General features: G+C 62.4%; 100 protein-coding genes, 4 tRNA genes and 2 pseudogenes (2 of these 106 running past the window's edge). 39 read left to right on the forward strand and 67 right to left on the reverse strand.

Going from position 1 to position 115,343, the window contains the following annotated elements; genetic code table 11:
- Positions 1–343: pseudogene (locus tag PSEST_RS12550) on the forward strand (pyridoxamine 5'-phosphate oxidase family protein); its annotated part reaches 632 nt to the left of the window's first position; the annotation flags it as partial.
- A gap of 409 nt (positions 344–752) precedes the next feature.
- On the opposite strand, the gene PSEST_RS12555 reads toward PSEST_RS12550, so the two are convergent.
- Together PSEST_RS12555 and PSEST_RS12560 are read right to left on the reverse strand one after the other, a co-directional pair.
- A tRNA-Asp gene (locus PSEST_RS12555) sits at positions 753–829 on the reverse strand.
- A gap of 37 nt (positions 830–866) precedes the next feature.
- Positions 867–942: transfer RNA gene (locus PSEST_RS12560), tRNA-Val, on the reverse strand.
- Positions 943–1,199: 257 nt separating this feature from the next.
- On the opposite strand from PSEST_RS12560, the gene PSEST_RS12565 reads away from it, so the two are divergent.
- A complete protein-coding gene (locus tag PSEST_RS12565; RefSeq protein ID WP_015277350.1) occupies positions 1,200–1,844 on the forward strand; it encodes a type II secretion system protein N in 645 nt (214 codons plus the stop codon).
- 3 nt (positions 1,845–1,847) lie between these two features.
- Positions 1,848–3,782: a type II secretion system secretin GspD gene (gene gspD / locus PSEST_RS12570; protein WP_015277351.1), complete on the forward strand. Its 1,935-nt coding sequence runs from the start codon at positions 1,848–1,850 to the stop codon at positions 3,780–3,782.
- A 61-nt stretch (positions 3,783–3,843) separates the two neighbouring features.
- Here the strand turns inward: gspD and PSEST_RS12575 are convergent, their stop codons facing one another.
- The 14 genes from PSEST_RS12575 to leuC form a co-directional block, all read right to left on the reverse strand.
- Positions 3,844–5,055, reverse strand: coding sequence for an O-succinylhomoserine sulfhydrylase (locus PSEST_RS12575; protein WP_015277352.1), 1,212 nt, complete (start codon positions 5,053–5,055; stop codon positions 3,844–3,846).
- Between the two features lie 47 nt (positions 5,056–5,102).
- Complete coding sequence (gene purF / locus PSEST_RS12580; protein WP_015277353.1) at positions 5,103–6,608, reverse strand: amidophosphoribosyltransferase; 1,506 nt, start codon at positions 6,606–6,608, stop codon at positions 5,103–5,105.
- Positions 6,609–6,677: 69 nt separating this feature from the next.
- Positions 6,678–7,223 (reverse strand): CvpA family protein, encoded by a 546-nt coding sequence (locus PSEST_RS12585; RefSeq protein WP_015277354.1) that lies wholly within the window; start codon positions 7,221–7,223, stop codon positions 6,678–6,680.
- A 98-nt stretch (positions 7,224–7,321) separates the two neighbouring features.
- Positions 7,322–7,954, reverse strand: a complete 633-nt coding sequence (locus tag PSEST_RS12590; RefSeq protein WP_015277355.1) for an SPOR domain-containing protein — start codon at positions 7,952–7,954, stop codon at positions 7,322–7,324.
- Positions 7,938–9,242: a bifunctional tetrahydrofolate synthase/dihydrofolate synthase gene (folC, locus tag PSEST_RS12595; RefSeq protein ID WP_015277356.1), complete on the reverse strand. Its 1,305-nt coding sequence runs from the start codon at positions 9,240–9,242 to the stop codon at positions 7,938–7,940. The genes PSEST_RS12590 and folC overlap by 17 nt, the downstream gene beginning before the upstream one ends.
- The gene (gene accD, locus PSEST_RS12600) at positions 9,239–10,132 is read right to left on the reverse strand and encodes an acetyl-CoA carboxylase, carboxyltransferase subunit beta (protein WP_015277357.1); all 894 of its coding nucleotides are present in this window, start codon (positions 10,130–10,132) and stop codon (positions 9,239–9,241) included. The genes folC and accD overlap by 4 nt, the downstream gene beginning before the upstream one ends.
- Before the next feature lie 210 nt (positions 10,133–10,342).
- Positions 10,343–10,966 (reverse strand): phosphoribosylanthranilate isomerase, encoded by a 624-nt coding sequence (locus PSEST_RS12605; RefSeq protein WP_015277358.1) that lies wholly within the window; start codon positions 10,964–10,966, stop codon positions 10,343–10,345.
- A 91-nt stretch (positions 10,967–11,057) separates the two neighbouring features.
- Positions 11,058–11,918 carry a tRNA pseudouridine(38-40) synthase TruA gene (gene truA, locus PSEST_RS12610; RefSeq protein ID WP_015277359.1) on the reverse strand — a complete coding sequence of 287 codons (861 nt, stop codon included), beginning with the start codon at positions 11,916–11,918 and terminating at the stop codon, positions 11,058–11,060.
- A gap of 2 nt (positions 11,919–11,920) precedes the next feature.
- Positions 11,921–14,653 (reverse strand): FimV/HubP family polar landmark protein, encoded by a 2,733-nt coding sequence (locus PSEST_RS12615; protein WP_015277360.1) that lies wholly within the window; start codon positions 14,651–14,653, stop codon positions 11,921–11,923.
- Between the two features lie 146 nt (positions 14,654–14,799).
- Positions 14,800–15,810, reverse strand: a complete 1,011-nt coding sequence (locus PSEST_RS12620) for an aspartate-semialdehyde dehydrogenase (RefSeq protein WP_015277361.1) — start codon at positions 15,808–15,810, stop codon at positions 14,800–14,802.
- Between the two features lie 136 nt (positions 15,811–15,946).
- Positions 15,947–17,059 (reverse strand): aspartate-semialdehyde dehydrogenase, encoded by a 1,113-nt coding sequence (gene asd / locus PSEST_RS12625; protein ID WP_015277362.1) that lies wholly within the window; start codon positions 17,057–17,059, stop codon positions 15,947–15,949.
- Positions 17,060–17,113: 54 nt separating this feature from the next.
- Positions 17,114–18,196, reverse strand: coding sequence for a 3-isopropylmalate dehydrogenase (leuB, locus tag PSEST_RS12630; RefSeq protein WP_015277363.1), 1,083 nt, complete (start codon positions 18,194–18,196; stop codon positions 17,114–17,116).
- 95 nt (positions 18,197–18,291) lie between these two features.
- The gene (leuD, locus tag PSEST_RS12635) at positions 18,292–18,939 is read right to left on the reverse strand and encodes a 3-isopropylmalate dehydratase small subunit (protein ID WP_015277364.1); all 648 of its coding nucleotides are present in this window, start codon (positions 18,937–18,939) and stop codon (positions 18,292–18,294) included.
- Between the two features lie 11 nt (positions 18,940–18,950).
- Positions 18,951–20,378, reverse strand: coding sequence for a 3-isopropylmalate dehydratase large subunit (leuC, locus tag PSEST_RS12640; protein WP_015277365.1), 1,428 nt, complete (start codon positions 20,376–20,378; stop codon positions 18,951–18,953).
- A 136-nt stretch (positions 20,379–20,514) separates the two neighbouring features.
- Here leuC and PSEST_RS12645 point away from each other — a divergent pair, with 136 nt between their 5' ends.
- On the forward strand, positions 20,515–21,390 hold the full coding sequence (locus PSEST_RS12645) for a LysR family transcriptional regulator (RefSeq protein WP_015277366.1): 876 nt from the start codon (positions 20,515–20,517) through the stop codon (positions 21,388–21,390).
- 56 nt (positions 21,391–21,446) lie between these two features.
- Here the strand turns inward: PSEST_RS12645 and PSEST_RS12650 are convergent, their stop codons facing one another.
- Positions 21,447–21,893: an Hsp20 family protein gene (locus PSEST_RS12650; protein ID WP_015277367.1), complete on the reverse strand. Its 447-nt coding sequence runs from the start codon at positions 21,891–21,893 to the stop codon at positions 21,447–21,449.
- A gap of 130 nt (positions 21,894–22,023) precedes the next feature.
- Here PSEST_RS12650 and PSEST_RS12655 point away from each other — a divergent pair, with 130 nt between their 5' ends.
- The gene (locus PSEST_RS12655; protein ID WP_015277368.1) at positions 22,024–22,770 is read left to right on the forward strand and encodes an SDR family oxidoreductase; all 747 of its coding nucleotides are present in this window, start codon (positions 22,024–22,026) and stop codon (positions 22,768–22,770) included.
- A 5-nt stretch (positions 22,771–22,775) separates the two neighbouring features.
- On the opposite strand, the gene PSEST_RS12660 is transcribed toward PSEST_RS12655, so the two are convergent.
- Entirely contained in the window at positions 22,776–23,747 is a 972-nt protein-coding gene (locus PSEST_RS12660; RefSeq protein ID WP_015277369.1) for a tRNA dihydrouridine synthase, read from the reverse strand.
- A 417-nt stretch (positions 23,748–24,164) separates the two neighbouring features.
- A complete protein-coding gene (locus PSEST_RS12665; protein WP_041757016.1) occupies positions 24,165–24,479 on the reverse strand; it encodes a hypothetical protein in 315 nt (104 codons plus the stop codon).
- A 395-nt stretch (positions 24,480–24,874) separates the two neighbouring features.
- Between PSEST_RS12665 and PSEST_RS12670 the strand changes: the two genes are divergently transcribed.
- The 19 genes from PSEST_RS12670 to PSEST_RS12760 all read left to right on the forward strand — a co-directional run bounded on the left by PSEST_RS12670 (position 24,875) and on the right by PSEST_RS12760 (position 44,500).
- Positions 24,875–24,951: transfer RNA gene (locus tag PSEST_RS12670), tRNA-Met, on the forward strand.
- Between the two features lie 169 nt (positions 24,952–25,120).
- Positions 25,121–25,197, forward strand: a tRNA-Met gene (locus tag PSEST_RS12675).
- Between the two features lie 857 nt (positions 25,198–26,054).
- Positions 26,055–26,828, forward strand: coding sequence for a hypothetical protein (locus PSEST_RS12680; RefSeq protein WP_015277371.1), 774 nt, complete (start codon positions 26,055–26,057; stop codon positions 26,826–26,828).
- A gap of 73 nt (positions 26,829–26,901) precedes the next feature.
- Complete coding sequence (locus PSEST_RS12685) at positions 26,902–28,080, forward strand: DegT/DnrJ/EryC1/StrS family aminotransferase (RefSeq protein WP_015277372.1); 1,179 nt, start codon at positions 26,902–26,904, stop codon at positions 28,078–28,080.
- Between the two features lie 27 nt (positions 28,081–28,107).
- Positions 28,108–29,670 carry a lipopolysaccharide biosynthesis protein gene (locus PSEST_RS12690; RefSeq protein WP_015277373.1) on the forward strand — a complete coding sequence of 521 codons (1,563 nt, stop codon included), beginning with the start codon at positions 28,108–28,110 and terminating at the stop codon, positions 29,668–29,670.
- Positions 29,639–30,571, forward strand: coding sequence for a glycosyltransferase family 2 protein (locus PSEST_RS12695; RefSeq protein WP_015277374.1), 933 nt, complete (start codon positions 29,639–29,641; stop codon positions 30,569–30,571). The genes PSEST_RS12690 and PSEST_RS12695 overlap by 32 nt, the downstream gene beginning before the upstream one ends.
- A gap of 51 nt (positions 30,572–30,622) precedes the next feature.
- Positions 30,623–32,836 (forward strand): polysaccharide biosynthesis tyrosine autokinase, encoded by a 2,214-nt coding sequence (locus PSEST_RS12700; protein ID WP_015277375.1) that lies wholly within the window; start codon positions 30,623–30,625, stop codon positions 32,834–32,836.
- A 25-nt stretch (positions 32,837–32,861) separates the two neighbouring features.
- Positions 32,862–33,605, forward strand: a complete 744-nt coding sequence (locus PSEST_RS12705; protein ID WP_015277376.1) for a WbqC family protein — start codon at positions 32,862–32,864, stop codon at positions 33,603–33,605.
- A gap of 57 nt (positions 33,606–33,662) precedes the next feature.
- Positions 33,663–34,172 carry a transcription/translation regulatory transformer protein RfaH gene (gene rfaH, locus PSEST_RS12710; protein WP_015277377.1) on the forward strand — a complete coding sequence of 170 codons (510 nt, stop codon included), beginning with the start codon at positions 33,663–33,665 and terminating at the stop codon, positions 34,170–34,172.
- Between the two features lie 62 nt (positions 34,173–34,234).
- Positions 34,235–35,545, forward strand: a complete 1,311-nt coding sequence (locus PSEST_RS12715) for a glycosyltransferase family 4 protein (protein ID WP_015277378.1) — start codon at positions 34,235–34,237, stop codon at positions 35,543–35,545.
- The gene (locus PSEST_RS12720; RefSeq protein WP_015277379.1) at positions 35,439–36,737 is read left to right on the forward strand and encodes a hypothetical protein; all 1,299 of its coding nucleotides are present in this window, start codon (positions 35,439–35,441) and stop codon (positions 36,735–36,737) included. Before PSEST_RS12715 ends, PSEST_RS12720 begins: the two co-directional genes overlap by 107 nt.
- Before the next feature lie 28 nt (positions 36,738–36,765).
- Complete coding sequence (locus PSEST_RS12725; protein WP_015277380.1) at positions 36,766–38,079, forward strand: hypothetical protein; 1,314 nt, start codon at positions 36,766–36,768, stop codon at positions 38,077–38,079.
- 178 nt (positions 38,080–38,257) lie between these two features.
- Entirely contained in the window at positions 38,258–39,361 is a 1,104-nt protein-coding gene (locus PSEST_RS12730; RefSeq protein WP_015277381.1) for a glycosyltransferase family 4 protein, read from the forward strand.
- A 53-nt stretch (positions 39,362–39,414) separates the two neighbouring features.
- A complete protein-coding gene (locus PSEST_RS12735; RefSeq protein ID WP_015277382.1) occupies positions 39,415–40,452 on the forward strand; it encodes a hypothetical protein in 1,038 nt (345 codons plus the stop codon).
- 61 nt (positions 40,453–40,513) lie between these two features.
- Complete coding sequence (locus PSEST_RS12740) at positions 40,514–41,719, forward strand: glycosyltransferase family 4 protein (protein ID WP_015277383.1); 1,206 nt, start codon at positions 40,514–40,516, stop codon at positions 41,717–41,719.
- Between the two features lie 28 nt (positions 41,720–41,747).
- On the forward strand, positions 41,748–42,089 hold the full coding sequence (locus PSEST_RS12745; RefSeq protein ID WP_015277384.1) for a hypothetical protein: 342 nt from the start codon (positions 41,748–41,750) through the stop codon (positions 42,087–42,089).
- A gap of 40 nt (positions 42,090–42,129) precedes the next feature.
- Positions 42,130–42,336 (forward strand): hypothetical protein, encoded by a 207-nt coding sequence (locus tag PSEST_RS12750; RefSeq protein WP_015277385.1) that lies wholly within the window; start codon positions 42,130–42,132, stop codon positions 42,334–42,336.
- Positions 42,337–42,348: 12 nt separating this feature from the next.
- Positions 42,349–43,407, forward strand: a complete 1,059-nt coding sequence (locus tag PSEST_RS12755) for a glycosyltransferase (RefSeq protein WP_015277386.1) — start codon at positions 42,349–42,351, stop codon at positions 43,405–43,407.
- Positions 43,408–43,429: 22 nt separating this feature from the next.
- A complete protein-coding gene (locus tag PSEST_RS12760) occupies positions 43,430–44,500 on the forward strand; it encodes an acyltransferase family protein (protein ID WP_015277387.1) in 1,071 nt (356 codons plus the stop codon).
- A gap of 6 nt (positions 44,501–44,506) precedes the next feature.
- Here the strand turns inward: PSEST_RS12760 and PSEST_RS12765 are convergent, their stop codons facing one another.
- From PSEST_RS12765 to PSEST_RS12830, 14 genes are read right to left on the reverse strand one after another with little or no spacing between them, the layout of a single operon-like run.
- Complete coding sequence (locus PSEST_RS12765; protein WP_015277388.1) at positions 44,507–45,550, reverse strand: tetratricopeptide repeat protein; 1,044 nt, start codon at positions 45,548–45,550, stop codon at positions 44,507–44,509.
- A gap of 1 nt (position 45,551) precedes the next feature.
- Positions 45,552–46,520, reverse strand: coding sequence for a type II secretion system F family protein (locus PSEST_RS12770; protein WP_015277389.1), 969 nt, complete (start codon positions 46,518–46,520; stop codon positions 45,552–45,554).
- A 10-nt stretch (positions 46,521–46,530) separates the two neighbouring features.
- Positions 46,531–47,517, reverse strand: coding sequence for a type II secretion system F family protein (locus PSEST_RS12775; RefSeq protein WP_015277390.1), 987 nt, complete (start codon positions 47,515–47,517; stop codon positions 46,531–46,533).
- Positions 47,514–48,938, reverse strand: coding sequence for a CpaF family protein (locus tag PSEST_RS12780; protein ID WP_015277391.1), 1,425 nt, complete (start codon positions 48,936–48,938; stop codon positions 47,514–47,516). The genes PSEST_RS12775 and PSEST_RS12780 overlap by 4 nt, the downstream gene beginning before the upstream one ends.
- Positions 48,928–50,157 (reverse strand): AAA family ATPase, encoded by a 1,230-nt coding sequence (locus PSEST_RS12785; RefSeq protein ID WP_015277392.1) that lies wholly within the window; start codon positions 50,155–50,157, stop codon positions 48,928–48,930. The genes PSEST_RS12780 and PSEST_RS12785 overlap by 11 nt, the downstream gene beginning before the upstream one ends.
- A complete protein-coding gene (locus PSEST_RS12790; RefSeq protein ID WP_015277393.1) occupies positions 50,151–50,654 on the reverse strand; it encodes a TadE/TadG family type IV pilus assembly protein in 504 nt (167 codons plus the stop codon). The genes PSEST_RS12785 and PSEST_RS12790 overlap by 7 nt, the downstream gene beginning before the upstream one ends.
- A complete protein-coding gene (locus PSEST_RS12795) occupies positions 50,654–51,124 on the reverse strand; it encodes a TadE/TadG family type IV pilus assembly protein (RefSeq protein ID WP_015277394.1) in 471 nt (156 codons plus the stop codon). The genes PSEST_RS12790 and PSEST_RS12795 overlap by 1 nt, the downstream gene beginning before the upstream one ends.
- Positions 51,125–51,135: 11 nt before the next feature.
- On the reverse strand, positions 51,136–52,470 hold the full coding sequence (locus PSEST_RS12800) for a TadE/TadG family type IV pilus assembly protein (RefSeq protein ID WP_015277395.1): 1,335 nt from the start codon (positions 52,468–52,470) through the stop codon (positions 51,136–51,138).
- A gap of 10 nt (positions 52,471–52,480) precedes the next feature.
- Positions 52,481–52,750 (reverse strand): hypothetical protein, encoded by a 270-nt coding sequence (locus PSEST_RS12805; RefSeq protein ID WP_015277396.1) that lies wholly within the window; start codon positions 52,748–52,750, stop codon positions 52,481–52,483.
- 15 nt (positions 52,751–52,765) lie between these two features.
- Positions 52,766–54,280: a type II and III secretion system protein family protein gene (locus PSEST_RS12810; protein WP_015277397.1), complete on the reverse strand. Its 1,515-nt coding sequence runs from the start codon at positions 54,278–54,280 to the stop codon at positions 52,766–52,768.
- Positions 54,281–54,334: 54 nt separating this feature from the next.
- Positions 54,335–55,144 (reverse strand): Flp pilus assembly protein CpaB, encoded by an 810-nt coding sequence (gene cpaB, locus PSEST_RS12815; RefSeq protein WP_015277398.1) that lies wholly within the window; start codon positions 55,142–55,144, stop codon positions 54,335–54,337.
- 12 nt (positions 55,145–55,156) lie between these two features.
- The gene (locus PSEST_RS12820; protein ID WP_015277399.1) at positions 55,157–56,476 is read right to left on the reverse strand and encodes a hypothetical protein; all 1,320 of its coding nucleotides are present in this window, start codon (positions 56,474–56,476) and stop codon (positions 55,157–55,159) included.
- A gap of 12 nt (positions 56,477–56,488) precedes the next feature.
- Complete coding sequence (locus PSEST_RS12825; protein ID WP_015277400.1) at positions 56,489–56,995, reverse strand: A24 family peptidase; 507 nt, start codon at positions 56,993–56,995, stop codon at positions 56,489–56,491.
- Positions 56,995–57,195 carry a Flp family type IVb pilin gene (locus PSEST_RS12830; RefSeq protein ID WP_015277401.1) on the reverse strand — a complete coding sequence of 67 codons (201 nt, stop codon included), beginning with the start codon at positions 57,193–57,195 and terminating at the stop codon, positions 56,995–56,997. The genes PSEST_RS12825 and PSEST_RS12830 overlap by 1 nt, the downstream gene beginning before the upstream one ends.
- A 348-nt stretch (positions 57,196–57,543) precedes the next feature.
- Here PSEST_RS12830 and PSEST_RS12835 point away from each other — a divergent pair, with 348 nt between their 5' ends.
- Complete coding sequence (locus PSEST_RS12835; RefSeq protein ID WP_015277403.1) at positions 57,544–58,416, forward strand: helix-turn-helix transcriptional regulator; 873 nt, start codon at positions 57,544–57,546, stop codon at positions 58,414–58,416.
- Between the two features lie 144 nt (positions 58,417–58,560).
- Positions 58,561–59,883 (forward strand): 30S ribosomal protein S12 methylthiotransferase RimO, encoded by a 1,323-nt coding sequence (gene rimO, locus PSEST_RS12840; protein ID WP_015277404.1) that lies wholly within the window; start codon positions 58,561–58,563, stop codon positions 59,881–59,883.
- A 115-nt stretch (positions 59,884–59,998) separates the two neighbouring features.
- Here the strand turns inward: rimO and betA are convergent, their stop codons facing one another.
- From betA to PSEST_RS12855, 3 genes are all read right to left on the reverse strand, one after another.
- Positions 59,999–61,672, reverse strand: a complete 1,674-nt coding sequence (betA, locus tag PSEST_RS12845) for a choline dehydrogenase (RefSeq protein ID WP_015277405.1) — start codon at positions 61,670–61,672, stop codon at positions 59,999–60,001.
- Between the two features lie 14 nt (positions 61,673–61,686).
- Positions 61,687–63,159: a betaine-aldehyde dehydrogenase gene (gene betB / locus PSEST_RS12850; protein WP_015277406.1), complete on the reverse strand. Its 1,473-nt coding sequence runs from the start codon at positions 63,157–63,159 to the stop codon at positions 61,687–61,689.
- 93 nt (positions 63,160–63,252) lie between these two features.
- Positions 63,253–65,319 (reverse strand): choline transporter, encoded by a 2,067-nt coding sequence (locus PSEST_RS12855; RefSeq protein WP_015277407.1) that lies wholly within the window; start codon positions 65,317–65,319, stop codon positions 63,253–63,255.
- A gap of 421 nt (positions 65,320–65,740) precedes the next feature.
- Between PSEST_RS12855 and trpB the strand changes: the two genes are divergently transcribed.
- Both trpB and tsaA read left to right on the forward strand, forming a co-directional pair.
- Positions 65,741–66,949, forward strand: coding sequence for a tryptophan synthase subunit beta (gene trpB, locus PSEST_RS12860; protein ID WP_015277408.1), 1,209 nt, complete (start codon positions 65,741–65,743; stop codon positions 66,947–66,949).
- 112 nt (positions 66,950–67,061) lie between these two features.
- Entirely contained in the window at positions 67,062–67,769 is a 708-nt protein-coding gene (tsaA, locus tag PSEST_RS12865) for a tRNA (N6-threonylcarbamoyladenosine(37)-N6)-methyltransferase TrmO (RefSeq protein WP_015277409.1), read from the forward strand.
- 18 nt (positions 67,770–67,787) lie between these two features.
- Here the strand turns inward: tsaA and PSEST_RS12870 are convergent, their stop codons facing one another.
- The 8 genes from PSEST_RS12870 to PSEST_RS12905 form a co-directional block, all read right to left on the reverse strand.
- A complete protein-coding gene (locus tag PSEST_RS12870; protein WP_015277410.1) occupies positions 67,788–70,325 on the reverse strand; it encodes a penicillin acylase family protein in 2,538 nt (845 codons plus the stop codon).
- Between the two features lie 80 nt (positions 70,326–70,405).
- The gene (locus PSEST_RS12875) at positions 70,406–70,867 is read right to left on the reverse strand and encodes a DUF2489 domain-containing protein (RefSeq protein ID WP_015277411.1); all 462 of its coding nucleotides are present in this window, start codon (positions 70,865–70,867) and stop codon (positions 70,406–70,408) included.
- 7 nt (positions 70,868–70,874) lie between these two features.
- Entirely contained in the window at positions 70,875–71,063 is a 189-nt protein-coding gene (locus PSEST_RS21815) for an SEC-C metal-binding domain-containing protein (protein ID WP_015277412.1), read from the reverse strand.
- Positions 71,064–71,070: 7 nt separating this feature from the next.
- On the reverse strand, positions 71,071–71,568 hold the full coding sequence (locus PSEST_RS12885) for an LEA type 2 family protein (RefSeq protein ID WP_015277413.1): 498 nt from the start codon (positions 71,566–71,568) through the stop codon (positions 71,071–71,073).
- Positions 71,569–71,714: 146 nt separating this feature from the next.
- On the reverse strand, positions 71,715–72,452 hold the full coding sequence (locus PSEST_RS12890; protein WP_015277414.1) for an S-methyl-5'-thioinosine phosphorylase: 738 nt from the start codon (positions 72,450–72,452) through the stop codon (positions 71,715–71,717).
- Positions 72,453–72,476: 24 nt separating this feature from the next.
- Positions 72,477–73,475, reverse strand: a complete 999-nt coding sequence (gene nagZ / locus PSEST_RS12895) for a beta-N-acetylhexosaminidase (protein ID WP_015277415.1) — start codon at positions 73,473–73,475, stop codon at positions 72,477–72,479.
- Between the two features lie 15 nt (positions 73,476–73,490).
- The gene (locus PSEST_RS12900; protein WP_015277416.1) at positions 73,491–74,015 is read right to left on the reverse strand and encodes a L,D-transpeptidase; all 525 of its coding nucleotides are present in this window, start codon (positions 74,013–74,015) and stop codon (positions 73,491–73,493) included.
- Positions 74,016–74,053: 38 nt separating this feature from the next.
- Positions 74,054–74,761 (reverse strand): TetR/AcrR family transcriptional regulator, encoded by a 708-nt coding sequence (locus PSEST_RS12905; RefSeq protein ID WP_015277417.1) that lies wholly within the window; start codon positions 74,759–74,761, stop codon positions 74,054–74,056.
- Positions 74,762–74,969: 208 nt separating this feature from the next.
- Between PSEST_RS12905 and lexA the strand changes: the two genes are divergently transcribed.
- A complete protein-coding gene (gene lexA, locus PSEST_RS12910; RefSeq protein WP_015277418.1) occupies positions 74,970–75,578 on the forward strand; it encodes a transcriptional repressor LexA in 609 nt (202 codons plus the stop codon).
- An 11-nt stretch (positions 75,579–75,589) separates the two neighbouring features.
- A complete protein-coding gene (sulA, locus tag PSEST_RS12915; protein WP_015277419.1) occupies positions 75,590–76,066 on the forward strand; it encodes an SOS-induced cell division inhibitor SulA in 477 nt (158 codons plus the stop codon).
- A 74-nt stretch (positions 76,067–76,140) separates the two neighbouring features.
- Here the strand turns inward: sulA and PSEST_RS12920 are convergent, their stop codons facing one another.
- The gene (locus tag PSEST_RS12920; protein WP_003302508.1) at positions 76,141–76,377 is read right to left on the reverse strand and encodes a hypothetical protein; all 237 of its coding nucleotides are present in this window, start codon (positions 76,375–76,377) and stop codon (positions 76,141–76,143) included.
- A gap of 200 nt (positions 76,378–76,577) precedes the next feature.
- On the opposite strand from PSEST_RS12920, the gene PSEST_RS12925 reads away from it, so the two are divergent.
- Positions 76,578–77,417, forward strand: a complete 840-nt coding sequence (locus tag PSEST_RS12925; RefSeq protein WP_015277420.1) for a DMT family transporter — start codon at positions 76,578–76,580, stop codon at positions 77,415–77,417.
- A gap of 16 nt (positions 77,418–77,433) precedes the next feature.
- Here the strand turns inward: PSEST_RS12925 and PSEST_RS12930 are convergent, their stop codons facing one another.
- The 5 genes from PSEST_RS12930 to fadB form a co-directional block, all read right to left on the reverse strand.
- Complete coding sequence (locus PSEST_RS12930; protein ID WP_015277421.1) at positions 77,434–77,952, reverse strand: DUF6586 family protein; 519 nt, start codon at positions 77,950–77,952, stop codon at positions 77,434–77,436.
- 144 nt (positions 77,953–78,096) lie between these two features.
- Positions 78,097–80,700, reverse strand: coding sequence for a type I DNA topoisomerase (gene topA / locus PSEST_RS12935; protein ID WP_015277422.1), 2,604 nt, complete (start codon positions 80,698–80,700; stop codon positions 78,097–78,099).
- Positions 80,701–80,988: 288 nt separating this feature from the next.
- Complete coding sequence (locus PSEST_RS12940) at positions 80,989–81,222, reverse strand: DUF1653 domain-containing protein (protein ID WP_015277423.1); 234 nt, start codon at positions 81,220–81,222, stop codon at positions 80,989–80,991.
- A 131-nt stretch (positions 81,223–81,353) separates the two neighbouring features.
- Positions 81,354–82,529, reverse strand: coding sequence for an acetyl-CoA C-acyltransferase FadA (fadA, locus tag PSEST_RS12945; protein WP_015277424.1), 1,176 nt, complete (start codon positions 82,527–82,529; stop codon positions 81,354–81,356).
- A gap of 18 nt (positions 82,530–82,547) precedes the next feature.
- A complete protein-coding gene (gene fadB / locus PSEST_RS12950; RefSeq protein WP_015277425.1) occupies positions 82,548–84,695 on the reverse strand; it encodes a fatty acid oxidation complex subunit alpha FadB in 2,148 nt (715 codons plus the stop codon).
- A gap of 441 nt (positions 84,696–85,136) precedes the next feature.
- Between fadB and PSEST_RS12955 the strand changes: the two genes are divergently transcribed.
- On the forward strand, positions 85,137–87,167 hold the full coding sequence (locus tag PSEST_RS12955) for a S9 family peptidase (protein WP_015277426.1): 2,031 nt from the start codon (positions 85,137–85,139) through the stop codon (positions 87,165–87,167).
- 86 nt (positions 87,168–87,253) lie between these two features.
- Positions 87,254–87,613, forward strand: a complete 360-nt coding sequence (locus PSEST_RS12960; protein WP_015277427.1) for a YgaP-like transmembrane domain — start codon at positions 87,254–87,256, stop codon at positions 87,611–87,613.
- A gap of 183 nt (positions 87,614–87,796) precedes the next feature.
- Here PSEST_RS12960 and acs read toward each other — a convergent pair whose 3' ends face one another.
- From acs to PSEST_RS12975, 3 genes and pseudogenes are all read right to left on the reverse strand, one after another.
- Positions 87,797–89,752: an acetate--CoA ligase gene (gene acs, locus PSEST_RS12965; RefSeq protein WP_015277428.1), complete on the reverse strand. Its 1,956-nt coding sequence runs from the start codon at positions 89,750–89,752 to the stop codon at positions 87,797–87,799.
- 568 nt (positions 89,753–90,320) lie between these two features.
- Positions 90,321–91,319 (reverse strand): annotated as a pseudogene (locus PSEST_RS12970) (TRAP transporter substrate-binding protein).
- Positions 91,320–91,464: 145 nt separating this feature from the next.
- Positions 91,465–92,364, reverse strand: coding sequence for a LysR family transcriptional regulator (locus PSEST_RS12975; RefSeq protein ID WP_015277429.1), 900 nt, complete (start codon positions 92,362–92,364; stop codon positions 91,465–91,467).
- Positions 92,365–92,540: 176 nt separating this feature from the next.
- Here PSEST_RS12975 and PSEST_RS12980 point away from each other — a divergent pair, with 176 nt between their 5' ends.
- Positions 92,541–93,743, forward strand: coding sequence for a CaiB/BaiF CoA transferase family protein (locus tag PSEST_RS12980; RefSeq protein ID WP_015277430.1), 1,203 nt, complete (start codon positions 92,541–92,543; stop codon positions 93,741–93,743).
- Positions 93,744–93,943: 200 nt separating this feature from the next.
- Entirely contained in the window at positions 93,944–94,879 is a 936-nt protein-coding gene (locus tag PSEST_RS12985) for a hydroxymethylglutaryl-CoA lyase (RefSeq protein ID WP_015277431.1), read from the forward strand.
- Positions 94,880–95,106: 227 nt separating this feature from the next.
- Here the strand turns inward: PSEST_RS12985 and PSEST_RS22140 are convergent, their stop codons facing one another.
- From PSEST_RS22140 to PSEST_RS13025, 9 genes are all read right to left on the reverse strand, one after another.
- The gene (locus PSEST_RS22140; RefSeq protein ID WP_015277432.1) at positions 95,107–95,985 is read right to left on the reverse strand and encodes a hypothetical protein; all 879 of its coding nucleotides are present in this window, start codon (positions 95,983–95,985) and stop codon (positions 95,107–95,109) included.
- A gap of 366 nt (positions 95,986–96,351) precedes the next feature.
- Positions 96,352–97,242 (reverse strand): alpha/beta fold hydrolase, encoded by an 891-nt coding sequence (locus PSEST_RS12990; RefSeq protein ID WP_015277433.1) that lies wholly within the window; start codon positions 97,240–97,242, stop codon positions 96,352–96,354.
- A 153-nt stretch (positions 97,243–97,395) separates the two neighbouring features.
- Complete coding sequence (locus PSEST_RS12995; RefSeq protein WP_015277434.1) at positions 97,396–98,385, reverse strand: TRAP transporter substrate-binding protein; 990 nt, start codon at positions 98,383–98,385, stop codon at positions 97,396–97,398.
- A 54-nt stretch (positions 98,386–98,439) separates the two neighbouring features.
- Positions 98,440–99,267: an HpcH/HpaI aldolase/citrate lyase family protein gene (locus tag PSEST_RS13000; protein WP_015277435.1), complete on the reverse strand. Its 828-nt coding sequence runs from the start codon at positions 99,265–99,267 to the stop codon at positions 98,440–98,442.
- Between the two features lie 20 nt (positions 99,268–99,287).
- The gene (locus PSEST_RS13005; RefSeq protein ID WP_015277436.1) at positions 99,288–100,493 is read right to left on the reverse strand and encodes a CaiB/BaiF CoA transferase family protein; all 1,206 of its coding nucleotides are present in this window, start codon (positions 100,491–100,493) and stop codon (positions 99,288–99,290) included.
- A 122-nt stretch (positions 100,494–100,615) separates the two neighbouring features.
- A complete protein-coding gene (locus PSEST_RS13010; protein ID WP_015277437.1) occupies positions 100,616–101,968 on the reverse strand; it encodes an MmgE/PrpD family protein in 1,353 nt (450 codons plus the stop codon).
- Positions 101,965–102,369: a VOC family protein gene (locus tag PSEST_RS13015; RefSeq protein WP_014596401.1), complete on the reverse strand. Its 405-nt coding sequence runs from the start codon at positions 102,367–102,369 to the stop codon at positions 101,965–101,967. Before PSEST_RS13015 ends, PSEST_RS13010 begins: the two co-directional genes overlap by 4 nt.
- Before the next feature lie 115 nt (positions 102,370–102,484).
- Positions 102,485–103,648, reverse strand: a complete 1,164-nt coding sequence (locus PSEST_RS13020; RefSeq protein WP_015277439.1) for an acyl-CoA dehydrogenase family protein — start codon at positions 103,646–103,648, stop codon at positions 102,485–102,487.
- 76 nt (positions 103,649–103,724) lie between these two features.
- Positions 103,725–104,546 (reverse strand): FAS1-like dehydratase domain-containing protein, encoded by an 822-nt coding sequence (locus tag PSEST_RS13025; RefSeq protein WP_015277440.1) that lies wholly within the window; start codon positions 104,544–104,546, stop codon positions 103,725–103,727.
- Positions 104,547–104,671: 125 nt separating this feature from the next.
- On the opposite strand from PSEST_RS13025, the gene PSEST_RS13030 reads away from it, so the two are divergent.
- The 3 genes from PSEST_RS13030 to PSEST_RS13040 all read left to right on the forward strand — a co-directional run bounded on the left by PSEST_RS13030 (position 104,672) and on the right by PSEST_RS13040 (position 108,424).
- On the forward strand, positions 104,672–105,565 hold the full coding sequence (locus tag PSEST_RS13030) for a LysR family transcriptional regulator (protein ID WP_015277441.1): 894 nt from the start codon (positions 104,672–104,674) through the stop codon (positions 105,563–105,565).
- 72 nt (positions 105,566–105,637) lie between these two features.
- Complete coding sequence (locus tag PSEST_RS13035; protein WP_015277442.1) at positions 105,638–106,963, forward strand: DUF2254 domain-containing protein; 1,326 nt, start codon at positions 105,638–105,640, stop codon at positions 106,961–106,963.
- Between the two features lie 153 nt (positions 106,964–107,116).
- Positions 107,117–108,424 (forward strand): MFS transporter, encoded by a 1,308-nt coding sequence (locus PSEST_RS13040; protein WP_015277443.1) that lies wholly within the window; start codon positions 107,117–107,119, stop codon positions 108,422–108,424.
- Positions 108,425–108,429: 5 nt separating this feature from the next.
- Here the strand turns inward: PSEST_RS13040 and arfB are convergent, their stop codons facing one another.
- Positions 108,430–108,843 (reverse strand): alternative ribosome rescue aminoacyl-tRNA hydrolase ArfB, encoded by a 414-nt coding sequence (gene arfB / locus PSEST_RS13045; protein ID WP_015277444.1) that lies wholly within the window; start codon positions 108,841–108,843, stop codon positions 108,430–108,432.
- A gap of 136 nt (positions 108,844–108,979) precedes the next feature.
- Here arfB and PSEST_RS13050 point away from each other — a divergent pair, with 136 nt between their 5' ends.
- Positions 108,980–110,023, forward strand: a complete 1,044-nt coding sequence (locus tag PSEST_RS13050; protein WP_015277445.1) for a metal-dependent hydrolase — start codon at positions 108,980–108,982, stop codon at positions 110,021–110,023.
- Between the two features lie 49 nt (positions 110,024–110,072).
- Here PSEST_RS13050 and PSEST_RS13055 read toward each other — a convergent pair whose 3' ends face one another.
- The 4 genes from PSEST_RS13055 to PSEST_RS13070 all read right to left on the reverse strand — a co-directional run.
- Positions 110,073–112,025 (reverse strand): methyl-accepting chemotaxis protein, encoded by a 1,953-nt coding sequence (locus tag PSEST_RS13055; protein ID WP_015277446.1) that lies wholly within the window; start codon positions 112,023–112,025, stop codon positions 110,073–110,075.
- A gap of 240 nt (positions 112,026–112,265) precedes the next feature.
- Positions 112,266–114,044 (reverse strand): ABC transporter ATP-binding protein, encoded by a 1,779-nt coding sequence (locus PSEST_RS13060; protein ID WP_015277447.1) that lies wholly within the window; start codon positions 114,042–114,044, stop codon positions 112,266–112,268.
- Positions 114,037–114,666: a DsbA family protein gene (locus tag PSEST_RS13065; RefSeq protein ID WP_015277448.1), complete on the reverse strand. Its 630-nt coding sequence runs from the start codon at positions 114,664–114,666 to the stop codon at positions 114,037–114,039. The genes PSEST_RS13060 and PSEST_RS13065 overlap by 8 nt, the downstream gene beginning before the upstream one ends.
- 46 nt (positions 114,667–114,712) lie before the next feature.
- A protein-coding gene (locus PSEST_RS13070) for a rhodanese-related sulfurtransferase (RefSeq protein WP_015277449.1) crosses the window boundary here: on the reverse strand, positions 114,713–115,343 show its 3' portion. It continues 305 nt past the right edge of the window; the window shows 631 of its 936 coding nt (coding positions 306–936); its start codon lies off the right edge, out of view — the gene reads right to left on this strand; it ends in the stop codon at positions 114,713–114,715.

Genomic DNA, 115,343 nt, shown 5'->3' on the forward strand with positions numbered 1-115,343 from the left:
TGCCGGTTTCATCAAGGTCGAAGGCAGCCGCCTGACCATTCCGGATTATGCGGGCAACCTTTTCTTCAACACCCTGGGGAATCTGCAGGCTAATCCGGTTGCCGGGTTGCTCTTCGTCGATTTCGCCACGGGCGACATGCTACAACTCACCGGCCGCACGGAACTGCTACTGGACAGCCCGCTGATCAAAGCCTTCGAGGGCGCCGAGCGGCTCTGGGCCTTCGAAGTCGAGCACGTGGTGCTGCGAGCAGGCGCGGTAGCGATCCGATGGCAGTTTCACGATTACGCCCCCACCAGCCTGGCAACCGGTACCTGGTTGGAAGCTGATGAACGCCTGCACCAGTAGGTACAACGCGGGGTTGGCAGAAATAGCGGTGGCGCGTGTGCAACGAGGGAGCAGTCATCCATCGAACTGAGCGCGCTGTACCTCAAGCGCTCGACCCGTTCATTGGAGATCGACGATTGCCTGACATCTGCGCCGAAACACTCAGGCCGTTTGTGGATTAGCAGCTGGCCGAAGGCGTAACGAATCGAACAGTGAATATCGCATCAGAACGCGTGATCAGCCTTCTCAACCTGCGCCATCGCACATGGCGAGATGAGACCAAGCGCCCTGGTTGGCGTCGGCCTCGAAGATTGGCGTCAGAGTAATTTCCCGCAAAACTCCGGCAAGGGCCAATCAGCGGGCACAAAAAAAGCTGCCCTTGGCAGCTTTCCCTGTTCCACCCTTTAGTTCAAAAGGAGGATGTGTATGGCGCAGCGGACGGGACTCGAACCCGCGACCCCCGGCGTGACAGGCCGGTATTCTAACCGACTGAACTACCGCTGCGCGTCGGCCGGACTTTCGTCCGAAATCTCACAAAGGTTGGTGGCTGATGACGGGATCGAACCGCCGACCCCCTGCGTGTGATGCAGGTGCTCTCCCAGCTGAGCTAATCAGCCGATCGCCTTGCGAGGCGCGCAATTTACTCACCCCCCTACGCTAAGTCAACAACAGCATTGAATTTTTTTTAGGGAACTGTGGTCAACTGATGCTGCCACCACGCTTTGTAACCTGGCCGGTGCATCATCGGATTGGGAAGGCTGGGTACAAATTCGCTGCGGCTTACTCGAAAGTGTTCTAAAAGAGCTTTATCGCCTGACAGAGGCAAGCCCGCGTCCAGGGAACCGAATAACAAAAGCGCCACGGAGTATTTCGCTTGCCACTGCTGGGAAAACTGCGCAATTACCGCCGCTACGCCCCCCTGACCATCAGCACCGTGCTTCTCTGCCTGTTCGCGGTATACCTCGCGATGCAGATCGAGCAATGGATGCTCTTATCCCGCGCCCCGGCTCCGACTGATATCTACGAGCAGGGCACCGCGAACCCCGGCGGGCCCGATATGCAGCGGCTGGAAATACTCTTCGGCTCAGCTGCCCCGACCGATGCAATGGCGCCGTCCGTAGCTGCCAGCGGATTCACTCTGCGCGGCAGCTTCGTCCATGTCGAACCGCAACGCTCCAGCGCCATCGTCCAGGTCGACGGTCAGCCACCTCGACTGTACTGGCAGGGCGAGGAGCTATCCGGTGGTGTCAGCCTGCACAAGGTCTACCCTGATCGAGTCGAGCTGCTGCGCAACGGTACTGTTGAAGTCCTGCATTTTCCGCAGATCCGCTCACCAAGCTACGTTCCCGACGCACTGAGCGACACGCCCTATCAGGACGAAGCCCCATATGCCGAGCCATCGGATGAGGAAACGCAGCTGATGCAGCAGCAGATGGACACCTTGCGCCAGCAGCTGGAAGACGCCGTCAACCAGTCCGATGCCGCGCCCGCCAATGACCAGCCCATGGAAGACGATTGACCGATGCCGACGCCTTTTTCGCGCCCGTTACTTGCCCTGCTTGCTACCAGCCTGCTGGCCGCCCCCCTGCCCCTGCTTGCCGCCGAGCAGGGCATCGAACCGAGCACCACCCGACAGGACGGCTGGACCATCAACCTGAAGGATGCGGACATCCGTGCCTTCATCGACCAGATCAGCCAGCTCAGCGGCCAGACCTTCATCGTCGACCCGCGAGTGAAGGGACAGGTCAGCGTCGTCTCCAACGCCACCCTGTCGCTGAGCGAGGTATACCAGCTGTTTCTCTCGGTGATGGCCACGCATGGGTTCAGTGTGCTGACCCAGGGCGACGTCGCCCGGGTGGTGCCTAATGCCGAAGCCAAGGCCGAGGCAGGTGGCGGTCCTTCCGGCGGTGATCAGCTGGAAACCCGAGTGATCCAGGTGCAGCACACATCTGCCGCTGAACTGATACCGCTGATTCGCCCGCTGGTACCGCAGTTCGGCCATCTGGCTGCAGTCTCCTCGGCCAACGCACTGATCATCAGCGATCGCAGCGCCAATATCGCGCGCATTCAGAATCTGGTTCGCCAGCTCGATCGTGCCGAGAGCAACGATTACGGTGTGCTCAACCTGCAACACGGCTGGGCGGTGGATATCGCTGAAGTGCTGCGCAACTCACTGATGCGGGGTGAAGCCAAGACGACCGCCGGGGTGCAGATCATCGCGGACTCACGCACCAACCGCCTGATATTCATCGGTCCCAGCGAGGCCCGCGGCAAGCTGGCATCTCTGGCACAGACCCTCGACACGCCGACCACGCGCTCAGCCAATACCCGTGTTATCCGGCTACGTCACAACGACGCCAAATCACTGGCCGAAACCTTGGGCGATATTTCCGAGGGCCTGAAGAATCCAGAGAGCGGCGAGGCCACTACAACCCGGCCACAAAACATCCTCATCCGCGCCGACGAGAGCCTGAACGCGCTGGTGCTGCTCGCGGACCCAGAGCTGATCGGCACCATGGAAAGCATCGTTCGCCAACTCGATGTACCTCGCGCACAGGTGATGGTCGAAGCGGCCATCGTCGAGGTGTCGGGAGATATCACCGACGCCCTCGGCGTGCAGTGGGCGGTGGATGCGCGCGGTAGTAGGGGCGGAGCCGGCGGGGTCAACTTCGGCAACACCGGCATTTCAGTCGGTAGCGTGCTGAACGCGATTAACGAGAACGAGATTCCCGACAACCTGCCAGATGGCGCGATCATCGGCATTGGCACCCGCAGTTTTGGTGCACTGATCACCGCGCTGTCGTCAAACAGCAAAAGCAACCTGCTGTCCACGCCAAGTCTGCTGACACTGGACAACCAGGAAGCAGAGATTCTCGTCGGTCAGAACGTGCCGTTCCAGACGGGCTCGTACACCACCGATGCAGCCGGAGCGAACAACCCGTTCACCACGATCGAGCGCCAGGATATCGGCGTTACGCTCAAGGTCACTCCACATATCAACGAGGGCGCCACGCTACGCCTGCAGATCGAGCAGGAGATTTCCTCGATCGCTCCAAGTGCCAGCCTGACCGCGCAGGCAGTGGACCTGGTGACCAACAAGCGCGCCATCAAGAGCACTATTCTTGCCGAAGATGGCCAGGTCATCGTGCTCGGCGGCCTGATTCAGGACGACGTCACCCGCACCAATGCCAAGGTACCGCTGCTGGGCGATATTCCGTTGCTGGGCGCACTGTTTCGGTCGACGCAGGAAACTCACATCAAACGCAACCTGATGGTCTTCCTGCGGCCAACAGTCATTCGCGACCGTGCCGGCCTGGCAGCGCTTTCCGGGAAGAAATACAGCGACATACGGGTCATCGAAACGGATTCGGCCAGCCCCACCATCCTGCCAGCGAATCCGACGCAGCTGTTCGATGGCCGCGGCCAACCCGCTCCAGCAATCGATCTACGTCAGTAGGGAAGACTTCCGCATCGAGCTCAGGCCGTTCTCGCAGACCTGAGCTCGATGCGAAGCAGGCTCAGAGTGCCGCCAGTCCTCGGGCCAGGTCGGCCTTCAGGTCAGCGACATCCTCAAGGCCGACCGCGACGCGAATGAGGCTGTCGCGAATACCGGCCGTTGCCCGATCCTCGGCTGAAAGCCGACCGTGGGTGGTGGAGCCGGGATGGGTAATGGTGGTCTTGCTGTCGCCGAGATTGGCTGTGATCGAGATCAACCGGGTCGCATCAATGAAGCGCCATGCGGCTTCCTTGCCACCGGCGACCTCGAAACTCACCACCGCACCAAAGCCTTTCTGCTGACGCTTGGCCAGCTCGTGCTGTGGATGACTGGGCAAGCCCGCATAGTAGACGCGCTCGATACCCGGCTGCTGCTCCAGCCACTCGGCAAGCTCCTGAGCGCTGGCACAATGCGCCTGCATACGCAGCCGTAGCGTCTCCAGCCCCTTGAGGAAGACCCAGGCATTGAACGGGCTGAGCGTCGGTCCGGCGGTGCGCAGGAACCCGACAAGCTCTTTCATCTGTTCGCTGCGGCCGGCAACGACGCCGCCCAGGCAGCGCCCTTGACCGTCAATGTACTTGGTCGCGGAATGGATCACGATGTCGGCACCCAGCGCCAACGGCTGCTGCAACACCGGCGTGCAGAAGCAGTTATCCACCGCCAACATCGCTCCCTTGGCATGGCAGAGCTTCGCCAGGGCAGCGATATCCACCAGTTCGGCCAGCGGGTTGGACGGCGATTCGACGAAAACCAGCTTGGTATTTTCCTGGAATGCCGACTCCCAGGCGGAGAAATCGGTCAGCGGAACGTAGTCGACCTGCACCCCGAAGCGCTTGAGGTACTTCTCGAACAAGGAAACGGTGGCGCCGAATACGCTACGCGACACCAGTACGTGGTCACCGGCCGCGCACAGGCTCATGACGGTGGCGAGAATAGCCGCCATGCCGGACGCTGTTGCAACCGCCTGCTCGGCGCCTTCCAGCGCCGCTATACGTTCTTCAAAGGCACGTACGGTGGGGTTGGTGTAACGCGAATAGACGTTCCCGGGAACGTCACCGGCGAACCGCGCCGCTGCATCTGCCGCACTGCGGAAGACATAACTGGAGGTGAAGAACAGCGGCTCGCCGTGCTCGCCCTCCGGTGTGCGGCGCTGGCCTGCGCGTACTGCCAGAGTATCGAGCCCGACGCCCTGCAGGTCGCTGTCCAGCCGTCCGGCTTCCCATTCACTCGTCATAGCTATTACCTCGGCCGGGGCAGCCGAGGCCGCCACACCGGCATGAATCAGTTGTTGTAGAGATCGATGATGGCACTGACTGCATTGGTCTTGACCTTGCTCAGGTCATTGCGCGCCTGCTCGATCTTGTGCAGATAAGCTTCATCGATGTCGCCAGTGATGTATTTCCCATCGAATACGGCGCAATCGAAATTATCGATCTTGACCTTGCCACCGCCCACGGCGTCGATGAGATCTTCCAGGTCCTGGTAAACCAGCCAGTCAGCACCAATCAGCTCAGCCACCTCTTCGGTGCTGCGATTGTGCGCGATCAGCTCATGCGCGCTGGGCATGTCGATGCCGTAAACGTTCGGATAGCGTACCGCCGGTGCGGCCGAGCAGAAGTAGACGTTCTTCGCCCCGGCCTCGCGCGCCATCTGAATGATCTGCTTGCAGGTGGTGCCACGGACGATGGAGTCATCCACCAGCATCACGTTCTTGCCGCGAAACTCGAGATCGATGGCATTGAGCTTCTGGCGCACCGATTTCTTCCGCGCAGCCTGCCCCGGCATGATGAAGGTGCGGCCGATATAGCGATTCTTGACGAAGCCCTCGCGGAACTTCACGCCGAGCCGGTTTGCCAGCTCCAGCGCGGCGGTGCGACTGGTGTCGGGGATCGGGATGACCACATCGATATCGTGCTCGGGACGCTCGCGCAGAATCTTGTCGGCCAGCTTCTCGCCCATGCGCAGGCGTGCCTTGTACACCGAAACGCCGTCCATCAGGGAGTCGGAACGCGCCAGGTAGACGTATTCGAAGATGCACGGCGCGAGCTTTGGCGCGTCAGCGCACTGGCGGGTGAACAGCTTGCCGTCGGTGGTGATGTACACCGCCTCGCCCGGCGCCAGATCACGAATCAGGGTGAAGCCGAGGACATCGAGCGAGACGCTTTCGGAGGCGATCATGTATTCGACGCCTTCGTCGGTATGGCGCTGGCCGAAAACGATCGGGCGGATCGCATTGGGGTCGCGGAAGCCGACGATGCCATAGCCGGTCACCATGGCCACCACAGCGTAGCCACCGCGGCAGCGCTCGTGAACCTTGCTCACCGCGGCGAAGACGTCTTCTTCGGTCGGCTGCAACTTGCCGCGTACCGCCAACTCATGGGCGAACACGTTGAGCAGCACTTCCGAATCGGAACTGGTGTTCACGTGACGCAGATCCGACTCGTAGATCTCCTTGGTCAGCTGGTCGACATTGGTCAGGTTGCCGTTGTGTGCCAGCGTGATGCCATAAGGCGAGTTCACGTAGAACGGCTGGGCTTCGGCTGAACTGGAGCTGCCGGCCGTGGGGTAACGGATATGACCGATGCCCATGTTGCCGACCAGGCGCTGCATGTGGCGCTGTTGGAAAACGTCACGAACCAGCCCGTTGTCCTTGCGCAGAAACAGCCGGCCGTCGTGGCTGGTCACGATACCGGCTGCATCCTGGCCGCGGTGTTGCAGTACGGTAAGCGCGTCATACAGCGCCTGATTGACGTTCGACTTACCGACAATGCCGACAATGCCACACATGCAAGGAACCTCTCAGTTATTACAGGCAGACCGGATACGACGACAGACCGGGCATCCGTGGAAAAAGACTCAACCGGGCGGGTTGAGCGAAGCGGCGAACCATTGGCCGCTGAACCCCAGGATGAGATTCTTCGACCAATCAGCGATCAACAGAAAATGTGGCAACAACACAGACTCGCGCCACCATAGGTCCTGCTCGACGGGTGCAAGGCTCAGCAAGCCCGCCAGCACTACCACCAGAAGACCACCACGTGCCGCACCGAACACCATTCCGAGAAACCGGTCAGTGCCGGACAACCCCGTCACCCTGATCAGCTCACCGATCAGGAAATTGACCAACGCCCCCACCAGCAAGGTGGCCACGAACAATAGCGCACAGGCTGCGATGACTTGCGCCGATGGCGTGCTGATGTATTCCGCAAGATGGTGGGACAACGCACCACCGAACATCCATGCGACCACGCCCGCAATGATCCAGGTGACCAGCGAAAGCGCTTCCTTGACGAAACCGCGCTTCAAACTGATCAGGCTCGACACTGCAATAACGGCGATGATGGCCCAATCGACCCAGGTGAATGCCACGATGTTTTCTGCAATGGGGAAAAGGCGGCGCATTTTAGCAGAGCGCGAGCGCCAGGAATACGCGCCGGCTCGCCGGTAGCCATGCGCCGATCGAGGCCTTTGTTCAGGCGTTCGGCCGGCGCCTCAGCAGATCAACTGCCTTCTGGCTTGAAGCGCACGACGAAGCCATCGAGCTTCTGCTGTCGCTGCAACACATCGCGAAGCCGATTCGCCTCGCTACGCTCCACCAGCGGACCGACGAAAACGCGGTTCATACCATCAGCGGTGCGGATGTAAGCGTTATAGCCCTGGGAGCGCAATGTCTGCTGCAGGTTCTCGGCACTGGCGCGATTAGACAGGCTGGCCAGCTGAATCGCCCAGCTGACCGGCAAGTTGTTGTTATCCAGGCGAGGTTCAGCTGCCGGCGATTGCGCTTGCGCAGCAGGCGCTGCCGGGGCAGCGGCTGGCGCCACCGGAACTACCGGCTCGATCGGCGCCGGCGCCTGCTCGGCAATCGCAGGGCCGGTAGCCGGCTCAGCATCCTCTTCGATGATTTCGAAACCTTCCGGCACCGACCCCGGCTCTTGCTCCGGTTCCGGGACGTCGACTGGCTGCATCTCGATTTCAGCAACCACCGGTGCAGCGGGAATGGTGGGCGCGTCGACGGTGACGTGCCGCAGATCGTCTTCGCGATTGAAAAGCATCGGGACAAAAATCACAGCCAGCGCGATTAGCACCAGCGCACCAACCATGCGTTGCAACAGCCCCTTATCGAGCATCGCCATCCCCACCCACCTCCGCCTGCCGTTCCAGCCATCCAAGCGCTGCAGCTACGCAATAGAACGATCCGAACACCAACACTTCGTCATCGGGTTCAGCCTTGGCGCACTGAGCGTCGAGCGCCTGCTCGATGCTCGCATACTCGCCGACCAGAGCGCCTCGCTCAAGCAGCGCAGCCGACAACTGTGTAGCTGATTGCGTACGTGACGTCGGTAGCGGAGCCACGGCCCAGTCAGTGATGCTCGCTTGCACTGCATCGAGCACGCCGTCGAGATCCTTATCTGCCAGTAGCCCAAAAACGGCCAGCCGGCGACCAGCAATCGGTCGCTGCTCGATGCGTTGAGCGAGATAACTGGCGGCGTGCGGGTTGTGGCCGACGTCAAGTAACAGCGAGACCTTGCGGCCACGCCAAGTGATCTGCCGACGATCAAGACGCCCTGTCACGCGAGTCTGCTCCAGCGCCGCGGACAGAACCTTCACATCCCACGGCAAACCCAACGAAGCGTACGCCTGCAGGGCTATTGCAGCGTTCTCCATCGGCAACGAAAGCAGTGGCAGTCCGTGCAGCTCCAACGGTTCTCCCGCCGGGCCGACACCCCGCCAATGCCAGGCGCGGGGAGCGAACGCCAGATCGAAATCGCGACCGCGCAGCAAGAGCGGCGCCTTCAGCGACTCAGCCTGTTGCAGTAGCGGTGCAGGAACATCCAGATCACCACAAAGTACCGGCTTGCCTGCCCGCATGATTCCGGCTTTTTCGTACGCAACGCTTTCGCGGGTATCGCCCAGCCAATCGGCATGATCGAGCCCGATATTGGTGATTACCGCCAGATCGGCATCGACGATGTTGACGGCATCGAGACGCCCACCAAGTCCGACTTCAAGCACGGCAGCGTCGAGTTCGGCACGCTCGAACAGCCAGAAGGCAGCGAGTGTTCCCATCTCGAAATAGGTCAGAGACACTTCACCACGGGCAGCCTCGACTGCGGCAAACGCCTCGCACAACTCCTGATCGCTTGCCTCGCAACCATCCAGCTGGACCCGCTCGTTGTAGCGCAGCAGATGTGGCGAGCTGTAGGTGCCAACCCGCATCCCCTGGCTGTTCAGCAGTGAGGCTATAAACGCGCAAGTAGACCCCTTGCCGTTAGTCCCGGTAACGGTAACGGCCAGAGGAGCCGACCGCGTCAGGCCAAGCCTGGCTGACACCAACCGGACCCGATCCAGCCCCATGTCGATGGCCGTGGGATGCAGCTGCTCAAGGTAGGCGAGCCAGTCAGCCAGACTCCGCTCGGTCATGCAGTAGCCGTTACCTGAGCGGGTTCGACCGGACTCGGCAGTTTCTGCATCTGAGCCAGCAGACGCGACAGGCGTGCGCGCAACTCCGAACGAGGAATGATCAGGTCGATCGCACCATGATCCAACAGGAACTCGCTACGCTGGAAACCTTCCGGCAGTTTTTCCCGTACTGTCTGTTCGATCACTCGCGGTCCGGCGAAGCCGATCAGCGCCTTGGGTTCTGCGACGATTACATCACCGAGCATCGCCAAACTGGCGGAAACGCCGCCGTAAACGGGGTCGGTGAGAACGGAGATGAACGGCAGGCCTTCTTCGCGCATACGTGCCAGCACCGCCGAAGTCTTGGCCATCTGCATCAGGGAGATCAGGGCTTCCTGCATCCGCGCACCGCCTGAAGCGGAGAAACAGATCAATGGGCAGCGCTTTTCCAGCGCGACGTTCGCAGCACGAACGAAGCGCTCACCAACGATCGCCCCCATGGAGCCACCCATGAAGGAAAACTCAAAGGCGCAGGCCACTACCGGGACGTTGACAACCTTGCCACTCATCGCGACCAAGGCATCCTTTTCGCCGGTCTGCTTCTGAGCTGCCGACAGGCGATCCTTGTATTTCTTGCTGTCACGGAATTTGAGGCGGTCTACCGGCTCCAGCTCCGCGGCAATCTCCTCGCGCCCTTCGGCATCGAGGAAGATATCGAGCCGAGTGCGGGCATCGATGCGCATGTGATGCTGGCACTTAGGACAGACATCGAGGGTCTTTTCCAGCTCGGGGCGGTACAGAACCGCCTCACAGGAGGGGCACTTGTGCCAGAGGCCTTCGGGGACCGAACTCTTCTGCGTCTCCGAGCGCATGATCGAAGGGATCAGTTTGTCTACCAGCCAGTTGCTCATGCTCTTGTTCTCCAAAGCTTCAGTCCCGAGCGCACTCGCACTACGGGTAGATTCATCGTTGCGATCATGCATACAAGCACTGGATCGCGTGAGCGATGCGCTTACGAGGCGCAGCCGCGGAACTCCGATTTCCACCACGTGGCGGAAATCCACAAATACGGTGCTGGTCTCCCAGCGACTCGTTACTGGACGGCCACGGCTGCCCATGCGTCACATGGCCGAACGAACGCGCTCCACAAAGGCCTGCACCTTGGCCGCATCCTTGATGCCTTTGCTCGCTTCCACACCACCGCTGACATCCACCGCGTATGGCCGGACCTCGGCAATGGCTTGCTGGACATTCTCTGCCGTCAGGCCTCCCGCAAGAATCAAGGGCTTGGTCAGCCCAGGCGGAATCAGCGACCAATCGAAGCGCTCGCCCGTTCCACCCGGCACGCCGGCAACAAAGGTATCCAGCAGAATACCGCTGGCATTCACATAGCGAGCTACCTGGCCGGCGACATCCTCATCGCCGCCGACTCGCAGCGCCTTGAACCACGGACGATGGAAGCCCTCGCACTGCGCAGGCGTTTCGTCGCCATGAAATTGCAGAGCGTCCAGCGCAACAGCGTCGAGAATTTCGTTGATCTCGCAACGGCTGGCATTGACGAACAGACCGACCGTAGTAACGAAAGGAGGAAGGGCCGCAATGATCTCACGGGCCTGCTGAACACTCACAGCGCGGGGACTCTTGGAGTAGAACACTAGGCCAATGGCATCTGCGCCTGCGTGAGCGGCGGCCAGTGCATCTTCGACACGAGTTATCCCGCATATCTTGCTGCGAACGACTGGCACCGACTATCTACCTATCGAGAGGGAAACGGGATGGTAACAAAAGACCGGTCACCTGCAAGCGAATAGGCGACTGGATATTGGGTCGCACGCATCAGCAACGCACATCCGGCAAACCCGACAGGAAGTGCGGACCGAGGTAGCGTTTCGGCAACTCGAACTCTTCCGGATAGTCGACTTCGACCAGATAGAGGCCATAGGGGTGTGCCGTAACCCCGCCGGTTCGGCGTATACGCGACTGCAACACTTCCCCAGCCCATTCGACTGGCCGCTCACCAGCACCGATGGTCATCAACACACCCGCGAAATTCCGCACCATATGGTGCAGGAAAGCGTTCGCTCGCACATCAATGACGATCAGCCGACCATGTTCGAGCAACTCGAGGTGATGGATGGTTTTGATTGGCGATTTAGCCTGGCATTGCCGGGCTCGGAAGGCGCTGAAATCATGGGTACCGACAAATGCCGCGGCGGCAGCACGCATCCGCTCGATGTCGAGAGGGCGGTGATTCCAGGTCACTTCTTCAGCCATATGCGCTGGGCGAATCTGATCGTTGTAGATCACATAACGGTATCGGCGCGCCATGGCACTGAAACGAGCATCAAAGCGCTGCGGCATCTCCTTCGCCCAGGTGACGCTGATATCAGGCGGCAAGTTCATGTTCGCCCCCATGATCCACGCATGCATGCTACGCGCGACGGTCGTATCGAAATGCACCACCTGACCACTGGCGTGCACCAGCGCATCGGTGCGTCCGGCACAGCTCAAAGTTACGGGCTGACCACCGGCGACTTTGCTCAGCGCGGTTTCGAGTGATTCTTGAATCGACGGCACGCCTGCGCGCTGGCGCTGGAATCCACGGTAGCGGGATCCCTTGTATTCGACGCCCAGAGCGATCCTGGAAACGCCGACGGCAGCCATTTCGGCTGCCGTATCGGGTACTGCTTGGGTCATGATCAGGCTAGTTTGGCGAGCATATCTCGCGCCTCTTGCTGTTGGGCATCGCTGCCTTCGGAAATCACCTCATCAAGGATATCGCGAGCGCCTTCGGCATCACCCATATCGATATAGGCCCGGGCGAGATCCAGTTTCGTGGTGGTTTCGTCGGTATCCGAGAAGAAATCGAAGTCGTCATCCGACGCCCCATCAGCGCTGCTGCCGGCGGTAGCGGAGGCCGGTTCCTGCAGATCCCGGGACAAATTGTCCAGATCCGCTTCCACTTCGCTCAGCTGCTCGGCAAAGCCATTCGGCTGCGCCTCGAACTCAGGCTCGTCGAGCGAGATGTCGAACCCATCTGGAAGCTCATCGTTCGATGTGCCAGTAGGCTCAGCCAGTTCGAAGTCAAGTTCATCATTTTCCATAGCCGCAGGAGCTACGGGCGATTCCTCATCAAGACTCAGCGAAAACTCAGTGTCGGTCGCTGCGGTATTCTTTTCGCTATCCAGATCAAAGGAGAAATCCGAAAAATCGTCCCGTTTAGCATCTGGAACGCTTGCCTCTTCTTCCAGATCGAAGGAGAAATCGCTCGCCGCAGGCTGTACATCGCGCCCAGCCTCGGGCTCATCCAGGGACAAATCATCGAAGTTGAATGGTTGGTCGACCGGTGCAGCGCTTTGAGCTTTATCGCTCAGATCAATATCGAGATCGTCGAGGCTGAGATCGAACGCATCGTCCAGATCCTGCCCTGCGGCCAGAGGAGCCGGATCGTCCAGCTGAAGGTCGTCGAGGTCGAAGCTATCCACATCCAACTGAGTTGCTGCAACCGCAGCTGCCGACGCGCCTGCAACTGTGACCATCGCTGGATACTTATGCTTCAGCTGCTCCACCTCCATCGCTGCACCACCGATCTCGCGCAGTTCAGCTTCCTGACGGGCGAAGCCCTCGCGATTGCCCAGCTCGGCGTAGACCTCCATGAGTTTCAAACGTAGATCACTGCGCTGCGGCTCGTCATTGAGGGCGTTCTGCAGCAACTCTGCGGCCTGGTTGAAACGGCCGTACGCAATATAGATATCTGCCTCGGCCAAGGCATCGCCAGTGGTTCCGGCCAGCTCCTCCGGCGCAGCCGCGCTGGATGTCTGAAACGGTGCTGGCTCAGGCTGCTCCTGACCAATATCGACGAAAGCGGGCGTCCCGACTCGCAGGTCATCGACCGTGTCGACTGCCATCAGACTTTCCTGCAACTCGGCCTCTTTCATCGCATTGCGGCGCGATAGTGCCATCAAACCTACCAAAAGCAGCAGCAATGCACCGCCACCAACCGCGCCAAGCAGCAGGGTATTCGACAGCAAATCATCGATCAGCCCTTTGGGCTCCGGCTCAACAGGTGCTACAGGCTTCGCAGGCGCAGGTTTAGGCGCCGGCTTGGCAGCAGCAGGACGCTCGACAGGCGCAGGAGCAGCGACCGGCGCCGGCTCTTGCTGGTTGGTCGGCGTGGAGTCGACCTCAGAGTCAGCACCAGTCCCGCTAGCTCTATCTTGCGCTGAGCGGGCATCATCCGCCGCAACAGACGGCTGCTGCTGGCCTGCAGTGTCAATCGCAGCGGGGGCCTGACCTTCAGCACCCAGCTGCACCTGGAGCTTGGCAAGCTGGTCATCCTTGAGCTGCATCAGACGCTGCAGTTTTTCCAGCTGCCCTTGCAGGTCATTCAGACGATCTTTCAGCTCATCGTTTTCGCGGCGACTGGAATCGAGGCTTTCCTGCGTTACAGCAAGCTTGTCCCGCAGAGCCTTGCCGCTATCGCCAGAGCCTGTATCGGAGCCTGCAGTAGATTTACCAGCATCGGCCGCCACAAGGCGGAGATTATCGCCGGTATCGCTACGTGACGGCGCATCGCCTGCCTCGGTACGACGCGTCGCGTCCAGCTGGCGAGAGCCAGCAACCGCAGCATTCCGACCTTGGCGCCACGCCGCATTCTGCTCAGCCACCTGAGCGATCGCCTCACCCTGCGAACGCTTGGATATCTGCTGAGCATCCGGCAGACGAAGCACCTGCCCACTCTTCATGCGATTTATGTTGCCGTCAATGAAGGCATCCGGATTGAGATCCTGAATCGCCAGCATTGTCTGATGCACGGTACCGCTACGGCGATTACGCTCAGCTATGTCCCAAAGCGTATCGCGGGCGGAGGTCTTGTATTGACTGCCATCCTGCGTCGGGGCAGCAGTGGCAACGCTGGCAGGGGAAGCGGCAGCCGAACGAACAGGTGCAGGACGTGCTGGCTCAACGGCTCGCGGTGCCGGCGCGGAAATAGGCAGCTGGGGCGCGGCGGCAGCGGCTGTTTCAGGCGAGTAAAGTGGTGGATCGAGCAGCAAGGTATATTCGCGTAGCAGGCGCCCGTTCGGCCAGAGTACCTCTACGAGAAAATTGAGATACGGCTCGCGTACCGGCTTGCTGGAGGAGACTTGAATTACGCTTTTGCCATTCGGCCGCAATACGGGAGTGAATTTCAGGTCTGTCAGAAAGTACTGCCGATCAATACCGGCACGATTGAACTCTTCAAGCGAAGCCAGGACGGGAATGACCTCTCCCGGAGCCAGGCTTTTGGCATCCAGCAGTTCGATTTCCGCGATCAGCGGTTGATTCAATGACGACTGAAGCGTGACCTCTCCCAACCCAAGCGCGTGGGCCATTTCTGTAGTCAGCGCGGTAGCAGCCGCGATTGCCAGCACCAGATTGCGAACCCGAACCATTATTTAATCCCTTGTTTATCTTTTTTTCTCGAACTACGAGAGGGTCTTATTTCACTGCCCGTGCCACCTGCAGGTGGCTCCCCATCAGCAATAAGCCGTTCAGCGCATCGGCTAGAAATATTCTTTGAATTACCAGTAAGTATCTTTTACAGATAGTCTTTTATCAACAACTCACCGGACTGCACAGCATTCAGTGCCGCGCCTTTTCGCACGTTATCAGACACAATCCACAAATTGACTTGGCGTGGATCGCCGATGCCACAGCGCACCCTGCCGACGTAGATGACATCCTGCCCGACCGCATCACCGACCGCCGTCGGGTAGTCATCGCCGCCCACGACTTCAACACCCGGAGCCGCTTCGAGAGCCGCAGATAGCGCCTGCGGATCGACCTCAAGACTGCAGCGCAACGACACTACAAGACTTTCACCAAAAAAAACCGGCGCCTGGATGAACGTGACAGCCACCGCCAGTTCAGGGTTTTGCAGGAGCTGACGAAGCTCGTCGACCAGGCGCCGTTCCTGCGCGCCGTATCCATGCGAATCGACCTCTTCCGTCTGCGCGAGCAAGTTGAACGCCATCTGCCGACCAAACACGCGTGGCTCCAACGGGCGAGCGTTCAGTAGTTCGGTCGTCTGTCTCGCCAGCTCTTTCACCCCTGCGACACCACGACTGGAGACTGGCAGGCACGCCGTAACCGTGACGCCTAGCAACCCCAGCTGATGCCGAACAGGTGCCAACGCAAGCGCCAGTGCAACAGACGCCGGCAGTGGACTGGCAACAGCACGGCGATCCGATGAAGAATCGAGCACCGCACCGTTGACCTCCGGAACCAGACACGGCTGTTCGTCCACGGAGATCGAGCCTGAAAGATCAACGATCCGGCAGCCGGCGGCACTCGCCGCGACATGGCACGCGCTCACCAGAGCGGAGGCACCGACGAGGAACACCAGCTGCACACGCGCGAAATCGAAACGATCCGCCGCGCTTACGCGCAAATTTCGCCCGTTGTACGGAACCGTGTGGCCAACACCCTCGCCGGCGTCCAGCAGGTGCAACTCGCTTAGCGGAAACGCACGCTCCTCGAGCACCTCGACCAGCGCTTCGCCTACCAGGCTGACCGATCCGACAACCGCAACACCGACACCTGTAGGCATCGCCACCTCCACGCATTAAGGACCGGCACTGTAGCGAAATGACAGATCGCTGCAAGCAGCGCCGCCGAGCGGCACACCGCATAAATGAAAACGCCGCGAACAAAGTCGCGGCGTCGGGCACCTCACAGAAGACGCATCAACGTTCCAGCAGGATACGCAGCATACGACGCAGAGGCTCGGCAGCACCCCACAGCAGTTGGTCACCCACAGTGAACGCGCCTAGATAATGGGAGCCCATGTTCAGCTTGCGCAGACGCCCCACCGGCACGCTCAGGGTTCCAGTGACTGCCGCCGGACTCAACTCCTGCATGCTGGCATCGCGGTGGTTCGGCACCAGCTTGACCCAGGGATTGTGCTGACTGATCAGCCCTTCGATATCGGAGATCGGCACATCTTTGTTCAGCTTGATGGTCAGGGCCTGGCTGTGACAGCGCATAGCGCCGACGCGGACGCAAATGCCGTCAACGGGGATCGGGTTCTTGAAGCGACCGAGGATCTTGTTGGTCTCAGCCTGCGCCTTCCACTCCTCACGGCTCTGCCCGTTCGGCAGCTCCTTGTCGATGTAGGGGATCAAACTGCCGGCCAGCGGCACGCCGAAATTGTCGACCGGGAATGCTTCGCTACGCTGGGTTTCAGCCACCTTACGGTCGATATCCAGGATCGCGCTGGCGGGATTGGCCAGATCATCGGCCACGGCCGCATTGATTGCACCCATCTGCTTGATCAGTTCGCGCATGTTCTGCGCGCCGGCGCCGGAGGCTGCCTGATAGGTCATCGCGCTCATCCACTCGACCAGACCGGCTTCGAACAGACCGCCAAGCCCCATCAGCGCCAGGCTGACGGTGCAGTTGCCGCCGATGTAGTTCTTGGTGCCGGCATCCAGTTGCTGGTCGATCACACGACGGTTCACCGGATCGAGCACGATCACCGCATCGTCCTGCATGCGCAGCGACGACGCCGCGTCGATCCAATAGCCCTGCCAGCCGGCTTCACGCAGCTTCGGGAAGACTTCATTGGTGTAGTCGCCGCCCTGACAGGTCAGGATCACATCGAGACCTTTCAGCTCGTCGATGCTGTAGGCGTCCTTCAGCGCAGCGGTTTCCTTGCCAATATCGGGGCCCTGGCCGCCGACATTGGAAGTGGTGAAGAACACGGGCTCGATCAGGTCGAAATCCCGCTCTTCCAGCATCCGCTGCATGAGCACGGAACCGACCATACCGCGCCAACCGATCAGACCTACACGTTTCATCGCAACTACACCTATAGAAAAAGTGGCCCGCGCAGATTAAGGCGGGCCAGAAGATTACAACTTCGCGAGGGCCGCGACTACTGCATCGCCCATCGCCTGAGTACCGACCTTGGTACAGCCTTCCGACCAGATATCACCGGTACGCAGGCCCTGATCGAGCACATCGCTCACCGCCTGCTCGATGGCATCGGCCGCTGCGACCTGATTGAAGCTGTAACGCAGCATCATCGAAACGGAGAGGATGGTCGCCAGCGGATTGGCGATGCCTTGGCCAGCGATATCCGGTGCCGAACCGTGGCATGGCTCGTACATGCCCTTGTTGCCCGCATCAAGCGAGGCAGATGGCAGCATGCCGATCGAGCCGGTCAGCATCGACGCCTCGTCGGAAAGGATGTCGCCGAACATGTTGTCGGTGACGATGACGTCGAACTGCTTCGGTGCGCGCACCAGCTGCATGGCCGCGTTATCGACATACATGTGGCTGAGCTCGACGTCCGGGTAGTACTTGGCCACCTCCTCGACCACGGCACGCCAAAGCTGGCTGGACGCCAGTACGTTGGCCTTGTCCACCGAGCAGAGCTTCTTGTTGCGCACCATGGCCATGTCGAAGCCGACCTTGGCGATGCGGCGGATCTCGCTCTCGCTGTACGGCAGCGTGTCGTAGGCCATGCGCTCGCCGCTCTCCAGCACCTTGCTCTCGCGCGGCTGGCCGAAATAGATGCCACCGGTCAGCTCGCGAACGATGAGGATATCCAGACCGGCGACGATTTCCGGCTTGAGCGACGAAGCCTCTGCCAGCTGCGGATAAAGCAGTGCCGGACGCAGGTTACCGAACAGGCCCAGCTGGGAGCGAATCTTCAGCAGACCGCGCTCGGGACGAATGGCCGGATCGATGGTGTCCCACTTCGGGCCGCCAACGGCGCCAAGCAGAATCGCATCGGCAGCACGCGCACGCTCCAGGGTTTCGTCCGCCAGCGGCACGCCATATTTGTCGACTGCTGCGCCACCCAACTCGTCATAGCTCAGCTCGAAGTCCAGCTGGAACTTGTCATTGGCCAGCTGCAGAACCTTGACCGCCTCGGCCATGATCTCCGGGCCGATACCATCACCGGGCAGAACCAGAATCTGTTTGCTCATCACATTCCTCGATTTTCACTGGGTGGATGCCGTTGTGTTCATCCACCAAAACTCTGCAAGTGGACGGATGATGCGTCATCCACCCTACCCTCATATCACTTGATGGCGCCGAATAACCATGGCTGGTTCTGCTGGTGGCGGGCCTCAAAGGTCTTGATCGCTTCGGCGTCCTGCAGCGTCAGGCCGATATCGTCCAGACCGTTGAGCAAGCAGTGCTTACGGAAAGCGTCGACCTCGAAGCTGTACTGTTTGCCGTCCGGGCGTGTCACGACCTGCGCGGCGAGGTCGACGGTCAGCTGGTAGCCCTCGCTGGCTTCGGCCTGTGCGAACAGCTCATCGACTTCCTCTTCCTTCAACACAATCGGCAGCAGGCCGTTCTTGAAGCTGTTGTTGTAGAAGATATCGGCAAAGCTCGGCGCGATGATCGTACGGAAGCCGTACTCCTCCAGGGCCCACGGCGCGTGCTCGCGGGAGGAGCCGCAGCCGAAGTTCTCCCGAGCCAGCAGGACGCTTGCACCCCGATAGCGGGGGAAGTTCAGCACGAAGTCCTTGTTCACCGGACGCTGCGAGCAATCCTGGTTCGGCTGACCGACGTCCAGATAGCGCCACTCGTCAAACAGATTAGGGCCAAAGCCGGTGCGCTTGATGGACTTGAGAAACTGCTTCGGAATGATCTGATCGGTATCGACGTTGGCACGATCGAGCGGGCAGACCAGGCCGGTGTGTTGGGTAAAGGCTTTCATCCGTTCTCTCCTCAGGCCTGGACCAGTTCGCGTACATCGATGAAGTGGCCGGTTACCGCCGCAGCGGCCGCCATGGCCGGGCTGACCAGATGGGTGCGTCCACCGGCGCCCTGACGCCCCTCGAAGTTGCGGTTGGAGGTCGAGGCGCAATGCTCGCCACTGCCGAGCTTGTCCGGGTTCATCGCCAGGCACATTGAGCAGCCCGGTTCGCGCCACTCGAAGCCGGCCTCGACGAAGATCTTGTCCAGCCCTTCGGCCTCGGCCTGCTGCTTGACCAACCCCGAACCCGGCACCACCAGCGCCTGCTTGACGTTCGCCGCCACCTTTCGCCCTTTGGCGACTTCAGCCGCCGCGCGCAGGTCCTCGATCCGCGAGTTGGTACAAGAACCTATGAACACGCGGTCCAGCTTGATCTCGGTGATCGGCTGGTTGGCGTTCAGCCCCATGTACTTCAGCGCGCGCATGATGGAGTCACGTTTGACCGGATCGGCCTCGACGGCCGGGTCCGGCACCTTCTGGTCGACGGCCAGCACCATTTCCGGCGAGGTGCCCCAGCTGACCTGCGGCTTGATGTCCTCAGCCTTGAGCTCGACGACGGTGTCGAACACCGCGTCGTCATCGGAAACCAAGCCCTGCCACAACTCGACGGCCTTGTCCCAGTCGTCGCCCTTCGGCGCAAATGGGCGGCCTTCGACGTAGGCGATGGTCTTTTCATCCACTGCCACCATACCCACTCGGGCACCGGCTTCGATGGACATGTTGCAGATGGTCATGCGCCCTTCCATGGACAGATCGCGAATTGCGCTGCCAGCAAACTCCAGGGCATGGCCATTGCCGCCGGCGGTGCCGATCTTGCCGATCACCGCCAGCACGATGTCCTTGGCGGTGACGCCGAACGGCAGCTTGCCTTCGACGCGCACCTGCATGTTCTTCATCTTCTTTGCCACCAGGCACTGGGTGGCGAGCACATGCTCGACCTCCGAGGTGCCGATGCCGTGGGCCAGGGCACCGAAGGCGCCGTGGGTGGAGGTGTGCGAGTCACCGCAGACCACGGTCATGCCAGGCAATGTCGCGCCCTGCTCTGGGCCGATGACATGGACGATGCCCTGACGCACGTCGTTCATCTTGAATTCGAGAATGCCGAAGTCGTCGCAGTTCTCGTCCAGCGTCTGCACCTGGATGCGCGACACTTCGTCGGCGATGGCTTCCAGGCCGCCCTGGCGCTCGCCCTTGGTGGTCGGCACGTTGTGGTCCGGGGTGGCGATGTTGGCATCGATGCGCCACGGCTTGCGGTTGGCCAGTCGCAGGCCTTCGAACGCTTGTGGCGAGGTCACTTCGTGAAGGATATGACGGTCGATGTAGATCAGCGACGAACCATCGTCGCGACGTTTCACCTCGTGCATTTCCCAGAGTTTGTCGTAAAGCGTCTTACCGGCCATCGGACTTTTCCTCATCTGCTTTCTATGCGGGGCAAATAGCCCTTGCGCTTATGGGGTCGATGCTAGGGGCTTGCATTCAATTACTCAAATTCATATTTTTCATCCAATACATTCCCACCTGGAATCGGAGCGACACGTGGACCTGGCTAACCTCAACGCTTTCATTGCTGTCGCCGAAACAGGTGGCTTTTCGCTGGCCGCGGAGCGCCTGCACCTGACTCAACCAGCCGTCAGCAAGCGCATCGCGGCACTGGAGTCGCAACTCGATGTACGCCTTTTCGACCGGCTCGGCCGTGAGATCGGGCTAACCGAGGCCGGCCGCGCGCTGTTGCCGCGCGCTTATCAGATTCTCAACGTGCTCGACGACACCCGCCGCGCCCTGACCAACCTCAACGGCGACATCGGCGGCCGGCTGAGCCTGGCGACCAGTCATCACATCGGCCTGCATCGTCTGCCGCCGCTGTTGCGCGCCTTTACCCGCGCCCATCCGCAGGTCAGCCTGGATATCCGTTTTCTCGACTCGGAAGTGGCCTATGACGAGGTACTGCACGGCCGCGCCGAACTCGCGGTGATCACCCTTGCGCCGCAGACAGCCGAACCGGTCAGAGCGGTGAAGGTGTGGGACGACCCGCTGGATTTCGTCGTAGCCCCCGAGCACCCACTGGCGAGCAAGACTGACATCCAGCTCGCCGATATCGCTGGGCATCCGGCCGTCTTTCCCGGCGGCAATACCTTCACCCACCACATTGCCCAGCGATTGTTCGAACGCGAGGGGCTGACGCCCAATATCACCATGAGCACCAACTACATGGAGACCATAAAGATGATGGTTTCCATCGGCATCGCCTGGAGCGTACTGCCGCGCAGCATGCTCGACGAACAGGTAGTCAGCCTGCCCTTGCCAGGCATTCAGCTGACCCGGCAACTTGGCTACATCCTGCATAGGGAACGCACCCTGTCCAATGCGGCGAGGGCCTTCATGGCACTGCTGGATGCTGAACGCGGTGACTGACCAGACGAGACAACTACAAGAAAGGGCGCCTATAGCGCCCTTCTCTTCTTTGCAGATCAACCCTCCAGCGCGGGCCGCTGATCGGCGTTGATCGGGATGCGCTTGGGCTTGGCCTCTTCCGGCACCACGCGCACCAGATCGATCTTGAGCAAGCCACTGTTCAGCGCAGCGCCTTTCACCTCGATGTGGTCGGCCAGCCGGAACGACAGCTTGAACGCCCGCTGGGCAATACCCTGATGCAGATAGGTGACGTTCTCGGCCTCGCTCTCGCGCCGCCCGCCACTGATGGTCAGCACACTACGCTCTACCTGCAGATCGAGATCGGACTCCTGGAATCCGGCGGCAGCGACCACGATTCGATACTGGTCGTCACCGTGTTTCTCGATGTTATAGGGTGGATACGAGCTGCCGGTGTCGTTGCGCAGGGCGGACTCGAACAGGTCGTTGAAACGATCGAAGCCCACGGATTGCCGGAACAGAGGGGCCATGGGAAACGAACTCATGATAAACCTCCTGAAATCAGCGAGTTGAAACAGGCGGGACCCGGCTTCGGCATCCCGCTGAGCCTTAGATAGGAACCGTTCTGCAGATTTCAAGGCGCATGAAACAAGCCTGCCGACAAGAGGTAACACCATGTCCAGAGTCATGCTGATCACAGGTGCCAGCCGTGGTATCGGCGCCGCCACTGCGCGGCTTGCAGCTCGCCAGGGCTACGCGCTCTGCCTCAATTTCCACCAGCGCGAAGACGCAGCAAATCAGGTGCTTGAGCAGGTCCGCGCTGCGGGCGTGCCGGCAATCACGGTCAAGGCCGATGTCGCCGACGAGAGCCAGGTGCTGCAGATGTTCGAGGTGATTGATCGCGAGTTCGGCCGCCTCGATGTGCTGGTCAATAACGCAGGCATGCTCGAACAACAGATGCGTCTGGAGCAGATGGATGCCGCTCGCTGGATGCGCGTGCTCGGCGCCAACGTCATCGGCAGCTTTCTATGCGCCCGCGAGGCGATCAAACGAATGTCCACGAAGCACGGCGGCCAGGGCGGGTCGATCATCAACCTGTCTTCCATCGCCGCTCGGTTGGGTGCGCCCGGCGAGTACATCGACTACGCGGCGGCCAAGGGCGCCATCGACAGCATGACTGTCGGGCTGGCCAGGGAAGTGGCCGGCGAAGGCATTCGGGTGAATGCGGTACGACCCGGTGTCATCCATACCGAGATTCACGCCAGCGGTGGCGAGCCGGATCGCATCGAGCGGGTCAAGGCAAGCGTGCCCATGGGACGCGGCGGTCAGGCCGAGGAAATCGCCGAGGCCATCCTCTGGCTGGCCAGCGAGCAGGCCAGCTATACCACCGGCGCGTTGCTGGATGTCAGTGGCGGGCGCTGACCGGACTAACCCAGCGCCGCGACCTGAATGCCGGTATCGACGCCAAGCATCGCATCGATGCGTGCGCAATCGTTTTCCCGCCGCATGGCCGCAAACAGCGCCACGGCTTCGGGGTAGTTGCGCGTCAGCAAGGCCAGCCACTGTTTGAGTCTGCCGGGCGCGTAGCGTGGCGCAATCTTGCCTCGGGCCTGCTGCCAGAAGTCCACCAGTGTCGGCTGGAACTCTGCCCAGCTCATCTCCGGGAGACTCAGGCCCTGTTTCGCCGCAGCGATCTGTCGCGCCAGATCCGGCCGGGAAACCAGGCCGCGACCCAGCATGATGTTCTCCGCGCCGCTGACTTCACGGCAGCGCTGCCAGTCGGCCAGCGACCAGATATCGCCATTGGCGTAGACGGGTACCGATACCGCTTCCTGCACCCGCGCAATCCACTCCCAGTGCGCCGGTGGCTTGTAGCCTTCGACCTTGGTCCGCGCATGCACTACCAGCTGCCCTGCCCCGCCGTCGACCAGCGCCCGAGCGCAGTCGATGGCACTATCGGGGCTGTCGAACCCAAGGCGCATCTTGGCGGTAACCGGGACATGCGCCGGCACGGCTCGCCGCACTTCGCAGAGGATGGCGTGCAGCAACTCCGGCTCTTTCAACAGCACGGCGCCGCCGCGCGACTTGTTCACCGTCTTGGCTGGGCAGCCGAAATTGAGGTCAATAGCCGGCGCGCCCAATGCGCAGGCAAATGCGGCGTTATCCGCAAGACAAACCGGATCAGAACCAAGCAACTGGACGCGCACCGGTGTGCCGGCACGGGTCACAGCGCCGGACGTTAGCTCGGGTGCAAGCTTGCGAAAGCTGCTCTTCGGCAACAGACGGTCGGAAACGCGAATGAACTCGGTCACGCACCAGTCCACGCCGCCCATGCGGGTAAGTACGTCGCGAAGAATTTCGTCGACCAACCCTTCCATGGGTGCCAAGGCAATCTGCATATCACGCCACTAGATGATGAAAGGCGGGCATTGTACGGATGCCCGATCTCTGAATCACGCCTGGCCTGACATCCGTCGTCGGCTATTCCTCAATCGTGCCGCCTATCGTATCGGTACCCGTGGTAGCGCCCATTCCTCCAGTGGTCCCCGTGTTACCGGTGCCCATCGTGCCCAAGTCGCTGTTCTGGTGCTCGTCGGCAGATCGCTGCTGGCGCTCTGCCGACTCCTTATCAGCATCACTTGAACTCGGCGCATTAGATTCGAGCGTCGATCCACTCAAGGAACCACTGGAGTGGTTGTTTTCACGCGCCTGCTCCGATGAGCCAGCCCAGGCTCCGCCCGAGCAAGCCAGAAGCAGTACCGCAACAGATGTAAGTACTCGTTTCACAACTACCTCCTCGGTAATCAAGGGCAGCGCTAGTCGCTGCGCTTTTCCAGCTTCGGGCGGCGCCGGTGCTCCATGTCGGTCTCGTTACCACCATGACCAGGCTCCGTGGAACTGTTCTGCTTCGACGAAGTTTTTTCGGATGACGAATCCACCGATGTGGCGCGCTGCTTCTCATCCAGGTAGTCGACCCCGCCGCCGATGCCCATCGACCCGTTGCCGGCGGCACCGCGATCTGCCGCGCCCGTGTTCTGAGCAAGCGGAACTCCCGCAAAGGGCAATTCCAGACTCTGTGCGCCTGCCGTTGAAGCAAGTACTGCGATGACTAAACCGAGCTGAATACGCATGTCGGACACCTCCGCATCGTTCACCTGATAGTTAGGCAGCACTCGCGTTCCGGAGTGCGTTGGCTAGCGACCGATGGCATGCCGGAACCGCCTTCCGCCGCAGGGGTCACATCCACAAGGACGAATATGGATCACAGAGGGAAGCACCGGATGGAACCTGCGCTGATACTGGCAATGATCTTTCTAGGCTGGCTGTCAGTCGCGCTCGCCATGCTTTGGGGAATGATGAGGATCGCGCGGCGCCATCATCCGCAGGCACGACTGTCGAAGCAGCCATGCCCATCGCCGACGTCAGTCGACCCAACCGCCCTAGCCTCTTGGCATGCCTGACGGCTATTTCCATCTTTTTTGAAATAAATCCGTGACAGCAGCATTTGAAGCTGTAGAATGCGCATCGCGGGATGGAGCAGTCTGGTAGCTCGTCGGGCTCATAACCCGAAGGTCGTCGGTTCAAATCCGGCTCCCGCAACCAAATTTCAAAGGCCACTCAATGAGTGGCCTTTTTTTTCGCACTGCGATTCTCTGGGCTCAGCAACACCTACGCTGATCGCAGGCGCGAAGCTAAGCATTTGAATAAATTACCCTTTTTTCGCCCTTCCAATTGACAACGGGCCTCCACTCTGTAGAATGCGCCCCACAGACGCGGGATGGAGCAGTCTGGTAGCTCGTCGGGCTCATAACCCGAAGGTCGTCGGTTCAAATCCGGCTCCCGCAACCAAATCACGAAAAAGGCCACTCAGACGAGTGGCCTTTTTCGTTTGCGTGTCTCTTTCACCGGACAGACCTTCAGCTATTAAGCCGCACTTTAGGAATGGAAGTCCCGAAGAATTAACTCCTTAGAGAGTATTGCTCAGCCTATGCGGAATAATACTCCCTTCGTTTATTCATATGGCACCTATGGCCAACAAAGGAATAGCGGGTTTATCCAGCTTAGAGCTAATTACTGCGGCAGATACAACCACTTCATGATAGCCCTAGGCCAGCCCACACAAAAAGCAAAATTCTTTTAACTTCAATAGATTAGTTAGCCTGATCACTCCCCAGCCGCCAACCCCAACATTTTTTTGGCTCTCCAGCTTGACTTGGTTCACGTTATGACGGATATCTATTCGCAACAGGGAGCAATACGTTGCAGAGCAGTTTAAGACCAACTGGACAGGTCAAGTTTTGCAACGCGAGAGTTAAATCCCCCTGCCTGATTAGTCTCGCTTTTTAAAGAAGCGATGCAGGCGCGTTCGCCATAAGCATTGAAGAGTCGGGCTCTGTAGAGTTTCCGGAGTGCGGTAGCCATGCCGGAATCTCTCAAACTCTGGCGCGAGCGTCAGCCGATCGTAGCTGACGGGGAATAATGTACAAGCCATTCGAATCGACAAACAAATAAGTCGATGGCGGTAGCTTTGTCTAAACGAAAAGTCGTTTAGACAATTATTAACTATGCCAGCTGGCTACAACCTACTGCCCAGCATCACGTCGTAATCACTTAATTTCCACTCAGAATGCCGATCAGCAGCGGCGCTGCAGTAGCTGCCACTCGACCAAACCGTTTCGCCTGGCCTTTGTGCAGGGAGAACTATCGTGTCAACAATCTTTTTTGGAACAGAAGATCAGGACAAGGCATTGATTGCGCGAGACATGTATCAGAATGGCTATGCCTGCATACCCGACTATTTAAAAAACCTGCAACTAACCCAACTGCGCGAACAAGTTTACGAGCAGGCTCGACAGCATCATGGGGAATACTTCGCTCATCACGACGGTGAACAGGTAGCGGGCTCGCTGCTTGCCACATTGAGCAGCGCACCGGAGTTCCAGTCGCTTCTGGACGACGTGTACCAGCTCGGCGCCGGCAAGGCGGCGCCGAGCAAGCGCATCTATCTGGTATTGCGATGCGTGCAGGGTCAGACAGGTCGCAAGGAGTCGAACTGCTTTCACTACGACGCTTCCCTGGTAACGGCGCTGCTACCGGTGGAAATTCCGCAGGATGGCGACCAGCGCGGGGATCTGCTGCTGTTTCCCAACCTGCGCAAGCTTCGCAAGTATGTGCTGGTCAACGTGCTGGAGAAGGCACTGCTGCAGAACAAGCTGAGCCGCAGACTGATTACCCGCGCGATAGGCATCGGGCTGCTCCGGCCACAGCGCCTGCAACTGGTACCAGGCAATCTCTACCTGTTCTGGGGTTATCGATCCCTGCATGCCAACGAACCTTGTGATCCGGCGCAGATGCGCGCTACCGCCATCTTCCATTACGGCGATCCCCACGCCGGCAGTCTGATGACCCGAATGATCCTCAGGCACAACCAACGCAGAGCACGGCGGGCAAGTGCAATCGGTACGCAGCAACCGGTCTGAGCGCCCAGCTGTGGCACCCAGCGTAACCCCCGGATGCCATCCGGGGTGGCTGAGCTTCGATAAGGAAATCACCATGATCAACGTGACCAAGTCGTACCTGGGCAACAAGAACAAGTTCAAGGCGTATGTGGACCGGATCTACAACACCGGCTGGCTTACCAACCATGGGCCACTGGTGACTGCCCTCGAGCAGCGTCTCAAGGACTACCTCGGGGTGCGCAACATCATTCTCACCAACAACGGCACCATTGCACTGCAGATTGCCTATCGAGCGCTGGGAGTTACCGGCAGCGCAATAACCACGCCGTTCAGCTTCGTCGCGACGACCAGTTCGCTGCAGTGGGAAGGGATCAAGCCAATCTTCGCCGACATCGACCCGGCGACTTGGAACCTCGATCCGAACCAGATCGCGCGGCATATCGAACCTGACACAACGGCCATCGTGGCCACCCATGTGTTCGGCAACCCCTGTGATGTCGAACGCATTGAACAGGTTGCGCGCAGGCACAACCTGAAGGTCATCTACGACGGCGCCCATGCCTTTGGTACTCGTTACAAGGCGCGCTCGGTCTACAGCTGGGGCGATATCAGCACGCTGAGCTTTCACGCGACCAAGCTGTTTCACACCATCGAGGGCGGCGCCATCGTCACCGATGATGACGACCTGGCCGAGCGGATTCGTCTGCTCTGCAACTTCGGCATCGTGGATACCGACCAGATCGAAGGAATCGGTATCAACGCCAAGCTCAACGAGTTCTCTGCAGCCATGGGCATGTGCGTACTTGACGATATCGAACTTATCCTCGAGTGCCGTGCGGAGATCGGTCAGCGGTACGCACGCCGGCTCGGCGACCATTTCGAGCTGCAGAAACCACAGCCCGAATCGCAAGGCAACTTCAGCTACTTCCCTGTCGCACTTGCCGATGAACAGCAGTTGTTGCGCTGCCGAACGCAACTCAACGAGAGCGGCATCAATCCGCGTCGCTATTTCTATCCTTCGCTGGACACCCTGGAACACCTCCAGCCGCAGGTGCCGCAACCGCACTCACGGGCGCTGAGTCGCAAGGTGCTATGCCTGCCGATCTACCCCGGCCTGCCGCGCAAGGTCCAGGAGAAGGTCATGCAGACGCTTATCCAGGAATCGATCCACAGCACGCAATCAGACCGGATTCTGTTCCGGCCCTTCGTCGAAGCCTTCGGGCTGCTCAGCGGGGAGCAACTGCCCGCTGCGGAGTGCAAGCGCATTTCCTGACTCATCGAGGGGGGGCAGCTACAGCTCATGTCAGATCCCAAGCGGTTTTCGGTGATCCGCAACACCAGCCTCAACTACCTCGGCCAGGCCTATGCCCTGCTGGTCGGCATTCTGATCTTGCCGTTCTACCTGGGGCACCTTGGGGCTGAGGCCTACGGCTTGATCGGTTTCTTCGCCGTGCTTCAGGCGTGGTTGCAACTGCTCGATGCTGGAATGTCACCGGCACTGGTGCGACAGGTGGCGCACTATCGCGGCCAGGGCGACCTGGCCGCGGGTCGCGGACCGGCCGGACGCTTGCTGCGCTCGTTCGAACTGCTCCTGCTGCCGATCGCCCTGGTCACCTGCGTCACCATCTACCTTGGAAGCGGCTGGATCGCTCAGACCTGGCTGCAGGCGCGCGAGCTGAGCACCGGCACCATCATGCAGTGCATCAGTCTGATGGGGCTGATGGTGGGCTTGCGGCTCTACGCAACGCTGTACAAGAGCGGGCTGCAGGGGGTTGAGCTGCACGGTTGGCTGAACGCGGCGAACATGCTGATCGCCACTCTGCGCTATTTCGGCGGGTTATTCCTCGTCGCTTACATATCCCAGAACCCGCTGGATTTCTTCCTGTTTCAGGCAGCCGTCGCCCTGGTGGAAACGCTGGCATTTGCCAGCAAGGCGTACGTCCAGCTGTCGAGTCCACGGCTGTTCACTGGCATCGATTGGCGGGTGGTCCGGCCTGTGCTGCCTTTTGCCGGCGGCATGTGTTTCACCTCGCTGCTATGGATAGTGCTGACCCAGCTGGACAAGGTGCTGCTGTCCAAGGTGCTGCTGCTCAAGGAGTACGGCTACTTCTCGCTGGTGGCACTGGTTACCACGGGGATCATGACGCTGACCAACCCGCTGGTTCAGACCTTGCTGCCACGCATGACCATGCTTGTGGCCGAGCAGCGAATCGCCGACATGGAGCGGCTGTACCTCAACGCCAGCCGCTTCGTCTGCAGCGTGCTGTTTCCCATGGCTGCAGTGATCGCCTGGCACGGACAGGCACTGATCTACGCCTGGACCGGCGACTCGGCTGCCGCCGAATGGAGCGAGCGCATGCTGTTCTGGTACGTGCCAGGCAGCGCACTGATGGCCGTCAGCGCGTTCCAGTTCTACCTGCAGTACGCCTACGGGCAGTTGCGTCTGCATATCTGGTACAGCGTGATTTCCACGGCCGTCAGCGTGCCGATCGTGATCTACGCCGCGCTTGTGCACGGCGCCCATGGAGCCGCGTTGGCCTGGTTCTTTCTGCGCCTGGCGACTTTCATAATCTGGCCTCCGGTGGTGCACCGGCGCTTCGCCCCAGGCATGCAGGGCATCTGGGCGCGGGACATGCTGCGGATAACCGCTATGACGGCACTTGGCATTGCACTGGGCGAGCCGTTGTTCAGGCTGATCGCCAGCGACAACCGTTTCGACATTCTGCTGGCGCTGGCGGTAAGCGGAGCGATCTGCCTGCTGCCCGTCGCCGCCAGTTCGAAGCCACTGGTACTCAAGCTTTATTTCCTAATCAACAAGCGAGCATCAAAAAATGGAATTGAAGAGCGAGCAAGCCTTGATTGAACGCTGGGGCGGCAAGACTGAACCGCTGCTGAGCGTCGTCTGCCTGGCATACAACCATGCCTCTTTCATCAGGAAGACGCTGGAGAGCTTTCTCCAGCAGGAAACGGATTTCCCCTTCGAGGTGATCGTTCACGACGACGCCTCGACCGATACCACCGCTGCGATCATCGCTGACTACGCGGCGCGCTATCCGAGCATCATCAAGCCGATCTACCAGACGCAGAACCAGTTCAGTCTCGGCGTGCCGTTCAGCACGCGGCTGTTCGCCCGTGCAGCCGGTAAATACATCGCCTATTGCGAAGGCGACGACTACTGGACCGACCCCAGCAAGCTGCAACAGCAGGTGGACTTTCTCGAGCAGCACCGCGACTACGTGATCACCTACCACGACGCCTTCATGTTCAACAGCCAGGGCATCATCCAGAGCCCGCAACTGACCGGAAAACTGCGCAAGGACGCCACCGCACAGGAGCTGATGCAGGGTCGCCCGCTGTCGACACTCACCGTCTGCTTTCGCAACCTGATCCAGGAATTACCGCCGGAGCTGCTCGGTGTGGAAGTGCTGGATATCTGCTGGTGGTCACTGCTCGGCGCCTACGGCAAAGGCAAGTTCATGGAAGGGATCAGCCCCGCCGCCTACCGCGTGCACGAGGGCGGCATCTTTTCCATGCGACCCAGCAGGCAACGCATCCAGATGGCGATGCACGCCCACTATTCCCTGGCGCGCTACTACAACCGCATCGGCAATAACGCCCTCTACGAGTATTTCCTGATCCAGGTCTTCGGCGCGTGTCTTGCGCTGATCTCGCCCTTCAGCAAGCTCCAGGCGCTATCGACCATCGCGCAGAACATCAGCCTCAATCTGCTACGCAGATTGAGCCCTCGGCTGGCCAGGAGCTGACCAGCCCGCACCCGCTTCTTTGCAATAACGCACCATGAGGAAGGATTCCCAATGACTGCCTTGACCCGCTCTTCGCTGGAATATGACGCGGACAACCGCATCGACCTCGCCGCAATCATGCGCACGGCCTACGACCACAAGGCGCTGATCATCGCCATCACCGGGTTGTTCGCCGCCCTGGGCGTGTTCTATGCATTGATCGCCACGCCGATCTATCAGGCGACCGCGATGATCCAGATCGAACCCAAGAAGGCCGCCATCACCGGCGTGCCGGAAATTTCGGTACGACCCGATTCGGTGTCCCAGGCGGTCACCGAGATTTCCCTGCTGAAATCCCGTGCCGTGCTGGGCAGGGCCGTCGAGGAACTCAAGCTCTACATCGTCGCCAAGCCTCGTCAATTCCCAGTGATTGGCGGGTTCATGGCGCGCAGGCACGACCCCGCAACCGACGGAGCGCTGGCCGCACCGCTATTCGGCTTTACCAGCTATGCCTGGGGCGGTGAGAAGCTCGAGGTTTTCCAGCTTGATGTCCCCGAGGCCTATCTGGGCATGGAGCTCACCCTGACCGCCGGCAATGCAGGCGACTTCAGCCTGCGCGACGACGAGCAGCAACTGATTCTGCGTGGCCAGGTCAACCAGGCGGTGGAGAGCCAGGGTTTCAAGGTCCAGATCGCCGAACTGGAGGCACGTCCAGGCACCGAGTTCCTGCTGGTGCGCAATCGCCCGCAGACCACGGCGCTCGAGTATCAGGATCGCCTGAAGGTTGGCGAGGCAGGCAAGGACTCCGGGATCATCTACATGTCCCTGGAAGATCCGGACCCGCAGCTGGCCAGCCGCGTACTTGACGAGATCAGTCGGCTGTACGTGAGCCAGAACATCCAGCGCAGCTCGGCCGAAGCGGCGCAGCGTCTGGAGTTCCTGCGTTCGCAACTGCCACAGGTGCGCAAGGAGCTGGAGAAGGCCGAAGCGGCGCTGAACAGCTATCAGACCAGTTCCAAATCCGTGGACATCAGCATCGAGACCAAGGGCGTGCTCGACCAGATCGTCGCGCTGGAGACACAGATCTCCGAGCTCACGCTCAAGCGGGTGGACTACGACCGGCTCTACACCCGCGAGCATCCGACCTACCGCACGCTGATGACCCAGATGAACGAGCTGCAGGCGCAGAAAGCCCAGCTACTGAAGAAGGTCGATGCCTTGCCCATGACGCAGCAGGAGTTGCTGCGCCTGAAGCGTGACATGGAGGTCACCACCCAGACCTACACGCTGTTGATGAACCAGGCGCAGGAGCAGGACATCCTGCGCGCCGGCACCATCGGCAACGTGCGCATCATCGACAACGCGTACTCGATGATCGAGAAGCCGTCCAAGCCGGTTAAACCACTGGTCGTGGCCATCGCGATCTTCGTCGGCCTGCTGGCTTCGGCGGCAGTGATTCTGCTGCGCCAGGCGTTCTACCGCGGCGTTGAAAGCCCGGATGCGATCGAGAAGCTTGGCGTGCCGGTGTATGCCGGGCTGCCCTACAGCGCCTCGCAGGATCAGTTGAACCGCAGCCGCAAAGCGCGTGACGGCAAGACCCGCCTGCTCAGCCTCACCGAGCCGACCGACCTCGCTGTCGAATCGCTGCGCAGCCTGCGCACCAGCCTCAAGTTCGCCATGCTCGAAGCGCGCAACAAAGTGCTGATGATCACCAGCCCCACACCGTCGGTGGGCAAGTCGTTTGTGTCCAGCAACCTCGCCGCCGTTATCGCCCAGACCGGACAGCGTGTGTTGCTGATCGACGGCGACATGCGCCGCGGCTACCTGCACAACCTGTTCGGCATGGCGCCGCGCAATGGTCTGTCGGACGCCCTGGCCAGCGGCCTGAGCCTGGCTGAGATCACCAACCGCACCGAACTGAAGAACCTGCATTTCATCTCCGCTGGGTTCTCCGCGCCGAACCCCTCCGAACTGCTGATGCACGACAACTTCTCCCGCCTGCTGCGCGAAGCGGAGAAGCTCTACGACTTCATCATCATCGATACGCCACCCGTCCTGGCGGTCACCGATGCCGTGCTGGTCGCGCAGCAAGCCGGCACCAACCTGCTGGTGGCCCGCTTTGGCCTCAGCACCAGCTCACAGATCGATGCCTCCAAACGCCGCCTCGGACAGAACGGCGTGCTGCTCAAGGGCGTGATCCTCAATGCCGTGAAGCGCAAGGCCTCCACCTCGCCGTACGACAGCGGAGCCTACGGCTACTACACCTACAACACCCAGCAAGCCTGAACGCCAGACAAGGAGGAGGTGCACCGTGCTCAGAACCGTCTCGATGATGCAGCCTTATCTATTTCCGTACTTGGGCTACTTTCAACTGATCGCGCTCAGCGATGTGTTCGTCCTGGGCGATGACCTGCAATACGTCAAAGGCTCCTGGATGAACCGCAACCGCATCCTGGTCAACGGCCAGCCCAAGCTGATCACCTTTCCATTGAAGAAGGGCCACCAGACCGAGCGGATCAACCAGCGCTGGCTCTGCGACGACTTCGACAAGGAGGCCGCCGCGCTGATGACAACGCTCGAGCGCAGTTACGCCAAGGCACCGCAGCGCGATGCGGTGCTGCCGCTGATCCGCGGCATCCTGCAATGCCCCGAGCGCAACCTGGCGTTGTTCACCGAAAACTCGCTGCGCTGCCTCTGTGCCTACCTGGGTATTCGCACGCCGATCTACCGCGGCTCCACCCTCGACTTGCCGGCGAAGATGGACATGCAGGACCGGGTTATCCAGTTAACCCACCGCATGGACGGCGAGCTGTATCTGAACCCCATCGGGGGCATGGACCTGTACTGCCCTGCCCGCTTCCGCGCTGATGGATTGCTGCTGCGCTTCCTGCGCATGGACGCGATTACCTACACGCAGCTCAAGCATCCGTTCGTGCCCTCGCTGTCGATCATCGACGTGCTGATGTTCAACAGCCGCGAGGCGCTCAAGGAATTGCTGCTGCGCTTCAGCGTGGTCGAGGGCCACGAGAAAAGGGCAACGCTGACACTGGCTTGAAGACATTCAGCCTGCCATGGAATTCGAGCAGGCCAATCATCCGGGAAGGACATCCTCATGACACCTAGCAACACCGCGCGCTGGTACCTGATCCAGACCAAGCCACGCCAGGAAGCCCGCGCCGAAGAACACCTGCTGCGTCAGCACTTCGAGTGCTACCGACCGGTCAAGGCGTCGTCCCCTTCACGCGGATCGCCAATCGCCAGGACCGGCGAGGCACTCTTTCCGGGCTATCTGTTCATTCGCCTGGATTGCATTCACGACAACTGGTATCCGATTCGCTCCACTCGCGGCGTCAGTCGCGTGGTGAGCTTCGGTGGCCAACCGACGCCGGTTCGCGATGAGCTGATCGCGCAGCTGCGCCAGCGTCTCGCGCAGAGCGAAAGCGGGCGAACGGCGACGTTCAACCCCGGTGATCGCGTGCACGTCAGTGGCGGCAGCTTCAGCGAGATCGAAGCGATCTTCGTCAGCAGCGACGGCGAGGAACGCTCGGTGATCCTGCTCAACCTGCTGCAGCGTGAACAAAAGGTTCGAGTGCCCACCCGCTATCTGCAGTGCCACTGCTGAACAGGCAGGGCGCCGTGGATGCTGCCCCTGCCCCCTGACAGGTTCAATCAGCGAGCCGACCAATGAAGATCCTATTCCTCAATGCGTTCTACGCCCCGCATATCGGCGGCGGCGCGGAAGTCATCCTCCGGCATCTGGCCGAGGGGTTGCAGCGTCGCGGTTGTGAAGTGGCGGTTCTGGCGACCGGCCCGGATGCCGGCCTCGATATGCAGATTCAGGACGGTGTGCGGGTCTATCGCGCCAGCCTGGCAAACAGCTACTGGCATTACACCCAGCAGCGCCCGAGCAGTCTTGCCCGGCTCGGCTGGCACTATCGCGACCGCTACAACAGCGAGATGCGCCGCCATGTACGCGAAGTTATCGACCGCGAGCAGCCGGACATCGTGGTGAGCAACAACCTCACTGGCTGGTCGATCTCCGCTTGGGACGAAATCAGCGCCGCCGGCCTACCCATCGTTCAGGTACTGCACGACCTGTACCTGCTCTGCCCCAAGGACACCATGTTCAAACGCGGCAAGAGCTGCCAGCGCCAGTGCGGTCTGTGCTCGGTATTGCGCCTCGGTCATGCCGGCGCCTCCAGCCAGGTCGCCACTGTGATTGGCGTCAGCCGTTCCGTGCTGGAACGCATCACCGCGCAAGGTTACTTCAGCCGCGCCCGCCAGCATGTGGTGCATAACAGCACGCCAGCCAACCCCGGCCAGGGCAGCAAGCCGAAGAGGCGCAGCAGCCATCCGCTGCGCTTTGGCTACATCGGCACGCTGTCGGAAAACAAAGGCGTCGGCTGGCTGATCGAGCAGTTCCAGCGGCTGGACATCGATGCTCGGCTGGATATCGCCGGGCGCGGCAAGCTGGATTACGAGGCCAGGCTCAAGGCCATGGCCGATCCGAAGAAGGTCAGCTTTCTCGGTTACTGCGACAGCGACGAGTTCATGCAAAGCATCGATGTGCTGGTGGTGCCGTCGCTGTGGGCCGAGCCGTTCGGCCTGGTCGCCGTCGAGGGTTGCGCCAACCACCTACCGGTGATCGCCAGCAACATGGGCGGGCTGCCAGAGATCATTCGCGACGAGTGTAACGGCCTGCTCTGCTCGCCCGATGATCCGGACTCGCTCGGCATCGCCATGCTCTGGCTCTACATCGACGGCGCACTGCGGCAGAAGCTGGCCAGCCAGGCGCGAGCCAGCGTGCTGCCGCTGCTGGATATGGAACGCATGCTGGATCAGTACCAGTCGATCCTGCACGAAACACTTCAGGGAACGAGAATCCACCATGAACCAGAGCCTGCTGATCACCCCGCGCCAACGCGACTCGAATCCGTTGGCATTCGACAAGCCGACATTGTTGACGCTGGTCGTCGCCTCGCTGCTGCTGACTGAAACCTTCTCCGGCGCCCTGCGTTACTACTTCGACATGGCCGGGATTTCCTGGCTGCTGTACCTGCCGAAGGTGGCCTGCCTGCTGGCCCTGAGCCTTGAACTGCTGCGCTATCGGGGCTGGCCCGCGTTCTGGCTGGTACTGCTCGGGCTGGTCACTTCCAGCCAGTTGGCACTGCTGCATGGCGCGGAACTGGGCAATATCGGTTTCAGCCTGTTCATCTATATCCCGCTGCTGTTCGGCTTGATCTGCGGTCGGCATCTGGAACTGCGGCTGGGCCTGCTGCGGAGGATCATCGGCTTCTGCCTGATTGCCAGCTTCGTCGGCATCGCCCTCGACCTGCTCACCAGCGTGCCGTGGAAGGGTTACAGCTACATGGTCGGAGAGGTGGAACTGAGCGCCAACCGCTCCTGGGCGTTCGACGACATCGACCGCATCGGCGGCTTCGCCCGCATGTCCACGGCGCTGTCGGTGATGATTGCGGTGTACAGCCTGTTCATCGCCGCCTTCACCCGCTCTCGGCTGCTGCGACTAATGCTCTATGCCGCGGCGCTGGTCGGCATCGTGCTGACCACCAACAAATCCACCGCGGCAGCGTATGTGCTGACACTGCTGATGCTGGTCGTCACCGCCTACCGCTTCGCCAGCGCAACGGCCTTCCTTATCGCTGTACTCGTCGGCCTGGCACTGCCAATGGCCAGCCTGGTACTGAGCCTGGACCCCAACGCCGCCAATAACGGCACGCTGCTGGCGTCGTTCGCCGATCGGCTGATCAACAGCTGGCCGAACTTTATCGGCGTGATCACCCGCGAGGGCTGGGGCTGGTGGGGCGCCGGCTTCGGTGCGGTGGGCAGCGCCGGTCAGGTCTATCCGATGCCCGGGCTGGAACTGCTGAGCATCGCCGACAACACCGCCCTGTATCTGTGGGGAATGCTCGGTGTGTTCGGTGTACTGCTCTACCTGTTGACCTTCCCGCTCATGCTGCGTCTGCACGAACGCGGGCCGCGGCTGCGCAGCGCGTTGCTGCCGATCGTGTTCTGCATCTGCCTGGTCGCGTGGGCCACAGATGTGCTGGAGGTGTCGATCGCCACGCTGTTCCTCGGTCTGGCCATCTCCCACGTGCTGACGCCGGCTCGCCGCCCGATCAGCAGTCTGACGGGGCAACGGCTGCCTGAACTGCAACACCTGACCTGAGCATCAATCACTTTCATGGACGATTTACATGACGAAGCGCTCTACCCCGCTCAACGCCCTGCTGCTGGGCGGCTTGCTTGGCCTTGCTCCGTTTGCGCCGGCCCAGACCACTGAAGAGCCTTTCGTGGTCGGTGTCTGTGCCCATGAACTGCACAAGGGCGACCCCAGTGGCCGCGCCTACGCGATGATGCGGGATGCCGGCATCACCTCCGTGCGTACCGATGCCCACTGGGCCTACGTCGAGCGCCAGCCGGGCCAGCTGAAGATCGAGCCTTCCTGGCGTCGCTACCTGAAGGAAACCGCCCGCCACGGCCTGAACACCCAGTTCATTCTCGGCTACGGCAACTCCCACTATGGTGGCGGCGAAAAGCCTCGCAGCGAGCCGGTCAGAGCCGCGTTCAACCGCTATGTCGAATTCATAACCGAGGAACTGAAAGGCCAGGTGGCGTACTACGAGATCTGGAACGAGTGGGACGTCGAAGACCCGCGCGACCCGAAATTCACCCAGGACTATGCACGGCTCATCGCCGATGCCTCGGGCATCATCCGCCAGCGTGCGCCCAATGCGAAGGTGCTCGCGGGTGCCGTGACCACACAGGGCATCGAATCCGGCTTCGCGCTGCGCCTGCTGGAAAACGGTCTGATGCAATCGGTCGATGGCCTGTCGCTGCATCCCTACGTGCACTGCCGGGGCTGGCGGCGCAACACGCCCGAGGCCTGGATCGACTGGATGACCGAGGTCGACAAACAGCTGACCCGCGCCGCCGGACGCCCGGTCCCGCTCTATCTGACCGAAATGTCCTGGCCTTCGCATCAGGGCGCCTGCGGCATCGACGAGAACCTGCAGGCGGCCTATCTGGCACGCGCCTACTTTCTCGCCAAGACGCTGCCCAGCATCAAGGGCATGTGGTGGTACGACTTCCGCAATGACGGCACCGACAAGACCGAGCGCGAGCACAACTTCGGCCTGGTTCGCCAGGATTTCAGCATCAAGCCGGCCTACCCGGTGCTGGCGGCGATCAGCGAGATCGTCCGGGAGTACAGCTTTGTCGGCCGCGACGAGAGTGCCAAGGGTGACGTGGTGATGCTGCGCTTCGCCCGCGACAAGGAAGAGCTGATGGTCGCCTGGAGCGCCGGCAAGCCACGCTCGGTGGAGCTGCGAAGTGCAGAAGGCAACGCCGGCCGCGTCGCCATGATCGACACCGCCCAGCCGCAGCACGGTCGGGTAACCACCACCAGCGAATGGACGTGTACAGCCCAGGGCAGCGGCTGCAGCACCGAGGTAAAGCTCGATGGCTTCCCGAAGATCATCAGCATGCAAGCGGTTCGCGACGAAGACTGACAACGACTGCGCTGGGCCCGACCCGGCATACCCCGCCGCGCCATCACCCGTTCGCGGCGACTGCTTAAAGCGAACCACTCTCTGCATCACCGAGGAGTCAGCCGCTTGCTCGTCGCCGTCTCTGACGGCCGCTCACGCTTTTGCCGAAATAAACGCAGTTTCCCAAGGAGAGCCACTCATGATTGCCATCAACGCTCGTTTCCTCACTCAGGAAACCCGCGGCGTGCAACGTTTTGCCGAGCAGGTCTGCCTGGAGCTTGGCGCCATGCGCAAGGATCTGACGTTCCTCGCGCCTCAGGACATTCGCATGCACACCAGTGCCGAGCGCCTGCAGGTACGCCGCGTCGGCCGTAACCGCGGGCATCTATGGGAGCAGATCGATCTGCCTCTGTGGCTGGCCAAACATGGGCATCCGCCGTTGGTGTCGCTGTGCAACACCGCGCCGCTGATCTATCGCAACCAGATCGCCACCCATCACGACATCACCTACGTTCGCCATCCGGAGAGCTACTCGCGCGCTTTTCGCAGTCTCTACAAGGGGCTCACGCCGCTGCTGCTCAAGCGCATCAAGGCGCTGATCACGGTCAGCGACTTTTCGCGCAAGGAAATCGCCCGCTACTACGGCTACCCGAGCGAAAAGATCTGCGTGGTGCCGAACGCCGTAGCCGCAAAATTTCGCCCGCCTGCCGATGGGCAAAGCCGCGACGCCAGCCGGCCGTATCTACTGGCGGTATCGTCACCGAATGCGCACAAGAACTTCGCCCGAATGGTGGCGGCCTTCCTCAGTCTCGAGGGGTTCGACGATGTGGAGCTGCATATCGTCGGCGACTCGCATTCGGTGTTTTCCGGCACCGATTACAGCGTTGCGGGCAATACGCGCGTGCGTATGCTCGGTCGGCTCGATGATGAGCAGCTGGTACGGCAGTACCAGGGCGCGACGGCATTCGTATTTCCTTCGCTCTATGAAGGCTTCGGCATTCCGCCACTGGAAGCGCAGGCATGCGGCTGCCCGGTGATCGCCGCCCGCGCTGCATCGATCCCCGAAGTGCTCGGCGAAAGCGTGCTGTATTTCGAGCCAATGAACATCGAGGACATCGCCCGCTGTATGCGCCACGTACTGCAGGACGCGGGGCTGCGTGACGACCTGCGCACCCTCGGCCTGGCGAATGTCGAGCGCTACTCCTGGAAACGCTCGGCGCAGACCGTCTCGCAGCTGATCGACCAAGCCCTGATGGGCAAGCCCAGCCCGCCAAACTTTGCCTGGTCATCCGGCCGACACTGAGCCGATCCGAAAGCTGTTCCGACAATTCATTCATCACCTGAACGAGGCAGACCATGGAACGGTTGGCGCATATCGACGCGCTTCGCGGCAGCGCAGCAATACTGCTGATTTTCCAAATCCTGCTGGTGCCGCTGCTGGACAGTAGCTGGCTGCTGGAGCACGCCTTGGACCCCGGCATCCTGGCTTGTCTCTGGCTCCTGCTCGGCTGTGGTTTCGTCGTGCCGGTCAGCTTGCACAGCGGTGCACCTGGCGCGCGCGGCTTCGTCATTCGACGCCTGTTGCGCCTGGCGCCGGTCTACTTGCTGGCGGCGCTGCTGACGGCCATCCTGCTGCCCGCAGCACCGGCCTGGCTGCCGGGCGTGCCAACGCCAAACAGCGGCGTGGCGTTCGAGGTCATCGGCGGTTACGGCGCCCTGCCGCCATTGCTGCTGTTCTACGCGCTTTGTCTGGCGCTTCAGGCCCTCGGGCTGCTGCGCAGTGTTGGCCAGCGAGCGGGCTGTTCGCTCCTGCTGCTGACCGTCGCGCTGGCACTGGCATTGACGCAGCAGCTGGTCGAGACGGCATTGCCGGTGACGCTGCCGTTGGTGCTGTCGCTGATGTTCTTCGCATCGATCTGGTACGACGCCCTGCACGAAAGCAGCAGCTATGCCCGCAGGCGGGCTCGCGAATATGCGCGCTACATCTTGCGCGTCTACCTGCTGGTTGTACCGGTGGTATTTGTCGCCGGCTGGTCTGCTGCCGCAACGGCCTGGCCGCGGGATCTGCTCAGTTATGCACTGGCGATCGCCACCTTTGTGCTGCTGACCAGTCGGCTGGCGCTGCGGCCGCCGCTGCTCGTCTGGCTCGGCAGCCTCAGTTACTCGCTCTATCTATTGCTGCCGGCAATGCAGCGTCTGAGTCAGCTGCTGACCCAGACACTGAATCCATCCGGCCTGAACGCGGACCTCATCGCTGCCGTACTCGGCCTGTTGCTGACACTCGGCAGCGCCCTGCTCTGCCGCCAACTGCTCGATCTGCCACTGAGCCGCGCCGGCAAGCGGCTGACCGGTCAACACGACCTGATGCCACTGGTACGCCTGCATAGCCGCTGACCACGTCTTTAGTGCCCGTCTCGCGGCTTGCCGCTTCTTTTTCGATCAAGGATGTCATGCCATGAAAGTTGCCATCGTTCACGATTGGCTGGTGACGTACGCCGGCGCCGAGCGTGTGCTCGCCAGCCTGTGCGCCGTCTGGCCGGACGCTGATCTGTTCACCGTCATCGATTTTCTTTCCGATGAAGACCGCGTCCACCTCGGCGGCAAACGCGCCACCACCACCTTCATCCAGCAACTGCCGAAGGCGCGCACCCACTACCAGAAGTACCTGCCACTGATGCCGCTGGCCATCGAGCAGCTGGACATGTCTTCCTATGATCTGATCATTTCCAGCAGTCATGCGGTCGCCAAGGGCGTGCTGACCGGCCCCAACCAGCTGCATATCAGCTACGTGCATTCGCCCATCCGCTACGCCTGGGATCTGCAGCACCAGTACCTGCACGAAGCCAGTCTGGAGCGCGGCATCAAGGCCAAGCTCGCGCGCATGCTGCTGCATTACATGCGCATGTGGGACCAGCGCACCGCCAGCGGGGTCGATGAATTCATCGCCAACTCGCACTTCATCGGCCGGCGCATCAACAAAAGTTACCGGCGTCAGTCCACCGTGATCTATCCGCCGGTCGACACCCGCCAGTTCACCCTGCACGAGGCCAAGGAAGACTTCTATCTGACCGCCTCGCGCATGGTGCCGTACAAGAAGATCCCGCTGATCATCGAGGCCTTCGCGGCGATGCCGGACAAGCGCCTGATCGTCATCGGCACCGGCCCGGAGATGGACAAGGCACGCGAGGTCGCCGGCCCCAACGTCACCCTGCTCGGCTACCAGAGCTTCGAGGTGCTGCGACAGCACATGCAGCGCGCCAAGGCGTTCGTCTTCGCTGCCGAGGAGGATTTCGGCATTGCGCCGATCGAGGCTCAGGCCTGTGGCACACCGGTAATCGCCTTCGGCCGCGGCGGTGTGCTGGAAACCGTACGCGGTCTCGACCATCCCGAACCCACCGGTGTGTTCTATCCCGAGCAGAACACGGCCTCGATCATTGCCGCCATCGCCACCTTCGAAGCCCAGCGCTCGCGCATCAGCGCCGCAAACTGCCGCAGCAACTCGGAGCGTTTTTCCATTGAACGCTTCCAGCAGGAGATACGGGCGTTCGTCGAGGCGCGGCTGCGCGAAGCGAGGGCCTACGACGGCCAGGATTTCTTCCCTTCACCGGCACCCAATACGCCGCTCTATCCGGCTGCCGTGGCGCCAATCAAGCACGCCTAACTTCCCATTCACTTACGAGGTTTCAAGGATGAACACAGTAAAGCAGTGGATGAGAGCCACCCGCGCTCTCGGTTTCGCCCTTGTCCTGGCGGTAGATCCCGCCTGCGCGGCGGTGATCGTCGACTCACTGAGCGCAGACCCGACATCGGCCAATCTGCACGGCAGCCACACACCGTCCTGCGATGCCGCCAGCGCCACCAGCGTGATCGCCTACAGCCATTCAGGCAGCGATTCTGCACAGCACTGCGCCTCCGCGGCCGGAGGTCAGGGTGTAGAGCGCGCCGCGACCAATCGAGGCCGACACATGGCCGAACCCGCCGCCGGTTCGCTGTGGTTCCCGCCAACGGACGGCCGACGTTATTCATTCTGATCGGCGCCTCACGGCGTCCAGTAACCCAGGGAGCTTCAGCATGAGCACAGACGGAACATCCAGCGCGTCGCTGATTCTGGCCGACGGCTACTCCTACACCGAACTCATTCCCGCGCCCGGCCCACCCGGCGATCCGGCAGCCACCGGGTTCATCCGCATCTTTCACGCCTTCTTCAGCCCCGCCGAAGAAGAGTTGCCAGCGCAATCAGCCGGTTGCCTGCCCCTGGTCGTTCCAGAACAGTCCTGAGGAGATACCGCCGTGCCTGACACCTGCAGCCTGGACCCACAGGCCATCGCTATTGAAGCCGGCGAAACACCGGCGCGAAGGCAGACCACCATCGTCACGGTGACCTATGGCGACCGCCTGCACTACCTGCGCCGCCTGATTGAGCAGGCATTCGCCTTCGAGCAGATCACCCGGGTAATCGTGGTCAGCAACGCCTCCAGCGCGCCGCTTGAGCAGCTGACCAGCCGCTGGCCCGGTCAGGTCCGACTTATCCCGCTTGCGCAAAACACCGGCTCGGCCAACGGCTATGCCGTGGGGCTGGAAGCTGCGCTCGCAGAAGGCGCCCAGTACATATGGATGATGGATGACGACAACGCACCCACCGCCTCTGCCGTGCGCCTGTTGCACGAGGAGCTGGCGCGGCTGGACGACGAGGTGGGTTTGCCTAACGCGGCGGTGCTGGGCTTTCGCCGCAGCCAGCAGGAGGACATCGCCCGCGGCGTGCCGCAGCGTTTCATCGTTCAGCCACGCTCCAGCTACTTTGGCTTCCACGTGGCGCAACTGCCCTACAAGATCTGGCGTCGCCTGCCCTGGGGCCGGCCAAAGGGTACGCCGCCACGGGCCATCGACCTGCCCTTCGCCCCCTACGGCGGCATGCTCGCGCACCGCAGCCTGTACCAGGCGATCGGCCTGCCGCTGCGCGAGCTGGTGCTCTACGCCGATGACACCGAGTACACCCGCCGCATTACCGCGATGGGTGGCCGCCTGCGGCTGGTCACCGAGGCATTGATCGACGAGCTGGAGCTGTCCTGGAACATCAAGGCCCACACCCGCAACATCTACGAAGCCTTCCTCTTGGGCGACTCGGATTTCCGCGCCTACTACACCGCCCGCAACCAGGCCTGGTTCGACACCTATGTCTGGGCTGCCTCGCCCTGGTTATACCGGCTGAACCGCCGCATCTTCCTCAGCCTGTTGCGCTATGTCGCCAGACGCCAGCGTGCCCCCGAGCGCCTGCAACTTATCGAGCAGGCGATCCGTGACGGTGAAAGCCACACGCTGGGCATGAGCCAGGCTTTTCCGCTGCGTTGATTACTCAGACCAGGAGGTTCCGATGCACACGCCCACTCTGGCGGATAGAGACAACAACTTCGATTTCCTGCGCTTTTTCGCCGCCGCAATGGTGGTATTCGGTCACGCCTACGGACTCTCGGGCCAGGCGCATCAGGAACCGCTGCGCCTGTTCAGCGGCAGCTATGACTCGGCGGACATCGCCGTGCACGTGTTCTTCGTCATGAGCGGCTTTCTCATCGCCGGTTCCTGGCTGAACAGCCACAGCGTGCTGGATTTCGCCGCCAAACGGGCATTGCGCATCCTTCCGGCGCTGATCGTCTCGGTGCTGTTTGTCGTGCTGGTTGTGGGGCCGCTGGCCACCCGATTGCCACTGAGCGAATACTTCGCCGCACCCGAAACATTTGCCTACCTGGGTAACGCGGTGTTCATCACGGAGTTCCGTCTGCCCGGCGTGTTCGCCAGCAACCCCTTCCCGGATACGGTCAACGGCTCGCTGTGGACGCTGCCCTACGAGGTCCTGATGTATGCCACTGTGCTGACGCTCGGCTTGCTCAAGGTGTTCGGCCGCAGCATGGCGCTGATCGGGCTGGTTCTGATGGTCGGCGTGCATTTCTACCTGATCCCGGTATACGAGGTGCAGAGCGACCTGCTGCGCAAGGCCACGCGGCTGGGGATGTTCTTCTATGCCGGTGTGGTGCTCTATCTGTATCGCCAGAAACTGATCTGGAACTGGAAGCTCGCCGCGCTAATGGTTACCGCAAACCTGCTCAGTGCACGCAGCGACTACTGGGAGCTGGTGCACGTGCTCACGCTGCCCTATCTCACGCTCTACCTCGCCCAGCTGCGCATCCCGCTGCTGGCCGGGTTCGGTAAGGCAGGCGACTTCTCCTACGGGCTGTACATCTTCGCCTTCCCGCTGCAGCAACTGCTCATGCACTGGAGCGACGGCAGCCTACCGCTGCTACCGTTCATGCTGCTGAGCTTCGCCGCCAGCCTCGCCGCCGCAGTATTCTCCTGGCACCTGATCGAGTCGCCGGCGCTCAAACTCAAACGCTACCTGCCGCGCCGCCAACGCACCACTGCGCCTGCAGTCGCGGTGGGCAACCGCTGAGCCGGATCAGGGCACGGGGAACACCTTGACCTCTGCGTCCACCACCGCGACCACATCCGACTGCGCGCGCTCCAGCCCCAGCTGCCGAATCTTGCGCAACTGCCGTACACGCTCGAGGTTCTCCCAGGCCGTGAGGTAGTGCGACGGCGACTGTTCCAGGGCGCTGCGGAAGAACTGTTCGGCCTCATCCAGCTTGCCTTCCACCAGACAGACATAGCCCACGTCATTGCTGGCCTGCGCGCGCGAACCGATCTGCTCGAAAGCCGAAAGCGCCTCCTCGTAACGCGCAGTACGCGCCAGCAGCAGCCCATAGTTGCGCCACAGTGGCGTGTAGCTGCCGTTCTGATCCAGCGCGCGGCGGAAGGTGCGCTCGGCGTCCTGCCAGCGTCCGGCCAGGTAATAGGAATAGCCCAGGCTGTTCTGCGCCAGCAGCGAGCGTGGCTCGATCTTCAGCGCCAGCTGGTAGTAGCCCTCGGACAAGGCAAAGCGGTTGTTCAGATCGGCCAGCACGCCGAGTGCGTTGTACAGCCTGAGCGGCGACTGCTGGTCGACATTGAGCGCCTGCGGCTCGGGCAGCGTTTCACCAATGGCCACGCCCTGACGCCGCTGATCCAGGGAAACGGCCTTGTGCAGCAAGCCCCGCGCACGATCCTGATCGCGCTGCGAGAGGCTCAGCATGCCCATTTCAGTCAGCGCATCGAGGTTGTCCGGCTGCTTGGCCAGCACTTCGGTGAAGGCCAGTTCGGCGAGCTGATCGTTGCCCCTTTCCCGGTGGATACGCCCGACCCAGACCAGCGCGTCCTGGCGCTTTGGCTCAAGCTCCATGGCGCGCAGATACTGAAACAGGGACTGGTCGAGATCTCCCGCCCGATAGGCCAGCGCCGCCAGCTGCATTGCCTGGTCCGCGCTGCCTGCCTGCTTGCGCACCTGATAGAGCAGCGCGTTGTCGCCGGAGTACACCGAGCGTCCGCTGTTGCCGGTATCCGGCCCCATGCTCTGACAACCGCCCAGCACGGCGGATACGAGCAGCAGCAATCCGAATCTTTTCATGTCAGGAACTCCCGAAGGCGTTGACCAACGCCATGATGGCCGGACCGATGGCAACCACGAAGAAGCTGGGCCACAGGCAGAGAATGAGCGGAAAGACCAGCTTGGTCCCGATTTTGGCAGCCTGTTCCTCGGCCGCCTGGGTACGCCGGTCACGAAACTCCTCGGCGTAGATGCGCAGCGTATCCGCCACACTGGTGCCGAAGCGGATGCTCTGACTGAGCAGGCTGACCAGCCCCTGCAAGTCTTCCAGTCCGGTACGCAGCGCGAGGTTCTGCAGCGCATCGGAGCTGCTCACACCCGCGCGGATTTCGGCATTCACCAGGGCCAGTTCGCCGGCCAGTTCGGCATGGCTGACGGACGTCTCCTCGGCTACCCGCTCGATCGCCTGCGGCAAGGCCAGGCCCGACTCGACGCATACCACCAGCAGATCCAGCGCATCAGGGAAGGCGGCACGCAGTCGATTCATGCGGGCCTCCTTGCGCTTTTCGACATAGATCGCCGGAATCATCCAGCCGACGATGACCGCTGCGGCCGTCAGCATCAGCCCGGTCAAAAACTCAACTTCGCTGAACAACGGCAGCAGCACCACTGCAGCAGCGAGCAACAGCAGCGGCAACAACAGGCGCAGCGACCAGTACAGCTGCGCGGCACTGGCCGAGCGATAACCGGCGTGCAGCAACAGCGCGCGCGTACCGCTGGCATGCTCGCTGTCGGTGGCGACCAGGCGATCCCCCAGCTGCGCCAGCAGCAGCTGCAGGTTGCCCCGTGGCGGCTCGCCAACGCCCTGATCGACCATGCCGCGCTTGAGCGTGACCAGTCGTCGATGCACCGGGTCCTGCAAGCCGACCACAAGCAAGGTCAGGGTGAGCGCTGCGATCACCGCGCTGATGCCGATCGCCGCCAGAAACAGCAGGCGTACCCAGCGCTCATCGCCCATCAGGCCGTTGAACACGCTCCACAAGTAATCCATGACGAGCCCCCTAGACCTGGATGCGAATGATGCGGCGAATCCACAGGATGCCCGCGAGCATCCCGACGAAGGCCGCCACGGCGAGCTTCTGCCCGGCAGGCTCGTTGAGCAGCATCGGCAGGTAATCCGGAGTGGTCAGCATGATCACCGCCGCCAGCACGAAGGGCACGGCAACCAGCACCCAGGCGGACATCCGCCCTTCGGCCGAAAGCGTGCGTACCTTGCGCTGGAAGCGAAAACGCCCGCGCACCAGCGCACTCATGCGTTCCAGCACCTCGGTCAGGTTGCCGCCGGTTTCCCGATGGATCAGCACCGAGGTCACCAGCATCATCACCGTCATGCTGGGAACGCGCTCCAGCAGGCCGAGCATGGCGCGACGCACGTCGTTGCCGTAGTTGATATCGGCGAACACCAGGCCGAATTCCTGGGCCACCGGCCCCTTGTGCTCATCGGCCACCAGACGTAGCGACTCGCCGAACGGATGCCCCGCGCGCAGCGCCCGACAGACCGAGTCCAGCGCATCCGGCAGGCCTTCCTCGAAAGCCGTGAAGCGTGCGGCGCGGTCGCGACTGATCTTTCCAATTGGCAGCCAGAATGCCGCCAGCCCGGCGCCAGCCGACAACCACCATTGCAGGGTAACGACCCAGATCGCGGCACTGGCCAGCGCCGCGAGCGCCACCCCGGCCAACACCACCCGGTGCGCCAGATAATGATGGCCGCTCTGCTCGATCATCTGCGCCAGTCGCTCCATCATCGGCAGCTGCTCCAGCCGCGCCTGCAATGGCGAAAGTCGCGTCAGGTACTTCTCGCGCAGCAGCATCTGCATGCTGGGCCCGTTGTTGCTGTGTTCGAGCAGGTGCAGGCGTGCACGAATGCGCTTGCGCATCTTGCCGGCCTCGCCGAACACCGGAATCGTCAGGCCCTGGCTGAGCAAGACCACCGCGACAAAGATCATGCCGAGAAAAACCAGGATGTACTCGGTGGGTATCTGCCTCATGGCTGCATGACCTCCATCCAGTCCGGTCTGAACAGCGGCAGCGGCAGTTCGATGCCGCGCTTGGCCAGGCGATCACGGAACATCGGCACCATGCCGCTGGGCCGATACTCACCCAGCACCTCGCCTTTCTCACCGATGCCGCGCCGTTCGAAGGTGAAGATCTCGGACATGGTGATGATGTCGCCTTCCATGCCATTGATCTCCTGCACACTGACAAGCCTTCGTTTGCCATCCTCGTGGCGCTCGAGCTGCAGCACCACGTCGATGGCCGAGGCGATCTGCTGGCGCAACGCCTTGATCGGAAATGTCGCACCGGACATCGACACCATGTTCTCGATACGGCCCAGCGCATCACGGGGGCTGTTGGCGTGGATGGTGGTGATCGAACCGTCGTGACCGGTGTTCATCGCCGCCAGCATGTCCAGCGCCTCCGGCCCACGTACCTCACCTATGACGATGCGATCCGGGCGCATGCGCAGGCTGTTGCGCACCAGCTCGCGCTGATTGATTTCGCCGCGCCCCTCGATGTTGGCCGGACGCGTCTCCAGGCGCACCACGTGCGGCTGCTGCAGCTGCAGTTCCGCCGAATCCTCGATGGTGACAATGCGCTCGTTGTGCGGAATGAAGCTCGACAGCACGTTGAGCATGGTCGTCTTGCCGGTGCCGGTACCGCCGGATACCAGCACGTTGAGCCGGCCGCGCACGATGGCCTTGAGCACCAGCGCGATCGCCGGCGTCAGGGTGCCCATCTCGACCAGACTCTCGGCGCTCAGCAGATCCACGGCGAAACGGCGGATCGACAGGCTCGGCCCGTCGATTGCCAGCGGCGGAATGATGGCGTTGACCCGCGAGCCGTCCTTCAGACGCGCGTCCACCAGCGGCGAGGATTCGTCGATGCGCCTGCCGAGGCTGGAGACGATGCGGTCGATGATGTTCAGCAGGTGCTGATCATCACGAAAACGCACATCGGTGCGCTGCAGCTTGCCGTGGCGCTCCACGTACACCGAGGCATGGCCGTTGACCAGAATGTCGGACACCGTGCCATCGGCGAGCAGCGGCTCCAGCGGACCAAGCCCGAGCACTTCGTCGCTGATCTGCTTGATGATCAACTGCCGGCTGCTGCTGCTCACCGGCGCTGCATGGTCGTCCAGCAGGCGCTGACAAATGTCGCGGATCTGCCGTGTCGCTTCGGCGTTTTCCATCGAGTCCAGCAAGGACAGGTCCATCACCTTCAGCAGTTGCTGATAGATGCGCTCACGCCACTCGGCCTCGATGGAGTTGAGCTGAGTTCGGGTTTCGTACAGATTCTCCGGCGCGTCGGCTTCCCAGCTGGCGGGCTGCTCGGCGGTAGCGGCAGGATTGGCCGGCACGCTGTCCTTGCCGGTCTGACGATGCAGTCTGTTCCTGAATTCACTGAGCATGGCTTCCCCCGAACAGTCGTCCGAATGTGCGTTTGAGCAGGCTCGGCGCCTCGACCTGAGCACCGATCAGCGCCTGGCTGAGCTGGCGGATGCCTTGAGTGATCGGCGCGCGCGGCGCGTGCAAGCCGAGCGGAACGCCGGCGTTCTGGCTCTCGTTGACCACCGCATAGTCGTTCGCCAGCCGAATCGGCTCCCCGCAATGCAGTGCCTCGGTGATGTCCTGCAGGCTCACCGCTGCCGCCTTGTCGTAGCGATTGACCACCACCTGAATCCGCTGGGCCTGGATACCCATGTCTTCGCGCATGATGGCCAGCAGGCGGCTCGCATCCTTGAGGTGGCTGAGGCTCTGCTGCAGCACCACATAGATGCGATCCGCCTGCTCCAGAGTGATACCGGTGAGGTGGTCGATCTGTCGCGGCAGATCAACCACCACCCAGTCGTAATGCCGCCGCGCCAGATCGAGCAGGCTTTCCAGCTGCTCCAGGCGCACGTCCTGGGTCAGGCACAACTCTCCGGGACGCCCACCCAGCACATGCAGCGTCGGACTGAAGTGGCTGCAAAAGCCGTTCAGGGCAATGCCATCCATCTCATCGATGCGCTGCAGCACTTCGAGGTGACTGTGCGCCGGCCGCACGTCCAGGCAGTGCGCTACGCAGCCGAACTGCAGATCCAGATCCAGCAGCAGCGTCCGGGCACCATGCCCGCTGAGCTGGTGCGCCAGGTTGCAGGCCAGCATCGTCGCACCCGAGCCGCCCTTGGCGTTCATCACCGCCACCAGCCGTCCGCCGGCATCGACGCCTGCCTGGCTCTCGAAGGCAACGCGCTGGATGGCGGCCAGCAACTCGGCCGCGACGACCGGCTCAGCGAGGAAATCCCGTGCCCCGGCCTGCATCGCCAGGCGCAGCCCCTCGCGCTCGTCCAGCGGCCCGCAGACCAGCAACGGCGGGCGCTGGCTGGCCGGACGCAGCAGCAGAGCGGCCAGCTCGTCGCGCCACAGATTGCTCACATGCAGCAGCAGCAGGTCTGGCAGGTGATCCAGTCCGAACAATGGATCGGTATGGCCATTGTTGACCAACCGGGTCGTGACCTGCCATGCGGGATGCGACCCGATGGCTGTGCTCAATCGCTCCAGTGCCGCAGCGTCGCGGCTGCTGATCAGCAACTGCAGCGGGCGTGCGCTGGAAACGGCTGGGGCGCTGGGAGGCGTCGGCTTCAGCATGGGGTGATCTCCGGAACAACGTTGGCCTCGGGGTGACGCCCGAGGCTTTCGCGGGGAAGGGTCGACTGGAACGTCGGCAGCGTGATCACACGTTGCAGCGTTGGAATCAGCAGTTGGAAGGGAAAGCCTTCGATGCGCAGCTGTACATAGCGGATCGCCCGGTAGCCGGTTACACCAGTGGTGTCGGCCGGGCTGGCCACCGGGGCACCATCCTGGTTGAGGTAGACCAGGCGCAGATGGCTGGTTTCGAGATTGCCGATCAGCTGGCTGGTACCGCTCTGCTCCGCCTCGTTGAAGATCGCCCGCCGCAGGATGCGCGGGTCCTGAATGTTGCACACCGCTGCGAGCCTTGCGCCGCGACGCGCGCTCTCGTTCAGCGCGTTGACGGTGAACAGCAGCCGGCCCATTTCCAGCACACCGAACATCAGCACGAAGAACAGCAGGCCGACAATCGCGAATTCGACCGTGTAGGCGCCGTGCTGGCGCATGCGGCTCATCACAGGACCCTCATCACGGTCGTGGCGACCAGCGGGAAGCCCAGACGCAAGCCATTGCCGAAGAGCGCGGGTATCCCTTGGCCAACCACCGGAACGAACAGGTAGCTGATGCTCACCTGCACATGGTCGCTGCCGACCGCAGAAACCTGCACGGCGCCGCTGGTCAAGCCGCTCACCAGCGGCGCCGTGCTGCCCGACGCCACCGGCACGCCATACACCGCCAGCGCTCGCGTGCGGGTCAGCAGCTCGGTGGAAAGCTCGAGCTGACCGAGGGTGCGATTGCGCGCCTCGCCGGCCAGGTAGCGACTGGCATCACGGCTGGCCTGCAGCAAGGTGTTGTACTGGAACATCATGCGACCGATCTCGCCGATGGCGAGCAGCAGGAGCAGCAGCAACGGCAACACGATGGCAAATTCCACCATGGCCAGCCCGCGCTGCCCCACCCCATAGGCCGCTCCGTTGCGCTTCATGGCCGCCTCCTTCAGGAATCGCTGCTAGGCGTCCGGCTGTTGTCGATATAGGTCTTGTACAGCTGGATGATCTGCGGCCCCGTCTCGCCGACCGAGTTCGGCCCGGGTACGTTGTCGCCCTCGCATTCACGAATGAACTGGCCGAACACCACGGCCTGGTTGCCCTGCCCACCGGGCAGTGACTGCACGAGGAAGAAGCAGCCGAAGCCCAGCACCGGCACCGACGTGCTGCCGCCCGACGCGCCGTTGCAGTTGCCCACCACAATCTTCAATACACGCCGCTCGAAAACGCCGTTCGCCTGGCAACCGTTCGGGCAGTTGCCGACGCTGCGCTGCCAGTCGTTGAAGTCCAGCAGTTGGTGGCCGGTGGTATAGAGATCGCCATTGCTCGCTTGCACCGGCTGGCCCTGATACTCGGCGCGCGGCGGGGTCACGGTGCTGTTGAGCGTCATGCGCGGCGTGCTGAAGCTGATGACCTGGTCGGGCGGATAGCTCGCCGATTTGCTGCTGATCGGCCCGTCATAGACACCGAAGCGGGTGTTCAGCCCTTGCGCCACCGGACCGACGTTGTTGCCCGGCTCGGTGGGCACCGCGTCGCCCACCACATTGCAACGTTCGATACCGCCAGCCAGCGCATCCCGCATGTCCGAAGCGCCACTGGCACCGCCCAGGCGGATCAGCTGGAAGTTGCCGGGGCCGATCACCGGATCGCTGTTGGATGCACCCTTGAGCACCTGCAGGTCGCCAAAGCGATAGCCCCAGAACAGTTCGTTCGACGCGTTGTACTGATTAGGATTGCCGCAGACCATCATCGGTGCGATATCGCACGGATTGGTCGGACTGGGCCCGGCTGTCGCCACGGCGGCAACGCTTTTCTCCGGCGCCGTACCAAGCATATCCATGATCCGCCAGAAGAAGCCGACCAGACCGTAGTTAGGCACTGACACCCTTACATAGCGCGCATTGAGCGGCCCCGGGTATGAGAAAGGTCCGTAGACGCTGGCGGCCAGTTCAACCCGGGCGAAGCTGGTGCCCCCGCTGCCGAGTGCGGTGTTCAGCTCTGCGTTGCCGGGTGCCTGGGCGTTGAGCCGCAGCGTTGCGAGTGCGGCGTCGCGGGTCAGGCTTGAAGAACTGCCGGAGCCGAGTACCTGCTGCAACGTCTTGGCCCCGCTGAGCGCCGCCGCATCCACCGCGTTCTGCAGGCGGGTCTTGTTCAGCAGCATATGGCTGCCATCCAGTGCCAGCGCCGCCATCAACAGGATGGACAGCAGCGCCAGCACGGCAAGTACCATGACCGCACCGCGCTGGCGTGCCGGTAACGGCCTGTTGCTTCTGCGGACTGTCATGGCGGGCGCCTCAGTTGTTGACGTTGATCTGGATCGGCTGGGCGACCTGCGTCGCATCGCCGGTGGTGCCGCGATAGCCCTCCATCACCTTCTCCGTCAGCGGCCCATCGACGCCCTCTGCCGCCAAACCTGTTCCGGGGTTGGCAGCCTTCTGCTTGTCGACGATCTGCAGGTATTCGCTCAGGTACACGGTCGAGCCCAGCGGGCCGACGCGGCCCTCGTCATAACTCACGCAGCCACCCAAAGCGGCCAGCAAGCCCAGCGCAATGATTCGTTTCATGATGCTGCTCTCCGCTTACTTGAGGTCGTGGCCGAAACGGCCTTCGCTGACACCGAGACTGACCGGCACGGCACGCCCGGGCTGGCTGCCCTTGGTCTTGCCGAGCAGGTAGAACTCCAGGTCGCTGGGCTCGACGAAGTTTTCCGTCGGCAGCCGCACGGCCTTGGCATCCAGCGGAGTGACCAGATGAGGGGTGACGAGGATGACCAGTTCGGTCTCGCCATTGATGTACTGCTGGCTGCGGAACAGCTGTCCGAGCACCGGAATGTCGCCGAGGCCGGGGAAGCGGCTGACGTAATCGCGGCTGTTCTCGCTGATCAGGCCGGCGATGGCGATGGTCTGGCCATTGCCCAGTTCCACGGTGGACTGCGCACTGCGCTTGGTCAGCGACGGCACCAGCTGGCCGACGCTGTTGGTGCCGCCCAGGCCGGTCGTGAGCATCAGCGCATTGGCGTTGCTCAGCTCGCTGACCGCGACATTGAGGTTGAGGTTGATGCGGCCCGAGTCCAGCACCACCGGCAGGAACTTCACGCCGACGCCGAATTCCTTGTATTCGATGGTGATGCCATCGTCGTCCGACACCGGCACCGGAAACTCGCCACCGGAAATGAATTCCGCCTGCTGTCCGGTCAGCGTGGTAAGCGTCGGCTCGGCGAGCACCTTGGCCGTACCATTGTCCTTGGCCGCGTCCAGCACGACGTTGAACAGGAAGTTCTCCGAGAGGAACTGCCCGAAGATCGCCTTGCCACTGCCGATCAGCTTGCTCGGGTCCACCTGACCATCTGGATTCAGGCCCAGTACACCGCCATCGGCGTTCAGACCGTTATTGAAGCCGCCCCCCGACCAACGTGACGACGAGCCGAAATCCAGCGCGTTGAAGCGCACATCCAGATTCTTGAACAGGCTGCGCTGCATCTCGGCGACCTTCACTTCCAGCATGACCTGCTGGCTGCCACCGATACCGAGCAGGTTGATCACCTCCAGCGGCTTGTTCTGCATCGCTGCACCGCCGCTTTCAGCCGCCGAAGCCTGCGCCGCATAGCTCTGCGCCAGCTTCACCGCGCTGTCCATGGCTGCTGCACTGCTGACCTGGCCACGCAGCGCCAGCGCGCCCTGTGCACTGAACACTTCGATGCGCTCGTTGGGCAGCACCTGATGCAGCTTGGCCTTGAGCCCGCCGAGATCGTGCACCACCTCCACATCCAGGCTGTCGATCAGCTGATTGCGGTTATCCCACAGCAGCACGTTGGTACTGCCCAGCGAGCGCCCGAGCAGGTACAGCTGCGTCGGCGAGGTGATGAGAATGTCGGCAATCGCCGGGTTGCCCACCGAGATGCGGTTGACCGACGCCCGCGTGCTGAGCACCCGCGACTTGTAGATGGGCACCTGCACATCGCTGTTGTTCACCGCCGGCATGGCTCTCACCGCCGTAGCCGAAACCGGCTGCTGGGCGAAGGTCGCCGGCGCCCCCAGCACCGCCCAGCCGCCCAGCAGGACGGCCAGTAGCTGTACTTTGCTCATGCTGTTCATGTGAATCTCCTTGCAGACCGGCTGGTGACAGCGCCGGTGTTGGCAGTGATCGCGCTAGAGCCGAACCTTGGTGACGTTGACCTCGGTGCCGCGAATGATGGTGACGCCCGGGTCGGCCGGAGCCCGCTGACGCTGTACCGGCTTGGGCGGCACCACCACCGGTGCTGGCGCAGCCACCTGCAGCGACTGCGGCTCGGCGGCCACGCGCTTGTCGTTATCCAGTGGGTTGCGCAAGGCCAGTTGCAGGCGGCCCTCGGACATCGCCTTGACCAGCGCTTCTGCCTCATCCGGTGCCATTTCCAGCGTCACGGCACGCACTACTACCGGCTGGGTCTTGTCAGTGCTGGCGGTCTGGTCGACGGCCAGCACGCGCAGGTCCTGGAGAATGGTCTTGGCTTCGGTTTCCTCACCGCTGCCGATGCGACGAGTCGCCAGCACATCGACCCGGTTGCCGGGCAGCAGGAAGCCGCCCACGCCGACCACGTCGTCGACCCGTACCGATACCGCGCGCTTGTCCTTGGCGATCAACGAAGCCAGGGTGCTGCCGCCCAGATGCTCGGCTACCCGGGCGCCACGCACGATGTCGCCGCGCAGCATGCTGAATGTGGCGATCTTGCCGGCCACCTGGTCGACCGCATCGAAGGCATCATCAGGAACCGTGCCCCGCGGCATGCGCACGACCATCACCTGCTGCGCCTCGATGGCCTGGCCGAAGGGAATTTCCATGGTGGCCACCACGACGTTGCGCTGCTGGTCGTCAGGTGCCGCGCTGAGCCTGGCGTTGAGCCAGTTGTTGGCCATCCAGCTCGCACCCAGTCCCAGCAGCAGCGAGAACAGCACCAGATAAAACGTACGGGAGCCCATGTCCAATCTCCTTCATTCGAGAAATTCGAGCTGGACGAAGTAGTTTCGCCAGGCCCAGTCCAGGTCGTCGGCCGTCAACGGACCGCTGCGGTCCAGATAGCGCTGGCGATCGAGTGCCATATCGATAAGGTCGCGCGGCTGGCATGGCAGCAGCGGAACGCCTTCGGCTCCGTGCAACTCGCTCAGGACGTGGTCGAGCAGCGCCGCATCGAAGGTCTGGCCGCGCTTATCCAGCTCCTGCCGCCAGATGCGTTCGTACTGATCGCGTTTGAGGTAGCCGAACGGCAGCTTGTAGCCGATGCGCCGCAGGAAGGCGTCGTCGGCCAGGTCCAGCGGGTTGATGTTGGTCGAGAACACCAGGATCAGGTCGAACGGCAGCACGCAGTGACGCCCGCCGCCCAGGTTGAGGAAGTCGCGGCGCTCCTCCATAGGCACGATCCAGCGGTTGAGCAGCTCGGCCGGCGGCATGCGCTGGCGGCCCAGGTCATCGACAATGAACAGGCCGTTGCTGGCCTTGAGCTGCAGCGGCGCGTGGTACTGCCGACTGATGGGGTCATGGCGGATTTCGAGCTGGTCCATGGTCAGCTCACCGCCGGTGGTCAGCAGTGGCCGCGAACAGCACAGCAGCCGGCGATCGATGCCCTGGTCAAGTAGCAGGCTGGCCGGTTCTTCGGTCTCCAGCCGGCAATGGATCTGCGGGTCGTAGATCTGCAGCACGGCATCGCCGATCACCACGGCGTGGGGCACCCAGATCGCTTCGTTGAGCAAGCGGATCAGCCGGCTGCTGATGTAGGTCTTGCCGGTCCCGGAGGGACCATAAATCATCATGGCGCGGCCGGAGTTCATCGCCACGCCGAGCCGCTCCAGCAGGTCGTCGGTCATTACCACGCCACTGTAGGCGGCGCGCATAGCCCGCTCGGTCACCCGCCCATGATGGATGGTCTGCAACTTGAGCAAGGCGCAGTAGAGACTCACCGGAATCGGAGCGGCCCCGAGATAGCCGCTGCGCGCGAAGGCATCTCGCGCCGCCATGCGGCCACGCTCGGTCAGCCCGTAACGCAAACCGCTGCCACCGTTCTGCCCGAGCACCTCGACGCTGCCGTCCTTGCGCAGCTGGCCCAGCACCTCATCGACCACCGCGCCTGGCAACGCCAGGCGGTCAGCCAGCCGGCCGATATCAAGCACGCCAGATTCGTGCAGATGCTTGCAGACAAGATCGCCCAACAGCGCCTCATCCAGACCGGTATCGGCGATGCTGCGAGGCTGTGGCGCGAGTTGCTGGACCACTGCGAACTCGCGGTCCCGGGTTGGATGATCGATGACTACATGCATGACACATCCCCTTCAGCGGGCGAATTCAAACCACAACATGCTGCCCAGGGTGCCGAGCAGGATGGCGATGGCGTAGGGAAAGCGCTTGCCGGCAACTTCGTTCTTGTCCGGCGCCAGGTAGCGGTGAGCGCCCAGCATCACCGTGTACCGAGTCAGCGTTTGCCGGAGCTGCCCGTGCACGGCGATCAGCAACAACCCACCAATACCCCCGGCCATCAGCGCCAGCAGCGAGGCCAGCAGGGCCTGCTGCGGTGCCATGAACGTGCCTACCATCGCCATCAGCTTGACGTCGCCGGCGGCCATGCCGCCGAGGGCGTAGAGCGGAATGAAGATGGCAAAGCCGATCGCCGCACTGATCGCGCTAGTTCCAAGCCCGGACCATCCTGCGCCGAAAACCTGACCAACAACCCCCGCCGCTATGCCGAACACCACGAGCGAATTCGGAATTCGGTGTTGCCGAAGATCAATCAGCGCCGCATATCCCGCCAGGCTTAATAGAACTATCCACTCGATTGCCATTACTGCGTTGGGGCCGTGGTTCCACCCAATGCGGTGATGATCGCGTTGATCTTGACTAGTACGGCCTGCCCTAAGTTTGTGAACGCCGTAAGTAACACGGCCGCCACCAGCCCGCCGGCAATCGCATACTCCACCGTGGTCAAGCCTTCCTCATCCCTCGCGAACTTCACCACCGCGCTCTTGATCGACTGAAGTTTCATCTCGCTCACCTCTCGATGTGATTACCCGGAGCCAGCAGGATTAATCCCTGCTCTGCTTTCACCCTAGGCGCGGAGTGGAGATGGCAGTTAGGAGTCCTTTGCTGATCGCTAGGATTTTTTTACTGGCGTTGTGCCTGCACACACGTAGCCGCAGATAGAAGGGATGCGACAAGGCGCCGCGGCAATGAAGAACGCTTGGAAGTCATTCATTCAGCTGATGCAGAGCCCGCGCTGTCACATAACCTATCCGCAACAAAATGTGACGCAGTTAGCAGAATTGGTTCTTAGCAATAATGGCTTATTGCCAATACTGTTTGAGGCGCACAACAACAATCGGCAGAGCTAGTAATGATGTCTAACTCCGCGACAGGCCCCAGCCTTCTCTGGCTCGACATGACCTGCGAGCGCTCTACACAAGCGCTAATGGCTCAGTTCAGTGACTTCTGCGATTGTCGGCTGATCGCACCGGACTCCCTTGTCGCAGATTCGGGCCTACATCTGCGCCAGGCAGACATGATCTGCATGCATTTCGATCGACCCGACGCGCTCGGATTGAGCCAGTTGCAGCAACTCAAGCGCTCGGTGCCATCCCTTCCGATCACCATGTTTACCGTCCAGCACACCGAGGAGCTCGCCGTATGGGCGATGCGCTCGCGGGTATGGGAATACATCACGCTGCCCATTTCGTCGGCAGAAATGGCGCGCTATCGGCGTGCACTGCTTGAACTGCATGCGTTGAGGCGCATCGGTGCTGGTTATCCCCGGCAACCCATGAGCGAGGTGTTCCCCGAGCTGCCAGCCTGCGTCAGGCTGACCGCGGATCATCGCAAGCATCAATCGCTGGCGCGCGCGTTGCAGCACATTGACCAGCATTTTCGCGAAAACATCGACCAGAAGGAGCTGGCACAGCTCTGCGGCATGACGCCGTCGCGCTTCAGCCGGCTGTTCAAGGACGTGTATGGCATCTGCTATCTGGAGCACATCCTTGCCAGGCGCATGGAGTTCGCCAAGGACCGCCTCGACAACAGCCAGATGCCTATCACCACCATCGGCTATGAGGCGGGCTTCCGCGATCCGTCCTACTTCGCCCGAGTGTTCAAGCAGTTCGCCGGCTGCACGCCGAGCGAATACCGCAATCGCCTGGTTGGCGCGACCAGCGTGAGCGACCTCAGCGAGTCTTTCGCGCCGCTCGCCGAAATCGAATACGACATCGGAGCCTGATCTGCAGCGGCACTCGCAGCTGGAGCGGTCGCGCCACGCCAGGGCATATCGACCCACGTGCGCCGCTCCCGGCCTGGCTAAAAAATGCTCAGCTCTGTATACTCGCGCGCCTTTTTCATGCGCGGTTTTCGAGGTTCAAAGTCGATGAGCAAAACGCCAACAGTCGGGTTCGTGAGCTTGGGTTGCCCCAAGGCAACGGTCGACTCTGAACGCATCCTCACCCAGCTGCGCATGGAGGGTTACCAGATCGTGCCGTCCTACGAGGACGCCGATGTGGTGGTTGTCAACACCTGCGGTTTCATCGATAGCGCCAAGGCCGAATCGCTGGACGCCATCGGCGAGGCGATTGCCGAGAACGGCAAGGTGATCGTCACCGGCTGCATGGGTGTGGACGAGAACAACATCCGCGGTGTGCACCCCAGCGTGCTGGCCGTTACCGGCCCGCAGCAGTACGAGCAGGTGGTGAATGCGGTGCATGAGGTGGTGCCGCCGAACATCGAGCACGACCCCTTCGTCGATCTGGTACCGCCACAGGGCATCAAGCTCACCCCGCGCCACTACGCCTATCTGAAGATTTCCGAAGGCTGCAACCATACGTGCAGCTTCTGCATCATCCCGTCGATGCGCGGCAAGCTGGTCAGCCGGCCGGTGGGCGATGTGCTCAGCGAAGCCGAGCGCCTGGTCAAGGCCGGTGTGAAGGAAGTCCTGGTGATCAGCCAGGACACCAGCGCTTATGGCGTGGACCTCAAGTACAAGCTGGATTTCTGGAACGGCCAGCCGGTCAAAACGCGCATGCTCGAGCTGTGCGAGGAGCTGGGCAAGATGGGCGTCTGGGTGCGCCTGCACTACGTCTATCCCTACCCGAACGTCGACGACGTGATTCCGCTGATGGCCGCCGGCAAGATCCTGCCGTACCTGGATATCCCCTTCCAGCACGCCAGCCCGAAGGTGCTCAAGGCCATGAAGCGCCCGGCCTTCGAAGACAAGACCCTGGCGCGCATCAAGAAATGGCGCGAGATCTGCCCCGAGCTGACCATCCGCTCGACCTTCATCGTCGGCTTCCCCGGCGAAACCGAGGAAGACTTCCAGTATCTGCTCGACTGGCTGACCGAAGCCCAGCTCGACCGCGTCGGCTGCTTCCAATACTCGCCGGTAGATGGCGCCCCGGCCGAGGTGATGGGCCTGGAAGCGGTACCGGACGAAATCAAGCAGGAGCGCTGGGACCGTTTCATGGCGCACCAGCAAGCCATTAGTGCCGCGCGCCTGCAGCTGAAGGTCGGCCAGGAGATGGACGTGCTGATCGACGAAGTGGACGAGGACGGCGCCATTGGCCGTTCGTGGGCCGATGCTCCGGAGATCGACGGCATGGTCTACGTCGACAGCGCACAGCCGCTGCAGCCGGGCGACAAGGTCCGCGTACGCGTCACCAACGCCGACGAGTACGACCTCTGGGCCGAAGTGATCTGAGCTGCTCGGTTAAACAAAAGCGCCCCGCACTAGCGGGGCGTTTTTGTTTCTGCGCGACAAGTTCTCGTAGGGTGGAAAACGGCGAAGCCTTTTCCACCACCTGACGGCGAACGCGTCAACGCCGCGGCGGTTGCCGCACCGGCACATTGCCGGCCACGTAGTACTTCGCCGTGCTGCGCCGCAGCGGCTCACGGCCGCGAATCCGGTCGGCGATCTTCTCGGCGATCATAATGGTGGTGGCGTTGAGGTTGCCGGTGATGATCTGCGGCATGATCGAGGCATCCACCACGCGCAGCCCTTCCATCCCATGCACCCGGCCCTGGCCATCGACCACGGCCATGTCGTCCGTACCCATCTTGCAGGAGCAGGACGGGTGATAGGCCGTCTCGGCGTGCTCGCGGACGAAAGCGTCCAGCTCCGCATCGCTCTGCGCCTCGATGCCCGGGCTCAGCTCGCGACCGCGGTAGGGATCGAGCGCCGGCTGGTTCATGATCTCGCGCGTCAGGCGGATGCCGTCGCGAAACTCGCGCCAGTCCTGCTCGTGGGCCATGTAGTTGAACAGGATGCTCGGATCCTCGGCCGGATCGGTCGAGCGGATTTCGATACGCCCGCGGCTGGGCGAGCGCATCGAGCCGACGTGGGCCTGGAAGCTGTGGCCGTCATGGGCGTTGCTGCCGTTGTAGCTGACCGCCACCGGCAGGAAGTGAAACTGGATGTTCGGCCACTCGAACTCGTCGCTGCTGCGGATGAAGCCGCCGGCCTCGAACTGGTTGCTGGCGCCGATACCGCTGCCGAGGAACAACCATTCGGCGCCGATTGCCGGCTGGTTCCACCACTTGAGTGCGGGATAGAGCGAAACGGGCTGCTTGCATTCGTACTGCAGGTACATCTCCAGGTGGTCCTGCAGGTTCTGGCCGACGCCCGGCAGCTCATGCACGGGCTTGACCCCGACCCGGCGCAGCAGCGCGCCCGGCCCGACGCCGGAGCGCTGCAGGATCTGCGGCGAAGCGATCGCCCCGCCGCACAGCAGCACCTCGCGGCGCGCCCGCGCGATGTACGGGTCCTTGCGGTCGCGCAGGTAGCGCACGCCCACCGCGCGCTTGCCTTCGAAAAGGACGCGATCGGTCACCGCATGCGTTTCGATGGTCAGGTTCGGCCGCTCCCTGGCCTGGTCCAGGTAACCCCGCGCGGTACTGGCGCGCCGGCCCTGGGGCGTCACGGTGCGGTCCATTGGACCGAAGCCTTCCTGCTGGTAACCGTTGAGGTCATCGGTGCGCGGGTAGCCGGCCTGCACGCCCGCCTCGACCATGGCCTGGAACAAAACGTTGTTGTCCGCCCTCGGCGTGGTCACGCTGACCGGGCCGACGCCGCCGTGGTAGTCGTTGGGGCCGATGTCGCGCGACTCGGCCTTGCGGAAGTACGGCAGACAGTCGAGGTAGGTCCAGTCTTCCAGGCCAGGCGCCTTGGCCCAGTTGTCGTAGTCCAGGGCGTTGCCGCGGATGTAGCACATACCGTTAATCAGCGATGAACCGCCCAGGCCCTTGCCGCGGCCGCAGTCCATGCGACGGTTGTTCATGTGCGGCTCGGGGTCGGTCTTGTATGCCCAGTTGTAGCGCGTGCCCTGCAGCGGATACGCCAGTGCAGCGGGCATCTGGGTGCGGAAGTCCAGCCGATAGTCCGGACCGCCGGCTTCGAGCAGCAGCACGCTGACGTCGGCGTCCTCGGTTAGCCGCGCGGCGAGCACGTTACCCGCCGAGCCGGCGCCGATGATGATGTAGTCGTATTCCATGGCTTCAACCTCCCTCAAAACACCGAGGCGAACTCGCCCAGCTCTACCTGTACCGATTTGACCCGGGTGTAGTGCGCCAGCGAGGCGATGCCGTTCTCACGGCCGATGCCGGACTGCTTGTAGCCACCGACCGGCATCTGCGCTGGCGATTCGCCCCAGGTATTGATCCAGCAGATGCCGGCCTCGAGGCGATGGATGATCCGGTGCGCCCGCGCCAGATCGGCGGTGACCACGCCGGCGGCGAGGCCATACTCGGTGTCATTGGCGCGGCGGATGACTTCGTCCTCATCCTGATACTCGAGCAGGCTCAGCACCGGACCGAAGATTTCTTCACACACGATGGCCATGTCGTCGCTGCAGTCGCTGAAGATCGTCGGTGCGACAAAGGCGCCTTTTGCGTATTCGCCCTCAGTCACCCGCTCGCCACCACAGAGCAGCCGCGCGCCGGCGGCTTTTCCCTTGGCGATGTAGTCGAGCACGTTGTTCATGTGCGCGAAGCTGACCAGCGGGCCGAAGTTGGTCTCCTCCTGCTGCGGATCGCCGAGACGAATGCGTTGCACGCGCTCCAGCAGCTTGGCTTCGAACGCAGCTTTCAGACCGGCCGGAACGAACACCCGCGTGCCGTTGGTGCACACCTGGCCGGAGCTGAAGAAATTGGCCATCACCGCGATGTCGGCCGCGCGGTCCAGATCGGCGTCTTCACAAATGATCAGCGGCGACTTGCCGCCCAACTCCATGGTCACGTCCTTGAGCGACGACGACGCCGCGCTGGCCATTACCTTCTTGCCGGTCGCCACGCCGCCGGTGAAGGACACCTTGGCGATGCGCGGGTGCTCGGTGATCAGCGCCCCGACACCGGCGCCACTGCCGGTCAACACGTTGAACACGCCATCGGGCAGCCCAGCTTCGCTGAAGATCTCCGCCAGTTTCAGCGCGCTCAGCGAGGTGACTTCGCTGGGCTTGAAGATCATCGCGTTACCGGCGGCCAGCGCCGGTGCGGCTTTCCACAGGGCTATCTGGATCGGATAGTTCCAGGCGCCGATACCGGCCACCACGCCCAGCGGCTCGCGCCGGGTATAGACGAAGCTGCTGTCACGCAGCGGAATCTGCTCGCCCTCGATGGCCGGAGCCAGGCCCGCGTAGTACTCCAGCACGTCGGCGCCGGTGACGATGTCGACGCTGCGGGTTTCGCTCAGCGGCTTGCCGGTGTCCAGGGTTTCCAGCAGCGCCAGCTCATCATTGCGCTCGCGCAGCAGATCGACCGCGCGGCGCATGATTCGCGCCCGCTCGATGCCGGTGAGTGCCGCCCAGATGCGCTGGCCCTGCTCGGCACTTTCAACCGCGCGTTCCAGATCGGCCGCACCGGCCTCCGCGACTTGGGCCAGGACTTCGCCGTTGGCCGGGTTGATGCTCTCGAAGGTTTCATTGCTGCTGGCGTCGACGTAGCCGCCATGGATATAGAGTTGCTGCCGTGGGAAACGGGCCATGTTCTACCTCGCTCGTACTGTTCGTGGCGGCAGCGGATCGACGCTGCCGCGACATGAATGGAACGCATCGGGGATCGCCCGAGGCGTGCAGGGTCAGGGTGTCGGCGCCGCGCCCGGATTGGGCATGCCGCTCTCACCACCGCCGTTCTCGCGCTGAAGATGCAGGAAGTGCATGTGGTGCTCGTAGTGGTCGAGGATGTCCTCGATCAGCTGGCGCCGGGAGTAGCCCATCAGGTCGTAACCCAGGCTGCCCTGGCGCAGGTGCACCTCGAGCCGGTAGTAGTCGGCGTTGCCGCTCTGCGTGCGCAGGGCAAAGGACGGCATGGTGCCGCGCACCGGCCAGATCTGGTAGGTGAAGTCCTGCTCGCTGCCCAGGTTGACGTGCAGCGCCAGATGCTCGTTGCCCGGCTCGCCTTCGACGATATCCACAGGCACGCCCTTCTCGCCGAGCGCCTTCTGGATCTCTTCCATCGCCGGCTTGCAGACATCCTTCAGGTAACGACGGATCTGTGAACGGCTGGGGAAGCTCATCGCCCGCGACAGGCGCTGGCTCCAGTTCATCTGCGTGTGCTCCAGCGTGGCACGCCCGGACAGGTAGCCGGACAGGCTCTTCTGATAGCTGTCAGCCATGACGCCTTCGACGTGCAATGCCTTGAACAGCCCGTACATCATGAACAACAGGACGATGGAGAACGGCAGGCCCATGATTACTACCGTGCCCTGCAGCGCGGTCAGGCCACCGGCGATCAGCAGCGCCAGGGTGAGCACACCAATGATTGCCGCCCAGAGAATGCGCATCCACACCGGCGCGTCGCTGTTGACGTCCTTGAGGATCGAGGTGAAGTTCGACAGCACCAGCGAGCCAGAGTCGCCGGAGGTGACGAAGAACACGATGGCGAGGATGGTCACCACGATGGTGGTGAGTCCAGCCCATGGCAGGCTCTGCAGGAATAGATAGATCGACGAGCCAGGGTTGCTCACCGCCTGCTGACCGAATTCGAGGGCGCCCCCCATGACCATCTCGATCGCGCTGTTACCCATGATCGACATCCAGGCCATCATGAACGCCAGCGGCAGCAGCAGCGTGCCAATGACGAACTCGCGGATGGTGCGACCGCGGGAAATTCGCGCCAGGAACAGGCCCACGAACGGCCCCCAGGCGATCCACCAGGCCCAGAAGAATACCGTCCAGGCGTTCAGCCAGTCGGTCGGCCGACGGTAGGCATAGGTGTCCAGCGACAGACTGATGAAGTTGGAGAAGTAGTCGCCGACGTTCATCACCAGCGCGTTGAGCAGGAACACCGTATCGCCGACCACCAGCACGAACAGCAGCAGCAATACCGCCAGCAGCATGTTGAACTCGGAAAGCCGGCGGATCCCCCGCTCCACCCCGGTCGCCGCGGAGATCGCCGAGAACACCACGATCAGCACCACCAGCACCGCCTGGGTAAGCGTGCCTTCCGGTATGCCGAAGATGTAGTTGAGGCCGAAGTTCAGCTGGATGATGCCGATGCCCAGACTGGTGGCGATACCGAAGATCGTCCCGAGTACCGCGGCGGTATCGACGGTGTGGCCGATAGGGCCATAGATGCGCTTGCCGAAGATCGGGTACAGCGAGGAGCGGATCGACAGCGGCAAGCCCTGGCGGAAGCTGAAGTAGGCCAGCGACATGCCCACCAACGTGTAGACACCCCAACCGGACAGACCCCAGTGCAGAAAGGTCAGCTCCATGGCGTGGCGCGCCGCCTGGGTGCTGCCGCCCTCACCTACCGGCGGTTCGAGAAACTGGGTGATGGGTTCGGCGATACAGAAGAACAGCAGGTCGATGCCGATGCCAGCGGAAAACAGCATCGCCGCCCAGGTGACCACGTTGAATTCGGGCTTGGAGTGATCAGGCCCGAGGCGGATCTTGCCGTAGCGACTGGTCGCCACGACGACCACGAACAACAGGTAGAGCAGCACGGCGAGGAAGTAGAACCAGCCGAATGTGTTGGATATCCAGCCAAGTACCGTGTTGATGACCGCCAGCGAGCGATCGGTGAAGAACATCGTCCATACGGCAAACAGCACGATGGCGATGGCGGAACCGTAGAAGACTACGGGATTGATTCGATCAGCGGGCGCTTCGGAATCGTTGGGCGAGAGCTCAGCCTCGTTCATCAGTTCTATCTCCTGAACTTGTTCTGGCTTTACGACATCGCTATGCGACGTACTGCGGCAGGCGACACGCAATTCATTGGTGAATGCGTCGACCCGATGGTGGGATGGGCAAGCAAAGCAGCCGTACTGATGACAGCCATGCCCGTCGGCAAAGCAATGCCGACAAAAAACAAAGGTTGAATTCTGCTCCCATAATGTTGAAGTCGGCGCGCATCCTACACGATAAGCGTCAACTTCGCGAATCAGCTCAGGATCGCCACTGTTCCAGCGACCGCGACTTGGCCCGGCAGCCGCCGTTCTGGGCGGCTCGCAAGAGGGTCTGCGCCGGTGCCAGCCGCGGCATTTTCAGCAACCCTGTCCTGACTTATGATCACCGCCGCGCAGCAGGCGCCCCTACCATTTCACCCGCAGAGATGAACTCATGTCGTCCGATCCCCGCTTCACTGCCATGCCCGATGCCAACGGATACTTCGGTCCCTATGGCGGCCAGCTGGTGCCGCCACACCTGAAGCAGGCCATGGACGACATCAACCTGGCCTACGAAGAGATCCGCCAGCGCGAAGATTTCCAGCAGGAACTGGCTGCGCTGTTCGCCGACTACGTGGGGCGCCCGAGCCCGATCTTCCATGCGCGGCGCCTGTCCGAGCAGCTCGGCGGCGCGCAGATCTATCTGAAGCGCGAAGACCTGAATCACACCGGCGCGCACAAGATCAATCACTGCCTGGGCGAGGCCCTGCTGGCCAAATTCATGGGCAAGAAGAAGGTGATCGCCGAAACCGGCGCCGGGCAGCACGGTGTCGCGCTGGCCACCGCGTGCGCACTGGTGGGTATTCCCTGCGAGATTCACATGGGCCAGGTGGACATCGAGAAGGAACATCCCAACGTCACCAAGATGAAGATCCTCGGCTGCAAGCTGATCGCCGTCACCCGCGGCGCCGCCACGCTCAAGGAAGCGGTAGATAGCGCCTTCGAGGAATACCTGAAAGATCCGCACAACTACATCTACGCCATCGGCTCGGTAGTCGGCCCGCATCCGTTCCCGAAGATGGTTCGCGACTTCCAGTCGATCATCGGCACCGAGGCCCGTGAGCAGTTCCTCGCCAAACATGGCCGCCTGCCCGACCACGTGGTTGCCTGCGTCGGTGGCGGCTCCAATGCCATGGGCATGTTCACCGCCTTCCTCGAAGACGCTGCGGTCGAGCTGGTTGGTATCGAGCCGGCCGGCGAAAGCCTGGACAAGCCCGGTCGCCATTCGGCCACGCTGTCCAAGGGCAAGCCCAGCGAACTGCACGGCATGGCCTGCTACGTGCTGGAGGATGCAGACGGCAACCCATCGGCAGTGCACTCCATCGCCTCCGGCCTGGACTACCCGGGGGTCGGCCCACAGCACAGCTACCTGAAGGACATCGGCCGGGTGAACTACCAGACCGCGACCGACCAGGAATGCCTCGAGGCCTTTATGACCCTGTCGCGCGTGGAAGGCATCATCCCCGCCCTGGAAAGCGCCCACGCCGTGGCATGGGCGATTCGCACCGCACCGACGCTGAGCGAGGACAGCCATATCCTCGTCAATCTATCTGGCCGCGGCGACAAGGATGCCGATTACGTCGCCAATCTGCTCGGCCTGTAACACGTCAACGGCGGGCCGGCGATGCATGTGCGTGTCGGCCTGCTGGAAGCGCAACGGGCGGCCATAGCGGGTAAGATGCGCAGCCGCCCGACTGCTTCCCAGGCCAGCCTTCATGGATCACAGCGTCTCGCCGATCGGCTACGTCCGCTCCTGCTTCAAGGAGAAGTTCGCCATCCCACGCCAACCGAGCTTGGCGCCAGCCGCACGTGGCGTGCTGGAGTTGCTGCCGCCGTTCGACAGCGGTGATGCAGTAGCCGGGCTCGAACAGGTCAGCCATGTGTGGCTGCTGTTTCTCTTCCATCAGGCGCTGGAAAGCAAACCCCGCCTCAAGGTTCGCCCGCCACGTCTGGGCGGCAATCGCATGGTCGGCGTGTTCGCCACCCGTGCCACGCACCGCCCCAACGGTATCGGTCAATCGGTGGTCAGACTGGATCGCGTCGAAGCGGATCGGCTGTTCATCTCCGGCATCGATCTGCTGGACGGCACGCCGGTGCTGGACATCAAACCCTACGTGCCCTACGCCGATGCGCTGCCTGACGCACGCAACGACATGGCCGCCGACGCGCCAGAGTTGATCGAGGTGCAATGGTCGGAATCGGGGTTGCTGCAAGCCCGCCGCGAAGCACTGCGCCTGGGCGAGCCCTTGGTCGAACTCATCGAACAGTGCCTGGCGCAGGACCCGCGCCCGGCCTATCAGAAGCCCGAACCGGAGCGGCGTTACGGCGCGCAGTTCTGGGATGTGGACGTGCGCTGGCACTACCCGACTCCGGACATGATCCACGTTCTCGAAGTAGCGCCAGCAGCGCCGCAACCGGCCTAGTGCCGGCGCGGCGCCCCGTTACTTGCCAGCAGGCGTCAGCAGCAGGCGCTGCGTGCCGTAGACCTTGTCGAGATTCTCCGTCTTGAACGGGAAGCTCATGTACTGCGCCTTCATCCACGCATCGATACCGTCGGCATAGTGCGGGCTGGCCGGGTTGCCGGACTGACCGGAACTATTGAGGCCGATCATCGGCTCGTCGCGACCGAAGTCGACAATGATGCGCATCGCCGGGATCAGCCAGGTATCGAAGTTCGCCCCCATGCTGTAGGCCGAGGCATTCAGCGTACTGTGATCGCCGCTCATGGCATAGGGGCCGCGGTCGAGGTAGCTACCGATGGCGTTGATCTTGCTCCGCTGGCTGGCCGGCATATGCGGCGCCAGTTGCGTTGCGCCAGAGGTCCAACTGGCGGTGTGCAGTTTGCCCCACTGCCACGCACTGCGCTCGTTGCCCAGGCGGCTTTCCAGCAGGCTCACCGCACCAGCAAGACTGCGCGCCAGAATCGCCGGCTTGTCCTCGGTTTGCGCCGTACGCTGGTCGTTCCAGAACGGACTGTCTTCGCGGCCGAGCAGATGATCCGCCTGGGCCGAATAGGAGGTGTTGGCCGCCTGCACCAGCGCGCGCCAGGCCGGCGTGTCCTCCGGGCCTAGCTCGTCAAGGAAGATCTGCCGCGCGCTTTCCTGCAGGAATGCACCATACAGCGCGGCGTTGGCCGAATCCGCAGCGAGCTTGCCATCGAAGGCCAGCAACCGATCCAATGCTTCACGCGCCTTGCTTCGCTCACTGGCCGGCAGCGCATCGATCGCCTGGCGCAACGGTGCGGCCATACCCGGCGCCTCGAACATTGCCCTGAGCTTGGCAGCGAACGGCGTCACCTGGTCGTACTGCATCGCAATGGTGCTGCGCGTGTCGTGCTTGCCGCGTCCCGCCAGCTCTGCGAGCCGCTCGTAGCGCTCAGGGCCATACCAGGAGCTGGACAGCTGCATCCCGTAGCCACGCGGCACGCTGCGATGATTGGCGGTGCCGAGCCATCCCTGGAACGGATCCTGGTCATAGGGGTGCAGCATCGGATCGGCGTAGCCGTCCCATTCGTAGCGGCCATCCCAACCCGGCGACGGCACCAGCCCCAGACCCTCGCGGCGATTGGGGAACCGTCCGGTGACCTGCCAGCCGATTCCCTGCTGATCGGCGAAGACCAGATTCAGTGCGGCTGCGCGAATCTCGCGGGACGCCTCGAAAGCCTGATCCACCGATTGCGCGCGGGACAGATCGAAGAACGCATCCAGGGTGCGATCAGCCTCCAGCTGCGTGGTTTTCAGCGCCAGGCCGTAACCGCTGCGGACTTGCAGCGGCTGCAAGGGATGCTTGCGCTCGCCCAGCGCCGTATTCAGTAGCGGCCCATTACGGGTTTCGTAGATGGTCTCGCGAATCGGCCGCTCGCCTTTGACGAAGTAGGTCTCGTGGCGTTCGCGGGCCGGCAGCCATTTACCGTCGGCCAGATACATCAGGCGCGAGCCTTCGCGGCGTACCTGCTCGAGATACAGGTCCTGGTTGTCGCCCATGACCATGGTCATGCCCCAGCCGAGCTTGCCATTGAAACCGGCCACGACCGCAGGCACACCGGCGATGGTGACGCCGGCCGCCTGGAACTTCGGTGCGCGTATCTGCATGAAATTCCAATATGACGGCATCGACAGCGGCAAGTGTGTGTCATTGGCCAGGATTGGCTTGCCACTTCGGGCGTTACTGCCGGCAATGGCCCAGTTGTTCGACGCCGCCATGCCCGTCGGAGTCAGCGCCGCCAAGTGTTGCGCTGCCTGCTCGATCGCCGCCAGCCCTGGCACTGATCCGCTCAGCGCGAGCCCCTTGAGCTTGTCGGCTTCGGTAAACGGCAGCGCCTCGTCCGGATAGATCGGCAGCAGCCAGGCGAGCTTGTCGCTACCCACTTTCTGCGCCAGTAGCAAGGCTGCCACCTCTTCCTGCAGGTTCTGCGACAAACCGAAGTTCAGCAGACAGAACACCAGCACAGAATCTTCTGGCTTCCAGTATTCCGGCTTGTAGCCGGACTCGGCGAGGTCCATCGGCAGCTTGTCACGATGGCGGTACAGGTAGGCGTTCACGCCGCGGGCATACACCTCGAAGAACTTCTTCATCCTCGGCGAGGATTCGCGATAGAGCAGCTCAGCGTTCTGCCGCAGATTCACTGCACGCATGAACCGGTCGGTTTCCAGCACACCGGGGCCGACCATTTCCGCCAGTCGACCCTGCGCCATCAACCGCAGGCTGACCATCTGGCTCAGGCGGTCGGTCGCGTGCACGTAACCCATGGCGAACAGCGCATCGTGAAAGGACGAGGTTTCAATCAGCGGCATGCCCAGCGAATTGCGCCGGATGCTCGCACTGCCTGCCAGCCCGGTCAGCGGTTGAATGCCCTGTGCCGGCGGCAGACTGGCGCTGTAGCGGTTATCGAGATAGGCCTGACAACCGCCGAGGCCGGCCAGACCTAGCGCGGCCCCCAGCGTCAGGCGAACCAGGGCGAACGGCAGACGCAGAGACATCGAAGACTCCTGTGCGGGCTTGCAAAGAGGAAAGAGGTGCTAACAGCTTAGAGGGCGGGCAGCGAAGAAGATCGGGGCGATCAGGCCGCGTTGCGCGATTTTGGCAGAGCTTCGTCGAGCAGCCAACGTGCCGACCGCCGTGCTTCAGCCTTATGTTGCAATTCCAAGGCGCTGAACTGTGCTTCGTGACGCCGCCGCTCGTGCTTGTCCAACGCCTTCCAGGCAGCGTGGGTAGGCACCTGTTCGGTCGCCTCGAAGAGCTGCTGGAAGACCTGGCAACGAGGATGCTGACCCAACGCCACGTCATAATTATCTAGCAGCACCTTGATGCGGATGGCACCCTCGATGAGCGGCAACTGACCATCCAGCAGGCAGCTGGCGAGAATCCGCAGATCCTCCGCCAGCGCGGTCTGTTGCTTGGCTCGCGCCTCGACCTGCAGCCGTTCGTTGCGCCAGACGCGACGCCAGAGATAGAGCGCATAGCCGCCCAGCGCCACGATCAGCAACGCGGCTACGACGAACAGACCGAGGGCCAAAGTCATGGGGTGCTCAGGCGCCGTGACATTTCTTGTACTTTTTCTGACTGCCGCAGGGACAGGGGTCGTTGCGACCGACATCCTTCAGCGGATTGCGCACGGGCTCGTGGCTGTGATTGCAATGCGGCCCGTGGACATGGTGATGGTCATGGTCGTGATCGTGGTTGCAGTCGGGACCATGCACATGCGGCTCTTGACTCATCTGGGTACTACTCCGGAATAAATTTGCCCGGGATTATCTCGCCATCCGTGGAAATGTGCACGCGCCGCCCTGCCATCAGGCCGGTCTTCAGCTCACCTTTCAGCCGATAGCTGATCGGACGGTCCGGCTTCTCCAGCAGTCGCACGATGTACTTCATGTGCCGCCACAGGTTGGTGTGAACGGGCACCTCGTAATACTCGAAACTGTTGGCAGGGACGGTCAGCCAGCCACTGGACTCGCCGCTCGCCAACTCAACATCGTTTAGATGAACGGTATAGATCAGCCCGCGCACCGGCAGGCTGTGATCGTTGGGGTTGTCGATGCGAAAGCGCAGCATGAACTGCTGTTCCAGCAGCCTAGCCTTGACGATATCGACTTTGGTGAGGTTGACCGTAGGGTCCTTGAAATTGCCCGAGAACCAGGTCGAGCATCCGGCCATGCCGCCAAGCAAGCTCAGCATCACGACTATTTTAAGAATTCTTATTGTGTGTGCCTGGCAAAACATTCCGGTACTCCAAAGGACGCCCAAGTGTAGCAAGCAGCATGCTTGCCGCAATGGGGTGCCGCCGCAAAAATACCAGTCTCAGGCCGCAATATGACAAGCACGCTTCAGGAATGTGTACCGCCTCGATAACACAGCGAAGCGACTCATCACTCCGCTAGCACTCGGGCGAGCACCTGGCGCGCTTTGCCTATCCCGGCGGAAAGCGCCGTCTCGATTTCCGCCATGGTGATCACGCCGCTCGCCTTGCCGGCTGCCGGGTTGACCACCAGAGACAGACAGGCGTATGCCAGGTCCAGTTCGCGGGCCAAGGCCGCCTCGGGCATACCGGTCATACCGACGATGTCGCAGCCATCCCGCTCCATGCGCGCGATCTCGGCGGCCGTCTCCAGCCGCGGACCCTGCGTGCAGCCGTACACCCCATGGCTGCTGAACGCGTAACCCTCCGCGGCCAGTGCGCCGATCAGGAGTGCACGCAAGGCCTCGTCGTATGGATAGCTGAAGTCGATATGGGTCACATGGTCGATCTCGCCTTCGAAGAACGTGTGCTCACGACCATAGGTGTAATCGATGATCTGATGGGGCACGCAGAAATGCCCAGAGCCCATCGCCGAATGGATACCGCCGACCGCATTCACCGCAAGAATCGCTTCGGCGCCCGCTTGCTTCAAAGCCCACAGGTTGGCGCGATAATTCACCTGATGCGGTGGAATCCGGTGCGGATGACCATGCCTGGCAAGAAAGAGCACCTCGCGGTCGCCATATTCGCCCCGCAAGACCTCACCGGAAGGACGCCCGTAAGGCGTATCGATGAGCTGAGCACGGTGCAACTTGAAGCCGGTCAGCTGAGTCAGGCCGGTGCCGCCGATGATCGCGTAGACAGTCATGGGTATTCCTTGAAAGAAGAGAGGTCAGCCGATCAGGTCGGCGGCCTTCAGCGCGCCAATGGCGTCCAGCCAGCGGGGGTTCTGCTTGTACTCCGCCGCACATCCTGTGCGCCTGCGCATGCGCGCAAGCACAGGCGACGGCGTAACCCGCATGCGCTGCAACGCCGCCAAGGCCAGCTCTGCAGCAGCACGATCATTACATACCAGCCCCATGTCACAGCCCGCCATCATCGCGGCCTGGATCCGGTCAGCCGCATCGCCGACCACATGCGCACCAGCCATCGAAAGGTCGTCGCTGAAGATCACGCCCTTGAAGCCGAACTCACCGCGCAGGATGTCTTGCAGCCAGTGGCGCGAAAAGCCTGCAGGCTGGTCGTCGACCTGAGGATAGATCACATGAGCCGGCATGATCGCATCGAGCGTTCCGCTCAGCGCCTGGAAGGGAATCAGATCACAGCCGCGCAATTCATCGAGGCTTCGCTCATCGACGGGAATGGCAACATGAGAGTCCGCTTCGGCCCAGCCATGGCCGGGGAAGTGCTTGCCGGTCGCCGCCATGCCAGCTGCATGCATGCCGCGAACGAAGGCATCGATCAGCACAACGGCAGCCTGCGGATCCCCCGCGAACGCACGAGTGCCAACCACTGCACTGCGCTGATGATCAAGATCCAGCACCGGCGCGAAGCTGAAGTCCAGACCAACCGCGAGCACCTCGGTTGCCATGACCCAACCGCAGGCCTCGGCCAGCCGTGGCGCATCGGCGCAGCGCGATAGCTCTCGCATCGCCGGCAGCTTGACGAATCCCTGGCGCAGCCGCTGAACACGGCCACCCTCCTGATCCACTGCCAACAGCAGATCCGGGCGCACGGCACGAATCGAGCGGCACAGCTCGTCGACCTGACGCGGGTGCTCGATGTTGCGGGCAAACAGAATGAGCCCGCCGACCTCCGGTTGACGCAACAGGTGCCGGTCCTCGGCCGTCAGCCAGGCACCGGCGATGTCCAGCATCAGTGAACCGTGCATATGTAGAAGAAATCCTTATTCGAGTTCAGCGGCGGCCCAGTTCGGACAGGGCGCCTCGTCGATGCGCACCGGACAATGAGGCGGCACCAATGGAAAAAGTCGGAGTAGATCGGCGTTGCGCATGCGAATGCAGCCATGAGAAAGCGGTACACCCATCGGCTCGGAATCAGGAGTGCCGTGAATGTAGATGTAGCGGCGAAACGTATCGACCTGCCCCATCCGATTGACGCCCCGCTCGCAACCACTAAGCCAGAGGATGCGGGTCAGAATCCAGTCACGCCCAGGGAACTCCTCGTGAAGCTCCGCCGACCATACCTCGCCAGTCCAGCGTCGCCCTCGTAAAACCGCTCCCGCCGGCAGGTCGTCGCCAATGCGTGCGCGCACCTGGTGCAACCCTCGCGGCGTACAGCCAGAACCGTTCAGCTCGCCAGCACCGTTAAGCGCCGTGGAAACCGGGAAACGCAGACATAGCCGTCCGCCAGCGAAACCGTAAAGCAGCTGATCGGCGATGGAAATATGCAGAAAATCGAGAAATGTCATGGCGGCTAGCTTAGCCGATCGCCCAGCAGGCTTGCAGCTCAAGCCTTCGCCGGGATCGCCACTGCGTTACGCCGCGCGATCGGCTGCGCTGCTGCAAGCGTGCTGTCGTCGATGCCACTGTCGGCACGCATGCCAGCTGCCAGGAAAGGCACCATCATGCGCATCACCTGTTCGATCGAAGTCCTGACACCGAAATCATTCTCGGAAATTGCGCGCAGGGCCTTGATGCCCGACATGCTGAACGCCGCTGCACCGAGCATGAAGTGCACGCGCCAGAACAGCTCGATGGGCGGTATGGCCGGCGCCGCGTCGTGCACCTTGAGCATGTAACGACGAAATACCTTGCCGTACATGTCCTCAAGATAACGCCGCAGGTGACCCTGACTCTGACTGAAGGACAAGCCCAACAAGCGCATGAAGATGGACAGATCGTCGCCACTGCGCGGCTTGACTGCCAAGGCCTGCTCGACAAGGATCTCCAGCAGCTCTTCCAGCGAATCCTTCTTGTAGGTCAGCGCCTCGCGGCGATCCAGCTCACGCTCGAGACTTGCGCAGAATGGTCCGAGGAACCGCGAGAAAACCGCCTGGATCAGCGCCTTCTTCGAGCCGAAGTGGTAGTTCACCGCTGCCAGATTGACCCCAGCCTTGCTGGTGATCAGACGAAGCGAGGTTTCGGCGAAGCCTTTTTCCGCGAACAGCTGTTCCGCTGCATCAAGAATGCGCTCAACTGTTTCCGACTGCGCCATGCCCCCTCCGAAAGACAAACAACTGTTTGAAACTTACGTTTCACCGACCGGCAAGTCAACCACGAAACGCCTTGCGGCACTAGCGTCATTGTCGCAGACGCCGCCCGTGGCTGGCGAAACTGAGCAGCAGCCATTCCAGAATCATTCGTTGCCAAGGCCGGATCACTGTATATAATCCCAGTCACTGTATAAAAGAACAGAGACCGACATGATCAAGCTGACGCCTCGCCAGACGGAAATCCTTGCGTTCATCAAGCGTTGCCTGGAAGACAACGGTTATCCGCCTACCCGTGCGGAGATCGCTCATGAGCTCGGCTTCAAGTCGCCCAACGCTGCCGAAGAACATCTCAAGGCACTTGCCCGCAAAGGTGCTATCGAGATGACGCCCGGCGCGTCCCGCGGGATACGTATTCCGGACTTCGAACCCGCCGCGTCCGAAAATGGCTTGCCGATCATCGGCCGCGTCGCTGCCGGCGCGCCGATTCTGGCGCAGCAACATGTCGAGGAATCCTGCCAGATCAGCCCGGCTTTTTTCCATCCACGCGCCGATTATCTGCTCCGTGTCCACGGCATGAGCATGAAGGACGTCGGCATTTTCGATGGCGACCTGCTGGCCGTGCACACCACCCGCGAGGCGCGCAATGGACAGATCGTAGTCGCCCGCGTCGGTGACGAAGTCACGGTGAAGCGTTTCAAGCGTGACGGCAAGAAGGTTTGGCTGTTGGCTGAAAACCCCGAGTTCGCGCCCATCGAGGTCGACCTCGAACAGCAGGAACTGGTGATAGAAGGCTTGAGTGTCGGCGTCATCCGCCGCTAAGGAGAAGGTTTATGCAGTACCAGACCAGCACTTCCCGGCCCCAACTTTCGTTGTTCGACAGCGTCATTGCGCAGAGCCTGGCACCGTTTGGCAGCCTGAAAGTGCGCAACAAACCCGAGCAGGACAAGGAGTATCTGAGCGAGTTGAGCCTGAGCGGCAGCAGTGAACACTGCCACCTGCTGCTCGCCCCAATCCTGCGCGAACTCGGTGATGCCGCTGACAGCCGCTGGCTGACACTGATCGCCCCCCCTGCTTTCCTCTCGCAGAACTGGCTGCGCAAATGCGGCCTGAATCGAGAACGCATCATCCTGCTGCAACCCCGCGACGCCGAAGGTGCGCTGGAGCTCGCCTGCAAAGCGCTGGCCTCAGGTTGTAGCCATACCGTGATCAGCTGGTTTGGCCAGCTCGAGGGCGCAACGCGCGACAAACTCCGTGCCGCGGCAAGCCTTGGCGAAGCTCAGAGCCTGAATATTCGTCTGGGATATTGAGCAAGCGGGCACAGGGAAGTGCTGCTAGGTCACGGATGTAATCCGGAAATTACTGCGTTCACGCAACAGCGCGGTCAGTGCAGAACACGTGGCTCATCATCGTCACGCTCGAAATCCCCTTCCGACATGCGCCCGGCCATCTGAACGCCGACGTTGAACATCGCCTTGGCGATCTCGACGTGCTGGCCCTGCAGGAACAGCTTGGCGTCGTCGGAAAAATCCAGCGTGACCAACACCTCTTCGTCCTCGGCACGACGGAGCACGATGCGCCCGTCAGGTAGCTCGACGATTTCCAGAAAAGATGTAGGCATTGATCAGCTCCGCGTGAAAGGCGGGCATTGTACCAGCCGACCGTCCTCAGGACAGCCTTTGCCTGCCCCGGCAGGATCTGCAGCGTGGCTGCCAGAGGGTTACGAGCGCTGGCTAAGCAAGAAAACGATGCGCCCGTGGGAATCGCCACGTAGCATGCGCTGAAAAAACGCGGACACCCCTACCGCGATAAGGATTGCGCATGCGCCCCCGCACCTTGCTGCTAACCGCTCTGGCCATGCTGGCGTTCGCCGGCAATTCGATCCTGTGCCGTATCGCCTTGCGCGATACCACTATCGACCCGGCCAGTTTCACAGGGCTGCGTATCCTCGCCGGTGCGCTCACGCTGTGGCTGCTGTTGCGCCTAAGTCGGGATCGACGCTCAACCGGCGGTGACTGGCTAAGCGCGCTGGCGCTGTTCGTCTACGCCGCCAGCTTTTCCTACGCTTATATCAACCTGGATGCCGGAGCCGGCGCCCTGCTGCTGTTTGGCGCAGTGCAGTTGAGCATGCTTGCCTGGGGCGTGCTGCGCGGCGAACGCTTCAGCGCCGGACAGATTGCCGGTTTGCTGCTGGCGATGAGTGGACTGCTGATCCTGCTGCTGCCGGGAAGCCGTGCACCGGCATTGGATGGCGCACTGCTCATGCTGCTGTCCGGTGTCGCCTGGGGCATCTATTCGTTGCGCGGACGGGGCGCGAGCAATCCTCTGGCAGCAACCGCAGGCAATTTCATCAAGGCCGTGCCATTCGCCGCAGTGCTTTCTCTGGTGATGCTTGGCCAGCAGCAATGGGACGCACCCGGGGTCGTCTATGCGTTGCTTTCCGGGGCGCTGGCCTCGGGAATCGGCTACGCCATCTGGTACGCAGCTCTTCCCGGCCTGGCGGCTATACAGGCGGCGAGCGTGCAGCTCAGCGTTCCGCTGCTCACCGCCGTCGCCGGGGCTGTACTGCTGGGTGAAGCGCTGACGGCAACGCTGATCATCTCAGGCGCGGCGATTCTCGGCGGCATCGCCATGGTTCTGAGCATCAGGCACCGCAGCTGATACTGCGGCACTGCTGTCACCACTCGGTGAGCGACTCACGAAAACGTAACGCCAGGCCTTTGAGGTTCTGTCGCCAGGCTTCCAGCTCGACGCGCGACAGTGGCGGCACTTCATCCTCGACACTGACTGCCTCGATCAGCGGCTGCCGCGGATCGGTCTTGGCCTTGGCAGGAGCGCGTGGCGGCTGGAAGAGCTGCTTGTAGGCAGTAAGCAACTGTCCGAGCCAGGTGCTTGGCTGCTCCGACAATTCCAGCAATTCGGCAAGTTCCGGGCTCGGCGCAGCCTCGAGCACGCTGCGCGTCAGAAATGCCTCGACTACCGGCGCATCCGCACCAGGCGACCGATAGTAACCGGCGATCTCATGGCACAGACCAAGCAAGGCGCCGTAAAGGTGGAACAGGCAAGCCTCGCGCTCAGCCTGAATCAAGCCTTGAGAATTCATCGAGGCCGATTCTTCGGCCTTGCGCCAGCTTTCCAGTGACAAACCGGCGAAGAAGATCTTCTGGTTGGTGCGCGTGTAGAGCTCGTGAGCCATGGCATGCTCTCCGAAAGAAGATGAACAGAGAATGGACCTTCACAGGTTGCCGCACCAGATCGGCTGACGAAGCGTCAGCCGATCCGAGGAAAGCGCTCGGTCCGGCCGACACGCTGACCGGTCGACCGGTCGACCGCAACGAAATCAGCGCTTGTCTTCGACCTTCCACTTGCCGCCGTCGTAGAACGCCTTCCAGCCGGTCGGCTTGCCGTCCACTTCGGTCTGCACGTACTGCTCCTTGGTCTTGCGGCTGAAGCGGATGACCGCGAAGCGGCCTTCCGGATCCTTCTGCGGCGCATCGAGCAGGAAGTGGTACTTGGGATCGATCTCGTCCTTGTGCGGAATCAGCTCACGCACCAGCGGCGCGCGGGTTTCGCGATTCTTCGGGAACTGGCTGGCAGCCAGGAACAGGCCGGAGGCGCCATCGCGCAGTACGTAGGTGTCGTCGACCTTCTCGCACTTGAGCTCCGGCATCTTCACCGCATCCATCTTCGGTGGCGCGGCTTCGCCATTCTTCAGCAGCTTGCGGGTGTTCTTGCACTCGGCGTTGGTGCAACCGAAGAACTTGCCGAAGCGACCAGTCTTGAGCTGCATTTCGCTGCCGCACTTGTCGCATTCCAGGCTCGGGCCTTCATAGCCCTTGATGCGGTACTGGCCCTTCTCGATCTCGTAACCGGAGCAATCGGGGTTGTTGCCGCAAATATGCAGCTTCTGCGTCTCGTCGAGCAGGTAGGCATCCATCGCGGTGCTACAGATCGGGCAGCGGTGCTTGCCCAACAGCACGCGGGATTCGGACTCACCCTCGTCATCGGCTGCGATCTCGTCACCCGGAACCAGGTTTACGGTGGACTTGCAGCGCTCCTTCGGCGGCAGGCTGTAGCCGGAGCAACCAAGGAACACGCCGGTCGAGGCAGTACGGATCATCATTGGCCGGCCGCAAACCTTGCACGGGATATCGGTCAGGGTCGGCTGGTTGGCGCGCATGCCATTCTCGCTGGCTTCGGCGACCTCGAGCTTCTTGCGGAAGTCACCGTAGAACTCGTCCAGCACGTGTTTCCAGTCGCGCTCGCCCTGGGCGACGTCGTCCAGATGCTCTTCCATGCCTGCGGTGAAGCCGTAGTCCATGAGGTTGTTGAAGCTCTCGGACAGGCGCTCGGTGACGATGTCGCCCATCTTCTCCGAGTAGAAACGGCGGTTGTGCAGCGAGACGTAACCACGATCCTGAATGGTCGAAATGATCGCCGCATAGGTCGATGGCCGGCCAATGCCACGCTTCTCCATCTCCTTGACCAGACTGGCTTCGGAATAGCGCGCCGGCGGCTTGGTGAAGTGCTGGCTCGGGTCGAGCTTGAGCAGCTTCATGTCGTCGCCCTTGTTCATTTCCGGCAGCACGTCATCCTCACCGGCCTTGCTCTGCTGCGGCATGACCTTGGTGTAACCGTCGAACTTGAGGATGCGGCCCTTGGCGCGCAGCTCGAAATCACCGGCAGCCACCGTAACACTGGTGGAAAGGTACTGCGCCGGCGGCATCTGGCAGGCGACGAACTGACGCCAGATCAGCTCGTACAGGCGCTCGGCATCGCGCTCCATGCCTGACAGCTGAGTGGGGCGCAGGTTGACGTCGGACGGGCGGATTGCCTCGTGCGCCTCCTGGGCGCCCTCCTTGCTCGAATAGACGTTGGGCTTTTCCGGCAGGTATTTGTCGCCGAACTCGCCTTCGATGAAGCCACGCACCATGCCGATGGCGTCGGCCGACAGGTTGGTAGAGTCGGTACGCATGTAGGTGATGTAGCCGGCCTCGTAGAGCCGCTGGGCCATCATCATGGTCTTCTTCACGCCGAAGCCGAGGCGATTGCTCGCCGCCTGCTGCAGGGTCGAAGTGATGAAAGGTGCCGACGGCTTGCTGCTGGTCGGCTTGTCCTCACGCTTGCTGACGCTGTACTTGGCGCCCTTGAGCTTCTCGAGTGCGGCATTCGCCTGCGCCTCGTTCAGCGGTTTGAAGGCCTCACCGTTTTCGCGGGCGACCTCGAAGCGCACCTTGGCCTGCTGGGCGCTCGCCAGGTCCGCATGCACTTCCCAGTATTCTTCCGGGACGAAGGCACGGATCTCGCGCTCGCGCTCGACCACCAGCTTCACCGCTACCGATTGCACCCGGCCTGCCGAGAGACCACGGGCGATTTTCGCCCAGAGCAGCGGCGACACCATGTAGCCGACCACACGATCGAGGAAACGACGTGCCTGCTGCGCGTTGACCCGGTTCAGATCGAGATCGCCAGGCTTGGAGAACGCCTCCTGAATCGCCTTCTTGGTGATTTCGTTGAACACCACGCGCTTGTAGCGGCTGTCATCACCGCCAATCGACTCGCGCAGGTGCCAGGCGATAGCCTCCCCCTCTCTATCCAAGTCGGTTGCGAGATAGATGGTGTCGGCTTCCTTGGCCAGACGGCGCAGTTCTTCGATCACCTTTTCCTTGCCGGGCAGGATCTCGTACTTGGCTTTCCAGCCATGCTCAGGGTCGACACCCATGCGCGTAATCAGTTGACGCTTGGCCTTCTCCTTGGGCGACAGCACAGGCGCTTCGGCGGCCGCAGCCTTGCCGCGCTTGACCGGCTCCTTGTTGGCAGAGCCGCTGGTGGGAAGGTCGCGGATGTGGCCGATACTCGACTTCACCACGTACTGGTTGCCCAAATACTTGTTGATTGTCTTGGCCTTGGCCGGTGATTCCACGATGACCAGCGATTTACCCATGGAGAGGAGAGTTCCTGAATCTAGAGGTGAACAGAGGCAGCGCCTCCGGCAGTTTGAATGCCCAAACCAATCTCGGTCGGTGGGGCATCGGTGAACATTGGTGCGCGCTTTGCGAACGAGGCAGGCAAGCAAACCAGTTGCCCTTGCTCGGCATAGCCGTTCGCGAAACAGAGCACCGACTCGATGCCACGAACCAGACGCTGAGGTTTAGCTCTGCCTGAAAAGCACCGCTATATATAGTGGCGATGGACGTGAGGTCAAGCGCGAGCGAAATGGCCAAATGCCAGTTCAGCTGGCAAAAAGGCTCGCCTCGGCTTCGATGAGCGCGAACCGCGGCACGGTTTCGCCATTAACCTCCACCGTTTCGGTGAACATCGACAACGGGCGTATCCAGAGCCCGCGCTCCCCATACAGCGCCTGATAGAAGACTACCGGCTCTTCCGTCTCTGAGTGTCGCGCCATGGCGAACACGCGATATTCAGGGCCCTTGTAATGACGATATCGCCCCGGCTGCAGCTGCATGCCTACCTCCACACCAACACAGAAAAGAAAAACCGGGGCACCAGGCCCCGGCTTCCATGCACCGACTGACAATTATTCCCGCTAAATCGCGGATTGGCTGTCAGCCTAGCGCAGTCATCTGCATCTGTCTGTTAGACGCGTTCGAAGACCGTACTGATCCCCTGGCCCAGACCGATACACATGGTGGCGACCCCAATCGTACCGTTGTTCTGCTTCATCACGTTCAGCAGGGTGCCGGAGATGCGCGCACCGGAGCAACCGAACGGGTGACCCAGGGCGATGGCGCCGCCATGCAGGTTGACCTTCTCTTCCATCTTGTCGAGAAGCTTGAGGTCCTTGAGCACCGGCAGCGCCTGTGCAGCGAAGGCTTCGTTCAGCTCGACGTGGCTGATGTCGTCCATGGTCAGACCGGCGCGCTTGAGCACCTTCTGGGTGGACGGCACCGGGCCGTAGCCCATGATTGCCGGGTCAACGCCGGCCAGCGCCATGGCGCGAACCACGGCCAGCGGCTGAATGCCGAGGTCCTTGGCACGCTGCGCGGACATGACGATCATGCAGGACGCGCCGTCGGTGATCTGCGAGGACGTACCTGCAGTCACGGTACCGCCCTTCGGATTGAACGCAGGCTTCAGTGCAGCCAGGCTTTCCAGGGTGGTGTCCGGACGGATGGTTTCGTCGTAATCGAAGACCTTGAGGAAACCGTCCTCGTCGTAGCCTTCCATCGGGATGATTTCATCCTTGAAGTTGCCTTCCAGCGTGGCCTTGTGCGCCAGACGGTGCGAACGCTCACCGAAGGCGTCCTGCTGCTCGCGGGTGATGCCGTGCATCTTGCCTAGCATTTCGGCGGTCAGGCCCATCATGCCCGACGCCTTGGCGGCGTACAGCGACAGCTGCGGGTTCGGGTCGACGCCGTGCATCATGCTGACGTGGCCCATGTGTTCCACACCACCGATGACGAACACGTCACCGTTGTTGGTCTGGATGGCCTGCACGGCAGTGTGCAAGGCGCTCATGGACGAACCGCAGAGGCGGCTCACGGTCTGGCCGGCGCTGGTGTGCGGGATACGCGTCATCAGCGATGCCATGCGGGCGATGTTCCAGCCCTGTTCGAGGGTCTGGTTCACGCAGCCCCAGATCACGTCCTCGACTTCGGCCGGGTCGATCTTCGGGTTGCGCGCCAGCACGCCGTCGATCAGGTGTGCGGACATGGTTTCAGCGCGGGTATTACGGTGCATGCCGCCCTTGGAGCGCCCCATCGGGGTGCGACCGAAGTCGACGATGACTGCATCTCTTGGATTCAGGCTCATGAATTCTCTCTCCCTCGATTAACCGTAGAAGCGCTGGCCGTTGGCAGCCATCTCACGCAGCTTCGCAGTCGGGTGGTACAGCGGGCCCAGGTCGGCGTACTTGTCGGCCATCGCGACGAACTCGGCGACGCCGATCGAATCGATGTAGCGCAGCGCACCACCACGGAAGGGTGGGAAGCCAATGCCATAGATCAGGCCCATGTCAGCTTCGGCAGCGGTCTCGACGATGCCGTCTTCCAGGCAGCGAACGGTTTCCAGGCACAGAGGGATCATCATGTAGTTGATGATGTCCTCGTCGGACAGCTCGCGAGTCTCGGCAACGATCGGCTTGAGCAGCTCGTAGGCCTGGGCATCGACGACCTTCTTCGGCTTGCCCTTCTTGTCCATCTCGTAGGCGTAGAAGCCCTTGCCGTTCTTCTGGCCGAGGCGATTGGCTTCGTACATGACGTCGACAGCCGTGCGGGTGTCGTCCTTCATACGATCCGGGAAGCCTTCAGCCATCACGTCACGGCCGTGGTGGCCGGTGTCCATGCCGACGACGTCCATCAGATAGGCTGGGCCCATCGGCCAGCCGAACTTCTCCATCACCTTGTCAGCGCGAACGAAGTCGACACCGTGGGCGATGGCGCGGGCAAAGCCGCCGAAGTACGGGAACAGCACGCGGTTGACCAGGAAGCCCGGGCAATCGTTGACCACGACCGGGCTCTTGCCCATCTTCTTGGCGTAGGCGACGGTGGTGGCGATGGCGACTTCGCTGGTCTTCTCGCCACGGATCACCTCAACCAGCGGCATCATGTGCACCGGGTTGAAGAAGTGCATACCGCAGAAGTTTTCCGGACGCTTGAGCGCCTGGGCCAGGTAGTTGATGGAGATCGTCGAGGTGTTGGAGGCGATGATCGCGTCTTCGCGAACGTGCCCTTCCACCTCGGCCAGCACGGCGTGCTTGACCTTCGGGTTCTCGACCACGGCTTCGACGACGATATCGACGTTGCCGAAATCGCCATAGGACATGGTCGGGCGGATCGCGTTGAGCGCCTGCGCCATCTTGTCAGCGGTCAGACGGCCTTTCTCGACACGCTTGCCGAGCAGCTTGGAGGCCTCGTCCAGACCCATCTGGATACCCTCTTCGCGGATATCCTTCATCAGGATCGGCGTGCCCTTGACGGCCGACTGGTAGGCGATGCCGCCACCCATGATGCCGGCGCCGAGTACGGCAGCCAGTTTCACGTCACGCGCCTGCTTGTCGTAGGCCTTGGCTTTCTTCTTCAGTTCCTGATCGCTGAGGAACAGACCGACCAGGCTCTGTGCAACCGAGGTCTTGGCCAGCTTGACGAAGCCGGCGGCCTCGACTTCGATGGCCTTGTCACGGGTGAAGTTGGCGGCTTTCTGGATGGTCTTGATGGCTTCGACCGGGGCCGGATAGTTCGGGCCGGCCTGGCCAGCCACGAAGGCCTTGCTGGTTTCGAAGGCCATCATCTGCTCGATGGCGTTGAGCTTGAGCTTGTCCAGCTTCGGCTGACGCTTGGCCTTGTAGTCCAGCTCGCCGGAAATGGCGCGCTTGACCAGATCCAGTGCAGCGGCCTGCAGTTTGTCCGGGGCGACCACGGCATCGACTGCATGAACCTTGAGCGCGTCTTCGGCGCGGTTTTCCTTGCCGGAGGCGATCCACTCGACAGCGTTATCGACACCGATCAGACGCGGCAGGCGCACGGTGCCGCCGAAGCCCGGGTAGATGCCCAGCTTCACTTCCGGCAGACCAACCTTGGCGGTGGTGGACATGACGCGGTAGTCGGCAGCCATGCACATCTCGAAACCGCCACCCAGGGCGATGCCGTTGATGGCGGCCACGGTGGGCACGCCCAGGTCTTCGAAATCGCTGAAGATCTTGTTCGCTTCGAGGTTGCCGGCGACCAGTTCTTCGTCGGCCATCTTGAAGTTGTCGACGAATTCGGTGATGTCGGCGCCGACGATGAATACGTCTTTGCCGCTGGTAACGATGACGCCTTTCACCGACGCGTCAGCCTTGATGGCATCGACGGCCTGGCGCAGATCGTTGAGAGTGAGGCGATTGAACTTGTTGACGGACTCACCCTTGAGGTCGAAATTCAATTCGACGATGCCGCTCTCAAGAGCCTTAACCGTGATGGCTTTACCTTCGTAAATCATCAACTGATCTCCAGGTATGGAAGCTGAACGTTACGTGTCTCACGTCTTCGGCCCTACTCGGCCGCGCCTTGCGGCGAACGACACCCACCGACACGATAATCCGGGTGACCGGCGCCTGCTCTGGCAAACGCTCGATTCATACGCCCGTTTGATTTGGGTCGGCACACCTTCGGGGAAAAGCTCCGCATTGTCAATCAGCTGGTTTGCCTAACCGAAAGCCACCTGCAAGCGAACATTTCACGACCGCCGGGTCATCATCGACCGCAGCCATCCTGGCGCATTCACTACATCGATGATCGCCACCTCGGGCTGACCGAACGGCTGAAACCGCACCGTACCCACCGAGTCAATCCTAGACCTAGCCGAGCAGGTACACTGGCGCATCTCGCTCTATGCCACCACCGGCCCTCCCAGGCCGCGAAACGAATCCGGAGTTACTGCATGTCCAACGCCCCCATCGCCCGCGCCGACACCGGCACCGATCCCTATCGCTGGCTGGAGAATCGCGACGCCGATGATGTGCTGGCGTACCTCAAGGCAGAGAATGCCTACCTCGAGGAACAGCTCGCCGACCAGGCCGCACTGCGCGAGACGCTGTTCCAGGAAATCAAGGGCCGCATCCGCGAAACCGACCTTTCCCTGCCGTCGCCTTGGGGACCATGGCTGTATTACCAGCGCACCACCGCTGGCGACGAGTACCCGCGGCACTATCGCTGCCCGCGCCCGCTGGACGGTTCGCTCACCGTAAATGAGAACGCCGAACAACTGCTGCTCGACCCCAACGAGCTGGCCGAAGGCGGTTTCCTTTCGCTCGGCGCCTTCAGCATCAGCCAGGACCACGCCAAGCTCGCCTACAGCCTGGACCGCGAAGGCGATGAGATCTACCGCCTGTTCGTCAAGGACCTGGCCAGTGGCGACGTGACCGCCCTGCCCTTCGATGACTGCGACGGCAGCATGACCTGGGCCAACGACAGCCAGACGCTGTTCTACGGTGAACTGGACGACACCCACCGCCCGCACAAGATCCACCGCCATCGCCTCGGAGAAACCGGCAGCAGCGAGGTTTATCACGATCCGGATGGACGCTTCTTCGTGCACTGCTATCGCGCCAGCTCCGAGCGGCAGCTGGTCATCCTCTCCCACAGCAAGACCACCAGCGAAGCCTGGGTGCTCTCGGCAGACGAGCCGGAAGGTCAATGGACGTGCTTAGCGCCACGCCAGGAAGACCACGAGTACTTTCCCGATCATGGCCTCCACGAAGGCCAATGGGGCTGGCTAATCCGCAGCAACCAGGCGGGCATCAATTTCGCCCTCTATCACGCCAGCGAGGCCCAGCCGGGCCGCGAGCACTGGCAGGAGCTGGTCCCGCATGACGAAGCGGTAATGCTGGAAGAGGTCAGCCTGAACGCCGAGGCGATCACCCTGACCCTGCGCGAAAGCGGCCTGCCGGTGATCGAGGTGCGGCCGCAGGGCGTGCAGCCCTATCGTCTGCAGCTGCCCGATGCGGCCTACAGCCTGCACGTACAGAATTCGCTGGAGTTCACCAGCACGGTGATCCGCCTGCGCTATGAAGCGCTCAACCGCCCGGCACAAATCCGTCAGCTGACGCTGGCCGACGGTGCGCAGGAAGTGCTCAAGGAAACCCCGGTGGAAGGCCCCTTCGATGCGGACGCCTATGAAAGTCGCCGCATCTGGGCCACCGCGCAGGACGGCACGCAGATCCCCATCAGCCTGGTCGGCCGGCGTGACAGCTTTGGCAAGCCGGCACCGCTTTATCTTTACGGTTACGGCGCCTACGGCCACAGCCTCGATCCGTGGTTCTCCCATGCGCGCCTGTCGCTGCTCGACCGCGGTTTCGTCTTCGCCATCGCCCATGTGCGTGGCGGTGGCGATCTCGGCGAAGCCTGGTATCGCGCCGGCAAGCTGGAACACAAGCCGAACACCTTCAGCGACTTCATCGCCTGCGCCGAGCAGCTGCTGGCCGACGGCTACACCACCTCGCCGCGCCTGGCCATCAGCGGCGGCAGCGCCGGCGGCCTGCTGATCGGCGCGGTGCTGAACATGCGCCCGGAGCTGTTCGGCGCGGCCGTCGCCGAGGTGCCCTTCGTCGATGTACTGAACACCATGCTCAACGCCGACCTGCCGCTGACCGTGACCGAGTACGACGAATGGGGCGATCCGAATCAGCCGGAGGTGCATGAGCGGATCAAGGCCTACGCGCCCTACGAAAACATCCGCGCCCAGGCCTACCCCGCGCTGCTCGCAGTGGCCGGCTACAACGACAGTCGTGTGCAGTACTGGGAAGCGGCCAAATGGGTCGCCAAGCTGCGCGCCACCCGCACCGACGACAATCTGCTGCTGCTCAAGACCGAGTTCGGCGCGGGACACGGTGGCATGAGCGGTCGCTACCAGGCGCTCAAGGACGTGGCATTGGAGTACGCCTTCGTGCTCAAGGTGTTTGGCATGGCCTGATCGGCCTCATGCCCGCCGACCTGCGGTGCCGAACAGCCGGCGCCGGCGACAGTCATTCATTAAGAATGTCTTCGTCGGAGCCACCCATGAACAACTCTTCCAAGCACCTCGAACAGAACGTCCACGGCTGGGAACGCGCGATGTCCCTGGCCGGCGGCCTCTATTTTCTTGCCAAGGGCTTGCGCCGCGGTGGCCTCGGCGGCCTGCTGCAGCTGGGCATCGGTGGCATGGCCGTAGCCCGCGGCGTGACCGGTCATTGCGAAGCCAAGCGCGTGTTCAATGAAGTCAATGAACAGGCCGGCATGGCCGAAGGGCGCTCGCACCAGATGCCCTTCGAGCGGTACGCCGCGAACGAGGAGCAGTTGCGGGCCAATGCGGCGGCCGCCACCAACGGCACCACAGTCACCGGCAACGATGACCTGAAAAGCCCACCTGCCGGCGTCTAAGCGTTTTGCCCGGTTGATTGTGGGGAACGGCCTGGTCCGCGAATGAGGCCGGCACGGCGGCCCGGTCAGGTTGCGGGAGCCTGGTAGCCATAGAGCCAAACCATTGCCGCCTGGCATGGGCTGCACTGGATACGCCCAAAGCTCTGGCGGCCCTTTGGCCGCCCTCGCCGGCCGCCCTCGATTTCAGCGCTGCTTCACCGCTTCATGGGCCTCGATCAGCTGATCCACCACGCCCGGATCGGCCAGGGTCGAGGTGTCGCCCAGCGCGTCATAGTCGTCCGTGGCGATCTTGCGCAGCAGGCGACGCATGATCTTGCCCGAGCGCGTCTTCGGCAGTCCGGGCGCCCACTGGATCGTGTCCGGCACCGCGATCGGACCGATCTCGTGCCGCACCCACTGCTGCAGCTCCTGGCGCAGCGTGTCGCTCGGCTCCACTCCGGCGACCAGGGTCACGTAAACGTAGATCGCCTGACCCTTGAGCGCGTGCGGCACACCCACCGCGGCGGCCTCGGCAACCTTGGCATGGGCAACCATGGCGCTCTCGATCTCGGCGGTGCCCATGCGGTGCCCGGAAACGTTGAGCACATCGTCTACCCGCCCGGTAATCCAGTAATAGCCGTCCTCATCACGCCGCGCGCCGTCACCGGTGAAGTACATGCCACGAAAGGTCTTGAAGTAGGTGTCGACGAAGCGATCGTGATCGCGGTAGATGGTGCGCATCTGCCCTGGCCAGGAATCAAGAATCACTAGATTGCCCTCTGCTGGGCCCTCCAGCAGGTTGCCCAGGTTGTCGACCAGCCCCGGCACCACACCGAACAGCGGGCGCGTCGCCGAACCGGGCTTGAGCGCGGTCGCCCCCGGCAACGGGCTGATCAGGATGCCGCCGGTTTCGGTCTGCCACCAGGTATCGACGATTGGGCAGCGCGATCGACCGACCGTCTCGTAGTACCAGTGCCATGCCTCGGGATTGATCGGCTCGCCCACCGTGCCCAGCAGGCGCAGGCTGGAGCCATCGGCACCCTCCATGGCCGCCGCACCTTCAGCCATCATCGCGCGGATCGCCGTCGGCGCGGTGTAGAGGATGTTGACCCGGTGCTTGTCGATGATCCTGGCGATGCGGGTGACGTCCGGATAGTTCGGCACGCCTTCGTACATCAGGGTCGTCGCACCGTTGGCCAGTGGGCCGTAGATCAGATAGCTATGACCGGTGATCCAGCCGATATCGGCGGTGCACCAATAAACATCGCCGGGGCGGTAATCGAATACCCGCTCGTGGGTCAGCGCGGCATACAGCAGATAACCGCCACAGGTGTGCAACACGCCTTTCGGCTTTCCGGTTGAGCCGGAGGTGTAGAGGATGAACAGCGGCTCCTCGGCGCCCATTTCCTTCGGCGCGCAAACCTCGCCGGCGACCCGCATCAGGTCGTCATAGCAGACGTCGCGGTGCGGGTGCCAGCGGATGTCGGCACCGGTGCGGCGCACGACGATAATCTTCTGCACGCAACGCGTCTGCGGGTGGGTCAGCGCCTCGTCGACGTTCTCCTTCAGGGGGATCGGCTTGCCGCCACGAATGCCTTCGTCCGCGGTGATCACCACCTTCGACTGACCATCGATGATGCGCCCGGCTAGAGCCTCGGGCGAGAAACCACCGAATACCACCGAATGGATCGCACCGATGCGCGCGCAGGCCAGCATCGCCACCGCGGCTTCGGGGATCATCGGCATGTAGATGGTCACCACGTCGCCGCGATGTACGTCCTGGCCACGCAGCGCGTTGGCGAACTTGCAGACCTCCTGATACAGCTCGCGATAGGTGATTTCACGATGCTCGGACGGCTCATCACCCTCCCAGATAATCGCCACCTGATCGCCGCGTTCCGCGAGGTGCCTGTCCAGACAGTTGGCCGAGACGTTCAGCGTGCCGTCGGCAAACCACTTGATGTCGACGTGATGGTCATCGAACGAGGTGCGTTTGACCTCCGTGAAGGGCCGTATCCAGTTCAGCCGTGCCGCCTGCTCGCGCCAGAATCCTTCAGGGTTGATCACCGACTGCTGATACATGGCCCGATATGCGGCCTCGTCGGTCAGGGAATGCTTTGCAGCCTCAGGGGACACGGGATACACGGACGCAGCGCACATGGCAGTCACCTCGGGTTGTCTGGTTATTTTCCGCTCGCAGCCTTGTCTCGCAGGCGAATCCTTACCACCCGATCGATCCACGTTTCCCGTGCGGATCGCCAACCACGCGCCTGTCAGACGTCTGCTTCAGCCGATGCCAATACCGCTGTGGCCACCACTGGCGACCACCTTCCAAGCATAGACACTGATTTGCGGCCATTTGCCCACGGTGGCTGTCTCAATTCGTAACAGCCATCGCCGGGCGCCATCGTGCCCGTGCCACGCAATCCACTATCTCGCCAACCGCAGCGCCCCTGGTGCATCACCTTCTAGCCGAAAATAATTCGGGCAATACATGCGCTCATCCTGGTGCTGCGCTTCGAACACACCGGCCTGGCCCTGCCGCGCTTGCCGATCCGCTGCCTCGCTGAATCACGGGCAAAAAAAAAGCGGCCTCAAGGGCCGCTCGTTCAACCATCCGGTTGGAATACACACTTGTCCGATCACGCAGATAGACGCCGCCATTCTGTGCAGCCAGCGCCGCGGCCGAAACTGCACATTGGTCTAACAGACCATTGGCGGGCTTGCCTCAGGACGCGTCGTTGGCTGCCTGGGCCGCCTCGATCAGCTCCTTGCCGATATCGGCTTCGAACTTCTTCCACGCTGGCTGCACCGCCTCGCGCCAGCGGGCACGCTGCTCGTCGGTCAGCACCAAGATCTCGCTTTTGCCCGAGTCGATGACGCCCTGCCTGGCCTTCTCGTTCAGCGCCTCGGCCTGGCGGTTCACCTCTGCGGTGACCTCATCGATGATCGTCTCCAGTTCGCTGCGCACCTCCGCCGGCAGGCCGCTCCAGAACCTGGTATTGGTGATCAGCAGGTAGTTGCCGATGCCGTGGCCGGACTCGGTTATGTACTTCTGCACCTCGTGGTACTTCTGGCTGTAGATGTTCGACCAGGGGTTGTCCTAGGCATTGACCACCCCGGTTTGCAGGCCCTGGTAGATCTCGGCGAAGGCCATCTTGCGCGGCACCGCCCGCAGCGCGGTGTACTGGGCGGCCTGCAGGTCCGAGGGCTGTACGCGGAATTTCAGCCCGCGGGCGTCGGCCGGCTCGCGCAGCGGCTTGTTGGCGGTGAAGTGGCGCATGCCGTTGAGCCAGTAGGCCAGGCCGGTGATGCCCTTGTCCTCCATGGATTTGAGCATGGCGCGCCCCTTGTCCGACTGCTGGAAGCGCTGCGCCGCGGCCATGTCGTCGAACAGGAACATCAGGTCGAACAGCTGCAGCTGCTTGGTGTACTGCTCGAGCTTCGACGGTGCCGGCGCCAGCAGCTGCACCTCGTTCATCAGCAGTGCCTCCATCTCCTTGCCGTCGCCGTACAGCGAGGAGTTGGCGAACACCTGCACTTCCACCTGGCCGGGCAGGCGCTCTTCCACGAGCTTCTTGAACATCAGCGCGCCCTGGCCCTTCGGCGTGCTGTCGGCGGTGATATGGGAGAACTTGATCAGGATCGGATCGGCCTGGGCGCCGAGGACGCTAAACAGCGCCGAAGCGGCGAGCAGACGGGTGATGCCACGGGTGAGTCGTGCCATGGAGAGCTCCGTTTTGTAGTTGTGTGAGCCATGCAGCTGATCCGACTCTACCCCGCCGCCCCCTCGGGCTGAATTGCTAATTGGCCAAGCGCGACTTCGCGTTTGGCGAAGGGCGTCACGCGATCGCGCCGCCGAACGGCTTCGTTCAGGCCTCGCCTTCGCGAAGCGTGAGGTGTTCGAGCATCTGCCGGGCGGTCACCGACAGGCTTTCCAGATTGCGCACGCCGAGCTTCAGCTCGCGTCGCGCCCAGGCATCGGTCAGCGGCACGATGGCTACGTCCAGCGCCGGCAGGTAGTTGCGCACCACCTGCTCGGGCAGCACACCGATGCCCATGCCGGTGTGAATCATTCGACAGATCGCCTCGAAGCTGCGCACCTGAATGCGCAGACGCAGCGGCGTACCCATCTGTTGCGCCGATTGCTGCAGCAGGGCGTGCAGCGAGGCATCCTGCTGCAGGCCAATGAAATCGAAGCCTGCCGCCTCGCGCAGTGCAATGCATTCGCGGCCGGCCAGCGGATGCTCGCGTGGCGTGACCAGCACCAGCCGATCCTCGCGGTAGGGAAACACCTGCAGGTCCTCGGCCGGCATATGCCCGGCGAAGATGCCGATATCGGTCAGCCCCTCGCGCAGTGCGCGCAGGGTGTCGCTGCTGACGCGCTCCTCCAGGTCGATCTTCACCTCCGGGTGCTGGCGGGTGAAAGTACTCAGGTCCTCGGGCAGGAATTCGATCACCGCCGAGGTATTGGCGTGGATGCGCACATGGCCCTTTACGCCCTGGCTGAATTCGCTGAGATCGGCGTCCAGCTGTTGCAGGTTATCCAGCAGGTTGCGCGCGTGGTGCAGCAGTGCGTGCCCCGCCGGCGTCAGCTCGACACCCTTGGGCTGGCGGTAGAGCAGGCTGACGCCGAGCTGCCCTTCCAGATCGCTGACGCGCTTGCTCACCGCCGCCAGCGCCAGATGCTCGCGCTCGGCGGCGCGGGTCAGACTGCGCTCGTCGGCGATGGCGACGAACAGGCGAAGGGTGACGAAATCGATGCGGCGCATAGTGGATTCCCGTATTCGCGGTAGACGAAGCATGCTCTGCTCAATCCGTGCTTTTCAAAGCTCCTTTCGTCTTAGCCTTCGTGAGACGCGAAACCTCACTTGGCCAACGGCCAATTGTCCGCTGGCCATGCGTCGGTCATGCTCGGCACCATGAATCAACCGGCACAGGTGTCGTGATGAGCGAACAGACAGACAAGAACCTGCCGCTGCAGGGCCTCAAGGTGATCGAGATGGGTCAGCTGATCGCCGGCCCTTTCGCCAGCAAGCTGCTCGGCGAATTCGGCGCCGATGTGATCAAGATCGAGCCGCCCAAGGTCGGCGACCCGTTGCGCAAGTGGCGCAAGCTCAAGGACGGCACCTCGCTCTGGTGGCATGTGCAGTCGCGCAACAAGCGCTCGGTGACGCTGGATCTCAAGGCCGCGGAAGGCCAGGCAATCGTCCGCCAGCTGGTGGCCGAAGCCGACATCCTGGTGGAGAACTTCCGCCCTGGCACGCTGGAAGAATGGGGCCTGGGCTGGGATGAGCTGTCGAAGCTGAACCCTCGGCTGATCATGCTGCGCATTTCCGGCTACGGACAGACCGGCCCCTATCGCGACCTGCCGGGCTTCGGCGTGATCGGCGAAGCTATGGGTGGCCTGCGCCACCTGTCCGGCTATCCGGGCCAGCCGCCGGTGCGGGTCGGCGTCAGCATCGGCGATTCGCTGTCCTCGCTGTATGGGGTGATCGGTGTATTGCTCGCCCTGCAGGAGCGCAACCGTAGCGGCCAGGGGCAGGAGATCGACGTGGCGCTGTACGAGTCGGTGTTCGCCATGATGGAAAGCCTCGTGCCCGAATACGACGCCTTCGGCTACGTACGCGAGCCGGCTGGCAGCGCCCTGCCCGGCATCACCCCGTCCAACTCCTACCCGTGCAATGACGGCGCCTACGTGCTGATCGCCGGCAATGGCGACAGCATCTACAAGCGCCTGATGACCCTGATGGGCCGCCAGGACCTCGCCGATGACCCGCGCTTCGCCCACAACGACGGCCGCGCCCAGCACGCCGAGCTGATCGATGCCGCCATTGGCGAATGGACCATCCAGCACGGCCGCGACGAGGTGATCGAAGCACTCAAGGGCGCCCGCGTGCCGGCCGGCTATCCCTATACCGCCGCCGATATCGTCAAGGACCCGCACTACCTGGCGCGGCAGATGATCGAGCAGGTGCAGACCTTCGCCGGCCCGCTCAAGGTACCGGGCGTGCTGCCCAAGCTGTCGCGCACGCCGGGACGCATCGGCGAAGGCGGCCCACAACTGGGCGAACACACCGACGACGTACTGGCCGGCCTTGGCCTCACCGATGAACAACGCCAGGGCCTGCGCGAGCGCGGGATCATCTGACACTGCCCATTGGATGGATGGCGTTTTTTTCATCCGCCACCACCTCCGCAACGGTGGATGGGTGGAGCGTCATCCACCCTACGAACTATGGCCACACGTAGGGTGGACAACGCGAAGCTTGTCCACCAGCCAGCAAGCCACGACGGTGGTTGGGTAAAGCGTCATCCACCCTACGCCCAGGCACAACCGACAGGATTCCCATGAACAAACGCCTGTATATCCAGGAAGTCGCCACCCGCGACGGCTTCCAGATCGAAGCGGACTTCGTGCCGACCGAAGCCAAGATCGCCCTGATCGACCGCCTCTCGCAAACCGGGCTGGCGAAGATCGAGGTCACCTCCTTCACCTCGCCCAAGGCCATTCCCAACCTGCGCGACGCCGAGGACGTGATGCGCGGCATCCGCCGTGTGGAGGGCGTCGAGTACACCGTGCTGGTGCCCAACGTGAAGGGCTGCGAGCGCGCGCTGGCCTGCGAGGTGGACGAGATCAACCTGGTGATGTCGGCCAGCGATACCCACGGCCTGGCCAACCTGCGCATGACGCCCGAACAGTCGCTGGTGCAGTTCCGCGAAATCATAGAGGTCACTCGCGGCAGTGGCGTGTTCATCAACGCCTCGCTATCGACCACCTTCGGCTGCCCCTTCGAGGGCGACGTGCCCGAGCGGCGCATCTATGAGCTGGTGCAACGCCTGCTGGAGATCGGCGTGCAGGGCATCACCCTCTGCGACACCACCGGCATGGCCGACCCGGCGCAGGTCGAACGCATCTGCCACGAAGTGCTGAACAGCTGGCCGCAGGCAGTATTCACCGCACACTTCCACAACACCCGCGGCATGGGCCTGGCCAACGCGCTGGCAGCGCTGAACGCCGGCATCGACCGCTTCGATGCCTCTCTCGGCGGACTCGGCGGCTGCCCCTACGCACCCGGGGCCAGCGGCAATATCTGCACCGAAGATCTCGTGCATATGTTCCAGCGCATGGGCCTGAACACCGGCGTCGATCTCGACCGCCTGCTGCAATGCGCCGCCGACCTGCCCCAACTGGTCGGCCACGACGTGCCGGGCGCGGTACTCAAGGCCGGCAAGGCCGATCGCCGTTACCCGAAACCGAAGTGGATGCAGGAAGCCGGCGTTTGACCGCGTGCGGAGCGCCTGTTGGACGGTGTGGCGCCATGAGCGGTGGCCCAGCGGCGACTGGCACAACGCAAAGCCCGCCTTACGGCGGGAATGAGCAATGAGGTGTGACCGGTGCTTGTGGTGAGAGGCGAGACTGCCGGAACAAACGCATCCTGCTGCGGAACGATTGGTTAAGGGGCGGGCTCTAGCCCGTCCCAGTGAGCGAAGCGAACGGTTTGAACCAGTTGTTATATTTTTTCTACTGAAATTTCAGGGAAAATTTTTGCCTGTTCTTCAGAACCTACTGCGTGATAGCTCAATGCCTGGCCATCACCTGAATCTTTTGCGATGAGCTTAATATGGAATAGATAATCATCTCCTTGTCGAGAGACTGAAGCTATTTGTACACCGCATAGGCGTAGCTTTGATCTGCTTTCAGGTCTGAAGCAGGTGTTGTAGCCTCCTTTCTTTGCTACCGATGGATAACACCATGCATCATGAAACTCTGGTGGTAGATCAAAGTAGTCTTTTGCTATGGACTCTGATATTCGATAAAGATATTCCGTACCTGAGCCCACATCTCTAATGAATTCATGGCGCAGAAAGTCTTGGATCATTCGAGACTTTAGAATCTCTTCTTTTGATAGCCCATCATGTAGCGCCGGGGTTCCAATGATCGTTACATTTACCTGTTCTATCGCTTCGTACACTATTAGTGAAAATAGTTGGTTGTCCTTGGCTTTCATTTCCTCCACTGCAATATGTGGATGCATTGGGGATGTATAAAGCAGAGGTTCTTTTTCTTTATTTAAGCGACCGACCTTAACGATACTGGCAGGCGGCTCCCAGCAGTCGCATATTTTGCTCATTGATCTTAACGGTAGATTTCTATCATCTTCATCTATCGCTCTGACCCTGTAGAAACGCGTTCCTGCAGGATAACTTCCAGAGCCTGGCGTTAATACTGAAATATTTCCATGCAGTGTATTAAATGTGATTACTTTTGATATTTCATTCTGGACTTCTTGATAGCTTAATTTTTTGAAGTCGAGGTCTCTAAAGTTGCATATTTTTTCATGCAGGTCAGACAAGTCTACATGCTTTAAAAAATCTTGAATGGGAACCATAATGCCTCAAGAAATATAACTATAACTAGATACCAAGTGGTGTATAAGACGCCGAACGGGCTTGGTGTATAACACTCCATTCGCCGTTGTCTCCACCCTCTAGCTCGGGCCTCTCAGGGACGCCGGGTGTTTATACACCAGCTCCGGGAAGCATGTAATTGATGTGATCAAACCTTGCCTCGCCTGCGACCTTCCGCAAACGCTCCTCCATTGCCGTGTCGATAAGGCTTCGAGATTCCATGCCGTGTAGCGCCGCAAAAAAAACTGGCAAGCACAAGCGGCAGGCCTAGCAGAGCTCTAAAAAAACCAACCACTGCAGGCCGGAAAACCGTTAGGTCTCGCCGCCCGCAGCATGTAGCTACGGGCTCAGTCCCCCTGACAGAACCGCAGAATCGCCTCGGCCACCGCCTGCGGCGCTTCGCGCTGGGGGAAATGGCCCACGCCTGGCAACAGCTGACGGTGGTATGGGCCGCTGAACAAGGTCTCACGCCCGGCCGAGGTTTCCGGTGCGTTGCAGGTATCGGCCTCGCCGTGCAGCACCAGCGTCGGTACGGCGAGCACCGGGGCCGGTTGCAGCAGCGCCTCGTCCGATGCATAGGCAGGATCGCCGTCGACGAAGCCCCAGCGGTTGCGGTAGGAGTGCAGAACCACGGCAGCCCAGTCCGGGTTGTCGAACGCCTCCAGCGCCTGGACGAAATCCGCCTCGGCGTACCAGCCGGCCGGTGACCAGGTATCCCACAGCAGCCGCGTGAAGGCCGCGCGATCCTCGATTACCGTCTGCTCGCCGCGCGGGGTGGCCATGTACCAGTGGTACCAGTAGTTACGCGCCTGGCTGAGCGAGATGTGCTGGTTCGGGTCATTGGTGCCGTAACCCACCGCGAGCAGTACCAGCCGTGCGGCGGCGTGATGGCGCAGCCCGCAGGCGTTGGCCACGGCGCGAGCGCCCCAGTCGTGGCCGACCAACACCGGCTGGTCGAGGCGCAATGCGTCGATGAAATCCAGCAGGTCACGCCCCAGCGCGGCGAGCTGGCCGCTGCGTGGGGTCAGCGGATCAGTGAAGCGTGTCTGGCCGAAGCCGCGCAGTGTCGGGCACAGTACGCGATAGCCAGCCGCGGCCAGTCGCTCGGCGACGGCTATCCAGCCTTCGGGGCAATCCGGCCAGCCATGCAAGAGCACGGCGACCTGTTGGCCACGGGGATTCCATTCGAGATAAGCGATATCCAGCACCGGCGTGCTGACAAAGGCATAACGACTCATGCCGGCGTCTCCTTACGTTGGTCGAGCGGCCAGCATAAGCGTTCGTCTGGGTAAAAAAAGCAGGCCCGTCTCATCTGCACGGGCGTCGCATGGTTGATCGAGAGGAACCTGGGCGAGATCACATTAGGCCCCGCCCAGGCGAGTGAATTGGTGTCAGGAGCGATTGGCTGCCTGTGCCGCCTCAATCAGCTCGGCGCCGATCTCGTTCTCGAACTTCTTCCACACCGGTTTCATCGCCTCGCGCCACTGGGCGCGTTGCTCGGGGGTCAGCTCGATGATTTCGGTCTTGCCGGAGGCGGCGATGGCCTGGCGCGCCTGCTGGTTGAGGTCGTCGGCCTGGCGGTTCACCTCGGCGGTGACCTCTTCCATGATCGTTTCCAGCTCGCCGCGCAGGTCTTCCGGCAGGCCGTTCCAGAACTTGGTGTTGGTGATCACCATGTAGTCGATCAGGCCGTGGTCGGAGGCGGTCATGTAAGGCTGGACCTCGTGCACCTTCTGGCTTTCGTAGTTCGACCAGGTGTTCTCGGTGCCATTGACCACGCCGGTCTGCAAGCCCTGGTAGACCTCGGCGAAGCTCATCTTGCGCGGGTTTGCGCGCACCGCCTTGAACTGCTCGTCGAGCACCGCCGAAGCCTGCACGCGGAACTTCAGCCCGCGCGCATCCTTCGGCTCGCGCAGCGGCTTGTTCGCCGAGAGCTGCTTCATGCCGTTGTGCCAGTAGGCCAGGCCGGTGATGTTCTTGTCCTCCATCGCGCGCAGCAGCGCCTTGCCCTGCGGGCCGCTCTGGAAACGATCGGCAGCCGCCAGGTCATCGAACAGGAACGGCAGGTCATAGATCTGAATGGCCTTGGCGTAATGCTCGAACTTGGCCAGAGACGGCGCCAGCATGTGCACGTCACCGAGCAGCAGGGCCTCCATTTCCTTGCCGTCGCCGAACAGCGAGGAGTTCGGGTAGACCTCGACCTTCACCTTGCCCGGCAGGCGTTCCTCGGCGAGTTTCTTGAACAGCAGGGCGCCCTGCCCCTTCGGTGTGTTGTCCGCCACCACGTGGGCGAATTTGATGGTCACGGGGTCGGCATGCACCAGCCCGGCGATGGAGAAAGAAAGCGCGCAGGCGAGTGCCTTGAGCTTGTTACTCAGCATGGAAGTACCCTCTTGTTTTTGTCGATTGGTACGTTTCGCAGGCAAGCGTTGCGGTCAGGGCACCGCTTGCCCGGCACGTTGCAGCAGGCGACGGGCACGGCCGATGACGGGGGCGTCGACCATCTGTCCGTCCACCACGAAAACCCCATCGCCGGAAGCTCCGGCGGCGAGGATGCGTTGCGCCCAGTCCAGTTCCGCGGCACTGGGCATCAGGGTTTCGTGCACCACGGCCACCTGGCTCGGATGGATGCACAGCAGGCCGCCAAAGCCCATGTCACGCGCGTCGGCAGCGGCACGGGTGAGGCCATCGAGGTTCTTGATGTCGGGGAAAACGCTGTCCAGCGGTGCTGCCAGCCCGGCCAATCGCGACTGCAGCAGCAGCGCATAGCGCGCCTGGTCGAGCATGCGCTCGGCGCCGGCGGTGCCATTGGCCAGGCCGAGATCGAGGCCCAGGTCGAGCGCGCCGAAGGACAGCCGCTCGACACCCTGGGCGTGGGCAATTTCCGCCAGGTTGGCCAGCCCGCGGGCGCTTTCGACGATTGGCCAGACCGGCTTGCCGCAACTGGCCGCCAGCGCAACCTGCACCGCGCTTTCGACCTTCGGCAGCAGCACACCGACGACGCCGGCATGACGGGCACAAAGCGCCAGGTCCGCGGCCTGCTCGGCGTGGGTTGGCGCGTTGATACGCACCAACAGGCGGGCGTCCGGGTTGGCAGCGAGGAAGGCATCGAGGTTGCCCCGCGCCTCCGCCTTAAGGTTCTCCGCGACCGCATCCTCAAGGTCGACGATGACCGCGTCGGCGCCGCTCGCCAGTGCTTTGGGAATGCGCTCCGGGCGGGTCGCCGGAACGAACAGCGCGCTACGGATGATCGATGAGTTCATGGGCTGGCTCCTGAGCACGCTCATACCGCGCCCTGCTCGTGCAAGCGCTGAATGTCGCCGGGGGCGTAACCCAGCTCGGCCAGCAGGCTGTCGGTGTGCTGGCCCAAGGCTGGGATCGGGTCCATGCGCGGGGCGAAGGCACTGTTGCGCCCCGGCGGCAGCAGCGCAGGCAGGCGACCGGCCGGGCTGTCCACCTCGCTCCAGCGCTGGCGGGCCTTGAGCTGCGGATGCGCCCAGACACCGGCCATGTCGTTGACATGGGCATTGGCGATGGGCGCGGCATCCAGCCGGGCGATCACCTCTTCGGCGCTCAGGCGACTGAACGCCTCGACGATAAGTGCACGCAATTCGGTGCGATGCTCCGAACGCCGGGCGTTGCTGGAGAAGCGCTCGTCCTGCGCCAGTTCCGGCTGCAGCAGCACCTTGTCGCAGAACGCCAGCCACTCACGCTCGTTCTGCAGGCCGAGCATCACCGTGCCGCCGTCACCAGTGGGGAACGGGCCGTAGGGGTAGATGGTGGCGTGGGCGGCGCCGGCACGCGGCGGCGGCGTCGCGCCCTTGTAGGCGTAGTACAACGGGTAGCCCATCCACTCCACCAGGCTTTCGAGCATGGAAACGTCGACGCGGCTGCCCTCGCCCGTCTTGTCGCGCAGCATCAGCGCCGAAAGCACGCCGGTGTAGGCGTACATGCCCGCGGCGATATCGGCGATGGAGCAGCCGGCTTTGGCCATCTCGGTCTCGCCCGGCCCACCGGTGACGGAGAGAAAGCCGCCCTCGCTCTGGATCAGCAGGTCATAGGCCTTTTTCTGCTCGTAGGGGCCGCCCTCGCCGTAGCCGGAGATGTCGCAGACGATCAGCCGCGGGAAGCGCTCATGCAGCGCGTCGAAGGACAAACCCATGCGCGCCGCGGCGCCCGGAGCCAGGTTCTGCACCAGCACGTCGGCCCCCGCCAGCAGCTGGTCAAGCACCCGCGCGGCGGCGTCCTGCTTCACGTCCAGGGTCAGGCTTTCCTTGGAGCGATTGGTCCAGACGAAATGCGAGGCCAGGCCGTCGACCCGCTCGTCATAACCGCGCGCGAAGTCGCCGGCGCCGGGGCGCTCGACCTTGATCACCCGAGCGCCGAGATCGGCCAGCTGGCGCGTGCAGAACGGCGCGGCGATGGCATGCTCGAGGCTGACCACGGTAATGCCATCGAGTGGGCGGGGTTTGGCTTGGCTCTTGTTCATGTCCGGATCCTGCAAATTCGGCGTAGGGTGGAAAACGGCAACGCCTTTTCCACGCGTCTGTTCAAATCCCTGCGCGCTGACATCGTTTGGTGGATGAGGCTTCGCCGTCATCCACCCTACGTTCAGGCCAGTGCGTCCAGCCGCTCCAGCTCGCGCAACCGCCAGACCGTATCGATCAGCACGCTCGCCTCGTCATCGCTGCGCGCAGCGGAGAACTGCACCAGGCGGCGGAACTTGTCTTCCAGCTCGGCACGACTCAGCGTGTTGCCCGGGTCGCCCTTGGGCTCGTCGATGGCGCCGTGCAGCGTGCGGCCATCGGCGGTGATCACTTCGACGCGACCGAGCCAGCGTGCCGGGTAGGCGCCATCCACCTCGGGATCGAGCGTCATCGAGACCTTCTCGCGGAACGTACTTACGCGCGGGTCGCTGAGCGCATGGCTGTGGAATTCGGTCAGGCCGGCCTTGCCGTACAGGGCGATCAGCCCCAACACGGTACCCATGGAGAATTTGGCTTGATGCACCGTCTGCGGCACCGTCACGCGGCCGAGCACGTCGATCGCGCCCTGGTGCACGCGGGTGGTGACCGAGGCGATGTCATCGGCCCCGAGCCCTTCGCGCTGCATCAGCGCCAGCAGCGCATCGGCCGCCGGGTGGGTATGCCTGCAGGAGGCGTGGAACTTGAACGAGGTTTCCGCCAGCGCCCAGCGCGTGCCGAGCCGGTCGGACAGCTTGCTCGGCTCGGCATCGCGGGACATGCCCGCCGCCATGCCCTGCTCGCCTTCGAGGATGTTCTGTGCGCCGGTCAGGCCATCGGCGGTCAGGTAGGCGGCGAGCAGGCCATCGGCAGCCGCCTTGGCGGTGTGCAGTTGCTTGGAGTCCGCCGCGTCACGGAGAAACTCCCACAGCCCCGCCGCTTGCGTACCGGCGCTGCCGAGCAGATGGGTGAACTGCTGCTGGTCGAAATCCATCAGCTTGCCAACGGCCACCGCCGCGGCCAGGGTGCCGACAGTCGCGGTGGTGTGGAAGATGCGGTAATGCGAGCGGCCGAGGAACTCGCCGATGCGGATGCCCGCCTCGTAGCCGGCCACCGAGGCCACCAGCAGCTCGCGGCCGGACTTGCCGAGATCCTGCGCCGCCGCCAGCGCAGCGGGAAACACGACCGTGGCTGGGTGCAACACGGAGCTGTTGTGCAGGTCGTCCTGCTCCACCAGATGCGAGCTGGCAGCATTCACCAGCGCAGCGAAATAGGCCGAGCTGCTCTGGCCGTTGACCAGAATGCGCGCCGGCCCGTCGGCCGGGCCCATCTTCTGCGCGTAACGCTCGAACAGCGGAATCGGATGCGAGCCGGCGCTGGCCAGGGCCGAGCCGAGCCAATCGAGAAAGAGGTCTTCGGTGCGGGCGAGCACCGGTTCGGGGATCTGCGCGTAGGCAAGCCCGGCGAGGAATTCGGTCAAGGCACGGGTGTGCTGGCTCATGCGTTGGGCTCCAGCGGATTCTCTAACGGATTGGACAGTTCGATGAGGTTCTGGTCGGGGTCGCGCAGGTACACCGAGCGGATCGGTCCGGTCGCGCCGGTGCGTTGCACCGGACCTTCGACGATGGCGACCTGCTGCGCCTGAAGGTGTGCGATCACCTCGGCCAGCGGTGTGGCAACGATAAAGCAGAGGTCCGCCGAACCCGGGGTCGGCCGCTCGGCCTTGGGCTCGAATTCGCGCCCGGCCTGGTGCAGGTTGATCTTCTGGTTGCCGAAGGCCAGCGCCTTGCGCCCTTCGCCGAAGGTCACCGCCTGCATGCCGAGCACGCGGGTGTAGAAGTCGATCGTTGCCTCGAGGTCAGCGACGGTCAGCACCAGGTGGTCGAGATGGCTGATATTCATGACGCACTTCCCTTTTTCGTAGGGGTGGAAATCGCGAAGCACTTCCACCACCCGTGTCGCCTGTTCGATATGCGTGGAAAAGGCTTCGCCGTTTTCCACCCTACGTCTGGCTCCGTTAGAACGAACGCGGCAGCTCGAGCAAGTGCTCGGCCACGTACGACAGGATCAGGTTGGTCGAGATCGGCGCTACCTGATACAGCCGCGTCTCGCGGAACTTGCGCTCGACGTCGTATTCGTTGGCGAAGCCAAAGCCGCCGTGGGTCTGCAGGCAGGCGTTGGCCGCCTCCCAGCTCGCCTTGGCCGCCAGGTACTTGGCCATGTTGGCCGCAGCGCCGGCGTTGCGGCCGCTGTCGTATTCCTCGCAGGCGCGCCAGCGCATCAGGTCCGCGGCCTCGATCTCGATATGCGCTTCGGCGATGGGGAATTGCACGCCCTGGTTCTGCCCGATGGGCCGGCCGAACACCACACGGTCGCGGGCGTACTGCGCGGACTTCTCGACGAACCAACGGCCATCGCCGATGCACTCGGCCGCGATCAGCGTGCGCTCGGCATTGAGGCCGTCGAGGATGTAGCGGAAACCCTTGCCCTCCTCGCCAATCAGGCTGCTGGCCGGAATCTCCAGGTTGTCGAAGAACAGCTCGTTGGTCTCGTGGTTGACCATGTTGGCGATCGGCTGCACGGTCAGGCCGTTGCCGATGGCCTCGCGCAGGTCGACCAGGAAGATCGACATGCCCTCGGATTTGCGCTGCACTTCGCCCAGCGGCGTGGTGCGGGCCAGCAGGATCATCAGATCGGAGTGCTGGATACGCGAGATCCACACCTTCTGCCCGTTGATGACGTACTTGTCGCCCTGGCGCACGGCAGTGGTCTTGATCTTGGTGGTGTCGGTGCCGGTGGTCGGCTCGGTGACGCCCATGGACTGCAGCCGCAGCTCGCCGCTGGCCAGCTTCGGCAGGTAGTAGCGCTTCTGCTCCTCGCTGCCGTTTCTGAGCAGGGTGAACATGTTGTACATCTGCCCGTGGATGGTCCCGGAGTTGCCACCGCAATGGTTCACCTCCTCGAGAATCACCGAGGCCTCGGCGAGGCCCAGGCCCGAGCCGCCGTATTCTTCCGGGATCATCGCCGAGAGCCAGCCGGCCTCGGTCATGGCGGTGACGAAGGCCTCCGGGAAGCCCTTTTCCTCATCGATCCTGCGCCAGTATTCGGCGGGAAATTCGGCGCAGAGGGCGCGCACGCCTTCGCGGATGAAATTCAGTTCTTCGGTCTTGTTCGGGTTCATCTCGGTTTCTCGCTTGTTCGTTGGGCGCGCATGGCCTCAGCGGTGGATAAGGCTGCGCCGTTATCCACCCTACGGTTCAGTCGAATTCCACTTCGGCTTTCTGCGCCAGGCCGTTGTGGTCGCCGGCCCAGAGTTCGGCCTTGCCCGGCGCGACGATGCGGCCGCCGACCTCGAACGGCTGCGGCGCGATCAGCGGGCGCAGGCCGCGGTAGGCGAAGCGGCGCAGGCGGGCGTCGGGATTGGCGCGGCAGAAAGCGCGCAGGTTGAGCGTGGCGATCAGCGGCCCGTGCACTACCAGCCCCGCATAGCCTTCGGTCTCGGTGACATAGGGCCAGTCGTAATGGATGCGATGGCCGTTGAAGGTGACCGCCGAATAGCGGAACAGCAGCGTCGGCGTCGGCGTTACCGCCTCGCGCCAGCCACCGGCGACCATGGGTTCGCCGCTGCTGGTCTTCGGCGGGGTGGGCTCGCGGTAGACGATGTCCTGTTCCTCGCGGATGGCCAGACGGCTGTCCTGCAGGTAGTCGTGCTGCACGGTGACGAACAAGAGCGCACCGCTGCGGCCGTGTTTTTCTTCGATGTGCTTGATGGTGGATACCCGCCGCGCCTCGCCACCGGCTTCCAGCGGACGAATGAAATCGACCCGGCCGCCGGCCCACATGCGGTTACGGTTGTCGGCAGGCGGCAGGAAGCCACCGCGCGCCGGGTGACCATCTTCACCCAGCCCACTTTCGGCGATGGGCTCCTGGAAGAAGCACCACTGCCACAACGGCGGCAAGGCTTCGCCATGAGCAGGAGTGGTTTCGCCGAAGGTGGCGGCGATGCGCATCAGCAGGTTGCGGCTGAGCTGGTCGTGGGCTTCTTCGCTGCGGCCAATCCAGGCAGAGATATTGGTCATGGCGGCTTCCGGTCGTTGTCTTTGTTTCACTGGAGAATGCAACGAAGGCGGCGTTCCGTGAATTTGTATTTACCGACACCGGCGTTCGGCTAAGCTGAACGCCGTTCCAAGTACCGGTAGCAAGCATGCATTTCGATCTGGCCGACCTGCGCCTGTTCATTCATATCGCCGAATCCCCCAGCCTGACGCAGGGCGCACGCCGCGCGCACCTGTCGCCAGCGGCGGCCAGCGCACGCATCAAGGCGCTGGAAAGTCAGCTCGACAGCCGCCTGCTCTACCGCGACAGCCGCGGTGTCGAGTTGACGCCGGCCGGCCACAAGCTGCTGCAGCACGCGCGGCTGATCATGCGCCAGGTGGATTACCTGAAAAGCGAGTTCACCGAATACGGCACCGATTCGGCCGGACATATCCGCATCTTCGCCAACACCACGGCCGTGACCGAATTCCTGCCGGAAGTGCTGGCCGGTTTTCTCGCCGAGCGCCCTGGCGTGACCGTTGACCTGCAGGAACGGCTGAGCCGCGACATCGTCCGCGGTGTGCTCGACGGCAGCACGGACATGGGCATCATCGCCGGCCCGGTGCAGGCCGAAGGTTTGCAGGTGCTGCACTTCAGCACGGACCGCCTGCTGCTGGCGGTGCCGGTCGGCCATCCGCTGGCGGGCGAGCGACAGGTCACGCTGCGCCAGACCCTGGCCTATCAGCACATCGGCCTGCACGAAGGCAGCACGCTGCTGACCTTCCTCCGCGACCAGATAGAAAAATTGGGTGGCCAGCTCTCCCTGCGCATCCAGGTTTCCAGCTTCGAGGCGGTGTGCCGGATGATCGAGGCCGGCGTCGGCATCGGCATCATTCCCGAGTCCGCGGCGCGCCGACACAGCCGCACCATGCAGCTGGCGCTGGTAGAACTGGACGAACCCTGGGCGGTGCGCGAGCGCAGCATTCTGGTCCGAGAACTGGACGCGCTGCCCGGTAGCGTGCGTGCGCTGATCGCGACCCTGGTCCCCGGCGACAAGGGCTGAGCGAACGTTACGCCCCGGATGCTGCCGAAAGGCGGGTAGCCCCGCTTCGGCGGACCATCGCAGGGAGCCCCAATGTCCGCAGTCACCAACAGGCTGTTTCGCCTGTATCACCGCGTCACCGGCAGCATCGCCTTCTACCCGACACTGATCGCGGTCGGCCTCGCCAGCCTGTGCGTCGTCTCCATCGTGCTGGAGATGACCTGGCTACAGCCTTACAAGGAAGACCTCGATCTGGGCCTGGTGAAAAACGCCGACAACGCCCGTCTTATCCTCGGCACCCTGGTGGCAGGCATCATCTCGCTGATGGTGTTCAGCTTCTCGATGGTCATGGTGGTCCTCAACTCGGCCGCGTCCTCGCTCTCGCCACGGGTGATCCCGGGACTGATCAGCAGTCGCAGCCATCAGGTCGTGCTGGGTGTGTATCTCGGCACCATCATCAGCTCGCTGATGCTGATCTCGACCATTCAGGAAGGCGACAACATCAACGTGCCGAGCCTGGGCATCTTCCTGGCGCTGGGGCTAGGCGTGATCTGCCTGTGTCTGTTCGTCTACTTCATCCGCTCGATTTCGCTGTCGATCCAGGTCGATTTCATCCTCAATCGTGTCTACAAGCAGACCTACGATCAGCTGCAACAACGCCATGAGCGGCTGGAGCGTCGCAGCATGGCAAGCTGGCCGGATGACGACGACTGGCAGACCATCCCCGCGCGGCGCTCCGGCTATTTCAAAGCCTTGAACCTATCCGCCGCCCAGGCGTTGCTTGATAAGCAGGACGCCTGCATGACCGTACAGGTGCACTACGGCTTTTTCGTCATGCCCGGGCACCCGCTGATACGCCTGAACCGCAAGCTCGACGAACGCTGCATAACGCAATTGCTCGACTGCTTCGACTTCTATGTCGAGGAGTACGCGCACCGGCATTTCTTCTTCGGCTTCAAACAGATCGTCGAGATCGCCGTGCGGGCGTTGAGCCCCGGCATCAACGATCCGGGTACGGCGATCAAGGCGATCGACATGATGGGCGTGCTGTTCGCCGAACGCATGAAGCTGCCGGACCATGACGTGGCTCCCGAAGAAGGCGCCCCGCGGATATTCCTGCGCGAGCTCGACCTGCATCGGATGCTCCTGCTGGCCTTCGGCTCGCTGCGCAGCTACGGCCAGAATGACCTGCAGGTTCTGCTGACGTTGCTGCAGGCCTGCAAGAACCTGCTCTTCAGTGCCCCGGGCATCGAGCACGAACGGGTGATCCTGCGCCATGCGCAAGCGATCCTCGAACAGGCCGCCGCCTCGCTGGACGGCGTGCTGGATCGGCAAGCCATAGCCGAAGCGGTGCGGATGCTGAACCAGGCTGTACGTCACGCTGAACCGCTGCCGAACCCATTGGAGCGGGAATCCTGAACGATGCCTGCTGCCCAAGCGTTCAGCACGACGATCTCCACGCCTGCCCGACAGGTCATGGCCATATTCGACCAGCAGGTCGCATCACGGCGCGCCACCGCACAGGCGTACCGCAACTTGTAATTGGTAGTTTCGTTACTTAGGGTGTTGCCGATGAAATCCTTGATCGCTCCCATCAGTTCCCTGCTTGCTGGCGTGGCGTTGCTGCTGCTCGGCCACGGTCTGCTCAATACGCTGCTGACGCTGCGTGGCGTCGCCGAAGGCTACTCGACCGGGATGGTCGGCCTGCTGATGTCCGGCTATTTCGCCGGGTTCCTGATCGGCACCTGGCTGGCGCCATCGCTGATTCGCCGCATCGGCCATATCCGTACGTTTTCCTTCTACGCCTCGGTGGCCGCCACCGCCGTGCTGCTGCACGTCATGATCGTCAATCCCTGGGTCTGGCTCGTTCTGCGGGTAATCTACGGGGTCGCCCTGGTGACCCTGTACATGGTCATCGAGAGCTGGCTCAACGCTCAGGTCAGCGGCGAGAAGCGCGGCCAGGTGTTTGCGGTGTACATGGCGGTCAACCTCGGTGCGCTGGCGGCAGCGCAGCAGCTGCTGGGTCTCGACAGTCCGATGGAATTCACCCTGTTCGCCCTGGCGACCATTCTCATCGGCAGCGCCATGATGCCGATCACCTTGACCCGCCAGCCGCAGCCGTCGCTGCCAGACATTCCGCCCACCGACCTGCTGCAGCTCGCGCGCATCGCCCCGCTGCCGCTGATGGCGGCCGGCATATCGGGTTTCGTTCTTGGCGGCTTCTGGGGCCTGGCCCCGGTGTATGCCAGCGAAATCGGTTTCGACGCCGCCGGCGTCGGCTTGCTGATGAGTATCACCATTCTCGGCGGCGCGGTGCTGCAATGGCCGATCGGGCTGTTCTCCGACAAACATGAGCGGCGCACCGTACTGCTCTGGGTCGTCGCCTTGGCCGCGGTACTGGCGCTTGCCGTGGCGCCGCTGCTGGCTGGCTCGCTGCTACTGGGACTGATGTTCGTCTGGGGTGGCCTGGCGTTTTCCATCTATTCCATCGCGGTGGCGCAGATGGTCGATCAGCTGAATCCTGACGAGATTCTCTCCGGCTCCAGTGGCCTGCTGCTGGCCAACGGATTCGGCGCGGCGCTGGGCCCGGTGGCCGCTGGCGGCCTGATGCATCTGTTCGGCCCGATTGCATTGCCGCTGTTCTTCGCGACAGGCCTCGGCGTGCTGGCGTTCTATGCCTTCTACCGGCCGCGCAAGGTATTCGACCTGGTCACCGAACCGCACGGACATTTCACACCGATCCTGCGTACCAGCCCGACGGTGATGGAATTGATGCCCGACACACCGGAAGACGCGACTAGCCAGGAACCGGCGGACGAAAGCGAACTGGACGATATGCCGCCAGCCGAAGCGCCGACGGACATGCGCACCGGAACCTGAACCCGCTAGTAGTCGACCCGGCCGCGCCCGGCCTTGATCGCGCCACGTTTGCTCTTGCCCTCAAGCCGACGCTTTTTCGAACCCAGCGTCGGCTTGGTCGGACGGCGCGCCTTCTCCACCTTGGTGACACTGCGGATCAACTCCGCCAGCCGCTCCAGCGCATCGAGACGATTCTGCTCCTGGGTGCGATAACGCTGCGCCTTGATGACCACCACGCCCTCGCTGGTGATCCGGCTGTCACGTAGCGCCAGCAACCGCTCCTTGTAGAAAGCCGGCAACGAAGACGCCAGGATGTCGAAGCGTAGATGCAATGCGCTGGACACCTTGTTGACGTTCTGCCCGCCAGCGCCCTGGGCGCGGATGGCGGTCAGCTCGATCTCGGCATCGGGCAACTGCACGGTATTGGAAATTTCCAGCATGAAGGCTCGCAGCGGACGATGGACGCCCGCGATTGTCCTATGCACTGCGCGCCACCGACACACTTTTTCGATATTTGCAGGACAGACGCCTTCAGCCGTTCGGCTAAGGTAAACCCCCGCCCCAACGGATCAGAACATGGACTCGATCACCCAGGCGCTACTCGGTGCCAGCGTGCAGGGCGCGATGCTCGGTCGCTGGCAGGGTCGCAAGGCTCTCGCTTACGGCGCTGTGCTCGGCACCCTGCCGGACCTCGACGTGGTCATCGACTACGGCGATGCGGTGGCCAACATGACCTATCACCGAGGCTTCAGCCATTCGCTGTTCGTGCTGAGTGTGGTGGCCGTACTGCTGACCTGGCTGGTCAGGCGGTTCCGACCTGACCCGCGATATTCCGGCACGCGGTTGTTCGTCACCGTCTGGCTGGTACTGGTCACCCACGTGCTGCTGGATGCCTTTACCAGCTACGGCACGCAGCTGCTCTGGCCGCTGGCGACGCCACCTGTTGCCTGGTCCAGCGTATTCATCATCGACCCGCTCTACAGCGTTCCGCTATTGCTCGCCGTGCTGGCGGCTGGCCTCTTCGGGCTGAGCGGGCGAATCGCCAGATGGCCTACCTACGCGCTGATCATCTCAACCGGTTATTTGGGATTCACCCTGGCCGGCAAGCAGATGGCCGAACATCGCGTGCAGGCGACCGTGGCCAGCCAGGGCATTCAGGCAGAACGCATGTTCAGCACACCGACGCCCTTCAACAGCCTGTTGTGGCGGGTGATTCTGGTGGACGGTGAGCATTATTACGAAACCCTGGTCAGCTGGTGGGATGACGCTCCACCCAGCCTGGTGCGGTTGCCACGCAATGTGCATCTGGCCAAAGTGCTGAGCGATTCACCGCAACATGAGCGATTGCAGTGGTTTACCGGAAACGTGCTGCGCTATGACGAGGATGGCAGCCAGTTGCTGGTGACGGACCTGCGACTGGGCATGACCGGATTTCATCCATTTCGCTTTCCGCTCGCCGAACGCACTGCCAAGGGTTGGCAGCTCGTCCCCCTCCCTGAGCGCCTGCCCGCCAATCGGGGCGATATGAGCCGTTTGGCCAGTCTGTGGCAGCGCATCTGGCAGCAGGAACCGGCACTGCCTCTGGCAGCCTGGGCGGCGGAGCTTAACGGTAGTCGATAAGCCAGGCGGCTCGGAGTGCGAGCCGCTTGTGGCTACGTGACTCTAGGTGTCAGGTACGGAACTGGCGAACCAGGCCCTGCAGCTCGACACCGAGTCGCGCCAGTTCGGCGCTGGCCCCGGCGGTCTGCTCCGTGGCGCTGGCGCTCTGGTCGCCGATATCCCGCACGCGCGTCACGCTTTCGGAAATGTTCTCGGCCACCGCGCTTTGCTGCTCGGCCGCCGCGGCGATCTGCTGGTTCATCTGTTCGATGGTGGACACCGACTCGGTGATCCGACCCAGCGCGACGCCAGCTTCGTTGGCCAGGTCTACGGTGCGCTGGGTGAGGCTGCGGCTGCTCTGCATCTGCTCGACGGCTTGCTGGGCAACGCGTTGCAGATTAGCGATCAGCCCTTCGATCTCTTCGGTGGAATCATGCGTACGCCGGGCCAGCGCGCGAACCTCATCGGCCACCACGGCGAAACCTCGGCCCTGCTCGCCGGCACGTGCCGCCTCGATGGCCGCATTGAGGGCCAACAGGTTGGTCTGCTCGGCAACTGCACGAATGACCTCGAGCACGCTGCCGATCCGCCCGCTTTCGGCATGCAGCGCTTCGATTGCATGAGCTGACTGATCCACCTCGCTGGCCAGATTGCCGATCTGTCCGACCGCATCCTGTACGACCCGATCGCCCTGCCGCGCCTGCTGATCGGCCTGGCGCGCTGCGATGGACGCCTGCTCGGCATTGCGTGCGACCTCTTGCACGGTAGCGGCCATCTCGTGCATGGCGGTCGCGACCTGCTCGGTTTCCACGCGCTGGGTCTGAACCCCAGCACTGGTCTGCGCGGTCACGGCAGACAGTTGATCGGCGGCGGCGGCGATCTGGCTGACGCCGCCACCGATGCGACCGATCAGGTTGCGCAGGCTCTGCGTCATGCCGTGCATGGCGTTCTGCAGCTGCCCGACTTCATCGCGGCGTGCGCTGGCCTCGGAGTGCGTCAGGTCGCCGTTGGCGACGCGCTGGGCCTGCTGGACGGTACTGCGCAGCGGGCCGACGATCATTCGTGAAATGACAGTCGCTGCCAGCAGGCCGACGAAGATGGCCAGCGCGCCGATCACACCGAGCAGCAGGTAGCTGCTGCGCTGTTGCTGCTGCATCGCATTGCTGGCATTGGCCAGCGCCTCGTCGGCAGCAGCGATCACCACCTCGGACTGCTGAGCCATGGAGCGCTCCAGCTCGAGCCGCTCGCCACGATTCTGGCGAAACTCATCGAACGCGGCGCGATATTGCTCCAGCTCCGCGAGGGCCTTGTCCATGGACGCCTGTTGATCATCATTCAGCCAGACCTTCAGGTTGCTGCCGATGGCAGTGACGTTGCCGTGCAGCTCGCCCCAGCTTTTCGCCGCAGCATCGGAGCTATTGGCAACGAACACGTTCTCCTGGGTACGCATGTCGAGGATCTGCTTGGTCAGCCCGGATGTCGCTTCAGCGATCGTCAGCGGGTCGCTACCTTTGAGCCGATCACCCTCCAGACGCAGTACCCGCACCGCGTCATACATATCCAGCTCGATGAACTCGAACTCCTCACGGCTGACTTGCGCCGCATCCTGCATACGCGTGCGCAGCGCCACGCCTCGCTCGATCAGCTGCATGTAACGGTCGAATTGACGCCCGTATTCCTCAGCCGCTTGACGAATTCGCGTCAGGTAGGCCCGCTCCGCCGCGCTGGAACTGGCGTCCAAGCCCGCCAGCTCCGTATTGAGCTGCTGCAAGGAACTGTGCAGCGCATCAGCGGAAGACTGCTGGCGCGTCAGGGCGAAATCACGCTCCGCTCCGCGAGCGGCCAGAATGGATGCGTTGACGCTCGAGAGCTGTTCGATCTGTTGCGCCCGACCAAGAATTTCATCGACCGCAACGAATCCGGTACCGGCCACGCCGAGCGTCAACAGCAATACCAGGCCGAAGCCGCAGATGAGCTTTTTGCCAACCGAAAGATTGGTGAAGAGATTCAGTACTGGTTCCATCAGAAGGGGTTCCGCAAAAAGGGGCACAACGGGAAGTCGGCAGAGATTACTAATAGTTGAGCATCCAGACAGGATATTTTGGCGCCTTAAGACTGGCGGTAGGCTGAGACTTTCTAGAGAGGGGAATTTGCAGAAGCCATCGCGGAATGCTTTGAGCCGGACCGCCGATGGCCAAGCGCGCCTGAATGGGCCCGGCCGAACCGGCGAAACCGCGCCGAAGCCCTCGCTGGTGCACCCGCCCTAGTGCTGCAGGTGCCCGTAGAGGCGCGCGTAGAGTCCGCCTTCGGCAATGAGTTGCTGGTGGTCACCGTCTTCGGCGATGCGGCCGCCATCGAAAACGAGTACACGATCAGCCTGTTTTACCGCTGACAATCGGTGGGCAATGATCAGCGTCGTGCGCCCCTGGAGGAAGCGGTTGAGTCCCTGATGCAGCGCATACTCGGTCGCCGCATCGAGCGCCGAGGTGGCTTCATCGAGAATGACCACTTTCGGCTCGGCGAGAATCATGCGTGCCACAGCCAGCCGTTGCCGCTGCCCGCCGGACAGACGCACACCGGAACGCCCGACGATGCTGTCCAGCCCGTTCGGCAACTGGCGGATCGTATCGGCGAGCTGGGCGATTTCCAACGCTCGCCAGCAGGCATCGTCCTCCCGCTCGCGGCCCATCATCAGGTTGGCTCGCACGCTATCGTTGAACAGCGCCGGATGCTGCAGTACCACCGCCACGTTGTCGCGGACGGTGCTCAGTCCGATTTCCTCGAGTGGCACGCCACCAAAACGGATCTGACCGGCCTGCGGTTGATACAGACCCAGCAGCAACTGCACCAGGGTGCTCTTGCCTCCGCCACTGGCCCCGACGATGGCAACCTTCTCCCCCGGTGCAATACTGAGATCGAGCCCTTCGAGCACCGGTTCGTCCTGATAGGCGAACTGCAAGCCTCGCACCTCGATTGCAACCGTTGTCTGGCCAGCAAAGGGATCCCGCCCACCGGGATATTGCGGCTCGTCTGCCCGCGCCAGCAGTTGGTTGATCCGGCCCAGCGCACCACCGGCAGCGTAGAAGGCGTACTGCAGACTCAACAATTGCTCCACAGGGCCGATCATGAACCAGAGGTAGCTGAACACCGCGAGCATCTGGCCGATCGACAGATCTGAGAACAGCACGGTCAGCATCGCTGCGGCACGGAATACGTCGATACCAAACTGGAACAGCAAGCCGCTGGCACGGTTGGACGCGTCGGTCTTCCACTGCGAGGCAACTGCATAGTCCCGCACTTCGCGCGCGCGCAACCCCAGGCGCCCGAGGAAAAAGCCTTGCCGATTGCCCGCACGCACCTCCTGGATCGCGTCGAGGGTCTCAGTCAGCGCCTGGGTGAAGCGCGAGGTACTGTCGTTCTCCAGCTTCTTCAGGTGTTTTACGCGCTTGCCCAATTGCACCGTGGCGAAGATCACCAGCGGATTAAACAGGAGGATCAGCAGTGCGAGTTGCCAGTGCATCCACACCAGAATGGCCGCCGTTCCGATGATCGACAGCACGGCAACCAGCAGACGGCTTAGCGTGTCGCCGATGAACTTGTCGATGGTCTCCAGATCGGTGACCAGATGCGCTGCCACCGTACCGCCGCCAAGGCTTTCGTACTCGGCGAGGGCGATGCGCTTGAGGCGCTCGATCAACCGCACGCGAATGCGGTACACGATGTCTTTCGACAGCCGCGCAAACAGGCGCGCCTGAAGCACGTTGAACACCAGTGCCGAGGCTCGCAAGACCAGTGTTATACCCAGCATCAGCCCGATATAGCCCGCCGCACTTTCCCAACTGGCAGGCAGGAAGCGATCCATCACCTGCAGTGCAGTATCACCGGCACCTAGCAACACTTCGTCGACCAGCAACGGCAGTAGCAAGGGAATCGGTACGCTGCAGAGCGTCGCCAGCACCGCGACCAGATTCGCCAGAATCAGCGCCTTGCGGTGATGCAGCGCGAGCCTGCGGATTTCCGCCCAGCTGAGTTGGTCAGCCATGGGCGTTGCGCTCCAGCCAACGCGCCAATAGCGGTGCCAGCGCAGGCAAAGGTTGATAGCCATTGGTAACCAGTGCCAGTTGTCCTTCGTGTTCAGCCAACAATGTGGGGAACCCCGCGATGCCCAGATTCTCCACCCAGATGAAGTCAGCCGCGGTAGCCGCTTTGGTGGCAGGGTCGTCATACCGCTCGGCGAATTCGCTGCGCGAAAAGCCGGCGGCTTCAGCCAGGTCGACGAGCACTGATGGTTGGGTCACATCACGCCCGTGCTCATAGAACGCCTGTTGGATCAGTAACGACAGCGACCAGATACGAGCCTCGTCAAGGCCACGAGCCGCAACGAGGGCTCTGCAGGCTGGTTCGGTGTCGTAGACCAGCGCTTCAGGCAGACCCTGCTCCAGGTTGAAAGCCTGCCCCGTCGCCGAATGCACGGCTTGCCAGTAGGACAATGTGCGCTGTCGCCCGGCCTGATCCATCACGACGCGTTCACGCCGCAGGCCACCGACCCGCAGCTCAAGCGATACGCCCTGCTCCTCCGCTTGCCCGGCTAACGCCGTCATCACCGGCGCAAAACCCCAGCACCAGGAGCACATCGGGTCCATCACATAGATCAGTCGGGCCACTTCGTTACTCCACTACTGCGTGACGGGCTGGCGCGGCGGCCAACGCTCAGCGATCCAGTTCGCGCGGGTCGCGGCCGATGGGATGCGGCTGGTTGCGCTGGCGCGCCAGTTCGATCTGCTTCTGCCGCTCGCGGGCGCCGGCGCGCGTTTTCTCGCTTAACGAATTCCAGCAGTGCGGACAGCTGATTCCCGGAGCGTAGTGCTCCGATTGCCGATCTTCCACGGATAGCGGAGCGCGGCAGGCGTGGCAGAGGTCGAACTCGCCGACGCTGAGGTCATGGCGTACCGTTACCCGGTTATCGAACACGAAGCAGTCACCCCGCCAGCGGCTTTGTGCCTCGGGTACCTCTTCCAGGTATTTGAGAATGCCGCCCTTGAGGTGATAGACCTCTTCGAAGCCCTCGCCGAGCATGTAACTCGACGCCTTTTCGCAACGAATGCCGCCGGTGCAGAACATCGCGACCTTCTTGTGCTTCGCCGGATCGTAGTGGGCCTTGATGTACTCGGGAAACTCGCGGAACGACTTGGTCTTGGGGTCGACCGCGCCCTCGAATGTGCCGATCGCTACCTCGTAGTCATTTCGCGTATCGATGAGAAGCACTTCGGGATCGGCGATAAGCTCGTTCCAGTCTCGCGGTTCCACGTAAGTGCCGACCTGCTTGTTGGGATCGACGCCA

The organism is Stutzerimonas stutzeri RCH2, from assembly GCF_000327065.1.
GTDB lineage: Bacteria > Pseudomonadota > Gammaproteobacteria > Pseudomonadales > Pseudomonadaceae > Stutzerimonas > Stutzerimonas stutzeri_AE.

Excerpts from the sequence above, each read along its gene's own strand:
- PSEST_RS12835 (WP_015277403.1), top strand. The coding sequence starts at position 57,544 with ATGATGTCTAACTCCGCGACAGGCCCCAGCCTTCTCTGGCTCGACATG.
- PSEST_RS12685 (WP_015277372.1), top strand. The coding sequence starts at position 26,902 with ATGATCAACGTGACCAAGTCGTACCTGGGCAACAAGAACAAGTTCAAG.
- PSEST_RS13010 (WP_015277437.1), bottom strand. The coding sequence starts at position 101,968 with ATGAGCCAGCACACCCGTGCCTTGACCGAATTCCTCGCCGGGCTTGCC.
- PSEST_RS12760 (WP_015277387.1), top strand. The coding sequence starts at position 43,430 with ATGCACACGCCCACTCTGGCGGATAGAGACAACAACTTCGATTTCCTG.
- PSEST_RS12715 (WP_015277378.1), top strand. The coding sequence starts at position 34,235 with ATGAAGATCCTATTCCTCAATGCGTTCTACGCCCCGCATATCGGCGGC.
- leuD (WP_015277364.1), bottom strand. The coding sequence starts at position 18,939 with ATGAAAGCCTTTACCCAACACACCGGCCTGGTCTGCCCGCTCGATCGT.
- PSEST_RS22140 (WP_015277432.1), bottom strand. The coding sequence starts at position 95,985 with ATGGTTCCCATTCAAGATTTTTTAAAGCATGTAGACTTGTCTGACCTG.
- leuB (WP_015277363.1), bottom strand. The coding sequence starts at position 18,196 with ATGAGCAAACAGATTCTGGTTCTGCCCGGTGATGGTATCGGCCCGGAG.
- PSEST_RS12930 (WP_015277421.1), bottom strand. The coding sequence starts at position 77,952 with ATGGCTCACGAGCTCTACACGCGCACCAACCAGAAGATCTTCTTCGCC.
- nagZ (WP_015277415.1), bottom strand. The coding sequence starts at position 73,475 with ATGCACGGTTCACTGATGCTGGACATCGCCGGTGCCTGGCTGACGGCC.
- PSEST_RS12695 (WP_015277374.1), top strand. The coding sequence starts at position 29,639 with ATGGAATTGAAGAGCGAGCAAGCCTTGATTGAACGCTGGGGCGGCAAG.
- folC (WP_015277356.1), bottom strand. The coding sequence starts at position 9,242 with ATGACCGAGCGGAGTCTGGCTGACTGGCTCGCCTACCTTGAGCAGCTG.
- gspD (WP_015277351.1), top strand. The coding sequence starts at position 1,848 with ATGCCGACGCCTTTTTCGCGCCCGTTACTTGCCCTGCTTGCTACCAGC.
- cpaB (WP_015277398.1), bottom strand. The coding sequence starts at position 55,144 with ATGGGCTCCCGTACGTTTTATCTGGTGCTGTTCTCGCTGCTGCTGGGA.
- PSEST_RS13035 (WP_015277442.1), top strand. The coding sequence starts at position 105,638 with ATGTCCGCAGTCACCAACAGGCTGTTTCGCCTGTATCACCGCGTCACC.
- PSEST_RS12830 (WP_015277401.1), bottom strand. The coding sequence starts at position 57,195 with ATGAAACTTCAGTCGATCAAGAGCGCGGTGGTGAAGTTCGCGAGGGAT.
- rfaH (WP_015277377.1), top strand. The coding sequence starts at position 33,663 with ATGACACCTAGCAACACCGCGCGCTGGTACCTGATCCAGACCAAGCCA.
- PSEST_RS12690 (WP_015277373.1), top strand. The coding sequence starts at position 28,108 with ATGTCAGATCCCAAGCGGTTTTCGGTGATCCGCAACACCAGCCTCAAC.
- lexA (WP_015277418.1), top strand. The coding sequence starts at position 74,970 with ATGATCAAGCTGACGCCTCGCCAGACGGAAATCCTTGCGTTCATCAAG.
- PSEST_RS12785 (WP_015277392.1), bottom strand. The coding sequence starts at position 50,157 with ATGCTGAAGCCGACGCCTCCCAGCGCCCCAGCCGTTTCCAGCGCACGC.
- PSEST_RS12960 (WP_015277427.1), top strand. The coding sequence starts at position 87,254 with ATGAACAACTCTTCCAAGCACCTCGAACAGAACGTCCACGGCTGGGAA.
- trpB (WP_015277408.1), top strand. The coding sequence starts at position 65,741 with ATGTCGTCCGATCCCCGCTTCACTGCCATGCCCGATGCCAACGGATAC.
- PSEST_RS12900 (WP_015277416.1), bottom strand. The coding sequence starts at position 74,015 with ATGACATTTCTCGATTTTCTGCATATTTCCATCGCCGATCAGCTGCTT.
- PSEST_RS13000 (WP_015277435.1), bottom strand. The coding sequence starts at position 99,267 with ATGAACTCATCGATCATCCGTAGCGCGCTGTTCGTTCCGGCGACCCGC.
- PSEST_RS12805 (WP_015277396.1), bottom strand. The coding sequence starts at position 52,750 with ATGAAACGAATCATTGCGCTGGGCTTGCTGGCCGCTTTGGGTGGCTGC.
- PSEST_RS12725 (WP_015277380.1), top strand. The coding sequence starts at position 36,766 with ATGACGAAGCGCTCTACCCCGCTCAACGCCCTGCTGCTGGGCGGCTTG.
- PSEST_RS12790 (WP_015277393.1), bottom strand. The coding sequence starts at position 50,654 with ATGAGCCGCATGCGCCAGCACGGCGCCTACACGGTCGAATTCGCGATT.
- PSEST_RS13055 (WP_015277446.1), bottom strand. The coding sequence starts at position 112,025 with ATGGAACCAGTACTGAATCTCTTCACCAATCTTTCGGTTGGCAAAAAG.
- PSEST_RS21815 (WP_015277412.1), bottom strand. The coding sequence starts at position 71,063 with ATGAGTCAAGAGCCGCATGTGCATGGTCCCGACTGCAACCACGATCAC.
- PSEST_RS12905 (WP_015277417.1), bottom strand. The coding sequence starts at position 74,761 with ATGGCGCAGTCGGAAACAGTTGAGCGCATTCTTGATGCAGCGGAACAG.
- PSEST_RS12620 (WP_015277361.1), bottom strand. The coding sequence starts at position 15,810 with ATGCCTACAGGTGTCGGTGTTGCGGTTGTCGGATCGGTCAGCCTGGTA.
- fadB (WP_015277425.1), bottom strand. The coding sequence starts at position 84,695 with ATGATTTACGAAGGTAAAGCCATCACGGTTAAGGCTCTTGAGAGCGGC.
- arfB (WP_015277444.1), bottom strand. The coding sequence starts at position 108,843 with ATGCTGGAAATTTCCAATACCGTGCAGTTGCCCGATGCCGAGATCGAG.
- PSEST_RS12700 (WP_015277375.1), top strand. The coding sequence starts at position 30,623 with ATGACTGCCTTGACCCGCTCTTCGCTGGAATATGACGCGGACAACCGC.
- sulA (WP_015277419.1), top strand. The coding sequence starts at position 75,590 with ATGCAGTACCAGACCAGCACTTCCCGGCCCCAACTTTCGTTGTTCGAC.
- PSEST_RS12615 (WP_015277360.1), bottom strand. The coding sequence starts at position 14,653 with ATGGTTCGGGTTCGCAATCTGGTGCTGGCAATCGCGGCTGCTACCGCG.
- PSEST_RS12800 (WP_015277395.1), bottom strand. The coding sequence starts at position 52,470 with ATGACAGTCCGCAGAAGCAACAGGCCGTTACCGGCACGCCAGCGCGGT.
- PSEST_RS12975 (WP_015277429.1), bottom strand. The coding sequence starts at position 92,364 with ATGCGCCGCATCGATTTCGTCACCCTTCGCCTGTTCGTCGCCATCGCC.
- PSEST_RS13020 (WP_015277439.1), bottom strand. The coding sequence starts at position 103,648 with ATGAACCCGAACAAGACCGAAGAACTGAATTTCATCCGCGAAGGCGTG.
- PSEST_RS12585 (WP_015277354.1), bottom strand. The coding sequence starts at position 7,223 with ATGCGCCGCCTTTTCCCCATTGCAGAAAACATCGTGGCATTCACCTGG.
- PSEST_RS12740 (WP_015277383.1), top strand. The coding sequence starts at position 40,514 with ATGAAAGTTGCCATCGTTCACGATTGGCTGGTGACGTACGCCGGCGCC.
- PSEST_RS12590 (WP_015277355.1), bottom strand. The coding sequence starts at position 7,954 with ATGGCGATGCTCGATAAGGGGCTGTTGCAACGCATGGTTGGTGCGCTG.
- PSEST_RS12735 (WP_015277382.1), top strand. The coding sequence starts at position 39,415 with ATGGAACGGTTGGCGCATATCGACGCGCTTCGCGGCAGCGCAGCAATA.
- PSEST_RS12775 (WP_015277390.1), bottom strand. The coding sequence starts at position 47,517 with ATGAGGCAGATACCCACCGAGTACATCCTGGTTTTTCTCGGCATGATC.
- rimO (WP_015277404.1), top strand. The coding sequence starts at position 58,561 with ATGAGCAAAACGCCAACAGTCGGGTTCGTGAGCTTGGGTTGCCCCAAG.
- PSEST_RS12745 (WP_015277384.1), top strand. The coding sequence starts at position 41,748 with ATGAACACAGTAAAGCAGTGGATGAGAGCCACCCGCGCTCTCGGTTTC.
- tsaA (WP_015277409.1), top strand. The coding sequence starts at position 67,062 with ATGGATCACAGCGTCTCGCCGATCGGCTACGTCCGCTCCTGCTTCAAG.
- PSEST_RS13050 (WP_015277445.1), top strand. The coding sequence starts at position 108,980 with ATGGACTCGATCACCCAGGCGCTACTCGGTGCCAGCGTGCAGGGCGCG.
- PSEST_RS12985 (WP_015277431.1), top strand. The coding sequence starts at position 93,944 with ATGAACAAACGCCTGTATATCCAGGAAGTCGCCACCCGCGACGGCTTC.
- PSEST_RS12655 (WP_015277368.1), top strand. The coding sequence starts at position 22,024 with ATGTCCAGAGTCATGCTGATCACAGGTGCCAGCCGTGGTATCGGCGCC.
- PSEST_RS12955 (WP_015277426.1), top strand. The coding sequence starts at position 85,137 with ATGTCCAACGCCCCCATCGCCCGCGCCGACACCGGCACCGATCCCTAT.
- PSEST_RS12940 (WP_015277423.1), bottom strand. The coding sequence starts at position 81,222 with ATGCAGCTGCAGCCGGGGCGATATCGTCATTACAAGGGCCCTGAATAT.
- PSEST_RS12820 (WP_015277399.1), bottom strand. The coding sequence starts at position 56,476 with ATGCATGTAGTCATCGATCATCCAACCCGGGACCGCGAGTTCGCAGTG.
- PSEST_RS12575 (WP_015277352.1), bottom strand. The coding sequence starts at position 5,055 with ATGACGAGTGAATGGGAAGCCGGACGGCTGGACAGCGACCTGCAGGGC.
- PSEST_RS13005 (WP_015277436.1), bottom strand. The coding sequence starts at position 100,493 with ATGAACAAGAGCCAAGCCAAACCCCGCCCACTCGATGGCATTACCGTG.
- PSEST_RS12765 (WP_015277388.1), bottom strand. The coding sequence starts at position 45,550 with ATGAAAAGATTCGGATTGCTGCTGCTCGTATCCGCCGTGCTGGGCGGT.
- leuC (WP_015277365.1), bottom strand. The coding sequence starts at position 20,378 with ATGGCCGGTAAGACGCTTTACGACAAACTCTGGGAAATGCACGAGGTG.
- PSEST_RS12750 (WP_015277385.1), top strand. The coding sequence starts at position 42,130 with ATGAGCACAGACGGAACATCCAGCGCGTCGCTGATTCTGGCCGACGGC.
- PSEST_RS13025 (WP_015277440.1), bottom strand. The coding sequence starts at position 104,546 with ATGACCAATATCTCTGCCTGGATTGGCCGCAGCGAAGAAGCCCACGAC.
- PSEST_RS12925 (WP_015277420.1), top strand. The coding sequence starts at position 76,578 with ATGCGCCCCCGCACCTTGCTGCTAACCGCTCTGGCCATGCTGGCGTTC.
- accD (WP_015277357.1), bottom strand. The coding sequence starts at position 10,132 with ATGAGCAACTGGCTGGTAGACAAACTGATCCCTTCGATCATGCGCTCG.
- PSEST_RS13030 (WP_015277441.1), top strand. The coding sequence starts at position 104,672 with ATGCATTTCGATCTGGCCGACCTGCGCCTGTTCATTCATATCGCCGAA.
- fadA (WP_015277424.1), bottom strand. The coding sequence starts at position 82,529 with ATGAGCCTGAATCCAAGAGATGCAGTCATCGTCGACTTCGGTCGCACC.
- PSEST_RS12795 (WP_015277394.1), bottom strand. The coding sequence starts at position 51,124 with ATGAAGCGCAACGGAGCGGCCTATGGGGTGGGGCAGCGCGGGCTGGCC.
- PSEST_RS12990 (WP_015277433.1), bottom strand. The coding sequence starts at position 97,242 with ATGAGTCGTTATGCCTTTGTCAGCACGCCGGTGCTGGATATCGCTTAT.
- PSEST_RS12730 (WP_015277381.1), top strand. The coding sequence starts at position 38,258 with ATGATTGCCATCAACGCTCGTTTCCTCACTCAGGAAACCCGCGGCGTG.
- PSEST_RS12870 (WP_015277410.1), bottom strand. The coding sequence starts at position 70,325 with ATGTCTCTGCGTCTGCCGTTCGCCCTGGTTCGCCTGACGCTGGGGGCC.
- PSEST_RS12890 (WP_015277414.1), bottom strand. The coding sequence starts at position 72,452 with ATGACTGTCTACGCGATCATCGGCGGCACCGGCCTGACTCAGCTGACC.
- PSEST_RS12920 (WP_003302508.1), bottom strand. The coding sequence starts at position 76,377 with ATGCCTACATCTTTTCTGGAAATCGTCGAGCTACCTGACGGGCGCATC.
- PSEST_RS12875 (WP_015277411.1), bottom strand. The coding sequence starts at position 70,867 with ATGACTTTGGCCCTCGGTCTGTTCGTCGTAGCCGCGTTGCTGATCGTG.
- PSEST_RS12885 (WP_015277413.1), bottom strand. The coding sequence starts at position 71,568 with ATGTTTTGCCAGGCACACACAATAAGAATTCTTAAAATAGTCGTGATG.
- PSEST_RS12665 (WP_041757016.1), bottom strand. The coding sequence starts at position 24,479 with ATGCGTATTCAGCTCGGTTTAGTCATCGCAGTACTTGCTTCAACGGCA.
- PSEST_RS13060 (WP_015277447.1), bottom strand. The coding sequence starts at position 114,044 with ATGGCTGACCAACTCAGCTGGGCGGAAATCCGCAGGCTCGCGCTGCAT.
- PSEST_RS13040 (WP_015277443.1), top strand. The coding sequence starts at position 107,117 with ATGAAATCCTTGATCGCTCCCATCAGTTCCCTGCTTGCTGGCGTGGCG.
- PSEST_RS12660 (WP_015277369.1), bottom strand. The coding sequence starts at position 23,747 with ATGCAGATTGCCTTGGCACCCATGGAAGGGTTGGTCGACGAAATTCTT.
- topA (WP_015277422.1), bottom strand. The coding sequence starts at position 80,700 with ATGGGTAAATCGCTGGTCATCGTGGAATCACCGGCCAAGGCCAAGACA.
- PSEST_RS12810 (WP_015277397.1), bottom strand. The coding sequence starts at position 54,280 with ATGAACAGCATGAGCAAAGTACAGCTACTGGCCGTCCTGCTGGGCGGC.
- PSEST_RS12855 (WP_015277407.1), bottom strand. The coding sequence starts at position 65,319 with ATGAACGAGGCTGAGCTCTCGCCCAACGATTCCGAAGCGCCCGCTGAT.
- betA (WP_015277405.1), bottom strand. The coding sequence starts at position 61,672 with ATGGAATACGACTACATCATCATCGGCGCCGGCTCGGCGGGTAACGTG.
- PSEST_RS12995 (WP_015277434.1), bottom strand. The coding sequence starts at position 98,385 with ATGCTGAGTAACAAGCTCAAGGCACTCGCCTGCGCGCTTTCTTTCTCC.
- PSEST_RS12780 (WP_015277391.1), bottom strand. The coding sequence starts at position 48,938 with ATGCTCAGTGAATTCAGGAACAGACTGCATCGTCAGACCGGCAAGGAC.
- acs (WP_015277428.1), bottom strand. The coding sequence starts at position 89,752 with ATGTGCGCTGCGTCCGTGTATCCCGTGTCCCCTGAGGCTGCAAAGCAT.
- purF (WP_015277353.1), bottom strand. The coding sequence starts at position 6,608 with ATGTGTGGCATTGTCGGCATTGTCGGTAAGTCGAACGTCAATCAGGCG.
- PSEST_RS12720 (WP_015277379.1), top strand. The coding sequence starts at position 35,439 with ATGAACCAGAGCCTGCTGATCACCCCGCGCCAACGCGACTCGAATCCG.
- PSEST_RS12770 (WP_015277389.1), bottom strand. The coding sequence starts at position 46,520 with ATGGATTACTTGTGGAGCGTGTTCAACGGCCTGATGGGCGATGAGCGC.
- betB (WP_015277406.1), bottom strand. The coding sequence starts at position 63,159 with ATGGCCCGTTTCCCACGGCAGCAACTCTATATCCATGGCGGCTACGTC.
- PSEST_RS12980 (WP_015277430.1), top strand. The coding sequence starts at position 92,541 with ATGAGCGAACAGACAGACAAGAACCTGCCGCTGCAGGGCCTCAAGGTG.
- asd (WP_015277362.1), bottom strand. The coding sequence starts at position 17,059 with ATGAAACGTGTAGGTCTGATCGGTTGGCGCGGTATGGTCGGTTCCGTG.
- PSEST_RS13015 (WP_014596401.1), bottom strand. The coding sequence starts at position 102,369 with ATGAATATCAGCCATCTCGACCACCTGGTGCTGACCGTCGCTGACCTC.
- PSEST_RS12650 (WP_015277367.1), bottom strand. The coding sequence starts at position 21,893 with ATGAGTTCGTTTCCCATGGCCCCTCTGTTCCGGCAATCCGTGGGCTTC.
- truA (WP_015277359.1), bottom strand. The coding sequence starts at position 11,918 with ATGACCCAAGCAGTACCCGATACGGCAGCCGAAATGGCTGCCGTCGGC.
- PSEST_RS12825 (WP_015277400.1), bottom strand. The coding sequence starts at position 56,995 with ATGGCAATCGAGTGGATAGTTCTATTAAGCCTGGCGGGATATGCGGCG.